Annotated in this window: 90 protein-coding genes, 1 tRNA gene and 5 pseudogenes (2 of these 96 running past the window's edge); 64 read left to right on the top strand and 32 right to left on the bottom strand. The window is 44.2% G+C overall.

Translation table 11 applies throughout. The features are described 5' to 3' along the window. The 4 genes from EKG39_RS06285 to EKG39_RS06300 all read left to right on the top strand — a co-directional run. Positions 1-928, top strand: the 3' portion of a protein-coding gene (locus EKG39_RS06285; RefSeq protein ID WP_126504904.1) for an RsmB/NOP family class I SAM-dependent RNA methyltransferase. Its footprint begins 287 nt before the window's first position; 928 of the gene's 1,215 nt are visible here — the last part of the coding sequence; the start codon falls outside the window, past its left edge; its stop codon occupies positions 926-928. A gap of 362 nt (positions 929-1,290) precedes the next feature. Next, on the top strand, positions 1,291-3,546 hold the full coding sequence (locus tag EKG39_RS06290) for a bifunctional diguanylate cyclase/phosphodiesterase (protein WP_126504905.1): 2,256 nt from the start codon (positions 1,291-1,293) through the stop codon (positions 3,544-3,546). A 147-nt stretch (positions 3,547-3,693) separates the two neighbouring features. Further along, positions 3,694-4,449, top strand: a complete 756-nt coding sequence (locus tag EKG39_RS06295) for a cytochrome b/b6 domain-containing protein (RefSeq protein ID WP_126504906.1) — start codon at positions 3,694-3,696, stop codon at positions 4,447-4,449. Between the two features lie 457 nt (positions 4,450-4,906). Then, on the top strand, positions 4,907-8,200 hold the full coding sequence (locus tag EKG39_RS06300; protein ID WP_126504907.1) for a DEAD/DEAH box helicase: 3,294 nt from the start codon (positions 4,907-4,909) through the stop codon (positions 8,198-8,200). A gap of 93 nt (positions 8,201-8,293) precedes the next feature. On the opposite strand, the gene EKG39_RS06305 is transcribed toward EKG39_RS06300, so the two are convergent. Further along, positions 8,294-8,980, bottom strand: coding sequence for a flagellin (locus tag EKG39_RS06305; RefSeq protein WP_126504908.1), 687 nt, complete (start codon positions 8,978-8,980; stop codon positions 8,294-8,296). A gap of 397 nt (positions 8,981-9,377) precedes the next feature. Here EKG39_RS06305 and EKG39_RS06310 point away from each other — a divergent pair, with 397 nt between their 5' ends. From EKG39_RS06310 to EKG39_RS06320, 3 genes are all read left to right on the top strand, one after another. After that, positions 9,378-9,692: a hypothetical protein gene (locus EKG39_RS06310; protein WP_126504909.1), complete on the top strand. Its 315-nt coding sequence runs from the start codon at positions 9,378-9,380 to the stop codon at positions 9,690-9,692. Beyond that, on the top strand, positions 9,689-10,105 hold the full coding sequence (locus tag EKG39_RS06315; RefSeq protein WP_126504910.1) for a hypothetical protein: 417 nt from the start codon (positions 9,689-9,691) through the stop codon (positions 10,103-10,105). The genes EKG39_RS06310 and EKG39_RS06315 overlap by 4 nt, the downstream gene beginning before the upstream one ends. Before the next feature lie 451 nt (positions 10,106-10,556). Beyond that, positions 10,557-11,843 (top strand): O-antigen ligase family protein, encoded by a 1,287-nt coding sequence (locus EKG39_RS06320; protein WP_185817532.1) that lies wholly within the window; start codon positions 10,557-10,559, stop codon positions 11,841-11,843. Between the two features lie 137 nt (positions 11,844-11,980). Here EKG39_RS06320 and EKG39_RS06325 read toward each other — a convergent pair. Next, positions 11,981-12,398 (bottom strand): annotated as a pseudogene (locus tag EKG39_RS06325) (secondary thiamine-phosphate synthase enzyme YjbQ). Positions 12,399-12,609: 211 nt separating this feature from the next. Here EKG39_RS06325 and EKG39_RS06330 point away from each other — a divergent pair. The 6 genes and pseudogenes from EKG39_RS06330 to EKG39_RS06350 all read left to right on the top strand — a co-directional run bounded on the left by EKG39_RS06330 (position 12,610) and on the right by EKG39_RS06350 (position 15,824). Next, a pseudogene (locus EKG39_RS06330) lies at positions 12,610-12,887 on the top strand (peptidylprolyl isomerase). Between the two features lie 236 nt (positions 12,888-13,123). Next, positions 13,124-13,294: a TlpA disulfide reductase family protein gene (locus EKG39_RS23590; protein ID WP_246028458.1), complete on the top strand. Its 171-nt coding sequence runs from the start codon at positions 13,124-13,126 to the stop codon at positions 13,292-13,294. A 20-nt stretch (positions 13,295-13,314) separates the two neighbouring features. Continuing rightward, complete coding sequence (locus EKG39_RS23595) at positions 13,315-13,542, top strand: thioredoxin domain-containing protein (RefSeq protein ID WP_246028421.1); 228 nt, start codon at positions 13,315-13,317, stop codon at positions 13,540-13,542. Positions 13,543-13,582: 40 nt separating this feature from the next. Continuing rightward, positions 13,583-13,791, top strand: a pseudogene (locus tag EKG39_RS06340) (DUF4266 domain-containing protein). Positions 13,792-13,808: 17 nt separating this feature from the next. After that, positions 13,809-14,965: pseudogene (locus EKG39_RS06345) on the top strand (DUF3570 domain-containing protein). A gap of 184 nt (positions 14,966-15,149) precedes the next feature. Then, positions 15,150-15,824 (top strand): annotated as a pseudogene (locus tag EKG39_RS06350) (FAD:protein FMN transferase). Between the two features lie 157 nt (positions 15,825-15,981). Here EKG39_RS06350 and EKG39_RS06355 read toward each other — a convergent pair. The 3 genes from EKG39_RS06355 to EKG39_RS06365 form a co-directional block, all read right to left on the bottom strand. Then, positions 15,982-17,238, bottom strand: coding sequence for a GGDEF domain-containing protein (locus EKG39_RS06355; protein ID WP_126504912.1), 1,257 nt, complete (start codon positions 17,236-17,238; stop codon positions 15,982-15,984). Between the two features lie 216 nt (positions 17,239-17,454). After that, a complete protein-coding gene (locus tag EKG39_RS06360) occupies positions 17,455-19,482 on the bottom strand; it encodes a sulfatase-like hydrolase/transferase (RefSeq protein WP_126504913.1) in 2,028 nt (675 codons plus the stop codon). 47 nt (positions 19,483-19,529) lie between these two features. Then, a complete protein-coding gene (locus EKG39_RS06365) occupies positions 19,530-19,841 on the bottom strand; it encodes a hypothetical protein (protein WP_126504914.1) in 312 nt (103 codons plus the stop codon). A gap of 289 nt (positions 19,842-20,130) precedes the next feature. Here EKG39_RS06365 and EKG39_RS06370 point away from each other — a divergent pair, with 289 nt between their 5' ends. The 16 genes from EKG39_RS06370 to EKG39_RS06445 all read left to right on the top strand — a co-directional run bounded on the left by EKG39_RS06370 (position 20,131) and on the right by EKG39_RS06445 (position 35,623). Further along, entirely contained in the window at positions 20,131-21,591 is a 1,461-nt protein-coding gene (locus EKG39_RS06370) for a L,D-transpeptidase family protein (RefSeq protein WP_126504915.1), read from the top strand. After that, positions 21,572-21,973 carry a helix-turn-helix domain-containing protein gene (locus EKG39_RS06375; RefSeq protein ID WP_185817533.1) on the top strand — a complete coding sequence of 134 codons (402 nt, stop codon included), beginning with the start codon at positions 21,572-21,574 and terminating at the stop codon, positions 21,971-21,973. Before EKG39_RS06370 ends, EKG39_RS06375 begins: the two co-directional genes overlap by 20 nt. Positions 21,974-22,645: 672 nt before the next feature. Next, a complete protein-coding gene (locus tag EKG39_RS06380) occupies positions 22,646-22,837 on the top strand; it encodes a Flp family type IVb pilin (protein ID WP_126504917.1) in 192 nt (63 codons plus the stop codon). A 104-nt stretch (positions 22,838-22,941) separates the two neighbouring features. Continuing rightward, on the top strand, positions 22,942-23,505 hold the full coding sequence (locus EKG39_RS06385) for an A24 family peptidase (RefSeq protein ID WP_126504918.1): 564 nt from the start codon (positions 22,942-22,944) through the stop codon (positions 23,503-23,505). Positions 23,506-23,519: 14 nt separating this feature from the next. After that, entirely contained in the window at positions 23,520-24,842 is a 1,323-nt protein-coding gene (locus EKG39_RS06390; protein ID WP_126504919.1) for an AAA family ATPase, read from the top strand. Positions 24,843-24,882: 40 nt separating this feature from the next. Then, positions 24,883-25,713, top strand: a complete 831-nt coding sequence (gene cpaB, locus EKG39_RS06395; RefSeq protein WP_126504920.1) for a Flp pilus assembly protein CpaB — start codon at positions 24,883-24,885, stop codon at positions 25,711-25,713. 67 nt (positions 25,714-25,780) lie between these two features. Then, the gene (locus EKG39_RS06400; protein ID WP_126505327.1) at positions 25,781-27,211 is read left to right on the top strand and encodes a type II and III secretion system protein family protein; all 1,431 of its coding nucleotides are present in this window, start codon (positions 25,781-25,783) and stop codon (positions 27,209-27,211) included. A 15-nt stretch (positions 27,212-27,226) separates the two neighbouring features. Beyond that, positions 27,227-27,508 (top strand): hypothetical protein, encoded by a 282-nt coding sequence (locus EKG39_RS06405; RefSeq protein ID WP_246028423.1) that lies wholly within the window; start codon positions 27,227-27,229, stop codon positions 27,506-27,508. A gap of 48 nt (positions 27,509-27,556) precedes the next feature. Beyond that, positions 27,557-28,948: a TadE/TadG family type IV pilus assembly protein gene (locus tag EKG39_RS06410; protein WP_126504921.1), complete on the top strand. Its 1,392-nt coding sequence runs from the start codon at positions 27,557-27,559 to the stop codon at positions 28,946-28,948. 9 nt (positions 28,949-28,957) lie between these two features. Then, positions 28,958-29,452 carry a TadE/TadG family type IV pilus assembly protein gene (locus tag EKG39_RS06415; protein WP_126504922.1) on the top strand — a complete coding sequence of 165 codons (495 nt, stop codon included), beginning with the start codon at positions 28,958-28,960 and terminating at the stop codon, positions 29,450-29,452. Continuing rightward, positions 29,449-29,904 (top strand): TadE/TadG family type IV pilus assembly protein, encoded by a 456-nt coding sequence (locus EKG39_RS06420; RefSeq protein WP_126504923.1) that lies wholly within the window; start codon positions 29,449-29,451, stop codon positions 29,902-29,904. Before EKG39_RS06415 ends, EKG39_RS06420 begins: the two co-directional genes overlap by 4 nt. A 67-nt stretch (positions 29,905-29,971) precedes the next feature. After that, positions 29,972-31,264 (top strand): CpaE/TadZ family protein, encoded by a 1,293-nt coding sequence (locus EKG39_RS06425; protein ID WP_126504924.1) that lies wholly within the window; start codon positions 29,972-29,974, stop codon positions 31,262-31,264. A gap of 2 nt (positions 31,265-31,266) precedes the next feature. Continuing rightward, the gene (locus EKG39_RS06430; protein ID WP_126504925.1) at positions 31,267-32,589 is read left to right on the top strand and encodes a TadA family conjugal transfer-associated ATPase; all 1,323 of its coding nucleotides are present in this window, start codon (positions 31,267-31,269) and stop codon (positions 32,587-32,589) included. 11 nt (positions 32,590-32,600) lie between these two features. Then, positions 32,601-33,578, top strand: a complete 978-nt coding sequence (locus tag EKG39_RS06435; RefSeq protein ID WP_126504926.1) for a type II secretion system F family protein — start codon at positions 32,601-32,603, stop codon at positions 33,576-33,578. A 2-nt stretch (positions 33,579-33,580) separates the two neighbouring features. Continuing rightward, positions 33,581-34,549, top strand: a complete 969-nt coding sequence (locus EKG39_RS06440) for a type II secretion system F family protein (RefSeq protein WP_126504927.1) — start codon at positions 33,581-33,583, stop codon at positions 34,547-34,549. 48 nt (positions 34,550-34,597) lie between these two features. Further along, entirely contained in the window at positions 34,598-35,623 is a 1,026-nt protein-coding gene (locus EKG39_RS06445) for a tetratricopeptide repeat protein (protein WP_126504928.1), read from the top strand. A 61-nt stretch (positions 35,624-35,684) separates the two neighbouring features. On the opposite strand, the gene asnS is transcribed toward EKG39_RS06445, so the two are convergent. Then, complete coding sequence (gene asnS / locus EKG39_RS06450; protein WP_126504929.1) at positions 35,685-37,085, bottom strand: asparagine--tRNA ligase; 1,401 nt, start codon at positions 37,083-37,085, stop codon at positions 35,685-35,687. A 403-nt stretch (positions 37,086-37,488) separates the two neighbouring features. On the opposite strand from asnS, the gene EKG39_RS06455 reads away from it, so the two are divergent. Next, positions 37,489-37,824, top strand: coding sequence for a hypothetical protein (locus EKG39_RS06455; protein WP_126504930.1), 336 nt, complete (start codon positions 37,489-37,491; stop codon positions 37,822-37,824). A 55-nt stretch (positions 37,825-37,879) separates the two neighbouring features. Here the strand turns inward: EKG39_RS06455 and EKG39_RS06460 are convergent, their stop codons facing one another. Together EKG39_RS06460 and pabB are read right to left on the bottom strand one after the other, a co-directional pair. Then, positions 37,880-38,446, bottom strand: a complete 567-nt coding sequence (locus EKG39_RS06460) for a CoA pyrophosphatase (RefSeq protein ID WP_126504931.1) — start codon at positions 38,444-38,446, stop codon at positions 37,880-37,882. Positions 38,447-38,502: 56 nt separating this feature from the next. Then, on the bottom strand, positions 38,503-39,912 hold the full coding sequence (gene pabB / locus EKG39_RS06465; RefSeq protein WP_126504932.1) for an aminodeoxychorismate synthase component I: 1,410 nt from the start codon (positions 39,910-39,912) through the stop codon (positions 38,503-38,505). Between the two features lie 209 nt (positions 39,913-40,121). On the opposite strand from pabB, the gene EKG39_RS06470 reads away from it, so the two are divergent. From EKG39_RS06470 to yjjG, 5 genes are all read left to right on the top strand, one after another. Continuing rightward, positions 40,122-41,660 carry a fumarate hydratase gene (locus EKG39_RS06470; RefSeq protein WP_126504933.1) on the top strand — a complete coding sequence of 513 codons (1,539 nt, stop codon included), beginning with the start codon at positions 40,122-40,124 and terminating at the stop codon, positions 41,658-41,660. Positions 41,661-41,965: 305 nt separating this feature from the next. Next, positions 41,966-44,020, top strand: a complete 2,055-nt coding sequence (locus EKG39_RS06475) for a dipeptidyl-peptidase 5 (protein WP_126504934.1) — start codon at positions 41,966-41,968, stop codon at positions 44,018-44,020. Positions 44,021-44,189: 169 nt separating this feature from the next. Then, entirely contained in the window at positions 44,190-45,518 is a 1,329-nt protein-coding gene (locus tag EKG39_RS06480; RefSeq protein ID WP_126504935.1) for a DUF2157 domain-containing protein, read from the top strand. 5 nt (positions 45,519-45,523) lie between these two features. Next, a complete protein-coding gene (locus EKG39_RS06485) occupies positions 45,524-46,063 on the top strand; it encodes a GDYXXLXY domain-containing protein (RefSeq protein WP_246028459.1) in 540 nt (179 codons plus the stop codon). A 217-nt stretch (positions 46,064-46,280) separates the two neighbouring features. Then, the gene (yjjG, locus tag EKG39_RS06490; RefSeq protein WP_126504937.1) at positions 46,281-46,955 is read left to right on the top strand and encodes a pyrimidine 5'-nucleotidase; all 675 of its coding nucleotides are present in this window, start codon (positions 46,281-46,283) and stop codon (positions 46,953-46,955) included. A gap of 107 nt (positions 46,956-47,062) precedes the next feature. Here the strand turns inward: yjjG and EKG39_RS06495 are convergent, their stop codons facing one another. After that, positions 47,063-48,646 carry an isocitrate lyase gene (locus EKG39_RS06495; RefSeq protein WP_126504938.1) on the bottom strand — a complete coding sequence of 528 codons (1,584 nt, stop codon included), beginning with the start codon at positions 48,644-48,646 and terminating at the stop codon, positions 47,063-47,065. 116 nt (positions 48,647-48,762) lie between these two features. Between EKG39_RS06495 and EKG39_RS06500 the strand changes: the two genes are divergently transcribed. The 3 genes from EKG39_RS06500 to EKG39_RS06515 all read left to right on the top strand — a co-directional run bounded on the left by EKG39_RS06500 (position 48,763) and on the right by EKG39_RS06515 (position 53,483). Next, positions 48,763-49,707 (top strand): LysR family transcriptional regulator, encoded by a 945-nt coding sequence (locus tag EKG39_RS06500; protein WP_126504939.1) that lies wholly within the window; start codon positions 48,763-48,765, stop codon positions 49,705-49,707. Positions 49,708-50,233: 526 nt separating this feature from the next. Then, entirely contained in the window at positions 50,234-52,405 is a 2,172-nt protein-coding gene (locus EKG39_RS06510; protein WP_126504940.1) for a malate synthase G, read from the top strand. 283 nt (positions 52,406-52,688) lie between these two features. Then, positions 52,689-53,483 (top strand): alpha/beta fold hydrolase, encoded by a 795-nt coding sequence (locus EKG39_RS06515; RefSeq protein WP_126504941.1) that lies wholly within the window; start codon positions 52,689-52,691, stop codon positions 53,481-53,483. Between the two features lie 110 nt (positions 53,484-53,593). On the opposite strand, the gene adhE is transcribed toward EKG39_RS06515, so the two are convergent. Beyond that, positions 53,594-56,194 (bottom strand): bifunctional acetaldehyde-CoA/alcohol dehydrogenase, encoded by a 2,601-nt coding sequence (adhE, locus tag EKG39_RS06520; protein WP_126504942.1) that lies wholly within the window; start codon positions 56,192-56,194, stop codon positions 53,594-53,596. A 598-nt stretch (positions 56,195-56,792) separates the two neighbouring features. Between adhE and EKG39_RS06525 the strand changes: the two genes are divergently transcribed. The 3 genes from EKG39_RS06525 to EKG39_RS06535 all read left to right on the top strand — a co-directional run bounded on the left by EKG39_RS06525 (position 56,793) and on the right by EKG39_RS06535 (position 58,971). Then, positions 56,793-57,425 (top strand): YchE family NAAT transporter, encoded by a 633-nt coding sequence (locus EKG39_RS06525; RefSeq protein WP_126504943.1) that lies wholly within the window; start codon positions 56,793-56,795, stop codon positions 57,423-57,425. Between the two features lie 231 nt (positions 57,426-57,656). Beyond that, positions 57,657-58,052, top strand: coding sequence for a CBS domain-containing protein (locus tag EKG39_RS06530; protein WP_126504944.1), 396 nt, complete (start codon positions 57,657-57,659; stop codon positions 58,050-58,052). A gap of 229 nt (positions 58,053-58,281) precedes the next feature. Next, on the top strand, positions 58,282-58,971 hold the full coding sequence (locus EKG39_RS06535; protein ID WP_126504945.1) for a class I SAM-dependent methyltransferase: 690 nt from the start codon (positions 58,282-58,284) through the stop codon (positions 58,969-58,971). Between the two features lie 114 nt (positions 58,972-59,085). On the opposite strand, the gene EKG39_RS06540 is transcribed toward EKG39_RS06535, so the two are convergent. Together EKG39_RS06540 and yfbR are read right to left on the bottom strand one after the other, a co-directional pair. Then, the gene (locus EKG39_RS06540; RefSeq protein ID WP_126504946.1) at positions 59,086-60,420 is read right to left on the bottom strand and encodes an anti-phage deoxyguanosine triphosphatase; all 1,335 of its coding nucleotides are present in this window, start codon (positions 60,418-60,420) and stop codon (positions 59,086-59,088) included. 27 nt (positions 60,421-60,447) lie between these two features. Continuing rightward, positions 60,448-61,035, bottom strand: coding sequence for a 5'-deoxynucleotidase (yfbR, locus tag EKG39_RS06545; protein WP_126504947.1), 588 nt, complete (start codon positions 61,033-61,035; stop codon positions 60,448-60,450). 234 nt (positions 61,036-61,269) lie between these two features. On the opposite strand from yfbR, the gene EKG39_RS06550 reads away from it, so the two are divergent. Both EKG39_RS06550 and EKG39_RS06555 read left to right on the top strand, forming a co-directional pair. Next, complete coding sequence (locus EKG39_RS06550; RefSeq protein WP_126504948.1) at positions 61,270-62,145, top strand: helix-turn-helix domain-containing protein; 876 nt, start codon at positions 61,270-61,272, stop codon at positions 62,143-62,145. A gap of 410 nt (positions 62,146-62,555) precedes the next feature. Then, complete coding sequence (locus EKG39_RS06555; RefSeq protein WP_126505329.1) at positions 62,556-63,602, top strand: UDP-glucose--hexose-1-phosphate uridylyltransferase; 1,047 nt, start codon at positions 62,556-62,558, stop codon at positions 63,600-63,602. A 47-nt stretch (positions 63,603-63,649) separates the two neighbouring features. Here EKG39_RS06555 and EKG39_RS06560 read toward each other — a convergent pair whose 3' ends face one another. The 7 genes from EKG39_RS06560 to EKG39_RS06590 all read right to left on the bottom strand — a co-directional run bounded on the left by EKG39_RS06560 (position 63,650) and on the right by EKG39_RS06590 (position 68,953). Further along, positions 63,650-64,864 carry a pyridoxal phosphate-dependent aminotransferase gene (locus EKG39_RS06560; RefSeq protein ID WP_126504949.1) on the bottom strand — a complete coding sequence of 405 codons (1,215 nt, stop codon included), beginning with the start codon at positions 64,862-64,864 and terminating at the stop codon, positions 63,650-63,652. Positions 64,865-65,153: 289 nt separating this feature from the next. Further along, a complete protein-coding gene (efp, locus tag EKG39_RS06565) occupies positions 65,154-65,714 on the bottom strand; it encodes an elongation factor P (RefSeq protein ID WP_126504950.1) in 561 nt (186 codons plus the stop codon). A 45-nt stretch (positions 65,715-65,759) separates the two neighbouring features. Then, positions 65,760-66,938, bottom strand: coding sequence for an elongation factor P maturation arginine rhamnosyltransferase EarP (gene earP / locus EKG39_RS06570; protein WP_126504951.1), 1,179 nt, complete (start codon positions 66,936-66,938; stop codon positions 65,760-65,762). A 78-nt stretch (positions 66,939-67,016) separates the two neighbouring features. Continuing rightward, a complete protein-coding gene (fldA, locus tag EKG39_RS06575) occupies positions 67,017-67,547 on the bottom strand; it encodes a flavodoxin FldA (RefSeq protein ID WP_126504952.1) in 531 nt (176 codons plus the stop codon). Between the two features lie 48 nt (positions 67,548-67,595). After that, complete coding sequence (gene ybfE, locus EKG39_RS06580) at positions 67,596-67,871, bottom strand: LexA regulated protein (protein WP_126504953.1); 276 nt, start codon at positions 67,869-67,871, stop codon at positions 67,596-67,598. An 11-nt stretch (positions 67,872-67,882) separates the two neighbouring features. Then, positions 67,883-68,104, bottom strand: a complete 222-nt coding sequence (locus EKG39_RS06585; RefSeq protein WP_012142679.1) for a DUF2788 domain-containing protein — start codon at positions 68,102-68,104, stop codon at positions 67,883-67,885. 72 nt (positions 68,105-68,176) lie between these two features. Continuing rightward, a complete protein-coding gene (locus EKG39_RS06590) occupies positions 68,177-68,953 on the bottom strand; it encodes an alpha/beta fold hydrolase (RefSeq protein WP_126504954.1) in 777 nt (258 codons plus the stop codon). 290 nt (positions 68,954-69,243) lie between these two features. Here EKG39_RS06590 and seqA point away from each other — a divergent pair, with 290 nt between their 5' ends. Together seqA and pgm are read left to right on the top strand one after the other, a co-directional pair. Continuing rightward, positions 69,244-69,786: a replication initiation negative regulator SeqA gene (gene seqA / locus EKG39_RS06595; RefSeq protein ID WP_126504955.1), complete on the top strand. Its 543-nt coding sequence runs from the start codon at positions 69,244-69,246 to the stop codon at positions 69,784-69,786. A gap of 86 nt (positions 69,787-69,872) precedes the next feature. After that, entirely contained in the window at positions 69,873-71,528 is a 1,656-nt protein-coding gene (pgm, locus tag EKG39_RS06600) for a phosphoglucomutase (alpha-D-glucose-1,6-bisphosphate-dependent) (RefSeq protein WP_126504956.1), read from the top strand. An 83-nt stretch (positions 71,529-71,611) separates the two neighbouring features. Here the strand turns inward: pgm and msrA are convergent, their stop codons facing one another. Next, positions 71,612-72,091: a peptide-methionine (S)-S-oxide reductase MsrA gene (gene msrA, locus EKG39_RS06605; RefSeq protein ID WP_126504957.1), complete on the bottom strand. Its 480-nt coding sequence runs from the start codon at positions 72,089-72,091 to the stop codon at positions 71,612-71,614. Between the two features lie 297 nt (positions 72,092-72,388). Here msrA and astE point away from each other — a divergent pair, with 297 nt between their 5' ends. The 9 genes from astE to EKG39_RS06650 all read left to right on the top strand — a co-directional run bounded on the left by astE (position 72,389) and on the right by EKG39_RS06650 (position 85,047). Next, positions 72,389-73,432 (top strand): succinylglutamate desuccinylase, encoded by a 1,044-nt coding sequence (astE, locus tag EKG39_RS06610; protein WP_126504958.1) that lies wholly within the window; start codon positions 72,389-72,391, stop codon positions 73,430-73,432. 387 nt (positions 73,433-73,819) lie between these two features. Beyond that, positions 73,820-74,998: a thiamine pyrophosphate-dependent dehydrogenase E1 component subunit alpha gene (locus EKG39_RS06615; RefSeq protein WP_126504959.1), complete on the top strand. Its 1,179-nt coding sequence runs from the start codon at positions 73,820-73,822 to the stop codon at positions 74,996-74,998. Positions 74,999-75,001: 3 nt separating this feature from the next. Continuing rightward, complete coding sequence (locus EKG39_RS06620) at positions 75,002-75,979, top strand: alpha-ketoacid dehydrogenase subunit beta (RefSeq protein ID WP_126504960.1); 978 nt, start codon at positions 75,002-75,004, stop codon at positions 75,977-75,979. Between the two features lie 10 nt (positions 75,980-75,989). Continuing rightward, positions 75,990-77,624: a dihydrolipoyllysine-residue acetyltransferase gene (locus EKG39_RS06625; RefSeq protein WP_126504961.1), complete on the top strand. Its 1,635-nt coding sequence runs from the start codon at positions 75,990-75,992 to the stop codon at positions 77,622-77,624. Between the two features lie 127 nt (positions 77,625-77,751). Further along, a complete protein-coding gene (nadA, locus tag EKG39_RS06630) occupies positions 77,752-78,819 on the top strand; it encodes a quinolinate synthase NadA (RefSeq protein ID WP_126504962.1) in 1,068 nt (355 codons plus the stop codon). A gap of 169 nt (positions 78,820-78,988) precedes the next feature. Continuing rightward, entirely contained in the window at positions 78,989-80,983 is a 1,995-nt protein-coding gene (locus EKG39_RS06635) for a methyl-accepting chemotaxis protein (protein WP_126504963.1), read from the top strand. 334 nt (positions 80,984-81,317) lie between these two features. Beyond that, positions 81,318-82,298, top strand: a complete 981-nt coding sequence (nadE, locus tag EKG39_RS06640) for an NAD(+) synthase (protein ID WP_185817535.1) — start codon at positions 81,318-81,320, stop codon at positions 82,296-82,298. Between the two features lie 106 nt (positions 82,299-82,404). After that, on the top strand, positions 82,405-83,115 hold the full coding sequence (locus tag EKG39_RS06645; RefSeq protein WP_126504965.1) for an HAD family hydrolase: 711 nt from the start codon (positions 82,405-82,407) through the stop codon (positions 83,113-83,115). Positions 83,116-83,469: 354 nt separating this feature from the next. Beyond that, positions 83,470-85,047, top strand: a complete 1,578-nt coding sequence (locus tag EKG39_RS06650; RefSeq protein WP_126504966.1) for a BCCT family transporter — start codon at positions 83,470-83,472, stop codon at positions 85,045-85,047. 76 nt (positions 85,048-85,123) lie between these two features. On the opposite strand, the gene EKG39_RS06655 is transcribed toward EKG39_RS06650, so the two are convergent. The 4 genes from EKG39_RS06655 to cls form a co-directional block, all read right to left on the bottom strand. Then, entirely contained in the window at positions 85,124-85,840 is a 717-nt protein-coding gene (locus tag EKG39_RS06655; protein WP_126504967.1) for a 3'-5' exonuclease, read from the bottom strand. Between the two features lie 3 nt (positions 85,841-85,843). Next, positions 85,844-87,727 (bottom strand): DUF294 nucleotidyltransferase-like domain-containing protein, encoded by a 1,884-nt coding sequence (locus EKG39_RS06660; protein WP_126504968.1) that lies wholly within the window; start codon positions 87,725-87,727, stop codon positions 85,844-85,846. Between the two features lie 388 nt (positions 87,728-88,115). After that, a tRNA-Ser gene (locus tag EKG39_RS06665) sits at positions 88,116-88,205 on the bottom strand. A 477-nt stretch (positions 88,206-88,682) separates the two neighbouring features. Beyond that, on the bottom strand, positions 88,683-90,140 hold the full coding sequence (gene cls / locus EKG39_RS06670; RefSeq protein WP_126504969.1) for a cardiolipin synthase: 1,458 nt from the start codon (positions 90,138-90,140) through the stop codon (positions 88,683-88,685). Between the two features lie 225 nt (positions 90,141-90,365). On the opposite strand from cls, the gene EKG39_RS06675 reads away from it, so the two are divergent. The 7 genes from EKG39_RS06675 (at position 90,366) to EKG39_RS06705 (ending at position 98,149) form a co-directional block, all read left to right on the top strand. After that, positions 90,366-91,220, top strand: a complete 855-nt coding sequence (locus tag EKG39_RS06675) for an endonuclease/exonuclease/phosphatase family protein (protein WP_126504970.1) — start codon at positions 90,366-90,368, stop codon at positions 91,218-91,220. A gap of 89 nt (positions 91,221-91,309) precedes the next feature. Then, on the top strand, positions 91,310-93,256 hold the full coding sequence (locus EKG39_RS06680) for a RecQ family ATP-dependent DNA helicase (RefSeq protein ID WP_126504971.1): 1,947 nt from the start codon (positions 91,310-91,312) through the stop codon (positions 93,254-93,256). Between the two features lie 208 nt (positions 93,257-93,464). Continuing rightward, positions 93,465-95,243: a DUF885 domain-containing protein gene (locus EKG39_RS06685; RefSeq protein WP_126504972.1), complete on the top strand. Its 1,779-nt coding sequence runs from the start codon at positions 93,465-93,467 to the stop codon at positions 95,241-95,243. A 253-nt stretch (positions 95,244-95,496) separates the two neighbouring features. Further along, on the top strand, positions 95,497-96,177 hold the full coding sequence (locus EKG39_RS06690; protein WP_126504973.1) for a response regulator transcription factor: 681 nt from the start codon (positions 95,497-95,499) through the stop codon (positions 96,175-96,177). A gap of 178 nt (positions 96,178-96,355) precedes the next feature. Then, positions 96,356-97,483, top strand: a complete 1,128-nt coding sequence (locus tag EKG39_RS06695) for a M14 family metallopeptidase (RefSeq protein WP_126504974.1) — start codon at positions 96,356-96,358, stop codon at positions 97,481-97,483. A 70-nt stretch (positions 97,484-97,553) separates the two neighbouring features. Beyond that, on the top strand, positions 97,554-97,871 hold the full coding sequence (locus tag EKG39_RS06700) for a zinc ribbon domain-containing protein (protein ID WP_126504975.1): 318 nt from the start codon (positions 97,554-97,556) through the stop codon (positions 97,869-97,871). Next, positions 97,868-98,149, top strand: a complete 282-nt coding sequence (locus tag EKG39_RS06705) for a YeaC family protein (RefSeq protein ID WP_126504976.1) — start codon at positions 97,868-97,870, stop codon at positions 98,147-98,149. The genes EKG39_RS06700 and EKG39_RS06705 overlap by 4 nt, the downstream gene beginning before the upstream one ends. A 47-nt stretch (positions 98,150-98,196) precedes the next feature. Here the strand turns inward: EKG39_RS06705 and ansA are convergent, their stop codons facing one another. After that, entirely contained in the window at positions 98,197-99,210 is a 1,014-nt protein-coding gene (gene ansA, locus EKG39_RS06710) for an asparaginase (protein WP_126504977.1), read from the bottom strand. Positions 99,211-99,375: 165 nt separating this feature from the next. Further along, positions 99,376-101,214 (bottom strand): signal peptide peptidase SppA, encoded by a 1,839-nt coding sequence (gene sppA / locus EKG39_RS06715; RefSeq protein ID WP_126504978.1) that lies wholly within the window; start codon positions 101,212-101,214, stop codon positions 99,376-99,378. A 254-nt stretch (positions 101,215-101,468) separates the two neighbouring features. On the opposite strand from sppA, the gene EKG39_RS06720 reads away from it, so the two are divergent. Beyond that, positions 101,469-103,484: an oxidoreductase gene (locus EKG39_RS06720; RefSeq protein ID WP_126504979.1), complete on the top strand. Its 2,016-nt coding sequence runs from the start codon at positions 101,469-101,471 to the stop codon at positions 103,482-103,484. Positions 103,485-103,596: 112 nt separating this feature from the next. On the opposite strand, the gene EKG39_RS06725 is transcribed toward EKG39_RS06720, so the two are convergent. The 6 genes from EKG39_RS06725 to ubiG form a co-directional block, all read right to left on the bottom strand. Next, the gene (locus EKG39_RS06725) at positions 103,597-105,240 is read right to left on the bottom strand and encodes a methyl-accepting chemotaxis protein (protein ID WP_126504980.1); all 1,644 of its coding nucleotides are present in this window, start codon (positions 105,238-105,240) and stop codon (positions 103,597-103,599) included. A 335-nt stretch (positions 105,241-105,575) separates the two neighbouring features. Further along, a complete protein-coding gene (gene yfaE / locus EKG39_RS06730; protein ID WP_126505330.1) occupies positions 105,576-105,941 on the bottom strand; it encodes a class I ribonucleotide reductase maintenance protein YfaE in 366 nt (121 codons plus the stop codon). Beyond that, positions 105,910-107,040 carry a class Ia ribonucleoside-diphosphate reductase subunit beta gene (nrdB, locus tag EKG39_RS06735; RefSeq protein WP_126504981.1) on the bottom strand — a complete coding sequence of 377 codons (1,131 nt, stop codon included), beginning with the start codon at positions 107,038-107,040 and terminating at the stop codon, positions 105,910-105,912. Before nrdB ends, yfaE begins: the two co-directional genes overlap by 32 nt. 89 nt (positions 107,041-107,129) lie before the next feature. Continuing rightward, a complete protein-coding gene (gene nrdA, locus EKG39_RS06740) occupies positions 107,130-109,418 on the bottom strand; it encodes a class 1a ribonucleoside-diphosphate reductase subunit alpha (RefSeq protein WP_126504982.1) in 2,289 nt (762 codons plus the stop codon). Positions 109,419-109,832: 414 nt separating this feature from the next. Beyond that, on the bottom strand, positions 109,833-110,537 hold the full coding sequence (locus EKG39_RS06745; RefSeq protein ID WP_126504983.1) for an HAD family hydrolase: 705 nt from the start codon (positions 110,535-110,537) through the stop codon (positions 109,833-109,835). Further along, on the bottom strand, positions 110,538-111,251 hold the full coding sequence (gene ubiG, locus EKG39_RS06750; RefSeq protein WP_126505331.1) for a bifunctional 2-polyprenyl-6-hydroxyphenol methylase/3-demethylubiquinol 3-O-methyltransferase UbiG: 714 nt from the start codon (positions 111,249-111,251) through the stop codon (positions 110,538-110,540). Positions 111,252-111,548: 297 nt separating this feature from the next. On the opposite strand from ubiG, the gene gyrA reads away from it, so the two are divergent. Then, entirely contained in the window at positions 111,549-114,257 is a 2,709-nt protein-coding gene (gene gyrA / locus EKG39_RS06755) for a DNA gyrase subunit A (protein WP_126505332.1), read from the top strand. A 180-nt stretch (positions 114,258-114,437) separates the two neighbouring features. After that, positions 114,438-115,343 carry the 5' portion of a 3-phosphoserine/phosphohydroxythreonine transaminase gene (gene serC, locus EKG39_RS06760; protein ID WP_126504984.1) on the top strand. The gene runs 189 nt beyond the window's last position, so 906 of the gene's 1,095 nt are visible here — the first part of the coding sequence; the start codon lies at positions 114,438-114,440; its stop codon lies beyond the right edge, outside the window.

Below are 115,343 nucleotides of genomic sequence, written 5' to 3' on the forward strand. Positions count from 1 at the left end.
GCAATATTCTCTGCCTCTTGCTGAAGCCGAATATTTTGCCCGTCTCGAAGAGGCGAAGAAGCAACCGGCACTTTGGGATGGTTGTCCCGAGTGGCTCGATGAGATGGGCCAAGCTCAGCTTGGCGAAGCGTGGGCAAAAGAGCGTGCGGCATTAAATACGCTACCTAAGCGTTTTATTCGTACTAACTTACTCAAGTGTACCCGTGAGGAGTTAGCCAAGAAGTTACGTAACGAGCAGGTTCAAACCCAGGAAGTTGAAGGGGTGGATACCGCGTTAGAGGTCACTTCTGACTCCGCCCTGTTCCGCACTGAGAGCTTTAAAAAGGGTTGGTTCGAGCAGCAAGATGCAGGCTCTCAAATGGTTGCAGCCGCTGTCGATGCTAAACCGGGTATGCGTGTCATCGATGCTTGCGCTGGAGCGGGTGGTAAAACATTATCTATCGCGTCTCAAATGAAGGGCAAGGGCCGCTTATTAGCGATGGATGTCGAACAGTGGAAACTCGATAGCCTCAAGCAACGTGCGCGACGTGCTAACGCCGATAATATCGAGACTCGTATCATTGCAAGTAGCAAGACGATTAAGCGTCTTAAGCTCAGCGCCGACCGTGTTTTGCTGGATGTACCTTGCTCAGGTCTGGGTGTACTTAAACGTAACCCTGACGCTAAGTGGCGCGATACGCCAGAGCGTTTACCGGTTTTGGTTGAGCTACAGAAGCATATCTTACAAAGCTACAGTCGTATGGTGAAAGTTGGTGGTATCTTGGTTTATGCCACATGTTCAATCATGCCGGAGGAAAACCGTAATCAGGTCGATGCTTTCCTTGCTGAAAATGATCATTTTAAGTTTATCGAAGATGAGACTATCAGCGTTGCAGACTCAGGCTTCGATGGATTTTACTTAGCAAAACTCGAGCGTATCGCTGAGTAATTCAAACCAATTGATTTCACATTTATTATGCTTTGATTAATCAATCAGCTACGCCCTGTTTGGCTGATTGATTACTCTTTATATGTAGCGATATTATTTTCTCTCCAATGCCGATTCTCTTCGGCGTGCAATTACCTGCTTAACTAAACTCGCTTATGAACAAAGTAAAGATTATTTGCCATCTAAAATTTTGTTTTTGTTTTTTATTACTAAAATATATCGGCTGTTAACTTGACAAGTTGACCAGAGAAAAGCCTTCTATGTAAACCTAAATAACTTATTTACATAGAGTTTATGATTAGTATATCCTTATCGCTGTCGTAGGATTTTTAAGGATAGAAATCCGTCATTCAGGGGGCTGTATGAGCCTAAGCTATGAATCCATAATACCCGTTATTCCGAGCCTGACCGATTCTAACGTCAGTATAAAACGCTACGGCGCGATACTGACCATGCTGTTAGATGGCTCTCCTCTCGAAGATATTCTTATCGCGCTGGTTCTTCTCGTTGAAGAGGAGAAACTGGGCACGAAAGGGTCGGTGCTGCTATTGAGCGATGACGGTAAACGTCTTCTCAATGGTGCGGCTCCTAATCTTCCTGATGATTATAATCAAGCGATTCATGGTATTGAAATTGGTGATGGTGTCGGCTCCTGCGGCACAGCGGCATTTACCGGTCAAAGAGTTATCGTCGAAGATGTCGAGACTCACCCTTTTTGGGAGCCCTTTAAAGCATTGCCTTTGGCTGCGGGTCTTTATGCTTGTTGGTCTGAGCCTATCAAAGGCAGTCAGGGGAAAGTTCTGGGTACATTTGCCATGTACTATGACACCATCAAGTCTCCTACCGAGAAAGACCTGTTACTCATTTCTGAAGCAGCCAGACTGGCGAGTCTGGCCATCGAACGAAGCAGGGCGCTTCAGTTTGAGCGGTTAACGGGAAACATATTTAACCATCTTCCTTTAGGGCTGGTTATCACCGATCTGCACTGGACAGCGTTGAATGCTAATCCGGCATTTTACCAGATCACGGCATTTACGCCGGCCGGTGAGATAAAGTTTGACCCGCAAGAGTTTTTTAAGCGATCAGGGAAAGATACCCTCGATAATATGTTTGCCAGTTTGGCGACAAAAGAGGCTTGGCAGGGTGAGCTCGTAGGTATCAGAGCGACAGGTGAGAGTTTCTATCTGGAACTGACGGTGACAATTTTTAAGGACCGCGGTTCACAAGAACTATGTTACTCATGGTTGTTTAGCGATATTACTGAGCGTAAACGTGCCTCAGCCCTCATAGACTATCAAGCCAATTATGATTCCCTGACGCAACTGGCCAATCGTAATTATCTGTTTAAAATTGTCCAGGCAGAGATCGAGTCTGACAGTTTGACCCCTGGCTTCGGTTTTATGTTGATGGATCTTGATAATTTTAAGCAGATCAATGACACCTTAGGCCATGACAAGGGCGACCAACTGCTGGTCGAGGTGGCCAAACGAATCGAATCCTGTACCAGAGAGCGGGCACTGGTTGCCAGATTAGGCGGTGATGAGTTTGCACTTTTCCTACCGGGTATGGTCAAGGAGAGTGAACTTGTCCGGCAAGCAATGGTTATCAACGAATGCATTTCTGCACCCTATCTATTAGGTCAGGATAAGCGTGTATCAACCAGTATCAGTATCGGGATTGCCAGGTTTCCTGAAGATGCAATGAGCCTTGAGCAGGTGCTAAATTGTGCCGATCAGGCGATGTATATTTCAAAGAGTGAGGGGCGTAACTGTTTTCATTTCTTTACTCAGCAGATGCAGCAGGATGCCGAACGTACGGCTAAGCTTTATAACGATCTTAAATTTGCCTTAGAATCTAATGCATTCGAACTCTATTACCAACCGATTGTTTGTCTGGAAGAGAATAAAATAGTTCGTGCCGAAGTGTTATTAAGGTGGGAGCATGAAGGAGCCTTCATCTCACCAGAAGAGTTTATTCCTGTGGCCGAGAGTAGCGGATTGATCGTCGAGTTGGGTCATTGGGTTCGCAAGGAAGCCATGGCTTCACTGCTGGAATTTAAGCGTAAAGGAATAGAGATCGGATTGTCGATTAATGTTTCAATGTACGAGTTTTGGTCTCACTCTCTGCAAGACTGTCTAGTCACATCGATCCGTGAAATCGCCGTTGATTTAACCACAGATGTTTTTCCATTCTACGGTATGACATTAGAGATCACCGAGTCACTCCTGATGAAGCAGCACCAACACCTGATTAATTCACTCCAGAAGCTTAGAGATATGGGGATAGGAATTGCGGTCGATGATTTTGGTACAGGTTACTCCTCATTATCTTATTTGAGTCATTTTCCCGTGGACCATATCAAGATAGATAAGTGTTTTATTCAAGACTCGGGTTCTTCGGTGAAACAGCAGGCGTTGGTGAAAGCCATCACAACCCTGAGTCATGCGCTTGACCTACACGTTATTGCCGAGGGCGTGGAAACTGAAGAGGAGCTTCAATTTGTTCGCTCTGCAGATATCGAGGCCGTTCAGGGATATTACTTCTATAAACCTATGCCGAAACAGGAATTACTTACCTTATTGAAGTTACTGCCTGTGATGGAAGTGAACCTCCAATGAATGAGTCTGTGATGCAGCTATTTGTATAAAAATCAGCTTGATATATTATTTTTTAGTGATTGTTTCATTAATGAATATTAACTGAAAATAGTACAGAGAAGCGTAAGCTATGACTAAGGTCATATTTTAGCTTATTGGGGAATAGCGATGACAAACCATGATAATAACAACAGAATTCACAAGTCAGAAAAGATAACCACTTACCGAGTCTGGGACAAACCTAGCCGTTTATTTCACTGGGTGAATGTATTACTGGTATTAAGCTTAGTCTTTGTCGGTTTAATCATGCTGTTTCGTAAAGATTTAGGCATAGACGCGCTTGAGGCCAAGATTAAACTGAAAGAGTTACACGTCATCATAGGTTACCTGTTCGCAGCGAATTTATTAGTACGGATCATCTGGGGATTCATGGGTAACCGTTATGCCAAATTCTCTCAAAACATACCCAATATTCGAGCCATCAAACAATACAGAGCGGCACTTAAAGATGGACAGAATCCGCAGTATGTAGGACACAATCCGTTAGGTAAGCTTGCTGTTGCGACCATCATGTTGACGCTGACCCTGATCATGGCAACAGGGCTTTTCAGGGCCGGTACCGATATCTATTATCCTCCTTTCGGCTCCGCTGTCACTCAGTATATTGCGGCCGATGGCGTCGATGCGACGTTAATCAAACCTTATGATGAGACTGGTATAGATAAGAGCAAGCTCGCAGAGATCAAACCTGCTAAGAGTTTCGCAGGTAAAGTTCACCTCTATAGTGTTTACTTTCTATTGTTCTTAATAGGACTTCATGTTGCCGCTGTTATACAGGCTGAGCGCCGTCATCAACCCGGGATTATCTCAGCGATGTTTTCAGGTAAGAAGAGTATTAAAGGCCCCATAGAGGATAAAGACTAGTTTTACCACTCGCTGACTCAGCCATTTTCGGGTTTTGACTCGAGTCGTTTACTTGAGCCACCCTTTTGGGTGGCTTTGTCATATAGATGCTTCATTTAGCTGCTTCATACATTTACTTCACTTAGTTACTTAATATAGATACTTGAATCGATTGGTCTGAGTAGAAGGGCGCTCATCGATATTCGGTGGGGCACCTCTGTTCAGGCTGTTAAATTCATATTTTCAATTTAATTACTTATCTTCTTTGCAATGCTGCAGGTGATTGTTTTAATGGATGCTGAGTGTCTCTTTTTCTATTGGTACAGGTTATACCTCAATTATTGATTAAAATAATCTGTAGTCCTTCAAAATCAATGTTATAGTTCTCCCTTTCGGTTTAATTTTAATGGGCCATTCACTATTTGGTCGTATCTATTAAGTCATAAATTGTCATCAAGATTAGAGCAAGGCGATCTCATTGGTACAGTTAGAAGAGTATTTTAGTCAGTCTGCAATATTTCATGGTATGCAGTTGTTGTTAGCAGGGATGTTAGTTAAGAGCGAACAGTCAGGTTTAGTTATTCGCGCCGAGTTTAAGCTCGGCGACGTGAATGCGGCTAATATTCAAGACAGCACTGAAAACAGTACTCAAAACAGGACTCATAAGCCATCGGGTCATGGTTCGGCTACAAGTATTAATTCTACCTATTCAGCGCTCGATTGGTCTGCAGGGCCTGTTGTCGCATCGACCAACTCTCACTGTACTTGTCACAATGAAGATAAGGCTTGTAAACATCTGGCCGCCATTGCAATCGACCATATTGCTAAACAATATCCAATAACTCCTTACGCCAGCGATAAAAAAAGACCAGATACGGCAAAAAGACTTCTCAGGACAGAGTTAAACCAGCGTTTCGATCCCTATCCCAATATGGCTCGTCACCGGATAATCTATCTCTTGTCTGAAAATCAAGATGGATTATATCTGTCTGTACATAAAGGTTACCTGAGTAAAACCGGCATTTATTCGATCAAAAGTGATCTGGGTTTAGACGTATTCACAAAAAATATATTACCTAAGTTTGTCACTCAGGCAGACAGATACTTACTGGATAAGCTATCTACCTTGATTGAGCGATGCAGTGAAATGGAGAAGATCAAACAGCGGGAGGCCGTTTCATTAAACCTGAGTGAACTGGCCGGACTCGACTTTATCCGGCACCTGGTTTCGACTCAACGGTGTTTTTGGAAGAAATGTTCAAACCCAGCATTAAAAATTGAGCAGCATTATCATCAAGATTTTTTGGATCCGGCACCATTTATTGAGATCGACACCGGATGCTATCTTGATCTTGCAAGCATGAGTCTGATCCTAATCTCCGACTTTTTTTCGATGCCGGATATTAGCCCAGATGCCGAGTTTGATTGGCAACCACAATTGAGAATTACCCGGCATCATGTGGAGTTCCCTTGGGATGATACGCTTGCCTTGTCACTTGACCTTGCTAACTTCTCGCTAGCCAATGGTGTCGTGGTTTACTCATTGAGTGAAATTTTTGATTATGCTCAAGAGGTACCACACTGTTTAAATTTAGCCGCTGAATGGAATATTCAGCTGTCAGAACTGCCATTATTAACCTCGATGTTTGAATCTCCCGTGTGGCAGAGATTTCCCCTTGGTTGTCGTCTGTTACCGAGTGTATTGAGTGAGCAGATGATAGCCCTCTATCGGTTATCACAGGCGGGCTGGTGCATTGAATTTGATATGAAGAACCGATTCAGCATTGTTAAAGCCGAGCGTTGGTACGGTGACGTTGCTCAGGATGCTGGTAGTAGAAATTGGTTTGACCTCGAGATCGGTGTTGAAGTCAATGGCCAGAAAATTAATCTGTTGCCTTATCTTGTCAAAGCGATTCGTTTGGGACTTGTCGATAATATTGAAGATCAAGATACCATTTTGATGGAGCTCGACAGTGGCGAGCGACTCTCTTTACCGGTAGATAGGGTCAAACAGATATTAGCCGTACTGGTTGAACTATATGAAGCAAGACCGCTGTCTGATACTGAAACCTTGACACTTCCCATGCACCAGATGACGCGACTCGCCGAGTTATCTTCACAGATAAAGGGCCAGCAGAAACAATGGCATTGGCAGGGGACTACTTGGTTAAACAATAAAGCACAGCAGCTTTATTCATATTTAGACAGTACGGAACACAATGATTTTAGTGTGACTCAACCCGATGGCTTAAATGCCAAATTGAGAGAGTATCAACAGCAAGGTTTGAATTGGTTACAGTTTTTGCAAAACCAGTCTTTCGCCGGGATCCTGGCCGATGATATGGGACTCGGTAAGACCATTCAGACTCTGGCCAGTATTTTACTCGATAAAGAGTCAGGACGATTGACTAAGCCTTGTTTAGTGGTGGCTCCGACGAGTTTACTGGCAAATTGGTTACATGAGGCGCAGACATTTGCTCCGGCACTTAATGTACTCTTGTGGTCGGGTCCCCGACGTCACAAGCTGGGAGCACAAGTAGATGCCACTGATCTATTGATCACAAGTTACGGTACCCTACAGCAGGACGCACAATTTTGGGCCGATAAACACTTTCATTTGATCGTACTAGATGAAGCACAAACTATTAAGAATGCCCGCAGTCGTATTGCCAAGGTGGTAGCGAGTTTATCGTCTACGAATAAACTCTGCTTAACGGGAACGCCACTGGAAAATCATTTAGGCGAATTATGGTCCCTGTTCAATTTTTTGATGCCAGGTTTTTTGGGAACCTATGCACAGTTTCAGCGTTTGTATCAATTCCCGATAGAAAAAGAGCAAGATGATGAAAGGCGTCAAGCCTTAGTTAAGAGGATCAGTCCTTTTATGCTCCGCCGAATAAAATCGGATGTAGCGACCGAACTGCCAGAGAAAACGATAATCAATGAGTACATTAGTTTAACTCAGGAGCAGGGCGATCTTTACGAAACTATTCGTTTGACTATGTCCGAAGAGGTGCAGAAAGCGGTGAGGCTTTCCGGCATTAAGAGAAATCGTCTGGCGATAAGCAATGCGTTATTGAAACTCAGGCAGGTATGTTGTCACCCGCAGCTATTAAAACTGGGACAGAGTCCAATTAGCCAAACTGATGGCGTTATGGCATTGAATGATAGGAATGACAATAGTGACGTTATGATTTCGTTTACTCAGGAAGGTGTCGAACAGAGCCTAACCGAGTTTGCTACCAGCTCGGGTAAACTCAATTGGTTAGCTGATAAGCTCCCCTCTATGCTTGCTGAAGGGCGCAGAATTCTTATTTTTTCCTCTTTTACCAGCATGCTAACCTTGATAGGTGAACTGTTGGAACAATTAGCCATCACTTATGTGGAATTAACAGGTAAGAGCCGCGATCGTGCAAGCTTAGTTAAACGCTTTCAGCAACATGAAGTCCCCGTGTTCTTAATCAGTTTAAAGGCCGGCGGTGCTGGGTTGAACCTGACCGCAGCCGATGTCGTTATTCATATGGATCCATGGTGGAACCCGGCCGCAGAACAGCAAGCGAGTGACCGAGCCCATCGAATAGGGCAAGATAAATCTGTATTTGTCTATAAGTTGATCTGCAAAGATACAGTGGAAGAGCGCATTCAGTTGTTACAGGAGTCTAAGCAGAATCTTGCACAGAGTATCTATCAACAAGAAAGTGCGAGTGTGACTGAGATGAGCGGAGATGATTGGCTCGAACTGCTTAAACCAATCACCATAGATGAATCATAATTATTAAGTGTTTCTGTTTGAGAGATATAGGCTTCTCATAAACTCAGTTCTTAAACAGACATAGCCCTTAGACATAGCCCTTAGACATAGTTCTCAGACAAATTGGTTGAAGAGCAAACCTTTGCGCTCCTCTTCATCTTTCTTTGTTAGGACGGCAATTTTTAGCTGAATTTCGGCTTTAACTTGTTCAGATGAGGTTTCTGCATAATCTGTATCCTGAATACGGGAACGAGCCTCAGATGTATTAATGCTACTTACCTGATAATTGTTGATGCGGCTATTCGATGCGTTACTGCTGGCGCCAACCTCACCAGTTTTGGTTGCAATTTCCGTTGTCGCTTCATCTAGCAATGCTTGGCTTGCCGTCGGATCGCTAGCATTTAAACTAGAGATGAAGCCTGATTGCCCCAGCACCTGCTCAGCAACAACATTTATCTGTTCACTTAACTGGTCTAGTTCATTCTGAATAGCCTGTTTGTCATAAATTGGATTACCAGCCTGAATAGTCAGCTCTTTTGCTCGTAGTAAGTTGTCGGTTATTGCTGAATATTGGCCCGCTTGAGTGTTGTAGATACTTTGTTGATCGCGAGCATTTCTGATACCAACATTAGTTTGGTTAATTTCAGATGTTAACCGATTAGCTATTTGCAGACCTGCTGGATCATCAGATGATCTGTTAATTTTAAGACCCGACCCCAGCTTTTCTAATTGCTCTTTTCGTTGCTGCTCAATACGTTCAAAGTAGCTAATGGATGAGGGGCGCGAGTGGGGTAACTTCATTAGAGCCTCCTCAGAGATTGTAGTGGACTTAGCTTAAGTATCACCCTACGACTATGAAATGACAAATAGTAGCCAACTCTTGGTTAGAGTATATTTGCTTAACCAAAATGTGCTTATAGGGAATAGGGATAAGGTCGTCAAATATCAACACTTGTCGAACAAATAATTAGCTATAGCAATTTTAGCTCCGATAAATTAACTTATATTTGTAAAGCAACCGAGTTTGTCAGCGACTAGAAAAAGCTATTCATTCGAACAATCATAGAGTTGCCAAAGTGATAAATTTGGACCATTAGAGTCAATGTACACTGGAGTCCCAGTTAGTGACAAAGAGACTATTTTTACCTTTTCCTTTCTCTGACCCCAAAACGCGCCTCATTGTGAGTTAGGGTTACTAATGGCAAAACGGTCAATTTCAGCACCGCTTTTGCTGGTTATTTCAGTCATGCTTAACGTCGTTCGTGCCGAAAAACAACCTATTACTGTTTGGAACTACTATCTTTTTCCTCCGTTTCAAACAGCACCACACAGCGGTTTAGCCACGGATTTTGTGGCGTTACTAAATCAAGAGTTCGAAGGGGAGTTCCGGTTCAAACTAAACTCTGTCCCAAGCGCAAGGTTAAATAAGTATCTGAAAAAAGAGGAGCAGGGAGTTCTACTGGTTGTCAATTGGGCTTGGATGGGGGAAGGGGCAAAACAGAAATACCTTTGACTCCTTCTATATTGACAGATAGTAACGAAGTCATCTCTTCAAATGATAGTAAAGTCGTTTACCAAGGGCAAAAGTCCGTGGCTGGTCTTATTCTGGTCGCGGTGAGTGGAAGAAAATATACCGCGCTTGAGCCTTCATTGAGCAATGACGTTATACATCGATTTGATGTTAACCGAGAACAGCAGGCGTTATCCTTATTACTGAATAATCGAGCTGACTTCACTATTCAGCCAAAGAGTTTAGCAGATGCGCTAATCGAAGAGATGGGGGGGCGTGATCGGATATTCTTCTCGCCTGAACAATTGCAGACCTTCACTTGGCATCTCATGATCACTTCTGAATTGTCCCACCTTCATCAACCGCTCAATGAATTTATTGATAGCCTAGAAAATGAGAGGTGGGCGAGATCTTAACGCGTTATAAGTTGCTTTCGAAGCCAAAAATGCTGTACAGCCACTAGTAATTGATTGGCTCTGTGGCCCTCACTTTGCTACGGATGAACGCAAATTCCTGCTTTGTCGAGTCTTATAACAAAAATTTTGTAGTTAAGCCAATTTGTAGTTTTTTATAATCTCTTAAAGAGACTTTGGGAAGATACCGATGATATGCAATTTTCAGTTGTATATGGTTTTACGCGATGGCCACATCGTTTGAAACGACGAGAATCGTGCACATGTTTATGAAAAATACGCGAAAATGCAAATTTTTAAGATTTTATCTATACTGTCTATGTTACAAAACTGAATTTCAACAATTCAATGGAGAGTTATGTAAAGGAACTGCTTTAGAACGCATGTAATGGTTAGGTAACTTATTTTGAAGCGTTTATATTTCTATCGAGAGTAGTGTATGAAAGGATTCAGTATGGCCGAATTTTTAAGAGTTGACAAAAACGCAATTTTTTTCACAATGCTTATTTGGATTACGGTAGCAGTAACACTAATTGGGGGGAGTATTCCTTTAGTTACAGCTATCACCGTTACGAAATTCGAACTGCTTTTTGTTGCTGCGTATTTTTTCGTCAATGGGTTTAACTTTCTAATTAAAATAGGTAAGAACTTTTCGGCTAAGGTCGCCCTCTATTTATTAGCTTTAGCTACCCTTTTAGTTACGTCGACTGTGGTTAATTACAACGCTGATAATGAATTGCAGGCTTTGATCGTTGGTTTTAGTGTTATATTTAAAGTGTTTCACTTGCTCTTTTTTATAGTATTGGCCCATGCTATGGCTAGCTATAAATTAATTGTAAAAGATACTTTTTTAGTTATTTCTGCAGCAGTCCTTCTGATCGCTGTTACTCTATTATTCATGGGGACTCTATCATTTCCATCTGGTTTATACGACAGCAGCCCTTTATTACCTTTTGCGTATAACATTAGGTATCTTGGATATATTTGCACTGTCGGTTTATCAATTTTATTTGTACTGTTTGTAAATAAAAGCAACGACAGCCTAAAATCTTTTGTTTTGGCTGGTCTTATTATTTCAAATTGCACTCTATTGATATGGCTTGGCGGGCGAGGGTCGTTGGTTTCCATTATAGCGGTCTTAAGCATCTACTTTATTTACCTGTATCAAACAGCTGAACTTAGGTTTAAAAGTGCTGCTCAACTGTTAGCACTACTTTGCCTCTCTGTATTTTGTGCCCATGTTTTAACGGTTTATAGTTGGAATGGCCCCGCGAGATTTTTTACTCAAGGAGAAGTGCTGCAAAATATCGGAGATGTGAATAAGCTATCTTCCAATAGAATTGCAATTTGGAAACAGACTATCGCTGCAATTATTGAGAAACCTTGGCTAGGCTATGGGCCTGAGGGCTATCGGTTCCACCCTGATCATATTTTAGGTTTGCAACCCCACAACTCGATTCTGCAAGTACTAGTAAGTTACGGTATTTTTGCAAGCTTAATTATGCTTTACATTTTCGCCTCTTTTTTAAATATTTGTAAGGGGCAGGTTTATAATTTGGATAATAAATACCGGCAAGAAAGTGTAATCGCCACGCTGGTTATACTTGGGTTAGCTATACATAGTTTAGTGGATGGGACTTTCTATCATTCTCAACCCGTTTTTTATGCAATATTGGCCGCTGCAACTATTGTCGCTATTGAAATCAGGTCTTCAGTCAAATTTGGGGTGGATAAAATCTGATTGTTTAGTGGTATTATTAATCTGGGATAATTGCTTCATTGCGTCAATTATTTTTGTAACAATGAAACAAGTATTGGAAGAAGAGTAAGAGCAATACTCTCTTGATTGAGGCTCTCTTAATAGGGAAGAGGCAGAAATTACTCACCCTGTAGGGTAACAATTCGCCTTGCCCCCCCCGAAATCACGGTGTTCGCACAGATAGATGTCTTGCCAGGTACCTAAGTTAAGTCTGCCATTACTGACAGGAACCGTTTGGTTGCAGCCTAGCAAGGAAGATTTAATATGTGCAGGCATGTCATCCACGCCCTCGTAGGTGTGCTGGTAGTATGGGGCCCCCTCTGGTGCGAAAACATTGAAGTGACTCTCTAAATCGGTACGTACGGTTGGATCGGTGTTCTCGTTTATGGTGAGCGCAGCGGAGGTGTGCTGAATAAACAGATGAGCCAGGCCGACATTGAGTGTTGCTATTTCGGGAACTTGACGTATTACCTCTTCCGTAATCAGATGAAAACCTCTACTTTTAGGACTAATAACAATCTCTTTTTGAATCCACATCTATTGTCACCTGTTGGGTTGAGTAAATGGCTCTGTATCGCCTTAGCGAGAATATTTTGCTGAGGATTATACCCAAAACCGACGGCGGATAGACAATAGTTGCTAGTGAAGCGCCGGTATCAGCGCTTTTATCTGGACGTTTGTGTTGCACCTAGATCTTTTTGCGGTGGTATAATAGGGCATTAAATGACAGATAGTCGATGAATTCACTATGGCTAGGGCTTGCGCAAGACACATTTTAGTTAAGACAAAAGAGGAGACTGAAAAGCTGAAAGTACTGATTAGTAAAGGTCAGGATTTCGGCAAGTTAGCGAAGAAGCATCCACTGTGTTCATCCAACAAGAAGGGGGGATTTAGGTGAGTTCGGTCCAGGCCAGATGGTTGCCGCTTTTGATAATGTTGTCTTTAAAAAGCCAGTGCCAGAAGTACATGGCCCTGTAAAAAACAAAGTTTGGCTATCATCTCATTCAAACCATATATCGTACATAAGTAAGGGTAGTGATGCAGAATGGTACTGATACAGTGATAGTAATTAGCGAAACCTCTTGCTAACCTAGTATCTGTAATTCTATGAAAAATGGTTGATTTAGATTGCTGTGTTCGAGGTTGCTAATATAAGGGGTTAGCTGAAAATTAGAAAGGGGCTTGGTTCTCTTCGCAAACATACCGCTTTGGCTGTATTAGTTTGTTGTACTTATACTGCGATTGCAAAGCCCAGTTTAGATGTGGAGGCTCAGTCCTTTGATGGCGCCTCATATTCATTATCTCAGTTCACGGGTCAGGTTGTTTATGTCGATTTTTGGACCTCTTGGTGTATCCCCTGCCGGAAGTCCTTTCCCTGGATGAATAAGATGCACCATCTATATAGTGAGCAGGGACTGAAAGTCATCGCATAAACCTAGATAGCGATAAGAAATTGGCTCGCCAATTCTTACAAAAGCTTCATGCGGATTTTACGATTAGTTATGATCCAGAAACAGATGTGGCGACTCAGTTTGAAGTCATTGGAATGCCAAGTAGTTACCAATTCGATCGTAAGGGAGATCTGGTTAAAATCCGCGTTGGCTTTTTTTTAGAAAATATGGCCGCTTGCCAAGCTGAAATTGTTGAGTTGCTTAAGCAAGAGCCAGAAACTGGCAACTAAGCTTGTCGCAACCGTTGTTTGTAGCTAGAAAGAGCGTTAAATGGTTAAGATTATCACATTAATTATCGCTTTTTCACTTACTGGCTGTACAAGTTTGGGAGTGGAACCTTGGCAAAGGGAGCTATTTGCTCGAGAAGATATGGCATTAGGCAGCGACAAGCTAGATTTGACCTTAGACGATCATATCTATTTTAGTAAAGAGGAAACAAGTGGTGGTCGCTTGCTGGTGGCGGTTGTGGCTGCAGTTAAAAGGAGAAAGCTTGCGGATGAAGAAAGCGCAGGACTGCCAACCTAAAAACATCTCTAATGCACTTGCTACTATCGCGTTATTAGCGAACACACAGGCTCAAGCCACTCAAGTTAATGGAATACAAAGTGATCCTGGTACGTTGCCGGCCAACAACGTGGAACCCGTTTTCGAAGACCAAACTAGCGACCAAGATAACAAGATTGATGCGGCCATGCTCTACTATCAAGAACAAGATAGAGTCACGGCTGCCGAAGGTATCTTCAATATCCAAAAATTGGTTGGTGACAAAACTCAATATCATGGCAAGCTCGTACTTAATACCTTAACCGGCTCCTCTGCAAATGGGGCAGAACAATGGTCAGCTGATTGGTCCAGTAACCATGGTGTCTATCTCTCTAGAGAGTACTGCTACACTTCACTAGGCATTAATAGCGGTGCCGAACGCTCTTTCAATAAAAATAACACCCAATTTTCGTTGGCGATGGCATATTACTACGACACTGTTGACCCTGTAGGGGGAAGACCTGTTGGCCTGAGTCAGATGGTATTCAGAGGTGATTATGAAACTCAAGCTGCATTTCAAGATGCGTTTGACCTTACTCGCAATCAAGGTAGCCAATCTAAACAGACCGTTGACCTTAGTCTAAGTTTGACTCAAACCGTTAGTCGAGACAGCTTAGTGCAGTTAACCTACAACTTCTCTTCACTAAACGGTTATATGACTGATCCCTATAAGTTATTAAGCGTGGTAGATCCGTCGGGGCGAAGCCAAGCTTACATTTATGAAAACCGTCCCGATGAACGCTATAAGCAAAGCGTCTTTGTTTATAATAAGAACGCATTAAGCTATGGGGTGTTCGATATATCCTATCGCTATAGCCAAGACGATTGGGGAGTGTCATCTGATACTTTTGAAAGTCGATACCGCTATAATTTTAGCCATACTATGTATGGTCAACTCCAAGCAAGGGTTTATCGTCAACAAGCCGCAGGTTTCTATCAACCATTTATAGTGGTTAGCGAAGAGGTCGATAATTATGCCTCAGCTATAGAATAGAATATTATCAACAATTTCCTCAAGACGGAGGAAAGGTAGCCCCCGGTGAGTTAAGCAAACATCAACTTTATCCTGAAGTTAAAGCAATTATTTTGCAGTTTGGATTTTCATTTTAAACTTTGCTTTATCGCTAATCATCAGTGGTCATTGTTAGCCAAAATAAACAGGGGACTATCTCATAAGTCTGTTAAACAAGATCGTATTAACCAAAACCGATAATGGTTTAGAGCAAGCTATAACGCAATGGCGAGTCGATGCGAAGTTCATCTTCGTACAAACGATATTAACACCGCCCGGCAGATGGCGACTCTTTCCGCAGCGGAGACTTGGAGAATAGAGCGGAAATATAGTCGTTTTGACGGTGATAGTGAGCTATCCAGAATTAACCTATGTTATGAACAGTGGCAAACTATTGATAGTGAAACCGTGGCATTACTTGAATTTGCCGCAGTGTGTTACCAGTTAAGCGAAGGTAGCTTTGATATCTCGGCTGGCCCAGTTTTAAAGCTTTGGAACTATCATTCAGGAGCAACCGTACCAACTGCCGCCTCGATTAGTGATGCATTAACACTTGTTGGCTTTGACAAAATTTTACGTAACGCGAATCAACTATTCTTGCCAGCTAATATGAGCCTCGATCTCGGCGGAGTCGCTAAAGAGTATGCATGTGATAAGGTTGCCAACATGCTCGCATCTCAGTTTGGCAGTGTCGCTGCTTTAGTCAATTTAGGTGAAGACATAAGCTGTAGCCTAGCAGTTAAAGAGCCATGGGATATTGGTGTTGAAGATCCAGACTAACTCGATACTGAGACGCAACAGCTAGCTCTATTTAGTGGGGCGCTGGCGACGAGTGGTAACACAAGGCGTTTCATAGAGATAGATGGCGTTAAACTAGCTCAGATTATTGATCCGGAAAGTGGTCACCCAGTTGCCAACGCACCTTTGTCTGTGACTGTTACAGTCAAAGGTGCCTGATGGCGGGAATGCTTTCAACTATTGCGATGCTTAAAGGTGAGGGGGCTGAACGGTTTTTGGACACTCAAAGCGTCGACTACACTGTATTAAGATCATAGGAAATAACCCAAAGTAAAGTGGCTAGGCCGTTATAGAGAACGAAGCCAATTGGCGCTAGCTATGCAAATCTCAAATTAGTTACCCTATTTCGTCCGCTGCTTTTTGCTCTATAGAGTGCTTTGTCTGCCGCCTTTATCACCTCTTCGGTGGACAGAAGGTTTTGGCTGTCAGCGACACCAATACTCACGGTAATATTAACCGTTGGCTGGTCAACGGGTTTGCTGATTTTGAGTCTAAAGTTTGGCTCGATAATGGGTCGCTGTTGGTGGTTGCGGATCACCATATCGTAGTTTTCGATGGTACTACGGATCTTGTTCAGGTACTGCATCGACTGATTGGCATTTTTCCCTTTGATAACAATGGTAAACTCTTCTCCACCATACCTATAGATCTTTGCTCTACCGGACACTTTACTCATCAGCAGAGAAACTAAACGTAACACCTCATCGCCGGTTCTATGACCATAGTTATCATTAAAGTGCTTAAAATGGTCAATATCTACCATGGCGATGGTATACAAACCAGAAAGGTGCTTGAGCTCAATCTCTAAAGCTCGCCTTCCCGGTAGTTCGGTTAGTTGGTCAACAAACGCTAGTTCATGACTCGAAGTCATAATATGTACAAGCATAAAGGTTGCAGCTAAAGAGAAGCACAGTTCCGGTATGACAGGGGTATTAAAAGAGTACAGGCACAGCGTCGAAAACAGCAAGTTAGTAAACACAATATGATCGGAGCTGTCATTACGAAAAACAACCACAAAAAAGCTGGTAACTGTTAGTAGAACTGAAAACATCAGCAACAGGTAAGGAGAGGAGGAGAGAGCCTCAATTGGCTTCAGGTAGGTTCTCCAAAGAAGGTCTATTTCGGCAGCTGATATTGCCTTAATTGCGATAAAACCGATGATTAGCTGCAACGTAAGTAACAATAAAAAGTTCACCCCAGATTTCGATAATAAGCGGCGCTCTGGAAGTAGATGAATAACAAAAAGGCTAAGTTGCAAGCCGATGATGATCAACCATGAACTCAGTTTATCGACTTCTGCGATTAGCGGAAAAGTGAGGTGATTTTGAATTAAGTAGTAACCCAGCAGCATAACGACAGCCAAGAGGCCGCTATTTCCTTGATTAAATGGCTGACTTAGGAAAATAACCAAAGGTAACATGATATAGGGAGATATCTGCATTAACTCCGAATGAGGAGAAACTATGGCGAGTATGTTATCGCAATATAAACACAGGCTGGCAACCACAACGATAGGGAGGCCTACTCGAAAAATTGCACTTCTAAATATGGTGAAAGTGAAGAAAAGCGACATTTTCTTTCCCTTTATTAAATCCCAAGTCCCTTGGATCTGTTTAAGTCACTGTAGTAAAGCAAACTTGTAAAATTTCTCACTAAGTATAGTTGGTATTTGAATTTTTGATACAAAACTTGAACTGGCGAGGCAATGTGGCTTGGTGGTAAGGTGCAAATTGCGTCAAACTTAGCATTAGCATTAGCATTAGCATTAGCATTAGCATTAGCATTAGCATTAGCGTTTGGCTAATTCGCTGCAGTGATTATTATCAAAGCCTTCATCGCCACGGTAATGGTTACATAACTGTGTCAACATCGAAGTCACTGGAGCACCACCCTCATAATCAGGAAGGTAGTTCCAAGTATTCTCTTTAGTATCAACGACAATTAGCTTATTCTGATTTGGTAACATGGCTAACTGCCACTGGTTTAAGTATATAGAACGCTGCTTTTTAGCTATCAATTCTTTATAGATATCTGGTTTTATAACAACTCTACCGTTTTGTCTAAGATCATAGTCTGCAGAGGTTTCAGACATAAGTTCGTTTTGCGCAATAAAACTGGTATTAATCGCTTTAACAGGGTGTGGAGACTCAACAAACACCCCTCGGTTTGCAAAATTACTCGGGTCACTCTTTAATGCAAAACCATCAAAATCTTGATGGTTTTGATCAAATGCGACCCCCAATTCATTTAATAGGCTAGGCGCTATATCGACTAGGGAAAAGGTTCCCTTAACCACCTGTTGAATCTCTTTCTTATCTGTCTCTTGGTATCTTCGGTAAGCCATTAATACATTTGACTGCTCTTGGCTTAGCACATTAGTCCCGTGACCCCATGCGTCATTAACGAATTCACTATCATCAAAGTATTTATCACTTGTTAACCTATCTTTATCTAACAGAAAGCTCTCACCGTGATCAGAGATTAAATATACGATAGCATTTTCCATATATCCCTTACTTTCAAGATTCTTTATGAAATTCCCAAATTGCTCATCTACTTTTTTAAGCATCGCTTGGTACATGAAATGGTTGTAATTTCCATCCCACTTGGTGTTTTCTACATCGATAAAGTCTTTTGAAGTATATGGCCAATGTAGCTGACAGAAATGAACCGCAAGAAAGTTCGGTTTATCAATAGAAAGTTGGGTCATAACTTCACGATTAAAGTGTTCCGGACTATAGGTTTTTCCATAAGCCCGATTGATATAAAGGTATGGAAAGAGAAGATCGGAGATAGGAGTATTGACTAGGATGTTAATTAGTGGAATATCAGCTACCTTGGTAATTATGAGTCCAGCAGCACCGATTTTGGGGCCGATAACTTGATCAAAACCATACTCCTTATCTAGCTGATTAAAACGTCGTTCGTCCATTGCATAGAGTGTTTTGTAACCTTTTTCATTTAGTTCTCTAACTAGTGGAAAAGGCTTTTGGATCAATTCGGGCGGAGTGAGGTTGAATCTACCACCATGTTTAACAGGGTATTGACCAGTAAGAATACTCATCCATGCCACATAAGTCCTAGCCTGTGGTGTATAGGTGTTATCATAAATGAGACTTCCAGATAAAAACTTATTGATGTTTGGCGTCAAGCGAGGGTTGGCTGAGCGGTAACTCAGTTGGTCTGGTCGTAAACCATCTATTCCAATAATGAATATATTTGGTATATCGGGATTTTCAGGTTGATAGGTAGTATTGGGAGTGAAGTTCGCAAAAAGGGCAGCTAGGCTTATAATGCTAAATGACATCACTGTGACAACTTTACCAAGTTGTACATATAACCCCCATGAAAACAGAGCAAAAATCACGCTTGATAGTACGGTTAACCCAAATGTGCTGGCTAAAGGAGTCGTTCTCAGGAAACCTACTAAGGAGGTTGGATACCAATAAGCGTTTGCAGCTAAGACCAATGTGAAATGGAGTAGTACAATTACAAACCAAATTTGGGATTGTATCGTCTGGTTTTTAAATTTATCAAACAGTGGCTTACACGAAATAGTGATAACCAGCGCCCAAAAGACGTGAAGTACTATGGTTACCACAGTGAATAACAGTAGATCAGTTGCCAGTTCAGTGGTAAACATCTCTCCAATGCTTCGTTCGTTCATGAAACTAATAACGGAAAAAAGGGGATAGGAAAGAAGTAACTGTCGATAGTTAAAAATAAATATCAAAAACAGCAACATCATTGCCACTGTTCGCCAAAATGTTCTTCGTTGTGATGGTTGGTTAATCTCTTTATTGTTTTCTTCCGTCATGACACTCTCTTTAAGCATTCCATTCCCCAAAGCGACTTATGATCTAATTATTGTTCTTCTATATATTGTTCTTCAGGTTCTTGTTTTGCCTCTGCGACTCTGTTTTCCTCTGCCGAGACTTTATAAAGGTCATTATTTTTAATGACACTGTTGAGTGCTAAGGCTGCAGGCCAATCTCCGGAATTGATGTACCGTTCGGCTAGACTCGAACCGGCAGGGCTATCAGTTTGTACAGATAATCGTTGCTGATATGACTTCCATGCCGGTATAGAGATCGTCAGTATAAGCCCCATAATGACCGAAGTTAAAAAAAGCTGGATCTTAAAATCCTTGTTAGGCAGTTGTAAATTTCGGGTCATCCATTATCCCTACGAAAGTTTAGGTAACTTTAGTATAGCCTGCGAAAGCACAATAGTAAGCGATCGTAAGAAATATCTGTTCTACTTTATCGTCCATTTTCTTGTCGTTATCTGATTTATGTACTAAATATTTATGGTAGCCAGTCGTTAGTCTCGGTATTATTAAGCTGCGATGTTTTAAAATATATTCCCTAAAATTTAAATGGTTAGTCGCTATTTCACTGTTGGCGTTAAGGTATTAAATAAATATTTGTGTTTTGTAATATTGACTATTTGAGGGAGTGTGTGAATGGTTCGAATTGGCAAGATGATCACTCTATTTATCAGTTTTTTGATTTTTTCGGCTTCTGTTCGAGCGTTTGAAACTCAGTCTGAGACTGTTAACGAATTTTATGCAGCGTACCCAAATCAGTTGGTTTGGTTTGAAAATGAAAAGCTGACTATGGAAGGGATGGTTCTTTCACAATTACTTGCGGACTTTGGGCTTGAGAGCTACCATCGACAAACATCCAACTCCCTATCCTTTCGGGATAAAAACTATACGCAGGGTTTATTTGTACTTTTAGAAAAAATATCCATAAGCCAGTCAAAGGATATGATTAGTCTTTACCATTCATTTTCGAACGCGGTCACTTCAAATAATTTATCAAGTTTTTTGGAAAGTATCATCCCGCCCTATAATGAGTTTCATCAACTTAGAGTAATGATCAGAGTATACAAATCTAATTCACTGGTACCTTGGCCAAAATCAAAATCACAAACGTTTAAGCTTGGTCAAAGGTCTGAAGATATAACACAGCTAAGACGAGTGTTGATTGCGTTAGGAGATCTGCCAGCAAAAAAGGTAAGTGATTATAGAGCGAGTATCTATGATCCAGATATCAAAATAGGCTTGAAATCATTTCAAAAAAGACATGGTATCTCACAAAGTGGTGCGCTCGATGAAAAAACAGCATTGGCTTTAAATATTTCACCAAATCAGCGTATTGAGCAGATGCAGATAAACTTGTGGCGTTGGCTGCGGTTGCCGGCGGAGCTACCAGATCGTTACGTGTGGATAAACATACCTAGCTACCGACTAAATTTATTAGAGTTTGGCGACAGCGTATTGCAGATGAAGGTGATTGTTGGAAAACCTAGTACTCCGACACCGATACTTTTCACCGAGTTGACTCAAATGACTATTAACCCTAGCTGGACTCCGCCCCATAGTATTGTCTTTAACGAGTTGTTACCGTTGGACAGCAAAAGTCCTGGTTATCTCTCGAGCCAAGATTTTGAGCTACGTAAAGGAAGAGGTACCAGCACAGAAGTCATCGATATAAATAAAGTTGAATCTCACCGATTAGCAACAATGTTAGCGGAATTTAGGTTAGTTCAAGCCCCCGGACGGAAAAACGCTTTAGGAAAATACCGGTTTTCAATTCCAAATAATCGAGCCATTTTCCTTCATGATACTCCAGCAAAAAAACTATTTGGCCGAAATGAAAGAGCGATAAGTCATGGCTGTGTGCGCCTTGGGGCGCCAGAACGTCTAGCTAAATATCTCATGTCAGCTGACAGTAGGCGATTGGAATTGGAGCGAGCGGTTAGATCCAATGAAACCAATTACTTTAATTTAGTAAAACCGATACCAGTATTTGTTACCTATTACACCAGCTGGGTTGACGGGCTGGGAGTACTTCAGGTTCGTGATGATATATACGGTTTAGACCAAGATGGGAGTGAGCATGAAAACAGACGCCTCTAATGACCCTGGCTTTCTTAAACTTATTAGGCAGGAAAAAAACGCCAGAATGAAGTTGAAGTTACTGGCTCTGCAACATTTTCATGAGGGGAAGTCTAGATATCAGATCGCTGACTATCTCAAGGTCAGTCGAACTAGCGTCAACAAGTGGGTTAGCTGTTATCTCGCCAATGGTCTTGAGGGCTTAAAGGAAAAAAAACATAGTGGACGACCACCTACTTTAACGAAAGAGCAACTGAAGCAGCTTTCCATCTATTTGAAAGTTCGCCAGTCTGGGAGCAAGAGAAAGTTATATGGTAGCGAAATACAGAGTTATATCGCTGATAACTTTGGTGTTAACTATGAGATTTCAAATATATATCGGATATTAGAGCGTCTCAGTTAAGCTGGTTTAGTGAACGATAGTGATAATAAGCTTGTTGCTGTTGATTATTTAACTTTGCTATTTCTGTTAACTGTAATCATACTCAGAAGAGGAAGATAAATGTCACGTTTAGCATTACCTTGTATTTCAGGTTAATAATGCTTTCCCACCGCTATACCAGATTTTAAGACCTCTTTAATATTCAACAAAACTAATGCGGATGCATAAACTCTTTTGCAACTGATGGTTTATTATCACTAATTTTGTGTTAATTGCTTGAAAAGGTCAAAAAGCGTCATTTTTTTGATTAAATAACTGGTCTAATTAACTGCAGCTTGAACAATTAATATAAAAAAGAATCTCGAAAAGATATAAAACTACCTGTGTGCAAGCGTTTGTTTTTGCTGACTTTTTTGCTTGGTCGAACTGAGCTGTTATAAAGTTGAGATTATATAGATATAGGTGACAAATTTATTAAACTTTTGTCTTACAAAAAAAGAAGAAACTAGTAGATCAGAAAATTATTCAACAGAGTGAGCATGACTTACCTTTGCTACTTTTAGATCAGCTTTAATTGTTTACATTAAGAAGGCACTTAAGGCTGGCGGGTAGTCACTACCACAACGTAATGGCTGAAATGGATGAGTCAAAATATTTGGCCGAGTGTCTTAGTTAATATTGGAGAAGCAGATTATGAATATCAAACAATTATTCGCAGAATTTATAGAAGATGAAAGTGGATTGACAGCGGTAGAGTATGCCATTGCCGGTGGGTTAGTCGTTGGCGGAATGGTTGCCGCATTTACTCAGTTAGGGGATGGAGCAACGAATAGAATTCAGACTCTTTGTAATGCTGTTGGTGGGACGTGTTCTGGTGGTTCTTAATTCCTCAAAAGTATGCAGGTGCATTCTTGACGCACCTGCTTTCTATTATAGCAGCCATCAGCACTTGATTAGGTGAGGCTGCTATATGTTCTAGGAGCTGAACAATGTCTGAAACACAATTATTACTTCAACTTGTTTTAGCGGGTCTGTTTTTCATCGCGGCAATTAGTATAGATCTATATAAAGAAAAAATCCCCAACAAATTAAGTCTGTTAGCGATATTTTGTGGATTTGCTATTAATGGTTACTATGCCCAGTTGGATGGTGTATTGATGGCCAGTGTTGGATTCGGGTTAGCGTTTATTTTGCTTTTCCCAACCTTCATTTTTAGGGTTTTAGGCGCCGGGGATATTAAGCTAATGATGGGAATAGGGGCATTAATGGGGCCTGATCTCCTATTGTCCAGTTTGTTATACGGAATTATCGCTGGAGCCGGTACCAGTCTGGTGCTTATTATTTGGAAAACCGGGCTCAGTGGATTATCAAAAACAGTGAAACGTTATTGGGATTGCTTTTACCTACGCAGTTACTTTAAGCCTGCTGCTGATGAAGCTGCTGGGCAACGAGTACCTTACGCGCCTGCGTTGGCAATTGGATGGTTGTGGGCATGCTCTCTGGATCCTGATGTGTTCGCGCTATACCAAAGTTGGAATGCAATTCTAGGTTAAATAGGACAAAGCTTATGCAGAAAAGCAACATGGACGGAGTCACTCACCTGCATAGAGGTCGCCAACTTGTCGATGACGATGTCATAACTATCGCACCGCGGCCAAAAACCATAGCAGATACAGGTGTCGCTGAATCCGTATTGTATGAGCTCATGTTGAAACACCTCTTGGGTAACGGAGTGCTCACCAAAGCCGAGTTAGTTGCCAAGATGGGAATCACTGGTGGCATCATTCAGCAACTATTAGATAGTGCTAAAAAACAAGCTTGGGTCGAAAACCGCCAGACAACCAACGATGGCCAAATGCGCTATGCATTAAGTCATCATGGAGAGGAGTATGGAAAGCAGGCGTCGGCAAAGAGTGGTTACCGTGGCCTAACTCCAGTGCCCTTGTCCCAATATACTGAGGTATGCAAGAAGCAATCTAGCAGAAATAATTCGATTACCTTTGAGATGCTCAAAGAGGGGCTTAGTGCCTTAGTGCTGCCGCAGCAATTGCTACACAAAATTGGGCCAGCACTAAACTCAAGCCGTCCCGTTCTTATCTATGGTCCCCCAGGTACAGGAAAAAGCTACCTTTGTCGAAATTTGAATCACACATTAGGTGACTCTGTGCTGATCCCCTATGCGATCTCCATCGGCAACGAGGTAATACAGGTATACGATCCCCAACTTCACCACCGAGTTGACAAAGAAGAGGTGGAGAACTCCTTAGATTTGGTTAAAGGCCATGATCCCCGCTGGATAAAATGTAAAAGGCCGTTACGAATTACTGGTGGCGAACTAACTGCTGAGATGTTGGAAGTTCAGTTTGATAGCCATAGCCGTACCTATATGGCGCCCATACAACTAAAAGCCAATAACGGTATCTTGTTATTAGATGATTTGGGTCGCCAGCGCATCAGTGCCAAGCAGCTTTTTAATCGTTGGATTATTCCGATGGAAGAGCGAAGAGATTTCTTAGCACTTCAATCCGGTGAACATTTTGAGATCCCATTTGAGCTAATTTTACTTTTCTCTACTAACCTAAATCCTAAAGAGTTAGTTGATGATGCCTTTTTAAGGCGACTTGGATACAAGATCCATTTTGATGCATTAGCAGAGCCCCTTTATCGGGAGATATGGTATCAAGAGTGCCGAGAGAAAGGGTTAAGTTGTAGCGAAGAGATGTATCAGCACCTTCTAGTGCATTATCACCAACTTCATCAAAAGCCTTTGATCCCATGCTACCCACGTGATCTGCTGGGGATTATGTCTGATCAAATTAGCTTTCTGGAGTTGGAACCGGAAGTCACTAAGGAACTGATGGCCGAAGCGTGGTCAATCTATTTTGTGTAAATGCTGCGCTAATTGAAGCCATTAGCGAAAGGAGCTTTTGATGAACAATAAAACCATTCTATTTGTACTGCTGTCACTCATATTTGGTGTCGCTGCAGTATTTCTGGCCCAAAATTGGCTCGAGTCAAACACCAAAGCCGCTACGCCCCAAGCAACGGTCAATGTTATCACGATGGCGACGGTTGCCCCGCTTGGCGCAATTTTAGAGCGTAAGAATCTAAAACTTACCCCTATGCCTAAGTCAACGGTTCCGGAAACGGCTATCAAGAGTTTTGCTGAAGCAGAAGGGATGGTTGTCAAACAAAACCTTTACGCCGGCGAAGTTCTGCGTAGTGAGCGGCTTACCAAAAAAGGTGAAGGCAGCACCCTTGCGAGTTTAATTACTCCGACAATGCGAGCTGTCACCATTAGGGTGAATGACGTTGTCGGTGTTGCTGGTTTTATTTTGCCAGGTAATCGCGTAGACATTTTGAACATGTTTAAAAGTGGCGGACGTCTCAGAACCGACGTTGTGTTAGCAAATGTTAAGATTTTGGCCATCGATCAACGCGCTTCAAGCGATGAAAACAAACCTAAAGTGGTAAGGGCAGTAACACTTGAGTTAACACTGGAGCAAGCCGAGGTGTTAATGATCGCTAGAGGAAGAGGTTCGTTACAATTAGCTTTGAGAAATCCTAATGATTCCACCACGGTTGAACTAGCCTTATTAGGAGATGAAGCTGAAAAGGTAGAAGTTAAGAAGAAGGAAGTTGAAGCGATTGCTCCCAAAAAAGCTGAGCCGGTAGTGGCTAAGGCCAAGGAACCAACGGACAAGTCGAAGGTATACCTGTTGAAAGGGATGAAAGAGCAGGTCATTAAAGTTAAAAACTAACGTTTAGTTGTTTTCATATACCCATGCATTGATTAAGGAGTGCACCATGCCACGTTCATTAACCAAGATGGTTACAATTGCATGCTGTTTTATCATTTTGTGCCTTTTGCTAGTCAATTTTTCAGCGAGTGCCGGTGGTCCCACTGGCACGGGTCTTGACGTAAAATTGATCCCGATTTTTAAGTCGCGGGTGCTGAATTTAACCAAGCCCGTACATCGAGTGTCTGTTGGTAACCCAGGAATTAGTGATATCAAGTTATTGCCAAATAACGAGCTGTACATTCTAGGTAAGAAATTGGGTAGCACTAATATTATGATCTGGGATGAAAATGAGCGTCTCGTTGAAGTCATTGATATAGAGGTAACCCATGATCTAAACGGGTTAAAGCAGCGACTACATGATTTTTTGCCGGGTGAAAAATTGGGTGTGCAAACATCCCAAGGCCAGCTGCTGATTAGTGGTCAGGCATCAAACCTACAGAAGATGAATACAGCCGTTGAATTAGCAGAGGCATATGCTAAAGCCGCATCGGTGTCTAAAGTGAATAGCACTGTACTGAATATGATGACCGTTGGCGGTGACCACCAAGTGATGCTGGAGGTGGTCATAGCTGAAGTTCAGCGAGAGATTGCTCGTCAGTTTGACTCTAAGTTCTTCGTATTTAATCAGGGTTCAGAACTCTCTGGCGGTATAGCCGGTGGTGGTGGCAGTTTTGCGCTCGATCCTGGCGCGGCGATTGATACCCGCGGTATATTTGCCCGATACTTAAACGATAACTTATTGATGAATTTCGCTCTTGATGTTGCCAAACAAAATGGTCTGGCAAAAGTGTTAGCAGAGCCCAATGTCACGGCGATGAGTGGCCAGTCGGCCGAGTTTTTATCTGGTGGTGAATTTCCTATTCCTGTGCCTGGTACCAATGGCTCTACAACCATTCAATATCGTGATTTTGGTGTTGGAGTGAGGTTTGTTCCTTCTGTTTTAGACTCAGGGCAGATCAATTTGAATCTTAATGTTTTGGTTAGTGAAGTCAGCAATGCAAATGCTGTGACGCTTTCCGGTGGTTCCAATACGGCGCTAGTTGTCCCTTCAATTGTTAAGAGAACAACGGCAACCACCGTTGAGCTGGCTGACGGTCAAACCATCGCCATAAGTGGACTTATTAGTGACACTTTAAGAGAAAATATAGATAAATTGCCTGGTTTTAGCGATATACCGGTTTTGGGTCAGCTCTTTACCAGTAAGAGCTTTAGAAGTGGCCAAAGTGAGTTGGTTATTCTTGTTACTCCTCGACTAGTCAGGCCATTCAATAAGGAACATCTGTCGCTCCCCACTGACGATTTTGTGCTACCAAATGATATGGAATTTTATCTTTTAGGCAAGATGTCCCATAAGAAAACAGCTGAAGAGATGCATGAAACACCTTATGAATCGATAGCGAATGATGCCAAGGTTGATGATAGTGGCACTCAACAAAAATATGGTCATTCATTATAACCTTGGAGAATTATTATGAGTATGGTTAAAGATAGAGTGAGTGGATGTATCAAGCTCTTTGTTTTGGCAACACCTTGTCTGCTCATTGGCTGTGCGGAGTTAAATGACTTCCCTATGGAGCAGAGTTATCAGCAAATGAAAAATATGCAGATTCTGGATCCCGGCGCTGCCGAGCGTAATGACGGTATTGTTGGTGAGTTAGAGGGCAATTATGGTGAAAAGGTAATGCAGGCTTATCGTGAGAGTAGTGAAGCACCAAAGTCTGCTAGAAAGAATGTTTCACTTAAAGAGATATAGTAACTGAAGGGCTGTTTAAATGATAAAGCGAGGCAGCTAGGTGTGTGTATGGGTAATAGCAATGATGTAGTTAGGCTTAGAGCCTTCCAAAAGCAACGTGGTGCGATATTAGTGATGTTTACCATTGGGCTATTGTCCCTGCTTGTGGTTGCCGCAATGGCTCTTGATGGTGGACATATGCTGCTGAGTAAAGGGCGGCTGCAAAATGCAGTTGATGCATCAGCGCTTCAAGCCGGAAAAGTGTTACAAGATGGAGGAACTCTGTTTCAAGCTAGACAGGCTGCAACCGAGTTCTTATTGGATAACTTACAGTATGCCGAGAATAGTGAACTACAGGGAGTGGTTAATTTATCTACTCCCGACTATGGGGCAAATCAAGTTACCGATAATCTGTTTATTGAATTTTCTGAGTGGCCCGATCCATTCATATCTACATCGGTAGAGGGCGCTGAGTATGTTCGTGTTCGCCTTGAAAATGTGGGGATGCAGAATTTTATCGCTCAAATCATCGATTTCAATAAGTCTATAAGAGCGTCTGCGGTCGCAGGGAAAAGTACCGATCTCGCCTGTATTGATCGTCTTGCACCTATAATGGTCTGTGCCAATGAAATGCCGGCAGACCCAGAAAATATCCCATCTGGCTTTGATTTCGGCTTCAAGCCCAAGCAACTGTATGTATTGAAAATAGCGGCTGGCGCGGCGCATACTTTGGGTCCTGGTAACTTTCAGCTTTTACGCCTTGATGGTGATCAAGGCGGTTCCGATGTTCGTGACGCTTTGGCTGGTGACTTCACTACTAGTTCATGCATAAGCGCTGGCGACGAGATCCCCACAGAGCCAGGGGGAACGACAGGGCCAGTTAGGCAAGGGTTAAACACAAGGTTTGACCTAAGTAAGGGGGGAGGTATAAAGGAGGAAGATGGTTTTCTACGGGATGAGAACAACTGCCAAGGAGAGTCAATAGAGTTTGATGATGATGGGAATATTGTGATCATGCGAGATGAAGAAGGCGAGCCTATTTTAACTTCTATAGATGATGGAGAGACGACTATACCAGCTAGAGATAATGAGGATGGCTCTACTAGTCCAATTCGTTATTACACACATGCTGAATACTTAGCGGGTGCTAATTGTCCCAGTACTGGTATTAACGGGGATATCTTAACTGGTTCGGATTTGTCTGAGGAAAATCGTCGGATGTTACCCATCGTTATTGGTGAGTGTGACGGTGAAACAAATGGTGCTAATACTATTACTGTGTTGGGGACAGGTTGTTTCTTCCTGACCCAAGATGTCCCTAAACAGGGAAGTGATGCGTATGTGGTTGGAGAGTTCTTAACAATATGCGGCTCTAGTGGCATTCCATCGTTGGATCCTGACTTTCAAAGCAATAACTCCACTATTGTTCTATATCCCGATTTAGATAGTCCGGATTCCTAGGATTTCGCTATGAATATGTCTAAACAACAAGGAGTCGCTGCAGTCGAATTCACTATAATGTTACCTATACTGTTGCTGCTCATATTGACCACAGCTGAACTTGGGCGGGCAATATATCAATACAGTAATTTAACCCGAATGGTTAGGGATGCAGGCCGGCATCTCTCAAATTCTGCAGGAGATAGCCTATCAGGGCTAGATGGTAGCTTTTTGGGCGGTTGTGGTGATGACAGTGATTGTAACGCATCTTGTAATAACTGTGTCGCAGAAGCGAAAGCGTTACTTGTTTACGGAAAGGTAGGGGGAAGCACCCCGTTACTAGCTGGTTTGAGTCCTAGTGATATAGATGTTTCTGGTGATCCGGCTACTGACATAGTCACTATATCGGTAACGTACGACTGGCAGCCAATGTTTGGCGAGCGAATTGGTGGGCTCGGGTTTGGTGAAGGAATTGATTTGGGTTTCCCTTTTGTTGTTTCCTATTCGGTGAGAACGGGGTTATGACAAAGCAGAAAGGAGTTTACTCTGTCGAGTTTGCCATTGTTGGTGGTCTGTTTTTAATGTTGTTATTTGCCATCATTGAGATTGGCAGGCTGATGTATACCTATAATGTACTCCATGAAGCATCAAGGAGAGCAGCGAGAATTGCCGTGGTTTGCCGAATTAATGATGCTGACTTGCAAAATATGGCTCTTTTCGATGGAGTTGATTTGGTTCCAAATTTGGCTGGTACTAATTTGATTATCAGTTATGTCGACAGCTCTGGAGCAGATACAACTGGCGTTGGTATCGCTATGGTTAGAGCCGACATTGTGAATTATCAACATCAATTCCTCATTCCTGGCTTTGATAGAATTATCGACTCACCGACCTTTACTACGTCATTACCCAGAGAGAGTTTTGGTGTCTATAACCCTGGTACAAGTGGTAAATCTGGATTAATAGATTGCAATTAATTTTCCATTTCTGAAATCCTTACTATAGTAAATACAAGGACTTTTTATATTTGAGAGGGAAATCTGAATGGATAAACCACTGGAGCTTCTAGTGACTAATGATAAAGAGGGAGGGGCGAGAAGAGGGACTCATTCTAACGGGCCCTCGGTGGTTGCATCTTCGGAAAATGCCCCCAAAAGGTATTGTACAAACCTGTCTTATCCGGTTCATGCACTGGTGATTAATAGCCTGAACCTCCCACTCAGAGAGTTAGAAGCCAAACTCGATGAGTGTCTTAACCTGTCATGGCACGAAGTAAGAAGTTTCAATACTTACTCCAGCAGAAGTGCTAGGCCATACAACCTCATTTTGTTGGTTTTACCCAATGATGAAGCCGGTGCTATTCAGGCGCTACAATCTGCAGCGAGCTATGGAGTTGATACGATCATACTTGGGCAAGACTCCCCCCCAAATGTGCTTAGACTGGCCTTTCAACAGGGAGTTAGCGACTTTATTACCTTAGAGCAGGCCAGTGAGGTTTTATTACCCTCAATCGAGAAGATTGCTCATAAATTAGCGGAAAATGCTGATCTTGCTCCGGTCCTCGCTGTCGTTAATGGCAAGGGAGGGTCTGGAGCCAGTTTTATCGCATCCAGCGTTGCGATGATTGCATCGGTGAGAGGTGAGGGTGAGGTCGCTCTGCTTGATACCGATCTTGTTCAAGGGACACTTGCTCATATGCTCGGAGTAGAGCCTCGCTACTTTATTACCGAAGCGATTGGGGAGTTAGACTCACTAGATGAAGTCGCTTTGAAGGGGGCGATGACTAATAAGGGTCATCTACATCTTTTAGCATCTGAACCTTTTGCGGTGCTTAATGCAACGGAAAGCATAGATCTCCGTCTGGCCAACGATCTGCTACTGAAGTGCCGACAATATTACGATCAAGTGATTATCGATCTGTCGCGGGGACCTGAAACTTGGAACGCAGATATGCTCACCAATGCTGATATATTACTGGTCATGCAACAAAATGTAATGAGTATTAGAGAAACTAAAGCGGTAATTCATCAGTTGGTTAACTTCATGGGGATTGACCCTTCGCACATTCATGTTCTAGTCAATCGCTACCAAAAGAACAGTACTGAGATAAGCATAAAAGATATTAAGTCCACAACGGGAGTCGATTCAATCTTAGTTGTAGCCAATGATTTTAAACTTGCTAGTCAATGTATAGATCTGGGTACGCCTATTACACAAGTCGCGAAGCGAGAGCAGATGTATACCGATTTAGCTAAGGTGGTTGAGAAGTTTTTTCCAAACATAAGTGGTGATCAGCATAAGCAAAAAGGCTTTTTTAGCCGCCTGTTAGGGAATTAATAATGAATAACTTATCTCAGGGCGCGAACGAATTTAAGACTCTCAGTCAAGAGGAACAGCAACTTAAGGAGCAGCTTTATAATAAGCTCCTCAATGTGATGGATCTGTCACTTATAGAGACAATATCTAAGGATCGGGCACGGGCTCAAATAACAGAAATAAGTGAACAGCTAATTAACGAGCTCCACATGCCTATTAACCTTTCTGCTCGGCAAAGGCTAATTAAGCTCATTATTGATGAAGTTTTGGGTTTAGGGCCGCTTGAAACACTGTTAGCTGATCCCAGTATCTCTGACATTTTGGTTAACTCCTACGACAGAATCTATGTTGAACGTAGGGGTAAGTTGCAGCAGGTGATGATTAATTTCCACAGTAATGCTCACCTGTTGAATATTATTGATCGTATCGTTTCAACTGTTGGTCGAAGAATTGATGAATCATCCCCCATGGTTGACGCCCGACTAGAGGACGGTTCCCGTGTCAATGCTATTATTCCGCCGCTGGCTTTAGATGGCCCGGCGTTATCCATACGACGCTTTGCGGTAGATAAGTTAAATGCCCAGCAGTTGATTGATATCGGCTCGATCACCTTACCTATGATTGAACTGCTTAAGGGCGCGGTTAAGGGAAAATTGAATATACTGGTGTCCGGCGGTACCGGTAGTGGTAAAACAACCCTACTCAACATGCTATCGGGCTACATTCCCGAGGATGAAAGAATCGTTACCATTGAGGATTCCGCAGAGCTGCAACTGCAACAACCCCATACAGTTAGACTCGAAACGAGACCGGCGAATATCGAAGGAAAAGGGGAAGTTAACCAACGAGATTTAGTTAAGAACTGCCTTCGTATGCGGCCGGATCGAATTGTCATTGGTGAGGTTCGTGGTGGCGAAGCATTAGATATGTTAACTGCGATGAATACCGGTCATGAAGGTTCACTTACAACGCTTCATGCCAACAGTCCTAGAGATGCGCTTGGGCGACTGGAGTACATGGTTTGCATGGCTGGATTTGATATGCCTGTGAGCAATATTCGAACCCAAATTGCCTCGGCAATTGATCTAGTTGTTCAGTTAGAGCGATTGGAAGATGGTGGGCGTAAAATAACCAGCATTCAAGAGATAAATGGTATGGAAGGTGATGTGATTACCATGTCTGAACTATTTCATTTTGTACGAGAAGGGCGAGATCAAAATGGCGATATAGTGGGTCAATTTGGGTCTACTGGTGTGATACCTGTATTCCACAGCAAGCTCAAACAGCATGGAATCGACCTGCCATTCGAGCTATTCAATAGCCGAGATCCATTCGCTGATTTTTAAGGGGTACATAGATGTTTTCAAATGAGATGATCTTTTTTGGCCTTATTTTTATAGCCGTTATTCTTCTTTCGCAAGCGCTATTTCTGCCGGTATATAGCCCCCAGCGGGCGAATACTGCCTTGGTAAGAAAGCGGTTGAAAAAGATGAGTGAGAAGGTGGATGATTCTGTCTATGAGACCTCTCTTCTGAGAAAAAGTAAATTAAAAAAATTAGGCCCCATAGGACGAGCCTTAGAAAAAATCGAATTCATTGAGAACCTAAGTTACCGATTAGAGTTGGCAGACTACAAGATTATGGGGCATCAGTTTTTCGGACTATCACTGATTACCGCGTTACTGACGGCGGTAGTTGGATGGCTGATCTTCCGAGATCCTTATATCGCGGCGGTGATCTTTGTGATTACCATTATCCTATTTAGGTTTAAGCTCAGTAGAGACATCAATAAGCGAATGGACCTTATAGAGGCCGCATTTCCTGATGCTCTGGATGTGATTCGTAGAGCTCTGCAAGCTGGTTATTCATTTGCCGATGCAATAAAGTTGGCGACAGAGGAACTTGAGGGGCCTATCGCCAAAGAGTTTGGGCTGATGTTCGCCAATATTAACTATTCAAAAGATACTAAAAGAGCATTACTTGGGTTTATTGAACGTGTCCCTAGTGTATCAGCGATGGCGTTCGCAAGTGCGGTAATGGTTCAGAAGGAGACCGGTGGTAATTTAGCGGAAAACATAAATAGTTTAGCTAGAGTTATCCGGGAAAGGTTTTCCTTTCGAAGAAGGGTTAAAACCCTTTCGGCAGAGGGTCGGCTGTCGGCTTGGATTCTCATCCTACTGCCATTTGTACTCTTTGCCGTCATCTATCTGCAAACACCTTCATATGTGGGGGAATTAACCGGTACTAAGGATGGACGTCAACTGTTGCTATGGGGAGCTATCGGAATGGTCATCGGTGGCTGGTGGATCAGTAAAATCATTCGGATTGATATCTAATTATGGACTATTTAATTGGTTTACTGGGTGAATTATTTGATGATCCCGATCATGTAAAGTGGGCACTCTATGGCGTTGCAGCCATTGCAGGGATCACTTTTGCTGTGGCGATCTCATTCTTGATAACCGGGATCTACTCTCCTTTACGAAGGAAGTTAAGAGGGATTAATGATGAGACTGATCCAATAGGAGGGCTCTCGTCAGAGGTAGGTTCGACAATTGAGCATGGGTTAAGTCAAGTTTCTCAAAAATCTCCTTTTAACTTTACAAATGACCATAGCCGCAGATTGCTTATTCACGCAGGCTTTCATAATGAAAATGCGATGGCGGTGTTCAGTGCGGCTAGGCTTATCCTATTTTTGGTTGCAGCTGGAAGCTCCGTATTGATATTAAGCATGTTTCCTAAATTGTCGACGATGGTGAGCATTTATGTGGTCGCGCTGCTGGTCGGTGGCGCTTACCTGTTACCCTCTATCATATTAGATAATTTGGCAGATAAGAGAATGAGACGCCTCAGGAGGGGCTTTCCCGATGCTCTGGACCTTCTGGTGGTGTGTTGTGAAGCGGGGTTAGGGTTAATGGCCGCGATGCAGCGTGTAGCACGAGAGTTGTCAATCAGTCACCAAGAGCTGGCAAGTGAATTGGATCTGGTTTGCAGTAAGGTCAGAGCGGGATTAACCATTAAGGATGCGTTACGAGAGTTTACAGAAAGAACGGGCCTTGAGGATGTTAAGGGCTTGAACTCAGCCATTTCGCAAAGTATACGGCTTGGTACCGGTATCGCTGAAACCTTGAGGGTTTTTTCTGATGAATACCGAGATAAACGTCTGCAAGAGGCGGAAGAGCTGGCCGCTAAAGTGGCAGTCAAAATGATTTTCCCCATGATGATGTGTATCTGGCCATCGTTTTTCATCGTCGCTGTCGGCCCCGCTGTTTTGAAGGTGATGAAGGTATGGGGGCAAGCTTTTTAACAGTTAAAAATGATAAAAATTAGATAAATTGGAAATTTGGGGGGCTTAATGATTAAGCAATATAAGTTACTAGATATAAAGGCTTTGAGCAGGTTCGGTTTGGTTTTATTACCTCTACTAATGGTGGCATGTACAGCTGTTCCCAAGGAAGAGCCTGAATTGATCGATAATACGCCACCTACGAGACAGGATCTCTATGATGGTAGCGCTATGCATACCGTTACCACCGGAAATCCTCCTAAGGATGAAGCTGATGCGCTGAGCAGAGCAAAACATGAGGAGCAGATAGGTAATCTGGATCAAGCACTCTATCTCTATGTTCAGTCTTTAGACTTTAATGCGAACAATGCACAAACCTTATATAACATCGCACGTATTAATAGCATCAAAGGCAACATTCAACTGGCATACTTGACCTATAACGAATCATTAGCCATCGATCCCGAAATGATGATGTCCCACGCGGGCCTCGGCTTGATTAATATGGACAAGCGTCAACATGCTCAAGCTAGGTTTCATCTGGAAAAAGCGGTGAGTTTAGACCAAAAGCGCTTTAATCCTGCTGTAGAAAATTTAGGAGAGACTTTCTATTCATTAGATACTGACTCTCCAATTCGTATCTATAATGCGTTAGCGATTTTAGATGATCTAGAGAACGAACATGAGCGGGCGAGGCGGCTCTATCGACTGGCGTTGGACAGGGAGCCTCATTCGGCATTGATCATTACTAACCTTGGGTACTCATATTATTTGAGTGGTAATTTTACTCTGGCAGAGAGGTACCTTAAGCAAGCGATACAAGAAGACCCCAATTTTGACAGAAGCTGGACGAATCTTGGATTAGTTTATGTGAGAAAGGGTCTGTATGCGCGAGCACTTTCGACATTGGAACATACTATGGAGCCGGCAGATGCTCTGAATGATTTAGGTTTCTTTTTAATGTTGGAAGGGCAATATGAACAAGCGATTAATCTTTTCCAGCGAGCAATTGATGAATCACCAAGCTATTTCGAACAGGCACAAAAGAACCTAAAGCGAGCTTCGCTAGAGTATGCCAGCCAAAAAGCGAATTAGCTGAAATTGAGACCAAAAAAAACGCCCTGCAGGGCGTTTTTTTTGTTAGTCGAGTTGCGACTTAGAAATTTGCCGATTTTGGCGCTCGTGGGAATGGGATCACGTCACGGATGTTAGAAACACCAGTAACATATGAAACCAAACGCTCGAAACCCAGACCAAAACCAGAATGCGGAACCGTACCGTAGCGACGCATATCACGGTACCACCAGTAGTCTTCTTTACTCAGACCCATCTCTTCGAGACGTGCATCGAGTACATCCAGGCGCTCTTCACGCTGAGCTCCACCGATGATCTCACCTATGCCGGGTGCGAGTACATCCATCGCGGCAACAGTTTTACCATCTTCATTGAGGCGCATGTAGAATGCCTTGATATCTTTCGGATAGTTCTTAACTACTACCGGAGCCTTGAAGTGTTCCTCAGCCAGGTATCTCTCATGCTCGGATTGCAGATCGATTCCCCACTCAACCGGGTATTCAAACTTTTTACCGCAGCTCTTAAGGATCTCTACCGCGTCGGTATAGTCGACTTGAGCAAAATCACTGCTGACAAACGACTCAAGACGATCGATTACAGATTTATCGACTCGTTGAGCGAAAAACTCAAGGTCATCACGGCGCTCTTCGAGTACGGCATTGAAACAGAACTTGAGCATCTGTTCGGCCAGACCAGCGACATCATCAAGATCGGCAAATGCAACTTCCGGCTCAACCATCCAGAACTCAGCTAAGTGACGACTGGTGTTTGAGTTTTCTGCGCGGAAGGTAGGGCCGAAAGTATAAACCTTAGACAGTGCACTCGCGTAGGTTTCTGCGTTCAACTGACCCGAAACAGTCAAGAAAGATTCTTTACCGAAGAAGTCTTCGCTGTAATCGACTTTACCTTCGTCGTTACGGGGAAGGTTTTCCATATCCAGAGTCGACACACGGAACATCTCACCCGCGCCTTCTGCATCTGATGCTGTGATGAGCGGTGTTGATACCCAGATGAAACCTTGCTCATGATAGAAGCGATGAATAGCCTGAGATAAACTGTTACGTACTCGAGCCACTGCACCTATGATATTGGTACGTGGGCGCAGGTGAGCCAACTCTCTCAAGTGCTCAATAGAGTGACGTTTAGCCGCCATAGGATAGGTTTCAGGATCGTCAACCCAACCTGCAACTTCAATACTCGCGACCTGTAGCTCAAAAGATTGCCCCTTACCAGGAGAGTCAACAACTTCACCTGTCATAACGACAGAGCAACCTGCAGTTAGCTTTAAGATTTCGTCATTATAATTTTCTAAGCTATTAGGCACTACACCCTGAATAGGGTCAAAGCAGGAACCATCATAAACGGCAAGAAAAGAGATGCCGGCCTTGGAATCTCGGCGAGATCTTACCCAACCGCGAACGGTTACTTGCGAACCGATCGCAAATTCACCTTTAAATACAGAAGCGACAGATGTAATGCTCATTGTTGCTTAGTTCTCCAACGAAACGTTTTATAAAAAAATTTGGACGTTCATATTACCCTGCTGGCGGCTTTTCTCAAGTGGAAAAGGGGATAATCATGCTATGAAAGTTAAATTAACGGTGATTCTTTTGCATATGTTCGAATTTTATCCCCGATGAACAGAATTATTGATTTATAAAGCTGGTTAAACGGTGGTGGTTCATCTATGGAGTTGGTTGGGAAAAGTGTTTTTATGTCTGTGTTTATCCAACTCTTGTTATTTATCACATTAGTTTAGGCTTATAGCGCGGGGAGAATAAAACGGATAGTAATAAGTAACTGAAAATCACGGTCATAATACAATATGATGTTGCTTAAAAAATGTTATATTTAAAGTATATCTGGTGGATCACAGGAGAGACTAATTGAAGAAAGTTAAAATATTTCAGTTTTTGCTGGCGTCTCTTTCCATTACCGGCTGGTCACTAGCCGTATATGCTTTACTGCTTTTCGATAAGGCCAGGCCAGATCGCGCCATAGGCTACTTTCTCAGCAAGGGGGCATCAGTTCGCTTCGATTGGGATCCGACTCAGACGGTCCAGCTCGAATATGTCATCTGGGTATGTGCTGCTATCAGTTTTATCAGCATGATTTTTAATTATTACACCGCTCACCATAGCAGAATGGGCTATTGGTTTAATATTCCCTTGCTTCTTCTTAGCTCCGTTGCGGCGGGCTTGTACCTGCAGTTCTTTGTTTGAGTTCAGAAATTGGCAACTCCCCTGTAAGCTGAAGTAACCATATTCAGAGCCGCTATTAACTTAATTGTTTACACAAGTGCTCGATGATTGCGGCAGTAGCGCCCCAAATAACATGCTGCTTATATGGGATAAAGTAGACAGGGTATTCGATGCCATGACGGCGGTAGAGATATTCTTTTCTGTTTGCAGTGTTTAATAGGAATGTCAGTGGGATCGTAAAATAATCAGCAACTTCACCCGGGTCGAGCATAGGTACAAAATCATTTTTTACTATGCCAAAGACAGGTGTGATCTCAAAACCGGTAAACGTCTTATATTTAGGGTATTGTCCCAGCACTTCTACATTTGATATCGGTAGTGCAATCTCCTCTTCGGCTTCTCTTAAGGCTGTGGCTATGTGGCTGCTGTCACTATTTTCCACTTTACCACCCGGAAAACTGATTTGACCCGGATGATGCCTCAGATGGCTGGGCCTCTGCGTCAGAATGAGGTGAGTTTCATTTTTGACCTGAGTGAAAGCGATAAGAACGGCTGCAGGCTGAAGCTTACTGGAAATCAGGGGGCTCTTAAGGTTAGTAAGAGGTTGAAGGTTATACCTTATCCTCAACTCTATTAAGTTCATATGCCCCCCGTAATTAATCAAACAGTTAATATTTTCTCATACAAGTTCAGGTAATTTTAAGAGTCCACATTTTCGAGGACTGGAAGTATCCTACTGACCTTATCGAAGGTTTCCTGATATTCATCATCAGCCTTGGAGTCGGCGACAATACCGCCGCCAGCCCAGCAGTATAGGTTATTGGCTTCTGCGACTAATGTGCGGATGGTAATGCTGGTGTCCATCTGTCCATCTTGGCTTATATAGCCAATAGAACCACAATATAGGCTACGCCTCGAGGGTTCAAGTTCTTCGATGATCTGCATTGCACGGATCTTTGGGGCGCCGGTAATAGACCCGCCGGGAAAAGCGGCTTTTAACAGATCGCTTGCTTGATATTTGCTGTGCAACTCTGCAGTTACCGTACTGACTAAGTGATGGACGGCTGGAAAACTGTCAATTTCGAAAAGGTGAGGTACTTTTACAGAGCCTGGTTTTGCTACTTTTCCTATGTCATTTCGTAGTAGATCGACAATCATTAAGTTTTCGGCGCGATCTTTTTCTGACTCAGCGAGTTCGACTGCAGAGGACCTGTCTGCTTTTACATTTTCAAATCGGGGCCGTGTTCCTTTGATGGGTTTTGTTTGTACTTGACCATCACGAAGCTGAATAAAACGTTCCGGTGAGATAGACAATATTGCCGCATCATCTAATCGGATAAATGCCGAGAAGGGCGCTCTGTTTGTCTCACGCAGTTTGAGGTAGGCCCGCCATTCGTCACCTCGATAGCTTGCCGTAAAACGTTGGGTTAAATTAATCTGATAACAATCGCCGCTTTTTAGGTAGGTTTGAATTTTATCAAATTTTTCAACGTATTCAGTTTTAGTTATCTGATTGTCCCATCGGCTGGTTAGGGAGAAGTCACCGATAACAGATTTGGATTCAGTGCAAAGCAGAGTATTTAACTGAACCAGAGTCGACTCGAGAGCTGCCTCCCCATGATAATGGGCCAGAGTCCAGCAAGCTCTTAAGCGATCGAAGACAAGTGCCCAGGGATATAAGCCTACATTCATCTCTGGCAGTAAAATATCTCTGGCTGCTATCGCGGGCAGGTGTTCAATTTGGCGGCCTAAATCGTAACTGAAGCTGCCTACTGCGCCACCACTAAAGGGTAATGCGCTCGGGTACTGATGAGGGAAATAGTGCTTTATCGTTTCATTAAGAAGCTTGAAGGGGTCACCATTGTGAACTTTACTATCAACCACTCTACTGTTTCGTAGATGATTCACCTTGCTCGATTGCCCATCGGTTACAATCGTTGCGATAGGATCGCACACTATGATGTCGAATTTTGCATCCTGATGCTGTGCATCTGCCGAGTCCAGTAACATGGCCCAAGGCTTGTCAGAGAGCCTGGAGAACAGCTCTGTGGTGGTGTATTTCCAATTCAGATGCCTGATAGCAAGTTGCTGTGGCGTCGAAAAACTCATCGATTAACCTTATCTAAAATGTGATATTCCCCTAAAAGTCGCGAAAGAGTATCATATCCATATGCTGGGATTAATAAAAAGAAACACGCAAGCCATACAAGGCAATGACGTGATACATTCTCTGCAGGTCGGGGGAGTGTATGAAATGCCCAAGCCGGAATTTATAAAAACAAATACGCAAGCCAAAATGGCTAATGGAGCGCACCCTAATGTCAGTTGAAAAGGAAGTGTCTGTGAGTAAAGAAGTCATCATAAAGCAAGCCGATCTCATTGAGAGCGTTGCCGATTCCCTACAATATATCTCATATTATCACACCAAAGATTTTGTCGATGCTATGGCTGAAGCCTATGACAGAGAAGAGAGTGCTGCCGCGAAAGATGCGATCGCCCAGATCTTAATAAACTCTCGTATGTCGGCAGAGGGAAAGCGTCCTTTGTGTCAGGATACCGGCATCGTCACCTGCTTTGTTAAAGTGGGCATGGGAGTTAAGTGGGATAAAACAGATATGACGGTTCAGCAGATGGTTGACGAAGGCGTCAGACGTGCATACCAGAACCCGGATAACCCATTAAGAGCCTCAATCGTTTCAGATCCAGCCGGTAGTCGTAAGAATACCAAAGATAACACCCCATCAGTGGTTCATATTGATATGGTGCCCGGGGATCATATTGAGGTCGCAATCGCGGCTAAGGGCGGTGGGTCGGAGAATAAATCTAAGATGGCGATGCTCAATCCTTCAGATGATGTTGCCGCATGGGTTGAGAAGACATTGCCGACGATGGGAGCAGGTTGGTGCCCACCGGGAATGCTCGGTATAGGCATCGGCGGCACGGCTGAGAAAGCTGCGGTACTCGCCAAAGAGTCACTAATGGATCCCGTAGACATTCATGAACTACAGGCAAAGGGTGCTGAAACAGCCGAAGAGAAATTGCGTCTGGATATCTTCGAGCGCTCTAATAAACTGGGTATCGGCGCTCAGGGCCTCGGCGGGCTGACCACGGTTCTGGATGTAAAGATTAAATCGGTACCGACACACGCAGCTTCTAAACCTGTGGTGATGATCCCGAACTGCGCCGCCACACGGCATGTTCATTTTCACTTAGATGGAACGGGACCTGCTGTATTAACGCCACCATCGTTAGAAGATTGGCCTGTGATCACCCGTGAAGCTGGCGAAAATACTCACCATGTTGATCTAAACACTGTGACACAAGCCGATATTGAAAAGTGGAAGAGTGGTGATACCCTGCTACTTAACGGCAAGATGTTGACCGGTCGTGACGCTGCCCACAAACGTATTCAAACACTGATTGAAAGCGGTGAAGGTCTGCCTGAAGGCGTCGACTTCACGGGTAAGTTTATCTATTACGTGGGCCCCGTCGACCCGGTTGGCGATGAGGTGGTGGGTCCGGCAGGTCCAACTACTGCGACACGTATGGATAAGTTTACCGATCTGATGCTGGAGAAAACCGGTTTGATGGGGATGATTGGTAAAGCCGAGCGTGGACCGGCAACCGTTGCTTCTATCAAGAAGAACAAAGCCGTGTACCTGATGGCAGTAGGTGGTGCCGCCTATCTGGTGTCCAAAGCGATTAAAACCTCCCGAGTTGTCGCATTTGCCGATCTGGGCATGGAAGCAATCTATGAGTTTGATGTCAAAGATATGCCGGTCACTGTGGCGGTAGACTCCAATGGAGTTAATGCCCATGAGACCGGTCCGGCTATCTGGAAACTCAAACTCAGTTAACACACTCTGTTTTTGATCACCTCATGAGACCGATAATAAGGCTTAGGCATCTTGCCTAAGCCTTATTATTTGGGTAGTGTTCTCCACCAAGATAAAATCTTAGACTTGCATGGCGAGGTATCACTAAGTGATACTCTCCGAGCGAGAGATAGGGATATCGAACTGGCATTTAAACATGGAGGTTGTTTGCTGGAGATAACCATTTTATTTATTCTTGATGTCGCTTGGCTATATAAGCTAGTAGTGATTTGCTTAGGTGCAGTCGCTTATAAATCAAACATGAATCAACAAAGACGATAATAACAATGAAAAAAACTGCAATCATACTCGCCATCGCGAGTGCCGGGCTTTCAATGTCGGCTCAGGCCGCTAATCCCGAGCCTTTCACGGTACAACACTTAGTTAAAATCAATAAGCTTCATTCGCCCGCATTATCTAATGATGGCAGTAAAATTGTTTATGCTGTCAAAAAATTTGATGCAAGTGGTGAGGCCAGTTCAGATCTCTATATTAAAGATCTGTCTCAAACTGACAGTGAAGCGAAGCAGCTCACTTCTGCCGCGGGGACTGAGCATAGTGTTGCTTTTGCTGCAGACGACCAATCCATCTATTTTCTCGCCAGCCGCAATGGTTCCAGTCAACTGTATAAGTTGTCTTTAACTGGCGGAGAAGCGTTTCAGGTCTCTGACTTCCCGCTCGATGTAGAAGGTTTCAAGCTGTCTCAAGATGGCACACAAGTCGCAATGAACATGCGCGTTTTTCCTGACTGTAAAGATCTGCAATGTTCTGAGGATAAGTTTACCGCCGAACAGGAGCGTAAATCGACAGGACGTGAATACAAGCAGCTTATGGTCAGGCATTGGGATACTTGGAGTGATCACTCCAGAAGCCACCTGTTTGTCGCTAAGCTCAATGGTGAAATGATAACGAGTGCAGTTGATGTCACCGCCGGTTTAGATACAGAAACACCACCAAAACCCTTCTCGGCTATGGAAGAGGTGACCTTCTCACCTGATGGTAAGCACCTTGTTTACAGCGCTAAGGCGCCGGGCAAAGATCAAGCCTGGATCACTAACTATGACTTGTGGCAAGTTCCGGTAACCGGCGGCGACGCGGTGAACCTTACCGAAGACAATAAAGCCTGGGATGCCAACCCGACTTTCTCTGCAGATGGCCGTTACCTGGCTTATCTTGCTATGACCAAGCCTGGTTTCGAGGCCGACAGATACCGCATTATGTTACGCGATACGGTAACAGGCCAGGAGAAAGAGGTTGCTCCGTTATGGGATAGAAGCGCAAGTTCACTCACCTTCGGTAAAGATAACCGCACACTCTATGTCACGGCTCAGGATGTCGGACAGGTTACCGTATTCGAAGTTAATACCCAATTTGGTGATGTGAAAACGGTTTACAATGATGGAAGTAATAGTGTCGTTGGTGTGACTAACGACAAGATTATTATTAAGCACAAATCGTTAGTTCAACCGGGCGATCTCTACTCGATGAACCTAGATGGCCAGGGGATTAAGCAACTGACCCAGGTAAACCGCGAAAAACTAGCCGAGATCAAGTTTGGTGAGTTCGAGCAGTTTAGCTTCAAGGGCTGGAACAACGAAGAGGTGCATGGTTACTGGATCAAGCCTTCCGACTACAAAGCCGGACAGAAGTATCCTATAGCATTTCTGGTTCACGGTGGTCCACAAGGCTCATTTGGTAACTCATTCAGCAGCCGCTGGAACGCTCAGCTGTGGGCAGGTGCGGGTTACGGTGTAGTCATGATCGACTTCCATGGGTCAACGGGTTACGGTCAGGACTTTACCGACTCGATCTCACAGGATTGGGGTGGCAAGCCCCTCGAAGATCTTCAGAAAGGTTTAGCTGCCGTCACTAAACAGCAAAAATGGCTGGATGAGACTCGTACTTGTGCCTTGGGTGGTTCATACGGTGGTTATATGATGAACTGGATCCAGGGCAACTGGAGTGATGGCTTCAACTGTCTGGTTAACCATGCCGGTTTGTTCGATATGCGCTCTATGTACTATGTGACAGAAGAGCTATGGTTCCCAGAATATGAGTTCGGTGGGACCTATCAGGACAACAAGGAGCTGTACGAGAAGTTTAATCCGGTTAACTACACAGAGAACTGGAAAACGCCAATGTTGGTTATTCATGGTGAAAAAGACTTCCGTGTTCCTTATGGCCAGGGTTTAGCCGCGTACAGCTTTATGCAACGTAAAGGGATCCCATCCGAGTTGCTTATCTATCCTGAAGAGAACCATTGGATCCTCAATCCCGATAACCTTGAGCAATGGTATGCCAATGTACTTGGCTGGATGGATCGTTGGACTGAAAAGAAATAAGCGTTCAAGCTTGAAATAACATAGACTTAGTCACTGAGGCCAGAATGTTTATTCTGGCCTTTTTTATTGTTAGAGCTTAAGTTGATCGTAGAACATCAGCGAACTGAGTCAGGCCTTTGCATAAACTTTAGTGTGGTGTGTACCGGCTGACAGCAGACAAGGATAGAAAATGCGCTTGATCCAGCTTTTCAAAAAGGAGTTGTCCCACGAAGCCCGTATCTGGGTGCGTGACGAACTTGTATCTGAGCAGCAGGCCAATACGATATTGGCTCGCTACGGCACAAGTCTCAGCGATGATACTGATAAGAACTCTTTCGGTTATTACCTGCTGATGTCATTGGGAGTCTTGTTTATCGGCTTAGCGCTGATACTGATCGTTTCACACAACTGGGATGAGATCCCAAGCAGTATCCGTACGGGAAGCTTACTGCTATTGACGCTGGTGACTAACGCTGTCGGTATCAATCTGTTTCTATCACAACGGACCAGGGCTGGCATCATCTGGTTACTCTTTGGCGGCATGAGTTATGGCGCCAGTATCATGCTCATCGCGCAGATCTATCACCTGGGAGAGCATTTCCCCGATGGCATATTCTGGTGGGCATTGGGTATTTTGCCCTTGGTGGTGTTTACTCAGAGTCGATTACTGGCGTTATTATCCTTGGGCCTGGCCAGTATCTGGTTAGTGGTCGAATCTGGGGAAGGCTTTTTCCCGACGCTTTATCCGATTTTTATCTTAGTAGCACTTTGGTTAACCCTGTTTCATGCGCGTTCCCGTTTGCTGTTTCTCGCCTGTATTGTGGGGTTGCTTGTATGGATAAATTTAGGGCTGGCATGGGTTATGGGCAGTGGCTATCATTTCGATCCCTTTGCCGAGCAGTTTCCATTTTCATTAGGCCTGGCGCTTTTGATCAATGGAGCCGCCTGGTGGCTCATGCGCGCCGAAAAGAGTGATTGGCGTGAGTATGGTTTGGTATTACACATCTGGCTACTCAGGGCAGCCATTGTTACCTTATTAGTATTAAGCTTCGAAGGTGTTTGGGAAGAGTATTCAAGTGACCGGAATTGGTTATCTGTGATAAGTGTTATCTTCATTATCGTGTCGGGGATAGTTGCTTTTAGGCTCTCCCGTGCAAGTGGTCGATATGCTTCATTACCTGTATTGATGCTTACCGGCTATCTGGCGTTTTCATTTACTCTGGTAAACAGTTTCAGCCATATGGAATTTATCGCAGCCATTGCTACCAACTTGATGCTTCTCTTTATGGGGATCCTCTTGATAAGAAGAGGGATAGACCAGTCCGAAACTCACTATTTCTATACCGGTATTGTGGTCCTGTTACTGACAGCATTTATTCGCTATTTCGATCTCATTGGTGACTATATTGGTGGAGCGCTGCTGTTTCTCGTTGCGGCGGGGATCCTGATGGCCGCCGCAAAATACTGGAAGCATCATGTTTCCCTTATCGCTTTAAAGCAGGGAGAAGATAGAGAGTGAATACCATGACAATTCCTGATTGGCTGCATAAGAAGCCCGGTAAGCGAACGATACAGATAGGGCTTATTTTAACCCTTTGTTTTCAAATGGCTGTTTTGAGTGTCGAATACCTGGGCTCCGTTTTGCCCATATGGACAGGGGAAGAGATTATCCTTAAGACTGAACCCGTTGACCCACGTAGTCTGTTCAGGGGCAACTTTGTGCGTTTAAATTATGAGATCAACCGCATTCCCACAGAGCCCCATACAGAGTTTAAAATTGCTAGTGTGGTCTATGTTAGCTTGGTGGAGAGCAAAGGTATTTGGCAGTTCGATACTCTTAATGCAGCTAAGCCACATCAGGGGACCTATATTCGCGGCAGGGTACGCAGAAGCGACTCTGATACTGTTCAGGTTGAATATGGCATTGAGGCATTTTTTATGCCCAGGGAGAAAGCCTTGAAAGTCCAAAATGAGATGGGCGGCCAGGCACAGGTTCGGGTATTTGTCGCCCCTAACGGTAAGGCTCGAGCGGTAGGATTCCAATGTCTGGGTGATGCCTGCTGACAGTTCTACCTTTTAGTCGCTGAATTTGAACCAACTGCGTCAGTGAAAATGCCAGGTTTCAGAATTACTCTGGAAGAGTTTTATGGCATTTGTTCCAGTTATCAAATAAAATCCAGCACCTAACGAGAGTATCCCTATGCCGGCGGCATGTTTAGACCCTTGCCACATTTAGTAGAAACCTCTTTCCCTATCAAGTACACATAATAGAATATTATCAATGAAATATGATTGGATCCTCTTCGACGCCGATGAAACCTTGTTTCATTTCGATGCTTTCGAAGGCCTGAAACTGATGTTTAGCCGTTTTGGCGTGAGTTTTACCCGTGTAGATTTCGATGCCTATCAACTCATCAACCAGCCCCTGTGGGTAGATTACCAAAATGGTGTTATCTCTGCGGCGCAGCTTCAGCAACAAAGGTTTACTCACTGGGCCGAGAAGTTAAGTGTCACCGCAAGTCATCTTAACAGTGCATTCTTATCGGCAATGGCAGAAATTTGTGCACTGCTGCCTGGTGCAAAAGAGTTAATAGATAAATTAAGTGGTAAGGCAAACCTTGGCATTATCACTAACGGCTTTACCGAACTGCAGACCATAAGGTTAGAAAAGACCGGTTTACTCGGTGCATTCGAGCATGTCGTGATATCGGAGCAGGTCGGAATAGCCAAACCCGATGTCGGTATCTTTGAACATGCATTGAAGCGTATGGAAAATCCCGACAGAGAAAAAGTCTTAATGGTTGGTGATAACCCACACTCTGATATCCAAGGCGGGTTAAATGCCGGATTGCATACCTGTTGGCTGAATATCCACAATGCACCTAAGCCGGATGGGATAGAGCCTCACTTCGAAGTTTCATCTCTTAAAGAGTTACAGCAGATCTTAGTGGCTTAATTTCTACTTATATTGGTTAGATTGTTGTCATAAAAAAAGCCAGAGTATTGCTACTCTGGCTTGGCTCTAGTGGGAAGCTAGAAGGAAATGGTTTTAATCAAATTTGATTAACCAAACTGGTTCATAGTGTTGTCTTTACCCGATGCTTTCAGTGCCTGATCTCCGGAGAAGTACTCTTTGTGATCGTCACCCATGTCTGAACCCGCCATGTTTTGATGTTTAACACAAGCGATGCCCTGACGGATCTCCTTGCGCTGAACGTTGGCGACATAACCAAGCATACCTTGGTCACCGAAGTACTCTTTAGCCAGGTTATCTGTAGACAAGGCTGCAGTATGGTAGGTAGGCAGAGTGATCAGGTGGTGGAAGATACCCGCTTCACGTGCTGCATCAGCCTGGAAGGTACGGATCTTCTCATCGGCTTCTATCGCAAGTTCTGTCTCGTCGTAATCGATGCTCATCAACTTAGCACGATCGTAACCCGATACATCTTTACCCGCTTCGGCCATTGCATCGAAGATCTGCTGGCGGAAGTTAAGTGTCCAGTTAAACGAAGGTGAGTTGTTATAAACAAGCTTTGCATTCGGTACGGTTTCACGGATAGCGTTTACCATAGCGCCAATTTGGGCTACATGAGGCTTTTCTGTCTCAATCCATAACAGATCGGCACCGTTTTGCAGGCTGGTGATACAGTCAAGTACACAACGCTCTTCACCCGTGCCGGCTCTGAACTTAAACAGGCCGTTTGGAAGGCGTGATGGCTTAACCAGCTTGTCACCACGCTTAAATACTACATCGCCGTTTTGAAGCTTGTCGGTCGATACCTCTTCAACTTCAAGGAATGAGTTGTACTTGTCACCCAGGTCGCCCGGCTCAGCAGTTACGGCAATCTTCTGTGTCAGACCTGCGCCTAATGAGTCGGTACGGGCAACAATCACACCATCGTCGATGCCAAGCTCGAGGAATGCGTAACGTACCGCATTAATCTTGGCGAGAAACTCAACGTGTGGAACCGTTACTTTACCGTCCTGGTGTCCACACTGCTTCACATCGGAGACCTGGTTTTCAAGCTGGATACAACAAGCACCCGCTTCAATCATCTGTTTTGCCATCAGGTAGGTGGCTTCTTCGTTACCAAAACCGGCATCGATATCGGCAATAATTGGTACGACATGAGTTTCAAAGCTATCAATCTTGTCTTGTATCGCTGCTTTATCTGCACCTTCGGCTTTGTCCAGTTCGCGGAAAAGTCCACCTAATTCGCGAGCATCAGCCTGACGAAGGAATGTGTATAACTCGGCGATAAGGCTGGCGACAGAGGTCTTCTCGTGCATAGACTGATCCGGCAATGGACCGAACTCGCTACGCAGTGCTGCAACCATCCAGCCGGACAGATACAGGTAACGACGCTTCGTCGTTAAAAGATGCTTCTTAATAGAGATCATCTTCTGTTGACCGATAAATCCGTGCCAGCAACCCAGAGATTGAGTGTACTGTGAGCTATCTGCATCATAGTTAGCCATGTCTTCACGCATTATCTTGGCGGTATACTTGGCAATGTCTAAACCTGTCTTAAAACGGTTCTGAGCTCGCATACGGGCTACTGATTCAGGGTTGATTGCATTCCAGGCACTACCTTCTTTCTCTACTAAGGTTGTTGCTGTATCGATATCTGCTCTGTAATTTGACATGGTAAGTCCCTTCCTACAAAAAATGATTAACAACGATTGATTGCTTCCGTTAAAAATAATAGTAAGATTGTGTTAAATTAGTCTAATTTATAGTTATTATCTTCGGTATTTATTTTATGAATATATCTCGTATTGACCTGAATTTATTGGTTTATTTTGATGTTTTACTTCGTGAATTAAATGTTACCAGGGCAGCAGATCAGCTCGGGATCAGTCAACCAGCGATGAGTAACGGTCTGAAAAGGTTACGTGTTCTATTTGATGACCCTCTGTTAATCAGAACCAGTAAAGGAATGACACCCACTGAGCGGGCATCGGAGCTAAAACCTGAGATCCGCGAGTTGCTGGTGGGTCTGGAAAAGGCGGTGCAGCCAAAAGCCAAGTTCAACCCGTATGAAAGTGACCAGGTGTTCAGAATGATGGCCTCCGATTACGCCGAAGCCACCTTGATCCCACTTCTAATTGCCAGATTACGTAATGAAGCACCTAAGGTGATCCTTGATATCATGACCCCCAGCGATGTGAACTTTCCCGATGTTGAACAGGGTAGAGTGGATATGGTGATCAACCGCTTCGACAGTATTCCCCAGTCCTTTCACCAAAAAGTACTGTGGAAAGATACATTCAGCTGTTTAATCAACAAAAATCATCCGGTATTGAAAAACTTCAATCTGGAGAGCTATCTTGATGCGCACCATGTCTGGGTAAGTAAAACAGGCATGGGGGTCGGAGTCGGTATGGATCCCGATGATGTTCAGCGATTAGGCTGGGTTGATGAAGCACTGGCCAGATTAAATGCAAAGCGCAGGATCACTGTATTTACCCGACACTATCAAGCGGCGAGCTCATTGGCAGAACGTCAAGACCTGATAGCGACAGTTCCCAGTAAGATGGCGAGACTGCAACAAGATAACAGTAGGGTCAGTATCGTTCCACCGCCTTTCGATATACCCTCTATAGAGTTAACGATGGCATGGAGCCCACTGCTGCAACATAACCCAGCTCACAAATGGATGCGAGAGCTTATCACCGAAACGGCGCGTATTATCGATAGGTTTTAGTGTGGTTCCAGGCTTCCATTAGATATTCCTCGTTCTAATAGAGAGTTGACGATGGCATGGAGCCCACTGCTGCAACATAACCCTGCCTATACATAAATCAGGTGGATGCGAGAACTTATCACCGAAACGGCGCGTATTATCGATAGGTTTTAGTGTGGTTCCAGGCTTCCATTAGATATTCCTCGTTCTAATAGAGAGTTGACGATGGCATGGAGCCACTGCTGCAACATAACCCTCCTATACATAAATCAGGTGGATGCGAGAACTTACCACCGAAACGGCGCGTATTATCAGGTTCTGAACTGACGTCTTACAATTATAATCTGTATGAATGCTAATAATAATTACGATAAATTATATATATGTCATTAGGCTGGTATAGACTGATATGTGTCTAATTTTCAATACTTGTTTATAGACTCCGCTGCATGTGGGATTAAATGACAACGAGCAATGAGCTCCAGAGTCGAGAAATAGAAGAGTCGCTATCAAGCTGACATCAGTTAATTAACAGAAGGGATGCGATATGACATCACGAATTCAAGTTGGCAATCTGCAAGTAGCACCTGTGCTCTTTGAATTGATCAATGAGCAGATAATACCGGGTACAGGGATCGACTCTGACCGATTCTGGACTAAGCTGGAAGCCTTAGTCGATGAACTCGGTCCCAAGAACCAAGCTCTTCTCGAGAAACGTGATGAATTACAGCAGCAAATTGACCAATGGCATTTAACACATAAGTATGAACCTGAAGCTTATAAGGCGTTCTTGACCAAGATTGGTTACCTTGTCCCCGAAGGTAAAGACTTTTCGGTATCTACGGCAAATGTAGATATTGAAATAGCAGAGCAAGCCGGTCCTCAATTAGTGGTGCCGGTTAAAAATGCACGATTTGCGTTAAATGCAGCTAATGCGCGTTGGGGAAGTTTATATGATGCCCTTTATGGTACCGATGCGATTAGTTTCGATGGTGGCGCCGGGATCACGACAAACTACAACCCTGTTCGCGGCGATAAAGTTGTCGCCTTCGCCAAACAACAGCTAGATACGCTAGCCCCGTTAGCTGTTGGGAGTCATAGCGAAGTCGTTCATTATCAGATCGATGGGACGAGCCTGCTGGTGACCCTTTCAGATGGTTGTGATACGCGCTTACGGGAGCCGGAAAAATTTATCGGCTATCAGGGCGATGAGAAGTCACCTACAGCGATTCTGCTGAAAAATAACGGCCTACATGTAGAGATACAGATAGATGGCGAACATCCTATCGGTAAAACAGATAAAGCCAATGTCAAAGATCTGCTCGTTGAAGCCGCAGTCACCACCATTATGGATTGTGAAGACTCCGTTGCTGCCGTCGATGCGGAAGATAAGTGTGAGATATACCGTAACTGGCTTGGCCTTATGCAAGGAACGCTGTCTGCAGAGGTGAATAAAGGTGGCAAGACGTTCACCCGTGAATTAAATGAGGATCGCCAATATAAAGACATAGAGGGAAGAAACCAGACTCTACCGGGCAGAAGTCTGTTGTTTATTCGTAATGTCGGCCATCTGATGACAAATAATGCGATTCTGGACAAAGAGGGTAAGGAGATCCCGGAAGGGATCTTAGACGGTATGGTGACCGTGCTGGCTGCTATGCATGATCTTAAGGGTAACAATAACCAACGGTCGAACAGCCGTTCCGGCTCAGTCAATATCGTTAAGCCCAAGATGCACGGCCCCGAAGAGGTCGAGTTTACCTGTGAGCTATTCACTAAGATTGAAGATGCACTCAAGTTATCACGTGACACCATTAAGTTGGGTATTATGGATGAGGAGCGCAGAACCACAGTCAACCTTAAAGAGTGTATTCGTGTCGCACAAGAGCGGGTCGTATTCATCAATACCGGCTTTCTCGATCGCACCGGAGATGAAATCCACACTTCGATGCTAGCCGGGCCTTTTGTTCCTAAGACTCAGATGAAGCAGCAAGCTTGGATCAATGCCTACGAAGATTGGAATGTCGATATCGGTTTGGCCTGTGGCTTACCCGGCAAGGCACAAATAGGAAAGGGAATGTGGGCCATGCCCGATGAGATGGCAGCTATGTTAGCTCAGAAGGGTTCTCATCCAAACGCCGGAGCAAATACGGCGTGGGTACCGTCTCCAAATGGAGCCACTTTACACGCTTTGCACTACCATCAGATCAATGTACAAGATCGTCAACAGCTTCTTTGTCAACGTGAGCGGGCGAGCCTGGATGATATATTGACAATTCCACTGCTTGAAAACCCGGCTGAATTGACTCATGAACAGATCCAGCGTGAACTCGACAATAACGCGCAGGGAATTTTAGGCTATGTGGTGCGTTGGATCGATCAAGGGGTAGGGTGTTCGAAAGTACCGGACATTAACGATGTCGGTTTAATGGAAGACAGGGCAACGTTAAGGATCTCATCTCAACATATCGCCAATTGGCTCGAACACGATATCTGCACAAAAGAGCAGGTGATGGATTCGATGCATAAGATGGCTCTGGTGGTCGATAAGCAAAATGAAGCCGATAGTGAGTATATCAATATGGCGCCAGAATTTGATGGTATCGCCTTTAAAGCGGCGTGTGATCTGATCTTTAAAGGAAAAGAGCAACCATCAGGATATACAGAGCCATTGCTGCATGCCCATCGCATCGAGGCAAAGTCTCACCAGCAGGCATAAACATCTCTTAGTTGTTAATAAGTTAAGCCTTATTCTCTGGATAAGCATGAAAAAGCCCCAACTTTCAGTTGGGGCTTTTTGCTGTAAAAGAGTCGTCCGGCACCTCACATTTGCTATTGATCATCATCATACTTCTTCACAATAATCTTGTTATTATTTATCTAAATATTGCTTTGTTGTTACATTCCCTTTACTGTCAAATTAATTAGAGCTTTTACTCTAACTGGTTTTGGAATAAGTTTTTTAAACCGATTTTCTTTACGTTAACAATGGCGGAGCTGGTATGACTGAGAAATTACAGGTTGAAGATGTAGATGTTTACGTTGAGGGTATAGGCGATGAAACAATAGTGATGGTTCATGGCTGGCCTGACACCTACCGGGTATGGGACAAGCAGGTTGACGTGCTTAAAGATAGATACCGTTGCGTTAGATTTACCTTACCCGGTTATGATAAAAGCAAGCCCAGACGGGCGTACGATCTGAAAGAGATCGTGCAACTGATCAACAGCATTGTCGACACCGTCGGCAATGGCAAGCCTGTGATTTTAATGCTCCATGATTGGGGCTGTTTCTTCGGTTATCAGTTCTACATGAACTATCGCGATAAAGTCACCAAAATTATTGGCGTAGATATTGGTGATGCTGGTTCAAAAGAGCATGTGTTGTCGGCCAAAGTGAAAGCCTTTATGTTTGGATACCAGATGTGGTTGGCTGCGGCATGGAAAATTGGTGGCAAGCTGGGCGATGCAATGACCCGTAAGATGGCTAAACTGCTTAATGCTCCCGGAGAGCCTGATTCTATCACCTCATCCATGACCTACTCCTATTATTGGAAATGGAGTCATGTATTGACTGGCCGGTCACTGGATCACCTTCCACTTGAGATCACCTGCCCACTGCTCTTCATGTACGGTGAGAATAAACCCGGAATGTTCCACTCAAAACCTTGGGTTGAGAAGGTTGCCTCTGATAAGCGAAATAGAGTGGAGCCATTTCAAACAAGGCATTGGGTAATGATTGAAGCGCCGGAACGGTTCAACAACATCATGTTAGATTGGCTGGGGAAAAAAGATTAGGTTCATGCCAATCGGTATCAAGATTGTGAAAAAATAAAAAAGCCAGTTACTTAAAGTAACTGGCTTTTTATGAAGTCTATCCCGTACTGCAATAAGTTAACTCAGTGAGTTTACTTGTCGCTGTAAGCTGTACCATAGAAGCTTGCAAGCAGTACCTGTTTAAGCTCTTCAATTAGCGGATACCTTGGGTTAGCTCCAGTACATTGATCATCGAAAGCATCTTCTGCTAGCTCGTCGAGTTTGGCAAGGAAGTCTGCTTCGTTGACTCCTGCTTCCTGGATCGAAGCCGGAATGCCAATCGTCTTCTTGAGTTGATCGATCTCTTCAATGAGGGCTTCAACTTTTTCTTCATCAGTCGTTCCACTTAGGTTTAAATATTCAGCAATTTTTGCATAACGGCAAAGTGCCTTAGGACGGTCATACTGACTGAAGGCCGCTTGTTTAGTCGGCATGTCAGTTGCGTTGAAACGGATAACATTGTTAATCAATAACGCGTTGGCTAAACCATGTGCAAGGTGGAACTCGGCGCCTAACTTATGGGCCATCGAGTGACAAATTCCCAAGAAAGCGTTAGCAAAGGCGATACCCGCAATGGTTGCACCATTGTGGACTTTTTCTCGAGCTATAGGGGCTGCAGCACCGTGATTATAAGAATCAGGAAGGTGTTTAAATAGCAGATCCAATGCCTGTAGTGCCTGACCATCGCTGTATTCGTTGGCCATCACGCTGACATAGGCTTCGAGTGCATGGGTTACCGCATCGATACCACCGAAGGCTGTCAATGATTTTGGCATATCCATGACCAAGTTCGGATCCACAATCGCCATATTAGGTGTTAGCTGATAATCGGCAATAGGGTACTTCATGCCGGTTTTTTCATCGGTAACAACCGCGAAAGGTGTCACTTCTGAACCTGTACCAGACGTTGTAGGAATGGCAACCATCTGAGCCTTAACACCCAGTTTAGGGAATTTATAGATACGCTTACGAATATCCATAAAGCGCAATGCCAAGTCGGCAAAGTCTACATCGGGATGCTCATACATCACCCAGATGATCTTCGCTGCATCCATAGGAGAGCCACCGCCCAGTGCGATAATTACATCGGGTTGGAAGCTCTGGGCCATCTTAGCGCCTTGAGTAACAATCCCTAAGGTTGGATCGGCTTCCACTTCATAGAAGATTTCAGTTTCGAGACCTTGAGACTTTAATATCTTAATCGTCTCATCACAGTAGCCATTATTAAATAGGTATTTATCAGTAACGATAAGGGCGCGTTTCTTATCACTTAACTCTTCGAGTGCAATAGGCAGGCTACCACGACGGAAGTAAATAGATGAAGGTAGCTTGTGCCACAACATGTTTTCAGCCCTCTTAGCGACCATTTTCTTATTGATTAAGTGACTCGGACCTACGTTTTCAGAGATAGAGTTACCACCCCAGGAACCACAACCAAGTGTAAGTGAAGGCGCAAGCTTAAAGTTATATAGATCGCCAATACCGCCCTGTGATGCTGGCGTATTAATCAGTATTCGTGCAGTCTTCATGCGGAAGCCAAATGCCATCACACGCTCTGTTTGCGTATCTTGGTTGGTGTACAGACCCGATGTATGACCGATACCACCGAGTGTTACAAGGGCTTCAGCTTTATCTAACGCTTCATCGAAATTACTGGCGCGGTACATGGCCAGCAACGGAGATAGTTTTTCGTGAGCGAATGCCTCGGCTTCAGAAATATCTTCCGCTTCACCAATCAGAACCTTAGTCCAGTGAGGCACTTCTATATCAGCCATGGCGGCGATGGTTGCAGCGCTTTGTCCGACGATATCGGCATTGAGGCCACCATTTTTTAAGATGACATTCTGCATTGCAGCTGTCTCATCTTTAGATAAGATATATCCGCCATGCGTTGCAAAGCGCTCCTTAACGGTATCGTATATCTCGTCGACAACCACGACGGCTTGCTCTGAGGCACAAACCACGCCATTATCGAATGTTTTAGACATCAAGATAGAGCTAACCGCACGTTTAATGTCAGCAGTTTCATCGATGACAATTGGCGTGTTACCAGCGCCAACACCGATAGCAGGCTTTCCTGAAGAGTAGGCTGCTTTAACCATTCCTGGTCCACCAGTTGCCAAGATAAGGTTTATCTTGTCATGGGTCATCAGCTGGTTCGATAGGGCTACACTAGGCTGATCGATCCAACCGATAATATCTTTAGGTGCGCCGGCTTCGATGGCTGCATTTAATACTAGTCTTGCAGCTGTAGTCGTGGACTCTTTGGCGCGAGGGTGAGGTGAGAAAATAATGCCGTTACGAGTTTTAAGGCTGATTAATGCCTTGAAAATGGCGGTAGAAGTAGGGTTGGTAGTAGGTACGATTCCACAAATAATACCGACAGGTTCGGCTATAGTAACTGTCCCGAACGTCGGATCTTCATCCAGGATCCCACAGGTCTTCTCATCTTTGTACTTGTTGTAGATGTATTCAGATGCAAAGTGATTCTTAATCACTTTATCTTCAATCACGCCCATGCCGGTTTCGTTAGCAGCCATCTTGGCTAATGAGATCCTGGCATCCGCTGCGGCGAGAGCTGCAGCCCGGAAAATTTTATCTACTTGCTCTTGAGTGAAATTTGCATATTCAGCTTGAGCATCTGCTACACGTTGTACAAGAAGGTCGAGTTCTTGTTCATTTGTCACAGTCATATTGTGTTCCTCGAAAAAAATTTAGCAAAATTTGGTTATTTGGCTAAATCATCTCCTTGGAGAAAAATTACACCCAAATGCCAATCTTAACCGTGATCATAACCACAAATCCGGCTGTATATGTAATAAAATAACGATGTTAACAACTTGTTTGCACGTTTTGACGGCAAAAATACCGTTTGTTGATTAATTTTTTTTATCTGAAAATGTGAAATAAATTATAAAAACTCATTTTTCCCATAAGCAATCATAGGGTAGAGTAGCGATCTTCGTAATGTTCAAAGTAATAAAACAGCTTTGCTGTTTATTGTAGTATACCCAAACGACCTCGAAATGCAGGGTTCAGCATGTCTAGAAGGGACAGAGTTCAAGGCATGAAATAGCTGGACTAGTTATTCTAATTCTATATTTCATAACGAAGAAACATGTTCCTTCTCGCCATGCCCTTCGGGAGTTCCCGTAGAATATCAGTACTGCGTTAGTGAAATTGAAAAGGGAGTAACCATTCTCTTCATTCACTGCCTTATTCTGCTATCCTACGGGAGCTCTGAAACGAGCATTTTGAAGTGGCTTGGGTATTATAGTAGAGGGTAAGTACTTGGATTTAACACTTTATGTTAAATTTTTTTTAGGATTAGTGGCGATCATTAATCCTGTTGGCTTGTTGCCGGTTTTTGTCAGCTTAACCAGTCACCAGACAGAAGTTGAGCGTAACCATACCGGTAAGGTGGCAAACTTTGCTGTGGTCGTCATTCTATTGGTGACGATTGTAGCGGGACAACATATTTTGAATATGTTTAGTATTTCACTGTCTGCATTTCGTATCGCGGGAGGTTCTCTGATAGCCATCATAGCCATGTCTATGCTTCAGGGGAAGTTAGGCGAAGTGAAACGCAATAAAGAGGAAGACCGTGAAGCATCGGGCATGGAATCTGTCGCAGTCGTTCCTTTAGCGCTCCCGTTAATGGCTGGCCCCGGTGCGATCAGTTCGGTGATTGTGTCGGCCGCAGAGCATGATTCTTTTATTAACCTTATTGGTATGTCATTGACTGTCGTCCTGTTTGGATTAACGAGTTTTACGCTCTTTAGAATGGCACCCGTGATCTATAAGGTTTTGGGGAAAACGGGGATCAACGTGATCACACGTTTGATGGGACTATTGATGCTGTCCATCGGAATTGAAGTGATAGCAGCTGGGTTCAAAGGGCTCTTCCCAAGCTTGCTCGCTTAGCAATCCTGTTAGATACCGTATCTTTTAAAACGCACTGTTATGTGCGTTTTTTTATGGAAGTGGTCTTCAGATGGATGAAATAACTTTACCTGTCACAGATTTATCGATTGCCCTTTCTAATTGATAACTATCCTTAAAAGCCATAATATTAATATGTAACCTGAGTTCTGTTTATATAGGTTTGTAAAACACCAGCCTTATTCGTTTTCATTTAATACAGGGAAGGTAATCATGGACAAATTGATCTCTACCTTAATGAAAAAGTGCGTGATAACAGTGGATGTCGATGCAAGCATTGAAAGTGTTGAGAAGATATTACACTTTCATCATCTGTCATGTGTGCCGGTTGTCGACTCGACAGGCAGATGTTTTGGGGTTGTCAGTTCTACGGATATTGTGCACTTCCATGCGACTAATAAGGATGCAAAAGTCGAGCGGGCATGGGAAATATGTACCCATAAGATCATCGAAGTCGATACCAAAACCACGATTCGGGAGGCGGCGGAGATCATGGTACAGCATAATATTCACCACCTTCTTGTTGTCGAGGATGATGCCATCAAAGGTATCGTCTCATCGATCGACTTTATCGGTGAGCTTTTGCTTAATAACTTGGCGCTGGAATAAGCTGGTAAATTCCATATAGTCAGTTTGTTCACGCTTTAAAGGCCAAGAGCGGTGTACAGAGTGCCTTCGTAAGATAAGGCCCTCTGCTCCGTTATTTGCCTCTCTTTATCAGCTCCTTTTATTCATTACTCATATTTACTGCTGTTACTCCACACTGAATGCTTGCAGATTTACCATCTCGGTTGATACTTATACCAGTCGGTATAAGAAACTGTGGGAGGCGTTTATCATGTTTCGACGCCGTGCAATTCAGGTACAAGATGTTTATGTTCCTCAACATAAGATAATCGAGGTATACGATAAACTTGCTCCGGTCTATGATATCTGGGGCGCACTCACTGAAACTAAAGCCAGAAGCAGGGCACTCCAGTTGGCCCGAGTGGATGATGGTAGTGCCATTCTGGAGGTCGCTGTAGGGACGGGCTTGACCTTTTTAGAATTGGTTAAACAAAATCCCGTAGGAACAAACATCGGCATCGACATCTCGACAGGTATGCTCGACAAGGCGAAGGCCAGGCTCGAAAAAGTCGAAAACGTGAATTATCAGCTGGAAACAGGTAATGCGTTCAATCTCGAAGTTGAGAGCAAGAGTGTCGATATTCTCATGAATAACTACATGTTCGATCTTATAGCCTTTAACGAGATACCTGTTATTCTCAATGAATTCAGAAGGGTATTAAAAGACGATGGCCAACTGATTTTAGTGAATATGACCCAGGGAGAGTCTATTTTCAGTCGAGTGTATGAGTTGATATACCGTGTATCGCCTAAATTGATGGGAGGATGTAGAGGCATCAGGTTAACAGATGCACTTATTGCATCGGGCTTTAAAGTAGATATACGGGAATATATCCAGCAGATGTTGTTTCCATCGGAAGTCATTCTTGCCCGCCCCGATACCCGAACGCATTTGGAGTAACGATTTTCTATCCGCAATGATAGAGACTTGGTACTTTATGCCGTATCTCTGTCATTGCGTTAAGACTGTTACCTTCTATAGATAGGTATTACTTCTGAACACTCGAGTAAAAGTCTAAAGCTCTCCATTGAGCTCTATCATAGATCCCGCCTTGGGACTGAATAGGTGCTGATGAAGACGAGCGGCAAATTCATCTGTCATACCCGATATATAATCGGCGATAACACGGTGGCTGTTTTGTCCTTTGCTATGACTCTCTCGCCAGCGTTCCTGAGTATGGGTTGGCAGTAACCGTTCCGGATCGGACTCAAATGCCTCAAACAGTTCCATTACTATTTGCTGCCCCTTATATTCCAACATCTGGATCTCAGGCTTTCTAATCACATATTTATAGACAAACTGCTTCAACACCTCTAAGGCTTCGGAAAAGCAGGTATCCAGGCCTGCATTGAAGCGTAGAAGAGGTTCAGTAAAGGCCTTATCTTCGACAATATCGATGGCGGTAACAAACCCATTGACTAAGGTGCCGATAGCATCCTTTCTGAGATGATGCTGATGGGAGAACAGATTATGCCCTATGTTGGTAAACTCCTCTTTAATCCATGCATCGTGACTTGTCGTGAGTTTAGATGCCACATCTTGCTGCCATTGAGATGGTGTGACAATACCCATAACAATAGCATCTTCTAAATCATGTACGGCATAAGCGATGTCATCGGCGAGCTCCATCACAGAGCAATCTAAGGATTTATATTGGGTGCGAAGGTGTCTGTTGGCGCCAAGGTCTCGATGAGATAAAAACCTTGCTCGGTCCGCTCTGTTTAACGGCTTGAGAACCCAATCTAAAATAGCACTATCATCATCGAAGATCCCCTTAACTGGCGTCCACTGTGATGGCTTAAGTTGCCTGATATTGTTAACTGGCTTGTTACCGGAAGTGCGATATAACGATGAGTAAGGAGCAGGGTACTTTAAGATCCCCAATAGGGTCCGGCGGCACAGGTTCATGCCATAGAATTCGGTGTAGGGTTCAAGTCCCGTGAGTATTCTGAATGTTTGCCCATTGCCTTCGAAGCCGCCATGATCGCGCATCATATAGTTGAGTGCCACCTCCCCGCCATGGCCAAATGGCGGGTGACCGATATCGTGGGCGAGGCAGAGGGATTCAATTAAACTCATTGAGTCAAACAGGTGATCAAATTCCGGTCGTTTTTGTTTTAGCTGAGCGCGAATGCCGGTTCCGATTTGAGACACCTCTAATGAGTGAGTGAGTCGGGTTCGATAGAAGTCGTTCATGCCTACACCGAGCACTTGTGTCTTAGCCTGCAAACGTCTGAATGCTGCAGAGTGAAGGATCCGTGCACGATCCCTTTGATAGGGACTGCGATGATCGTTGCGTCTTTTCTTCTCTTCGCTCAAACGCCTTTCATGCCATAGGGACTCTGTCATAGGTAACCTTATTTTCGCGAGTTCGAGTTAAAGTAATCTATTTATGTCATCCAGATTAAGTTTAAAACTGGGAATGAAGCAGTCTATAAAATACTTAACTGCCGGATTAGGATCTTGCTCTAACGATTGTTCGAGTCGCTTCCTGGCCGTATTAAACTCATTATTTCCGGCCCTGTGCTCTTCCAGACATTTAAGGAATGCGCAGAGGGTATCTGCGGATTTAACCAGCTGTTTGTATTCAATGTCGGCATACTCACTGGATAAAAGGCTTTGATACTCCCCTTTAAACTCATCCGGAACCATCTCTAAAAGGCGGTGCTCAGCTATGGCCTCGATTTTTTTATACTCGGCCTCAATCTCTTTATTAAAATATTTGACCGGAGTAGGCAGATCCCCCGTTAAGATTTCGCTGGCGTCGTGAAAGATTGCAACGGTAGCTGCTCTATCAGGACTGAGTTGCGTTCCAAATTTTTGATTGCTGATAATGGTTAGTGCATGTGCAACCATCGCGACTTGTAAGGAATGTTCCTGCACGTTCTCAGTTCTAACATTGTACATTAGTGGCCAGCGTTGAATTAGTTTCATGCGAGCGAGATGGGCGAATAAATGACTCATGTTATTTTGCTACTTAATACAATGACTACATCAAGTTACATTAGCACAAGCATTCCGGATAGAGGCAATAAATTGTTACTTTACACAGAATCGACTAGAGGTTATGAATTGCCCCCAGCCTCCCCAATGTAAGCACATGAATTATTATCCCTTGGTTTCTTATCACCGAATAGATAATCTAGCCTCGACTTAACTTTTAACTTTTAACTTTTAACTTTTAGGTGGTTTACGGCTATGTTGGATTGGGTTCAAAAAATTGCCTTCAGCGACTGCAGCCCTCTCGAAACCCTGGGTATGGAACATAAGTTTGGTTTCAGAAGGTTGCAACCCAAGGTGATGCCCCATAGCCACTGGCATGGGCATATAGAGATTAACTATCTGTTTAACTGCTCAGCCGATTATCTATTCAACGGTAAGAAGATAAGTGTACCAGAAGGACGCATGTTACTGTTTTGGGCCTCCTTTCCACACCAGATGACCGAGACACGCGGTGAGGGCGACTTGGTTAACGTCTATGTACCTTTGCAAGCATTCTTAACCTGGAAGCTACCTAACGAGTTTGTCAGTCAACTCTTGCATGGTGAGGTATTAGTTTCTGATAGCTTGTATGCCAGTGATGAACAGATCACTCGGATATGGGAACAAGATCTATCGAAAAATAATCACATGATGACGGTACAGGTGATTAACGAAATTCGTGGTCGAATTCGGCGTATGTCCCTGGAGAATTACAGTACCTATGAACTGACGAATAAGAGAAGTAATGATAATGGTAAGCCAGCCTTGAGCGGCTTGACGCATGTCCAAACCATGTTGCGTTATATTGCTGACAATTATGATCAGAAGATCACGATTGCTGATGTGTCTGACTCCACCGGTTTACATAAAAACTATGCAATGAAGTTATTTAATCGCGTCATGAGAGTTTCTATTAAACAGTATATTAACCAATTGCGCTTACAGCATTCTCAGGCATTACTCGTCGATACCGAAAAGCCGGTATTAACTATTGCGTTAGAGGCCGGTTTTGGTTCTGTAAGTCGATTCTACGATATTTTTCAGCGTGAATATAACATGTCACCATTAGAATTTAGACGGCGTGTATTGTAGCTTCATATGTTCAGGCATTTCATGATGAGCTTAGTCGTGAGTTTCGCTATCAAGTTTATTCGGTTATTTTTCAGGAACAAATCTTTCTGTCCCATCATGTTGGATAGAACAAATAGTGATTGAATATCTAGTGAGAGCTCAAAGGGATATAGTAGGGAACTGGTTCAGCGCATTTGTTTAGTAAGGGAACTGAGATCCTCTCTATACCTTAAATTAATCGTTTACCTCAGTTGTTCATGTGAGCATATTTAAGAAAACAGCTATCTTAAATCCCCTCTCCATGACGCAATTGTTTACAATGGTGTTACTAAATAGGAAGTAAAAGCACCTTTCCGGGAATGACGTAATTATACCTGTACCGCTAGAATCGACACTGAAGTTATCTAGAGTAAAGGTTAGGGCCCGTGTCAATTTCAGAGCAATTCGATCCAACTGAGCATCCCCATCGTCGATATAATCCGTTAACCTCCGAATGGGTCTTGCTTTCCCCCCACCGAGCAAAGCGCCCATGGCAAGGGCAGTTAGAATCCTACGATGAAACCGTTAAACCTGACTACGACGCAAACTGTTTCTTGTGTGCAGGAAATAAGCGGATCAGTGGCGAGGTAAACCCCTGTTATAAAGGGACGTTTGTTTTTCAAAATGATTTTGCGGCGCTAAAACCCCATGGGCCTATAGTGAGCACTGATGATCCACTCTTCAGTATGCAAACTGAGCAGGGCGAAAGCAGGGTGATCTGCTTCTCTCCCGATCACAGCAAAACCTTACCAGAGTTAGGAATAGAGGAGATTGTACAGGTCATATCAACCTGGCAGGAGCAGAGTGCGGAACTGGGACGAAAATATCGGTGGGTGCAGATTTTTGAGAATAAAGGGGAAGTTATGGGCTGCTCTAATCCTCATCCTCATGGGCAGGTCTGGGCGCAATCTAACTTACCCACACTGGCTGATAAGAAACAGGCGAACTTCAGCGACTACTACGAGAAATTCAGTCGCCCTCTGTTAAATGATTATACGAATCGGGAGCTGTTTAACGAAGATAGAGTGGTTGTCAGTAACCAAGATTGGCTGGTTGTGGTGCCGTACTGGGCAGCATGGCCCTTCGAAACCCTGTTATTACCCCGATTTTCAATTCAGCGTCTCACCGAGCTGACCGAAGCAAAACGCAAATCACTTGCAGATATTATTCAACAAATTACCATCAGGTATGACAATCTGTTTAAGACCGCATTTCCCTATTCGATGGGATGGCACGGAGCGCCGTTTGACGGCTGTTTACATCCGGAGTGGACTCTGCATGCTCATTTTTTTCCGCCGTTACTTCGCTCGGCTGAAATTAAAAAGTTTATGGTTGGTTATGAGTTGATGGCGGAAGTTCAGCGGGATATCACCCCTGAACAGGCGGCTCAACGTTTACGGGAACTCCCCTCGACTCACTATAAGAAAAGCTCGACATAAAGCACTAATATTACGTGCTTTATGTCTGTGCCAGTGAGCTTGAGTGGTTATTGCCTGTATCCATCCATAAACTCACCGAACTCGATTAATGCTTTTTCGAGCTCCTCTTTATGGGGTAAAAATACCACCCTGAGGTGATCGGGCTCAGGCCAATTGAAGGCGGTGCCTTGTACCAAAAGGATCTTTTTCTGTTTAAGAAGGTCGAGAACTAAACGTTCGTCATCACGGATATTAAACTTCTTAGCATCGAGCTTGGGAAAAGCGTACATGGCTCCTTTGGGACACTTGACGCTTATACCCGGGATTTGGTTTAGTAACTCAACACAGGTATCTCGCTGAACTTTTAATCGACCGTCATCGATAAGCAATTCATTGATACTCTGATAACCTCCTAATGCTGTCTGAATGGCGTGTTGATTGGGCACATTTGAACAAAGACGCATCGAGGCCAGCATATCTAAGCCCTCAATATAACTCTTAGCATCTTTTAAGTTACCCGATAGCATCATCCAGCCGACACGAAAACCTGCCGCGCGATAGGACTTTGACAGGCCATTGAATGTCACGGTTAATATGTCATCGGAGAGGCTGGCAGCAGGAATGTGCTGAGCTTCATCATAGAGTATCTTGTCGTAAATCTCATCGGCGAACAGAATAAGATCATGCTGACGGCAGATCTCTATAGCCTGTAACAGCAGCTCTTTGGAGTACACCGCTCCCGTTGGATTATTAGGATTGATAAGGACTAAAGCACGGGTGCGATTGGTGATCTTACTCTTGATATCATCGAGATCGGGAAACCAGTCTGATTCCTCATCGCAGCGGTAATGTTGAGCCTTGCCGCCTGAAAGGTGAACGGCTGCCGTCCATAGAGGGTAATCGGGGGAGGGGATAAGCACCTCTTCATCGGTATTTAACAGTCCCTGCATGGCCATCACGATAAGCTCGGATACACCATTACCGATATAGACATCTTCAATATCGACACCAAAGATCCCCTGCGACTGATAATGCTGCACTATGGCCTTACGGGCAGAGAAAAGTCCTTTTGATTCACAATACCCTTGCGCGCTTGGTAGGTTTAAGATGACATCACGGACAATCTCCTCCGGTGCTTCGAAACCAAAGGGAGCCGGGTTACCGATATTAAGTTTCAAAATTCTATGACCTTCATCTTCGAGACGGCGCGCCTCCTTGTGTACGGGGCCACGAATGTCATAACAGACGGTATCTAGCTTGTTTGATTTGATAATTGGACGCATCCACAACCTCTAAAATGCTATGTCGATGTAAGGGCTTTAATTAGCCTGATGTAAGTATTGGGACAATAACGAATTATTGCGAGTTTTAGAAGGGCAAATCGAGGGTTTAAGAAGATATATATGACATTACCGGCGGATTTTTATTCTGAATTACCATTCGATAACTCAGTGTAAAAGTATAATGTACTGGATATCGCTGCTATAGTGGTATTTGCATCTTTTATGGGCGAGCTCTGATACTTAAAAACCAGTGACAGGCACTGGTTTTTAAAGCATCAAGCGTTATGACTTAGGCACGCTTTTTGAACTCACCTGTGCGAGTATCAATTTCAATCATGTCACCTGTCTTAACGAAGTCTGCAACGCTAAGTGTCGCACCACCTGCGATAGTTGCAGGCTTCGTGACTTTACCGGAAGTATCGCCACGTGCAGCAGGCTCAGTGTAAGTCACTTCGCGTACGATAGTCAGTGGCAGTTCGACAGAGATAGCCTTACCCTCGTAGAAAGTCACCTGGCAGATATCTTCCATACCATCTGTGATGTAAGCCGAAGCATCACCTAAGTTTCCAGATTCTACGTCGTATTGATTGTATTCTGAGTCCATAAATACATACATAGGATCGGCAAAGTATGAATAATTACAGTCAAGACGTTCTAAGATGATATCTTCCATCTTATCTTCACCTTTGAAGCTGCTTTCTGTCGTTGAATCAAGCAGTACGTTCTTTAACTTCATCTTAACGATGGCGGCGTTACGGCCAGAACGAGTCGTTTCAGTTTTCTGAACAACCCATGGGCTGCCATTTAACATGATCACGTTACCAGGACGGATTTCATGAGCAGTTTTCATTACACTATTTTCCTATTTTGGACTTTTCTGTTTCAGTTCGGCATCTTAGCTATTTTTAACAAATTGAACCAGTCGAGTAGCTAGATCTGCATCATTTAATGCGTAAATTGGCCATTTTTGTGCGTGTTGCAACAAAGGCAAATTAACAGAATCAAGGTTTTGCCAGTGAAGAGTCACGGCAGACTGCTGATCTTGGTTGAATGCAAGATTCAATTCGGTCCAACATCTGGCAATTTCGGGTGCAAGATTATCACAGTAAAGATTAATAAAAGCTTCTAACTTTACCAGATGATAGTCATCTTCTTGAGGGTAAATATGCCAGATAAAGGGCTTTGCAGCCCATTGGGCCCGCAGGAATGAATCTTCGCCACGCACAATATTAAAGTCGCAACTCCAGAGCAGGCGATCGAAGCTCGGCTGATCTGTCATCGGCAGAATGTGAAGGTTCAAATTGCCGATAACAATCTGTTGTCCCGGGGCTAACTCTGCAACGGAGCACGGCAGTAAATGAGTCAGACTATTTAAACTGCGGCCCTTAGGGATCAAAGCATGTATCTTTTGATCGGCTCCTTGCCACAGTTGGCATAATGCCGCTAGTGCCTCGGCTTCATAACTGAAAACACTGAACACCTTATCTTGTACATCGATGCCAGTCAGCCCTAGCTGAGTAAACAGTGCCAATTTATTTTCGGGGGCCGACTGCCACGCGGTGCGTTGTTCAAGTAAGGATTTCTCGCAAATGAGTCCGCCGGTTCTTGGGGTAAAGCCAGGGAAATAAAAGTACTTCTTTATGCCGCTTGCTTGCATAGAGGGGAGGCCATGACACCCTTCTACCCAATTTTCAGCACTCAGATATTCCAGATTCAGCCAAAGAGGGGGAGTATCACCGGGGTTTTGTTGCTGCGCTATGAGTTGACTCTTAACTTGCTCAGGCAGCTCACAGCCGAAGGCTTCAATCAGAACCGCACCGGGCACAAAGTTAATTTCTAACGGAACATTCCATTGATGTATGGTGACACGGTTAAACGTTTGTGACCTCTTATCTGGTGTTAGTGCCGGTAAAATATGCGAGAAACTATTTAAATCATCGACCCATAGATTGATATCAAGCTGGTATTCTTCGGCGAGCTGCCTTGCTAACCGCCATGTTACGCCGATATCGCCGTAATTATCCACGACTGCGCAGAAGATATCCCAATGTTGATTAACGGTTTGAATACTCATATGAAATTTAAAGTTTCGTTTTGACATAAAAAAAGCGGCAATCAGCCGCTTTTATTCGAAATCAGATGATTGGGAAGATTAATCTTCCAGCTCAGCCAGACACATCTCTTCGTAGATCTGTTTAACCCATGCATCGACACGCTCTTCGGTCAATTCAGGCTGTCTGTCTTCATCGATACCCAAACCGACGAAGTGCTTCTCATCGGCAGTTAACCCCTTAGAAGCCTCGAAATCATAGCCTTCGATTGGCCAATGGCCGATAACGATACCACCACGACCTTCTACAATTTCGTTCACCATGCCCATGGCATCGAGGAAATATTCTGCGTAATCTTCCTGGTCACCACAACCAAAGATAGCGATTAGCTTATCTTCGAAGTTGATCTGCTCCAGATCGGGGAAGAAATCATCCCAATCGCATTGCGCTTCACCGTAATACCAAGTCGGGATCCCGAAAAGTAATAGATCGTACTCTTGAATTTGCTCTTTGGTACTCTTGGCGATGTCTTTAACATCGACCATCTTCTTACCCAGTTTCTTCTGGATCATCTTGGCGACGGCTTCAGTGTTGCCTGTATCGCTACCGAAAAAAAGACCTACAGTTGCCATTGTCTTTCCTTTATCTAATTTTCTGTGTTTTGGATTCGTTTACAAGAGTTATTGAGAAGTCATTTGCTCTTGTAATATTAATTCTATTAGTTGACTGCGGCTGATGTTACTGGCCAAAGCCTTATCATTCAAGGCGTCATACAAATCTTGTGACACCTTTAACTCTATTCGCTTTAACCCGTTAGCCCTATCACGTTGGATCTGATTTCGCTTATTGACTTTTAGCTGCTGGTCTCTTGGTAGTGGGTTACTACGGGGACGGCCACGGCGTTTTTCTGTTGCGAACAGATCAATTGTGGTTCTGTCTGATGTTTCTTTTGCCATTTAATCAGTGTTTAACCTATGCCTGAGCCTTCCCAGGACATCTGTATTAATCCTTTTGCAATAAACCCGGCACAGCCGAGAAATAAAACTAACCAAACGATATAGCGGCCAAATTTAGGGACTTTACCCTGTTTCAGCACATCATGAATGGCCATGCCGATAAAGAAAAAAATCGAAGCAAAAAATAGGTTTAAGCCTAATGCTTCAATTTGTTCCATATACTGAGATAACATTTCAAGGTTCCTCAGGCCAAAAGAGGCGCGAATATACCATAGATAATGAGTGTATGAAACGGACTTGAGCGATTAATTCCTATCATGCTTTTCAATAAAGTCACAGACGATTCTGTTAAAGATGCTCGGTTTTTGTGCATGTAACCAATGACCTGTACCTTCAATTGTCTTTGCTTGCACATGAGGGAATTGAGCTAAGATAGCTTGTCTATGCTCAGAGGTAACATAATCTGAATCACCTCCTCTAATGAACAAACTGGCACCCATATATTGCAATGGAACAGCTTTTTCATTATACCAGCCAATAAGGTTGGCGTAACAGGCTTTTAATCCCGAAAGGTTCATTTTCCACTGAAAGCCGGTGTCACTCTTTGACAGGTTTTTCAGAAGAAATTGGGCCGTACCCTCATCGATGCCAGCATTTAATAGTTGAGCCAAAGCCTGACCTCTATTCTTGACCTGGCTTAGCTCAATTGAGTCAAGTGCTGCAAATACTGCATCGTGTCTGGATTGGTAGCTTACCGGCGCGATATCAGCCGCAATAACAGATTGAATTCGCTCAGGGTAGTCAAGTGCCGCGGCCATCGCTATTTTGCCACCCATAGAGTGACCGACCAGGTGTGCCCGTGGAATTGATAATCTATCCATTAACTCAATGATGGCTAGAGCCAAGGTGGGGTAGTCCATCGACTCCCAATGTGAACTCAAACCATGATTAGGTACATCTACACGTATGACCCTATGGTTAGCTTCCAGGGTTCTTCCCAATGTTTTCAAATTATCTGAATTGCCAAAAAGACCATGGATCAATATGACAGTAGATCCTTGGCCTGTTGATATAAAGTGCATGCTTGACCCATAACCCTAAAAACAGGTTGTGGATTGTGCCTCTAAACAGGCCATTTTGACAAGAATCAATGTTTCTTGAGTAAAGTGGGTGGTGACTTTTTAATCAAATAGACAGAGTTTGTGCAAACAGCAGCAGAACAATCACAATTTAGAACTAATGCCTCTTTATTATAAGGCCATAGATGACATACACTTGGAAATCGATCTAATGAATACAACAAAGATCAAATGAGTCATTGATTGTAATTGAACCAAGCCAGGTAAAATCTCACTTAAGGAAGATTAAGGTCATGAAATATATCGAGGTTGATGAAGAGTTATATCGCCATATAGCCGGAAAAACCGAGCGTATCGGTGAGAGTGCTTCAGATATCCTACGTCGTTTGCTGGGCCTGAACGTCGAAGCGGTGAACCATGATACTCCGGAGACAATCAGTCATCCGGGTATGGAACAAACCGAGAATGTTGTCGCGCCTGTTGAAATTAGAGAAATTGCCAAAGACCTCACTGAAAGTATCAATAAAGAGGAACTTGCTGCACAAAAGGGAGCTGTCGGACGCTTTCTGTTTATCCTCGAAGCTGTTTACCGAGCCGCACCGGACCAATTTTCTCAAGTCCTGCAAATTCAAGGCAGAGACAGGCTATATTTTGCGACATCAAAAGCTTCATTGCTCAAGGCCAGTAAATCTGCAAACCCTAAAGAGATCGGTCAAAGTGGGTTTTGGGTCACGACGAACAATAATACTGCAAAGAAGCGTACTATTTTAACCGAGGTACTTCACCAATATGGTACTGTCGAAGCACAAATAGAAGCCATAACAAACAACATTTAGCCAACCGAACATCACAACTTGTGCATCCTTGAGGGTGCGCAATTTTTTATGCATCCATTTAATAGTTGATATATCAGGAGATAGCTTTGGCGATTCATAAGCGAGCCGGACAGGTAGCGATTCAACAGGATTTGGTCAATATCCCTAAGCTAATGAGTTGTTACTACAGCATAACACCGGATATCAATATTGTTGAGCAACGAGTCACTTTTGGCACGTCTGGCCACCGTGGTTGTGCGTTTAACGGTAATTTCAATGAACAGCATATCCTTGCTATTAGCCAAGCCGTCGTAGACTATCGAAAATCTGCGGGCATATCAGGGGCCCTTTATCTGGGTATCGATACCCATGCACTCTCTCAAGCGGCCTATATAAGTGTCATCGAGGTCCTGACCGCTAATAACATTCAGGTTGTTGTGCATCAAGATGACGGTTTCACACCGACTCCCGTGGTATCACATGCTATTGTGGTCGCCAATAAGCAAGATGGAAAAAACGTCGATGGTTTGATTATTACCCCATCTCACAACCCGCCTCAAGATGGTGGTATTAAGTACAACCCTCCGCACGGTGGGCCTGCTGAGGGTGAGATAACCCAATGGATAGAGCAGCAGGCTAATCAATATCTCAGCAATGACCTTAAAGGGGTCAAAAGAATCAGCTACCAGCAGGCTATCGGATCAAGCTTAGTCGAGTCTGTCGATCTCATCGCTCCCTATGTCGATGATCTCGCCAGCGTTGTCGATATGCAGGCGATAGCCGACGCCGGCGTGCGTATTGGTGTCGATCCTCTCGGTGGTTCAGGCATCTATTATTGGGATAAGATAGCGGCGCGTTATGGCCTCAATATCGAGCTAGTCAATGAAAGTGTCGATCCACGTTTTGCTTTTATGCCTCTGGATAAAGATGGCAAGATCAGAATGGATTGTTCTTCCCCCTATGCCATGGCCGGATTATTACGACATCAGGACAGATTCGATCTCTGTGTAGGTAATGATCCAGATTATGATCGTCACGGTATCGTTTGTCCGGGCAGTGGATTGATGAATCCAAACCATTTTCTCGCCGTCGCAATCGATTATTTGATCACTCACAGACCACTATGGTCACAAAAACTGGTGATAGGGAAAACCTTAGTTTCAAGCTCTATGATCGATAAAGTGTGTGCCCAACATCAACGAACGATGAGTGAAGTTCCCGTCGGATTTAAATGGTTCGTCGATGGTCTTGCTCAGGCAAGTTTCGCTTTCGGTGGAGAGGAGAGTGCGGGTGCGGCATTTTTAAGACGTGATGGTACCACCTGGTGTACCGATAAGGATGGATTTATCTTAGCCTTATTGGCCGCCGAAATTCTGGCTGTCACAGGTAAGACTCCGGCCGAACGTTATAAGGAATTAGTCGCCCAGCACGGAGAAAGTTTTTATAGCCGCGTCGATAGCCCTGTCAGCACCGAAAAGAAAACGAAATTTGCCGATATTATTGCAAATGATGTGGACGTGAATGTTCTGGGAACAATTAACTTAGGCGGTGAGCCTATCCAGAATGTTATGAGCCGGGCACCTGGCAACAATGCCAGTATAGGCGGCATCAAGGTTGTCACCGAAAACGCTTGGTTTGCGGCGCGCCCCTCGGGTACCGAAGCCCTGTTTAAGATCTATGCCGAAAGTTTTATCAGTCAGGCTCACTTAGAGCAGGTGATCGATGAGGCTCAGTCGATCATCGAGCGTATGTTGAAGAATTAATAGTAGTAATCAGTTTCCAGGTTCTGGGTTCCAGGTTGTGGGTATTATTCCTACTTCCTGTAACCTAGTACCTATAACCGACTTTAATAAGAGATGTGACAACTGGGTAAGTTGTTTTTTTCCAGATAATTCTGATGATATTCTTCGGCACGGTTAAATTGTAAAACCGGGACAATTTCCGTCACTATCTGCCTCTTTCCCCATTTACCACTGCGCACTAAGCTTAATTTAGACTGTTCGGCCGCCTCTTTTTGCGCTTTAGTGTGAAAAAAGATGGCACTACGATATTGTGAGCCTATGTCTCCACCTTGGCGATTTAAGGTGGTCGGATTATGGTTCTGCCAAAATATGGCTAATACCTGTTCATAAGACACCTGGTTTTCATCGAACTCCACTTGAACGACTTCTGCGTGACCCGTGTTACCGGACTTTACCTCACTGTAGTTGCTAGAGGAATCATCGCCCCCCATATATCCGCAGCTGGTTTTAGTCACTCCCTGGATCTGATTGAAAAAGTACTCCACCCCCCAAAAACAACCTGCACCAAATGTCGCTAAAGCCATTACCTACCTCACTTAAATTTGTTACTCGACCCAGGCCAAATATGCTTATCCGTATAAACGTCTGGATGGCCAGATGTCTATATTGTGTTTCACTCCGGAGAGAAATGCAAACAGAAATTGAAATACTTGAGTTAACCTTGTGGATAGAAGGAGATTTACACCGCCGATAAATGGCTGACGCGGGCGTAAAATGTTACTATCCATATTCGAGCTTTCATAAAAACTAGAAAAGGATCCTGTGCTTATATGTCTGTTTCCAGAACATATCTTTGTGCAGGAACAATTAAGGAGTATCTCGTGTTTCAAGCGCTAAAAGAGTCTAAGGACTTTTTAAACCTCACCCTTGCACATCCTCAACACTTAGATGAAACCTGTTCATTCTTGCTGGGTGACCATACTCAAGTAGAAGTTTGGGATACCGGTGTTATCGTATTTGAACCTAAAGTTAATCAAGGCACAGATATTGTCTTGTCCTGTGCCGTCCATGGGAACGAGACTGCACCGATAGAACTGTGCAATGAACTGGTTAAAGCGCTGCTTGAAGAGAAACTCATCGCTAAACAAAGGGTGCTTTTTTTATTTGGTAATCCTGCGGCGATTATAAACGGAACTCGTTTTATTGATGAAAACTTAAACCGTCTGTTTAATGGGGCGCATTCCTCTGGAGAGGGATTGGTTAACCCTGAAAGGATCCGAGCTAAGAAGCTCGAATTTTATGTAGACAAATTTTTTGCCGCTCAGACAGAAGATCGCCATCGAATTCACTATGATCTTCACACGGCTATTCGCGGTTCAAAGCATGAAAAGTTTGCTATCTATCCTTATCGTCCGGGAAGACAGTTTAGTGGTAAGCAGATCATGTTTCTTGAGGCATGTGGTATCGATACTGTGCTTTTTCATCACGAACCTACGACCACCTTCAGTTATTTCTCATCTCTGAATTATCAAGCCGATGCATTTACCATCGAGCTGGGTAAAGTCTTGCCTATGGGTCAAAATGACATGACCCGCTTCATTGCTCTGAATGAGATGTTAAACAGATTGATTAGCAATGAACCACTGGAGTTGTCAACGTTTGACCTGAATAAGGTTAATCTCTATCAGGTCTGTCGTGCGATTAATAAAGAGTTTGATGACTTCGAATTTACCTTTGCCAATGATGTCGAAAATTTCACCTCCTTTCCTGAAGGCTACATTCTTGCGAAAGAGGGGGGGAAAAATATCAAAGTCGAGCATAAGGTAGAAGCGGTCGTTTTTCCTAATGCTAAGGTCCCCGTGGGGCAGAGAACCGTGCTTTGTCTGAAACCTGCGACCACTGAGAATATCGATTTAGGTAACTAATATTGCTACGGCAGTGAGCAATTTGCTCTCTGCTCAATGTTATAAGCACTTAGCTTGAATCGACATAGAATTAGTGTGATGTTAATGATGCTTCCCGGGGCATCAACTAACCTTTGTTGTTATATAGAAGCCCTGTCTATTCATTCTACGGCGTATATATATGACAACAGGTTAAAAGAATAAGAGCGGTCTTCGCCATGACTTCAAGCTGCGGATGTAAAGCTAAAGATACGCACAAGGTCGATGTTAGTTTTTATTAAGCGGGTGAGAATAGTTGATAGGTAGTTTACGTTAACGTAATGTTTCTCCCGCGTATTACAATAATTGGCGTTCTCTATGTGGAGATCGCACTAAATAACAAATGCACTCAGCTGATAAGAGAATAGTATGAGCAACGCAACAAGCCATAATGAAACTGTCCATCGTGTCAGTTTTCTCGATAAGGACTCTGTGTCAGTCCCTATTTTAAAGATATTGCAAGCGGACGGTACCGTGTATGAAAATGCCGTTTTGCCCACTATAGATCAAGAACTTGCAACAAAGATTCATGATACTTGTGTTTTTACACGTGTGTTGGATGAACGTATGTTAGGCGCTCAACGCCAGGGGCGTATCAGTTTTTATATGACCTGTACCGGTGAGGAAGCTTCTATCATAGGAAGTGTGGCATCGTTAGATAGCGAAGATGTGATCTTAGCTCAATATCGTGAGCATGCAGCGATACGTTACCGTGGTTTTTCTACTGAGCAGTTTATGAATCAACTGTTCAGTAACGAGAAAGATCTTGGTAAGGGCAGGCAGATGCCGATCCATTATGGCTCTGCCGAGCTTAACTATCAGACAATCTCCTCTCCATTGGCTACCCAAATACCTCAGGCAACGGGTGTGGGTTACAGCTTGAAGATGCAAGATAAGCGTAATGTCGCCGTTTGTTACTTCGGTGAAGGCGCAGCCTCTGAAGGCGATTTTCACGCGGGATTAAATATGGCGGCTGTGCTTAAGTCACCGACCATCTTTTTCTGCCGCAATAATGGTTACGCCATCTCTACACCAACCAGCGAGCAGTTTATGGGCAACGGTATTGCCAGCCGCGGCCCGGGGTACGGAATACATACTATACGCGTAGATGGTAATGACATGCTGGCGGTATTGGCGGCGACACAACAGGCACGTGCTCATGCTATCCACAATAAAGAACCTGTTCTGATCGAGGCGATGACCTATCGACTCGGTGCTCACTCCTCTTCAGATGATCCATCGGGTTATCGCTCTAAAGAGGAAGAGGCTAAATGGCAGACACATGATCCTGTTAAACGTTTCAAGTTATGGATGATTAACAAGGGCTGGCTTACTGAAAAACAAGACGCAGACCTGTATGAGAAGTACCGTAAAGAGGTACTTGCTGAGCTGAAGCTTGCTGAAAAGCGTCCTATGTCGAAGCTCGATACCATAGTCGAGGATGTTTATGACGCGCCAACACCTAGATTAGAGCAGCAATTGAAATCCCTTAAGAAGCATCTGAACAAGTACCCGGATTCATATCCAAACAGCGTTGGGAGAGTATAAGTCGTGGCAAAAATTAATATGTTACAAGCCATCAATGACGCGCTTTCACTCGCATTCGAGACAGATGATAAAGCGATTTTGTTTGGTGAAGATGTCGGACATTTTGGTGGTGTATTCCGTGCGACTTCAGGTCTGCAGGAAAAATACGGCAAAGAGCGTTGCTTCAACACCCCCTTGACTGAGCAGGGGATTGCCGGATTCGCAAATGGGTTAGCCTCTAACGGAATGACGGCGATAGCCGAAATTCAGTTTGCAGATTATATTTTTCCGGCAATCGATCAAATTGTGAATGAATCAGCCAAATTCAGGTATCGCAGTGGTAATGAATTCAATGTTGGTGGTATTACCTACCGTACACCTTATGGTGGCGGTATAGCCGGCGGTCATTATCATTCTCAATCTCCGGAAGCTTACTTTACCCAAACAGCGGGTTTAAAAGTAGTGGTACCACGCAACGCGTATCAGGCTAAAGGCCTGTTACTCGCCTCTATCCGAGATAAGAACCCGGTTGTTTTCTTTGAGCCTAAGCGTCTCTATCGCGCCAATATTGGTGAAGTGCCCGACGGCGATTATGAAATTGAGCTGGGCAAGGCTGAAGTTGTCCGCGAAGGTAACGATATCACGCTTCTTGCGTGGGGGGCTCAGATGGAGATCATCGAAGAGGCGGCCGATATGGCGGCAAAGCAGGGAATATCCTGCGAAGTGATCGATCTGAGAACCTTGGCACCTTGGGATATTGAAACCGTGGCGGCGTCGGTTAAGAAAACGGGTCGACTGCTGATCAATCACGAAGCACCATTAACGGGGGGCTTTGCCGGAGAGATAGCAGCCACGATACAGGAGGAGTGCTTTCTTTATCTTGAATCGCCAATCAGTCGTGTCTGTGGTTTGGATACCCCGTATCCATTGATCCATGAGAAAGAATATATGCCAGATGCGCTGAAGACATTTGAGTCGATTAAAGCAACGGTTAAATTTTAGGAGCTTGGCAATGATTAAAGAGTTTATTCTACCCGATATTGGCGAGGGTGTTGTCGAGTGTGAGCTGGTCGAATGGCTGGTGAGTGAAGGTGATACCGTAAGTGAAGATCAGCCTATTGCTGATGTTATGACGGATAAAGCATTAGTCCAGATCCCGGCTCCTCACGCTGGTGTGATCAAAAAACTTCACTATGCCAAAGGTGAGATTGCCAAGGTGCATGCACCACTTTATTCTGTTGATTTAAATGGGAATTGTTCGCCGTCCGTCGAAGATTTAGCTGTTAATGATGAGCAGGTGAATTGCACAGTTGAGCAGAGTGATGAAATTATTTCATCTGATGTCGCGACCCCGGTTTCGCCCAAGGGAGTTCAAATCGAAGAGTTCCTTTTGCCGGATATTGGTGAAGGAATTGTAGAGTGTGAGTTGGTCGAGTGGTTGGTGAGCGAGGGCGATCAAGTCGTCGAAGACCAACCCATAGCCGATGTCATGACAGATAAGGCGTTGGTTCAGATCCCTTCGATAAAGTCGGGGAAAATCGTCAAATTACACTATCGTAAAGGCCAGTTAGCTAAGGTCCATGAACCTCTGTTTGCCGTAGAGGTGGAGCAGGAACAGCCCGCTGCAGTCAGTGAAGGGAGCGAGGTAACTCATGCGGCTGAATCAATATCCGCAGCTGACGATACCAAAGAGCCGGTGGCGCAGGGTAAGGCATTAGCCAGCCCGGCAGTCAGACGCTTGGCCCGGACATTAGATATCGATATCGCTAAGGTTCCAGGTACCGGTAAAAATGGTCGTGTGTTTAAAGAGGATATTGAACGTTATCATTCGGGGGCAAGTGCCCATAGCAATACAATGTCCGCAACTACTGAACATGACGTTAGCTCAAGCACTTTATCTACGCCGAGCCTGAACTCTGGCTCTGTAAATATCGGGCAGACTATCGACAGAGTCGAGCCTATTCGTGGTGTCAAAGCTGTGATGGCTAAGATGATGACAGAGTCGGTTCGCACTATCCCTCATTTCACCTACTGTGAAGAGATCGATCTAACAGAACTGGCCGCATTGCGTGAGAGCATGAAGAAAAAGTACTCAAGCGATGAGCTCAAGCTCACCATGATGCCTTTTTTCATGAAATCTATGTCACTGGCCCTAAAGCAGTTTCCGGTGATAAACAGTCAGGTCAATGATGATTGCACCGAACTTACCTATCTTTCCAGCCATAACATAGGTATGGCAGTTGACTCGAAAGTGGGTTTGCTGGTTCCGAACGTTAAAGATGTACAGAACAAGTCTATCTTAGAGATAGCCGCAGAGATCACCAGATTGACTACCGCAGCGCGCAGTGGTCGAGTGAGTCCCAGCGATCTTAAGTCTGGAACGGTTTCTATCTCTAACATCGGTGCCCTGGGCGGAACGGTGGCGACTCCTATCATCAACAAGCCTGAAGTGGCGATTGTTGCTTTGGGTAAGCTACAGGTGTTACCGCGCTTTAACGCAGATGGCGAAGTGGAAGCAAGAAAGATCATGCAGATAAGCTGGTCTGGTGATCATCGTGTTATTGATGGTGGCACGATTGCTCGATTCTGTAACTTGTGGAAGCAATACTTAGAAGAACCTCAGGAGATGCTGCTCGCTATGCAGTAGTCGACTGAAGGGTAAGTAAAAGGAACGCGATATGCGTTCTTTTTATTTCTAATACACTTAAATGAGTTAATTTTTTGCCTTCAATTACGTATAATCTCGCTAATATACATTTCTTTCTGGTTTTAACATGAGTCTGTCTGCCCCACAAATCGAAAATGTTCAATACCCATTTCCTGCTAAGCCATTGCCGTTAACCGACGTTGAAAAGGTTAACTACAAGGCTCGAATCAAGCAGTTATTGGTTGAAAGAGACGCTGTGCTGGTCGCGCATTATTATACAGATCCCGAGATTCAGGCGTTAGCCGAAGAGACGGGCGGTTGTGTTTCTGACTCACTTGAAATGGCTAGATTTGGGCGTGATCACCCGGCGAAAACCTTGATTGTTGCCGGCGTTAAATTTATGGGGGAAACCTCAAAGATCCTTAGCCCGGAAAAAACGGTATTAATGCCGACTCTCGAAGCGACCTGTTCTCTCGATATTGGTTGTCCGATTGAGACTTTCAGCAAGTTCTGTGATGCTCACCCGGACCATACCGTGGTGGTGTACGCCAATACATCTGCAGCGGTTAAGGCTCGTGCGGATTGGGTGGTAACATCGAGTATCGCGCTTGAGATCGTCGAACACTTAGATAGTCAAGGTAAGAAGATTATCTGGGGACCGGATCGTCATCTGGGAAGCTACATTGCCAAGCAAACCGGCGCCGAGATGTTGATGTGGCAAGGTGATTGTATCGTTCATGACGAATTTAAGGCCAAGGCTCTTCGAGAGCTGAAGATCAAAAATCCCGAGGCAGCCATTTTAGTGCACCCGGAATCACCGGCTAGTGTCGTCGAACTGGCCGATGCCGTTGGTTCAACGAGTCAGTTAATCAAGGCTGCACAAACAATGGATAATGACACCTTTATCGTTGCAACAGATAGAGGTATCTTCTACAAGATGCAGCAGGCGGCGCCGGATAAAATATTGATTGAAGCGCCAACTGGCGGAAATGGTGCAACATGCAGAAGCTGTGCTCACTGTCCCTGGATGGCGATGAATGGCCTTCAAGCCATTGAAGCGTCTCTGACTGCCACAGATACAACTCCCCATGAGATATTTGTCGATGATTCACTTCGTGAAGCCGCATTGATCCCATTGGACCGTATGCTGAATTTCGCACAGACATTAAATATGAAAGTGAAAGGCAACGCGTAATAGCATCTATTCTTTTGCTATAGTCTTGCCAAATAGCCTTCGAGTATGATCTTGAATAAAAAGTCTTCATTTTGGAGGCTTTTTTTCTATAACATCCAAAAAATTAACCCTATGTACGCTAAACTTTAAGTCGAAAGTGAACTTTAGTGACATTAGAAAGGATATTTTCATGAAGCTTCGATGGATCGGAAATTTAAGCATAAAAAACAAACTTATGCTCGTCATACTCCCTCCGATAATAGGTTGTATTCTATTTGGTACCTCTGTTGTATATAACCAGTATCAACTGGGACACGGGCTCGAGCAGGTAAAAGTGCTTAGTCAACTGGCGACCGTGAATAGTGATCTCGTTCATGAGTTACAAAAAGAGCGGGGAATGAGTGCCGGCTTTCTAGGGTCCAAAGGCAAATCGTTTGCCGGTAAACTTCCGGGTCAGAGACAATTAACCGATAAACAATTATCAGGGTTTAATACATTCGTCCGCGATAATACCTTACCTGCGGTATTCTCGACTCAGCTGAGCCGCGTTAATTCCGAAGTTTCCAGACTGAACAATATCCGCTCAGGCGTCGATAGTCTGTCGATATCTGTGGCCGAAGAGGTCGGTTATTACACACAGCTCAATAAGATGTTATTGAGTATTGTCGACCAAACGGCTAAAGAGGGGGATAGCCAGGAGATCGCGATTCAGGCCGCTTCATTCAGTGCTTATCTTCAGATGAAGGAGAGAGCGGGAATTGAGCGTGCGGTGTTAAGTTCGACATTCGGCAATCCCGATTTTAAACCTGGCATGTTTATCAAGTTTGTCACTCTGGTATCGGAGCAAACGAGTTATGAAGAGCGCTTTCTTGCCCTGGCCTCAGAAGAGGTAAAAAGCCGATATAGACAACTGGCCAGCTCTCAAGCCGTAGCCGATGTTCAGGCACTGAGACAGATTGCATTAAGTCAAAAGGGTGAGGCTATCAGTGCGCAAAGTGCCGAGAATTGGTTTGCTAAATCAACTGCCCGAATCGAATTGGTTCGAGCATTCGAAAAGTCGTTATCTGAGTCATTAATTAAGGTTACTGACAAACAGTTGAAAGCCTCTCAATCTGTGATGCTTAGCATCATAGTTATATTGATTATTTCAGGCGCGTTGGTCATCTTTATCTCAGTTACTGTCGCAAAATACATGCATAATCGACTGCACTACCTGCACTCGACCATCAGTACGGCGCAGCAAAATTACGATCTCAGCGTTCGTGTTAAAAGTGAGACTACTGACGAACTTGGCGAACTCGGTAGGGCCTTTAATCATATGATGAATGATTTTGAACAAGTCATTCATAAGGTAAGGGATAATACCGATAGACTATTGCATGCCTCAGAGAGGATGGATACCTGTGCAACCGCGATGCAGCAAGATGTTGCTATCGGACATAGTGAGGCAGAGCAAGTGGCCTCGGCGATGACAGAGATGAGTGCGACAGTGCAAGAGATCGCAGTCAATGCGGTCAAGGCGTCTGAGGCGTCCACTGCGGCTAATGTAGAAGCTAAAGAGGGCAATATTGAGGTCAGTAAGACCTGTGACAGTATTAACCTATTAGCACAGGAGATAGGCGAGGCATCGACTGCGATACATGAATTGGATAATGATATTCAAGGTATCGTGAGTGTCTTAGGCGTGATCAGTGGTATTGCCGAACAGACCAATCTTCTCGCCTTAAATGCTGCAATCGAAGCGGCACGTGCAGGTGAGATGGGAAGGGGATTTGCCGTTGTTGCCGATGAAGTGCGAAGTTTGGCTCAGAGAGCTCAAACCTCAACCGAAGATATCAGGGACATGACTGAACGCCTCGAGAAAGCTGCTGTAGTTGCCGTTAAAGCGATGGACAAGGGGAAATCCCAGGCTGAGATAAGTGTTACTGAATCGGAGAAAGCTGGCCAGGATCTGGATAAAATTGTCCACGAAGTGGGCGTGATTGACAGTATGAACGAACAGATAGCCGCCGCTACACATGAGCAGTCGGCAGTCTCTGAAGAGGTTAACCGTAACGCACTTAAGATCAGTGAGATCTATCAAAATACTCAGGCGGTCTCCGATGAACTCAGTCAGCTAAATGAAACCTTATTAGCCGATGCCAATATCATGGCTAAAGAGGTGAGTAAGTTTAAGCTGAGCTAGATATCAGTTATTCAGCATTTGATGTAAGTATAAGCCCTGTCGAAAGATGGGGCTTTTTTGTGGACGAGACTATTTAGTTAGGGGGCGGAATATCTCTAATGTAGCGGACTAAAACAGACAAACTCTTCAATAATTCTACAAATTTAACGAAGCAATTGGCTGTTTTTTTATTATAGTTTTAACTGCAATCTAATTAAAATCTTTGTAGGCACGATATACCCGTACCGTCAGGCGCATAACTGGTTATAGAAGGCCCCGCGCATGTAATCGGATTAACCCTTGGTTCATCGCTAAGGCGTTATGTGAAGATGAAAACAAAATTATTGAGGTTATGATGAACGTAAACCTTACTATCGATGCTCAATTAACGGTACAGCTTATAAAAGCATATCTTCAAGAGTTAGTTAAGACTCAACAAAGCGATGGAATACTGCTCGGCCTCAGCGGCGGAATCGACTCTTCGGTGCTGCTCTCTATTGCCGTCAGGGCCGTCGGAAAGGATAGGGTGCATGCTTCATTTCTTTATGACCGTGATAGCGAAAAAGAGTCCGAGAAAAAAGCTTTGATCATGGCAAACTGGCTGGATATTGGTCTCGACATTTTTGATATATCACCGGCAATGAAGAAAAAAAATATTTATGATCCTCTGATTATGAAGTTGATACCTTATTCGCCTCTCTTTAACCGTTTGATTCAACACTCTTACCGTTTTATTAACGGGGAGGTGCCATTTAAAACATCACTTAAAATTGGCAGTAATGTCGGTAATGGTTCATGGATTAAGTCTTTGATGTATAACTTTACTATCAGGCATATTGATCGAGGGTTTGCAGAGCGCCATATATACCGAAGAGAGCTGTTGAATACAAAAGCAACCCAAGAGAACTTAATCCTCATCGGCGCAGCTAATCGTTCGGAGTTTGAAGTTGGCTGGTTTGTTAAGGATGGTGTCGACGACCTGCCGATTCAGCCTATGACGGGACTGTACAAGACTCAGGTGTGGCAGCTGGCGTCATACCTTAAGCTGCCCGATGAGATCCAGAATCAACTCGCTTCTCCTGATATGATGTTTGGTATCACCGACGAGTTTGGGATCGGTCATAACTATCGTAAATTGGATGTCATTTTAGACATGATGGAGCGGGAAAAGACAGATGAGGAGATGGTTAATCATGGCATCTGTAAAGCAGATATCGAAGATGTTCGGGAATTGATGCTGTATTCTGAATGGAAGCGAAACTCTTTACATGAAACTCCTCCTGTTCAAGGTGGAGTCAATGGCAATGTACGTTCAAGTAATATGAACAGTAGCTAATTTAATGACAGAGCCATAGTTAACTATGTCATTACAGCAATAAGCTTATGCAATAAAACTAACAAGCTATATAATCCTGTCAAAACTATCTCAAGGATTAAAGCTTATGAAGTTGCAGGCAATTTTGTGGGATTACGATGGAACCTTAGTAAATTCTGTACCCAAAAACATCGCTATTACAAAATCAATTTTATCTATTGTTGCTCCACATCTCACTGGAGACAAGCTTCCTAAATACCTGTTGAGTGAATCGGCTTACCACGAAGCCAACCATAGCGCAAAAAACTGGCAAGCCTTGTATCGTAATTACTATGGGTTGACCGAAAATGAGATGCTAGAGGCCGGGGCGCTTTGGGCTGAGCATCAAGAAAGTAACCAAACTCAGGTCAGTCTATTTGATGGAATAGACAAGGTCATCGAGCAGTTTTCTCATCTTCCTCATGGGATCTGTTCTCAAAATTCCCGGCTAAACATATGGAATGTGCTCAAGCAAAATCGTGTAGATGCGCCATTTCAAGCGGTTGTAGGCTACGACGATCTGGACAGCAACTCACAGAAACCACATCCTTTCGGCGGTATTAAGTGTTTAACCGACATATTCGATGAGGCTATAAATAAACTGGTCTTGTATGTTGGAGATCATGAAGCCGACGTTAAGTTTGCAAAAAATATTGAACAGGCACTGGGCGGTGGCTCAAGAGTTATCTCTGTTGCTGCCGCTTATAGTGGCGCAAACCCTGAGAATTGGTCGGTAGAACCAGATCACGTCGCATCTTGTGTATCTGAGCTAAAAGGGATCTTTGAAAAATACACTTAATAACCTGAAATACCATGAAATGGAGTCAGGCGTGACAGTGGTAATAACCGTATCAGGGGGAAATTTGTTGCGTTTGTAGTTGTGAGCTTATGGGACCTATAAAAATGGCACTGCCTTTTGGTTAGGCTCATCAGTGAGTTGTTAAAGAGATTGTGATTGTCGAAGTCCCAGAGTCAGTTAGATTTAACACTCAATTAGTCTATCTGACTAAGGTTTTTCACCAAGAATTCATAATCTATTGTCTGAAAAGCAACATGAGACGTGATTGCTTTTAGCAATAGGCTGCAAGTTGACGTCTAATAAAGTAAAATACGGCTACATTTTTCGAATGAAAGTTGTTCTAAACGAGGATCAATGAATACTAGAAAAGATAAATACAGTATTGATAATACCGATTACACCATCGGACAAGATAATATTCAAAAATGGGGCTTTGATGTTCACAATCCTGTTTTTGGGATCAGCGCTGCCTTAATTGGCCTATTTTTATTAGCCATATTAGTGGCCGACCCAGAAACATCCAAATCCGTATTAGACGGCATAAAATGGAAAATTATTGGCGCTTTTGATGGATTGTTCATGTGGTCTGCCAATATTTTTGTGATTTTTTGTGTAGCAATGATTGTCTCTCCATATGGCAAAATTCGTTTAGGTGGTGATGAAGCCAAAACCGACTACTCGATGAAGTCATGGATAGCAATGTTATTTGCTGCGGGTATGGGTATCGGACTCATGTTTTGGGGTGTTGCAGAGCCTGTTGCCTACTTTACCGGTTGGTACGAAACACCACTTAATGTCGCCGCAAACACACCAGAAGCCGCTAAGCTGGCTCTTGGTGCCACAATGTTTCATTGGGGACTTCACCCATGGGCGATTTACGGAGTTGTGTCACTGTCGTTAGCATTTTTCGCTTACAATAAGGGCTTACCGCTTTCCATGCGTTCAGTCTTTTATCCAATTCTGGGTGATCGCACCTGGGGCTGGCCTGGGCATGTTGTTGACATTCTAGCGGTGCTTGCCACTCTCTTTGGTCTCGCGACATCTCTTGGACTTGGTGCTCAACAAGCCGCCAGTGGTTTTCACCATGTATTCGGCATTGATAATGGCTTAATGCTTCAAATTGCCATCATCTTTATTGTGACCTTGTTAGCCGTTATTTCTGTAGTCCGCGGTATTGAAGGCGGTGTAAAAATTATCAGCAACGTCAATATGTTGCTGGCACTTGCCTTAGTGGTGTTTGTGGCTTTGGTTACTTTTGCAGTCTCCATGGGAACCATTCCGACGACGGTCATGGGATATATTGAAAATATTATTCCATTAAGTAACCCGATTGGCCGTGAAGATGAAGCTTGGATGCATGGTTGGACTGTTTTCTATTGGGCTTGGTGGATTTCATGGTCACCTTTTGTCGGTATGTTTATTGCGCGTATTTCTCGTGGACGAACAATTCGTGAGTTCATGACGGCAGTACTCATAGTACCAACGGCAGTTACTATACTTTGGATGTCAGTATTTGGTGGCGTTGCGATTGATCAAATCGTTAATAAAGTCGGTACGTTAGGCGAAAAAGGCTTAACAGAAGTTCCACTTGCCATGTTCCAAATGTTTGATGCATTGCCAATGGGTAATATTCTGTCTCTACTCGCCGTTGTGTTAGTGCTGGTTTTCTTTGTGACTTCATCAGACTCTGGATCACTGGTTATTGATAGCATCACATCAGGTGGTAAAGTCGATGCACCAGTTCCTCAGCGCGTTTTCTGGGCATTTATCGAAGGCGCGATTGCCGCTGGTCTCGTTTGGGTGGGTGGCACACAAGCCATTGAAGCCTTGCAAGCCGGTGCTATTTCAACGGCCTTACCGTTCACCATTATTTTATTGGTGATGTGTGTCAGCTTGATTAAGGGACTAGGAACAGAAAAACGTCCTGGTTAATCTGTTGAGTTGTACAAAAAAGCCGAGTACATCACTCGGCTTTTTTATTGCTATAGATTTATAGGCAAGATTGCTTTTATAACCACAGCTTTTTAATGGGCGTGTCAGGGCTGAAATGATGGTGTATTTGCGCTTGCAGTAGCTCTGCTGTGGCAATTGCATCGGTTAACGCATCGTGTGGGGGATACGTTGGCAAATTATATCTTGTACGACTATTGGCAAGACGAATGGATCCTGGGCGGGTATTTTTAAACCAATCTATAATACTTCTCGGGCGAGCCTTCTGAATATCAGCTTCAATTTGCATGGTATCAATAACTGGAAAAACAATGCCTTCATTGATCAAACTTCTAAGCGCTGCATCAAAGAAGTCACGTTCAATTCTACGGTAATGCACTACTACAATTTTTCCAGCCAGCTCATCTAATAACTGCTCTAAGATCCTCAGTAGGTCCGGCGCACCCTTTAAATCGGAATGAGTAATACCATGGATGATAATTGAATCTTCCTGCAGTTTATCCTCGGGTGTTACAAACCAGTGTTTAGCCTGTCTACAAGCAATTCGTTGCAGGGTAAAAGGGACTAAGCCAATACTAATAATACTGTTTTGATTTGCATCTAATCCGGTGGTTTCAAAATCTAAGGCAACAAAATCAATATCCTTAAGTTTTATCTCCTCATGGTAAGTGCCGGCATTATAAAAGTGAGTCAGGCGGCTATCTTTACTTTCCAGTGCTTTAATTTGCAGAAAAGCTTTCCAGTTTAAGACCTCTTGATTACTGAAATCACGCATTATTTACCCCTGCATGCTGTTGGCACTGTAGCGGAACTTTAAAAAGTTTTGTGCACTGCTCAAAACCAAAAAGGCATCTTTAAGGTTACGTCTTTCAAAATCAGACATATTTTCTGGTTCAATATTGTTATCAGGCTCTTGTTCCGACTCAATGTCTAATGCTTGATGTCGAATACGAACCAAAGAGATGAATTCCATTGCATGTTGCAGATCCTTCCCCTTTGATGGAGGTAAAATTCCTGCTTCAATAATGTCTTCTAATCGATCAAATGAGTTCTGGGATTGGGAGCCGATAGCAAGGGCGTGCACACGGATGAGGTCGGCTAAAGGTGCTGTACCTCGTCTTTTTAAATTAATGGAGTTGTTATGGCGACCATCTTTTTCCATCACAAAATCTTTAAAAAAGCCAAGTGGAGGTGTGCGGTTCAATGCATTTCTGGCAAGACAGGCCAAGAAGCGGTTATTCTTCTTTGCCTTTCTAAGAATGAACGCGTTCAACTGCTCAGCCCATTTTGGCCTGCCATACACACCGCAAAGGTCAAAAAAGATTGAGCAATTAAGTAAAGCTTGCGGATTTGGATTCTCAATCCAATCAGAAAAACACTCTTCCCATTGAGATTGTGTCTTTCGATACTCAGGATTAGTTGCCATGATGTCACCGTCGCAATAGGTATAACCGCACGCGGCTAAACCGTCACAAACGTAGGTAGCAAGCTCTTCAAAGTATTCCCCATGTAGTGACTCCTGGTACTGGTTATCCAGGATGATCGCATTGTCCTGATCGGTAACGATAAGCTGTTCATCACGGGCCATTGAGCCTAATGCTAAGAAGCAGTAGGGTATAGGAGGCGGGCCTAATTTCTCTTCGGCTAACTCAAGCAGACGCTGTTTGAAACTTCTGCCAATTTCCGACATGGCTCGACCGACCATGTGTGAGTTAGCATCTTCGTTTATCATGCGGACAAAACAGTCTTTGAGTTGATTCGATAGTATGATCAAATCTTCGATACTGTTTTGTTGGAAAATACTGCTGACAAATAACAAGCTATTTTGCGATTCATAGCGAATGATGTCGCTGACTTCAATTAAGCCAATCGGTTGTTTGTTTTTCAAAATGGGGAGGTGGTGTACGTTATAGCGAAGCATTAACAGCATGGCTTCAAAGATATAGGCGTTGTGATCCAAAGAGATGAGTTCTGTAGACATCACCTCGACCACTTGGGTATCGACATCCAGCCCTTGAGCGATAACTTTTGCACACAGATCGCGCTCGGTAATAATGCCAACAAAGCTATTACCACCTTCATCGGAGAGATTTGGGTCATTGATAATTGCAGCAGAGACATTCTCTTCAGACATGATTTTGGCCACATTCTGAATTGTGGTGGTGGTAGGTAGCATCACAGGCTCGCCACTGAGCAATGTCTTAACCTTTGAGGTGGTCAGTGAATTGGCATCATCACTATTATCTTCAACTGCTTGCTGTAATCGTATACTGCCTTCTACTTCAACAAAGTCGGCAAAGGTCTCATAGCGTTCGCAAAACTCTTCAAAAATACTCTGTGGAATGCAGTATAAAAGGGTGTCTTTAATTGACTTGGCAGGGAAACGAACTTTATTATTGGTTAACAGCCCCATCTGTCCAAATAAGCCACCTTGATCCAGGCGGTTATAAAGCTCACCGGTACGGCGATATATCTCGACCACACCACTGCGGATCATAAAGAGATCGTGTATTTTATCCGCAAATTCAATGATTATACTATTTGCTCGGTAGTATGAGATCTCGACACTTTTTGAAACTTCGATTAACGCTTCTTCGGGTAGCTGATCAAAAGGGGGGTATTGGCGGATGAAGTTTCGAATTTCAAGTAGCTCGACTTCCATGATTCGCTCGATATTGTTGATGATTTGAATATATGATGAATAGTATATGGTATCTATAGAATATATGCAGCCAACCCGTTGCCAGACTCTTAATATTCAAGAGTTTTCACTGAAAATGAACAGTATCGCTTGTTAGATGTCCTGAAGACCTTTTCGATTTAATACTACATGAAATTAAGCGTCATATGTCTAAGATAAAAGTAGACTTAATATTCTAACTTATTGGTGTCGAGCAAACAGGTTAGGCTAGTTGTTAAAGGCGAAAAGCTACTTAGTTTGTTTAATGTACGACGATAATTAGGGCTGGAGAGTTTCTATCAATCATAAAAACTTAGGGTAATTGCCAACGAAAAAAGGCTGTCCAAATGGACAGCCTTTCATCTAAATATGGCGGTGAGGGAGGGATTCGAACCCTCGGATGGTTTAACCCATCACACACTTTCCAGGCGTGCTCCTTCAGCCACTCAGACACCTCACCAAATTATGTTTATTAAGTTATCGTGTTAATAAGACACGCTGTATGAAATTACTTATGACTGAAGCACCACGCTATGCGTGCTTGTATAAATCCTTGGCAGCCACTCAGACACCTCACCAAATTTTGTTTATTAAGTTATCGTGTTAATAAGACACGCTGTATGAAATTACTTATGGCTGAAGCACCACGCTATGCGTGCTTATATTATATCTTGGCAGCCACTCAGACACCTCACCAGATTTTTAGTCACGTTTAATGTGTTTGACTCCACATTTAGTCAGGCATTGCCTGCTAACGGGGTCGTACTTTACGCAAAACCCATAACGGGGTCAAGCGATAAAACCCAGGATTTCGGCGTTTGCATAATAGATAAACAAATCATGAGATAAGATACGTTTTTTAGCTCTCTTGTTACCAGTGTTTGCTTCACTTAATGGTTTATTTACTATGTTTTAACCCTGTACTTTAATTAATGTACTAAAGCAGCGGGCTGAAGAGGTAGAAAAACTGCTCGATGACCCGTTTATAGACGGGCCGCTTTTGCCAAGCCTTCACATCGATCAGATGAGCATTATCTATGTAAGACTGTTGGAGGAGGTTCATCTGCTCTGTGAAGCTCAAGTCATCAACAGCCAATGTCACCTCAAAGTTTAACCATAGGCTGCGCATATCCAGATTGACCGTGCCGATGAGGCAGTGACTCTCGTCAATGACCACAGACTTTGTATGTAGCAGGCCACCATTAAATCTGTGAATTTTCACCCCGGCACTGAGCAGTTCAGCAAAAAAAGAGCGACTGGCCCATTCCACCATGACGGAGTCATTCTTATGAGGAATGATAATGTTAACGCAGACACCACGATGGGAGGCAGCGATAAGTGCTACCAACAGGTTTTCACTGGGGACAAAGTAAGGTGTAGTGATCACAATTTTATGTTCGGCTTGATATATGCTTTGCAGCAGCACTTCATGGATGATCTCTTCCGGCATACCCGGACCCGATGGGATCACCTGTACCATATCGACTTTTTCAGGTTCGGTATGGGGCTTACAAACGGGAGGTTCGGGCAGTTGGCGTTGATTCGTTTCCACCTCCCAATCCCACGATTGAATGGCATTAAGCAGAGGGACTGTGGTGCCCTTTATTCTGACCATGACATCTATCCATTGGCCGACACCCGAGTTGGTCTTAAAACAGCTTGGGTCGACCAGATTCATAGAGCCTGTATAGGCAATGCTATTATCGATAACGACTATTTTTCTGTGCATTCTCAGATCCATACGTCGAAACAGCACTCTGATTGGACTTACCTTCAAGGCCCTTGCAATATGGATCCCCTCGGCTTCAAATATGGCCGGCCATTGACTTCTAAAAAATTGATTGCTACCGGCAGAGTCTAATAATAATTTCACGGATACATTCCGCTTCGCGGCATTAATCAGTGCTAATGCTACGTCATCGGCCATGCCACCGGGGTGCCAGATATAAAACTCCAGATGAATCGTCGATTCAGCTCTATCAATATCTTTGATGAGAGAGTTCAGGATCTGCTTGGGTGTCGATTGTAATTCCAGCTTATTGTCGGCTAAAGAGGGGATCCCCAATTGGTTTTCACACAGGGCGCTGATAGATTGTGCGTGTGAGCTCAAGATATTGGGCCGATACTGGCGAATTTGATAGAGGTGAGCAAACCAATCGGCGTAGGGTTGATACATATCTTTCGCACGCTGGGCCCGGGTCCTGCCGATATTTTGTTCCCCAAAAAGTAGGTAGGCAAAAATTCCAACGATAGGGATGACATAAATCACCATCATCCACGCAAACGAGACACCGACTGAGCGCCGCTTGATAATAATTCTTACGGTAATGCCCGCAATGATGACCCAGTAGAGCAAAATGCCAGCTAAGGTTAGCAGTTGATAAAAGTGTGCCATTAATTAATGCGCCAGTATTTAAGAAGAAGCTAAAGAAAAAACATGTGTTTTAGTGTGCATTTAATTGCTGAAAAATAACAGGCTTTTTGGACAATAACCAAGCGGTTACCTTATGTATGAAGTAAATTTAATCTTATTCAGTACTTTATAATTAGTGTGTTAATGGTTTTTTCTTCCTTCAGGAATTATTATGTTATTAAGTGATTTATTTTTTGAAATTGTTGAATGAAATTTGTCTCAAAACAGCGTCGGTTACTGGCTATAGTTTGTTTTATCGCTATTAGCTTTGTCCTGACCTTTAGTGGGGTTAACCACGCTAATGGTACTCCAAAGGTGATGATTAATTTGGTCGAGCCAATTTTTCAAACTCAGTGTGCACATCCTACCGCCTCCGGTTATCTTGACCTTGACGGCAGGCTTAATGTGTCGGTGTGGAATATCTACAAGCAAAAAAGGAAAAACTGGAAACCAGTGCTTAAGCGCCTCTCTCATTCCAGCCAGCTGGTTTTACTTCAAGAGGCCGGATTGACCACAGAGATGGTTGATTTTATCAACTCCCACTCATTAAATGTGGCGATGGCAAAAGCATTCAAACTTTTTGGCACTTCCCTTGGGGTCATGAATTTATCAGACTCAGGAGCCAGTAGTGCATGTGCGTTTCATGCTACAGAGCCATTGATAAGGTTCGCAAAATCGGCGCTCGTCACTCATTACCCTCTGTCCAATGGCGAGACACTTCTGGTCGTCAATCTACATGGTATCAATTTTGATTGGAAACTGACCCGCTATACCGAGCAGTTTGAAGCCTTGAGCCTGGAACTCGGCGGGCATAGCGGGCCGATAATTCTTGCCGGTGACTTCAACACCTGGCGAAATGACAGACTCAAGCTTATCTCAGAGTTTGCCAAGCGATTTGGGTTAAGTGAAGCTGAGTATCACTTGGACGAACGTCAGCGTTTCTTCGGCCTGGCTTTAGATCATCTCTTCTATCGGGGGCTGGATTTCCATCATGCTGAATCTAAAGTGACCGACGCTTCGGATCACAACCCCATTATCGCCCATTTTACACTGAAGTCGTGACAGGTGAGTGAGTCGAACCGCTGAATAAATAATAGTTTGAGTGTTATCATAAAGGCATAAGAAAACTCTATTTCCGGCAGGTTACTTTTATGTCTCAATCTCCCCATGCATTATTACAGACTCACTTTGGGTTTTCTGAATTCAGGAATGGTCAATATGATGTGATCAACCATGTCCTGCAAGGTCATAGCGCCGCGGCTATCTTTCCTACAGGCTCTGGTAAGTCATTGTGTTATCAATTGCCGGCAATAGCGCTACCCCATCTCACCTTAGTGGTTTCCCCCCTGTTAGCTTTGATTCAGGACCAGCTGTCATTCCTACAGTCTAAGGGAATTAATGCTGCCAGTATCGACTCCAGTCAGAGTCGGGAACAAACTCTGGAGGTTATGCGTGGGGTGAGGCTGGGAGAAGTAAAGATATTGATGATCTCTGTTGAGAGACTCAATAACGAGCGTTTCAGACAGTTTATCAGCGAAGTGTCTATTTCGATGCTAGTGGTCGATGAGGCGCACTGTATCTCCGAGTGGGGTCACAATTTTCGACCCGATTACCTTAAGTTGCCAAGGTACCGTAAAGAGTTGAGCATCCCTCAAACTCTGCTGCTGACTGCCACCGCAACCCCTAAGGTGATAGAGGATATGGGCAGTAAATTTGGTATTGACGCTGATAACGTAACCTTGACCGGGTTTTATCGGCCCAACCTTCACTTAAACGTTAAAGGGGTCGCGAGCCGGGATAAAATTGACCAATTGACGCTATGGCTTAGCTCCAGAGCTCACCAATCCGGCATCATCTATGTCACGCTTCAACATACTGCTGAATTCGTTGCCGAGATGCTTAACCAGCGCAACATTCCTGCTAAGGCTTATCATGCCGGTATGGCGTCTGAGGTGAGGCAGTCTATTCAGCATGACTTTATGTCCGGAAAGCAAGAGATTATCGTCGCGACCATTGCCTTTGGGATGGGGATCGATAAGAGCGATATCCGTTTTGTAGCGCATTATGACCTGCCTAAATCCATCGAAAACTATGCCCAGGAGATTGGTCGTGCAGGACGGGATGGTTTGAACTCCGATTGCTTAGTGCTCGCCAATGCCGATAACCTGAGTACTCTGGAAAACTTTGTTTATGGTGACACGCCTGAGCCCTGCGCCATTAGTGTAGTTCTTGATGAGATCCTCAAAGCAGCAGAGTTGAATTCTGGCCAGCCTCAGTGGGAAGTTGTACTTAACAGCTTGTCTAATCAATCTAATATTCGGCCTCTGTCTTTAAAAACTCTGTTGGTTTACCTCGAGCTGCTGAACATCATTAAGCCGACATACAGTTATTTTGCCGAGTATAAATTTAAGTATTTAATACCTGAGGCAGAGATCGTCGAGTTCTTTAAAGAGGAGCGGAGAGACTTTATTCGGGCCATATTTACCAGTGCCGATAAGGCAAAGATATGGTCCAGTGTGAATTTCGAGAAACTTAACACGACTTATGCCAGTGACCGGCAGCGGGTATTGAAAGCAATCAACTACCTGGACGAAAAGGGAATGATTGAACTGCAAACGAAGCAGATGACTCAGGTTTATCAAATTCTCGATACCCGGTTTGACCGGGAACAGTTACAAACATCACTGTTCGAACGTTTCAATGATAAAGAGACCAGTGAAGTTAAACGTATTAACCAGTTGATTGGCTTATTTACATCGGAGCACTGTTTGAGTCGTCAACTGGCTCACTACTTTGCCGATGACCAGATGACTCAAGATTGTGGTACCTGTTCGGTTTGCCGGGGCGAACAGGCGGTGTTACCTCCAACTCCTTACCTCAAACCCCTAAATGAGATGGATTTCAATCAAGTCACTGCCGAGGCTGTGTCTAAGTTAGGCAAGTCAACCAGTACCGTTTTGGTGTCGCGCTTTCTGTGTGGCCTGACGACGCCAATCTTCACTAAATTAAAGTTACGTACCTGCAGAGGGTTTGCCACCTTAGAGAAGTATCGGTTCAGTGACGTTAAACGTTGGGTTGAATCGTATCTGAACGTTTAGGGATTGTTGCCCATCAATGTAAGGCATGGCGCTGATAAAAACAGACTTTATTTATGCGCATGACGCGTTTAGCTGGATGATGCCTGTGAGGGGGACCGAGTTGTAACACAATATTTCAGCTTCAACATCGAAGCTGAAATATTTTTTTATACATGTTTAACTAAGTCCGAAAAAAATAATAAATTAAACTTTGAACCGGGATAAAAACATGAAAAAAGCAACACTGTCATTAGCGGTAGCATTGTCATTAACAGCACTCGCTGGTTGTCAATCTCAAGAGGTAGCTGAGCAGGTGTCACCGGCCTCGATGGCTGCAAGCCAGCAGTTAAGCTTTGCCCAATTTTCAACACAGTTTATTGATGAGCTATGGAAGCAGGCACCTACATGGGCACTCTATAGTGGCTATCATAAATATGACGGTGTGCTTAAAGTGCCAAACGCGGCTAGTCGTGATGAGGCAATGAAGTTTAACAAGCAACAGTTGTCGATGTTACAGGCCTTCGATATCGATTCGTTGTCGGCTAATGAACTTATCGATTATCGTCTGATTGAAAACCTGATTAACCGCGACATCTGGGAGATCACTAAGTTTAAATCCTGGCAGTGGAACCCTGCGTCATATAACGTTGCCGGTGGTTTTGCTCAATTGATCAATGAAGATTTCGCTCCGCTCGATGATAGGTTGCGCTCAGTATTGGCCCGTATGGAGAATGTACCCGCTTATTACAGTGCCGCTCGGGAGAACATCACTAATCCGACTCTTGAGCACACTCAACTGGCTCAGATGCAGAATAAAGGGGCATTTTCAGTATTCTCTGACGACTTACTTTCACAAGTTGAAGGCTCAGGATTAACCAGTGATGAGAAAGCACTGTTCAGATCCCGCTTCGATGCCGCGACTCAGTCAATCAATGAACATATAGATTGGCTTTCGGTACTGGTCACTAAATTAGAAAAAGAGGGCGCACGTAGCTTTAGAATTGGTGAAGCGCTTTATGAAGAGAAGTTTTCCTTCGATATACAGGCGGGCATGAGTGCAAAAGGCCTGTATGAAAAAGCCCTGGCAGATAAAAACCGAGTTCAGGGGGAGATGGCAAAGATAACCGTGAACCTTTGGGACAGATATTTCGACACGCCTAGACCTTTAGATGATAATAAAGCCACACGTCAGTTGATTGATAAACTCTCCTCTAAGCATGTGAAACGTGAAGATTTTGTCGATGAAGTACGAGCGCAGATCCCGGCGTTGATAAAATTTGTCAATGAGAAACAGCTTGTTACCTTAGATCCTAAAAAACCGTTAGTCGTACGTGAAACACCAGAATATATGCGAGGTTTTGCCGGCGCCTCTATCAGTGCTCCCGGTCCTTATGAAAAATCCAGTAATACCTATTACAACGTGACGCCTCTCGATGCCATGGATGATGAGTCAGCTGAAAGTTATCTACGTGAATATAACCACTGGATACTGCAGGTACTCAATATTCATGAGGCAATACCAGGCCACTACACTCAACTTGTTTACTCAAATGAGTCTCCGAGCATGGTGAAGAGCCTGTTTGGTAATGGCGCTATGGTAGAGGGCTGGGCGGTTTACACTGAACGTATGATGCTCGAAGAGGGTTATGGTGATTTTGAGCCCGAGATGTGGCTGATGTACTACAAATGGAACCTGCGTGTCATAGCCAACACACTGCTGGATTACAGCATTCAGGTGAAAGGGATGACAGAGGATGAAGCCATAAGCTTAATGACAGAAGAAGCCTTTCAACAAACTGCCGAAGCCGAAGGCAAGTGGCGTAGGGCAACGTTAAGTCAGGTACAGTTAACCAGCTATTACTCAGGCTACCGTGAAATTTATGATTTCCGTGAAGAGTTAAAAGAGAAACAGGGTGAGCAGTTTGACCTTAAATCATTCCATGAAAAGTTTTTAAGTTATGGCAGTGCCCCGGTAAAATATGTTCGTCAGCTAATGCTTAATCAGTAACTGTCACAGCATTAAAAGCAAGAGTATTGCCAGATAGAGCACTACTACTTGAACCAATAAAAGGCCAGAGTATTCTGGCCTTTGCTTTATCTGCTCATAACTCGTCTTAATGCCTTATTGAGCTTATCTCTAACTGTCCAACATCAACCCGATATTAAACTTGTTCACATCACAGATTTGAAAAAACAACTGGAAATCCATCAATGCATATAGTAGTGTAAATGATAATAGTTCGTATTTGCAGTAGTGGTAAATGAGAAAAGTATTAGTAGTAGATGATGATTTGGTTTTCAGAGAGTTGCTCAAAGAAGCATTAGAGTGCGAAGGCCATGAAGTGATCAGCGCCGAAAACGGTATGGAAGCCCTGTCTATTCTCGAGCGTGAACTCCCGGACATTATCCTGCTAGATATCATGATGCCAAAATTAGATGGATTTGGATTACTGGCTGCGAGAAAAGATCAGATCCCCGTGATCGTCATCTCTGCCATCGACAATGAAGATGGAAGGATTAAAGGCTATGAGCTCGGGGCAGATGACTTTTTAACAAAGCCGTTTAGCATAAAGGAGCTTTTAGTTCGCATGACAGCATTACAACGACGAGTAGAGTTGACCCGTGCAGAGAACCCTGCACAAACAACTTCACAAGACAGTGAAATACTATTTGATGATATGCAGTATTGTGTATCGATTGCCTCGCGGGAGGTGGTGTTAACTCAAACCGAATTTAAGTTGTTTAAGTACCTGTTCGAAAGAAAAGGTGAGGTGATCACCAAGCAGGAGTTACAACGTAGTGTATTGCAAAAAGATCTTGGACGTTTCGATCGAAATCTCGACATGCACATCAGTAATACCCGCAGAAAACTAGCAGATACTCAGCTACCCAAAACTTTGATCAATACAGTCAGAGGACAAGGTTATAGTTTTGCCTCATAGATGTGCCAACAATGCGTCAACTTATCTCAGAACGGGACAAAGTTAATACCTAATAAAGCCGCCATAAGTGTGGCTTTTTTGCTTTTCAGGCTGCTCTAAATGATTTTTTCGTTTATCCTATCCCCAATCTGACAAGTACCCTATAACTTGTCTTCATAGTATGAACAAAGGAATCGTTATGCGGATCAGTGCCAATTTTGATGGTGGTAATATTGAAGTCATTAATCAGGACAATATTAATGACGTACAACTGGCTATTCGTCCTGATGTAGGTAATGAGTTTTATCAGTGGTTTAATTTTCGTTTAGAGGGGGAAGTCGGTAACCAGTATACCCTGAATATTATGAATGCCGGTTCTGCCTCTTATACGAAGGGATGGGAAAATTACCAGGCCGTTGCTACCTATGACAGACAGACCTGGTTCCGTCTGCCTACGCAATATGAAGATGGCAAGCTTACCATTTTAGTTGATTTAGATTGTGATTCGATTCAAATCGCTTACTTTGCCCCATACAGTTATGAACGTCATCAAGATCTGCTTGCCGCGATTCAGGTTCACCCTCAGGTTAGTCTTGAACACTTAGGACTTACGCTGGACGGTCGCGACCTATCCCTTGTCAAGGTCGGCGACGGAGACGAATCTAAAGCCAACATTTGGATCACGGCGCGTCAGCATCCCGGTGAGACCATGGCCGAATGGTTAGTGGAAGGTTTCATTAATAACCTACTCGATAGCGATTGCGCTAATGCCAAGGCGCTGCTTGATAAGGCGAACTTTTATATTGTCCCTAACATGAATCCCGATGGTGGCGTACGCGGTCACCTTCGTACTAATGCAGCCGGGGTGAACCTGAATCGTGAATGGCAGAGCCCGTCATTGGAAAAGAGCCCGGAAGTTTTTCATGTCACCAACAAGATGAAAGAGACTGGTGTCGATCTATTTTATGATGTTCATGGCGACGAAGGCTTACCTTTCGTATTTCTGGCAGGTTGTGAAGGTGTACCTTCATACAACGAAAAAATGGCAGCACTTCAGAAAAAATTCGTGGATGCATTAATTCTCACCAGTGCAGATTTCCAATCTGAGTTTGGTTACGATAAGGATGAGCCGGGTAAGGCTAATCTGACGGTTGCCTCTAACTGGGTTGCAGAAACCTTTAACTGCCTCTCTAATACACTTGAGATGCCATTTAAAGATAATGACAACATGCCCGATCCTATGGCGGGATGGTCTCCAGAGCGTTCGATCTATTTAGGCGAAGCTTCCCTAACGGCTATGCTCGCCGTTGTCGATGAGCTGAGATGATCGAGTGGGCTTCAGCGCAAGTACTCTGAAGCCCATATTATAAATAGTTTATCTGTCGTTTGAGGTAATGATGGCGTTAATTGAATGCCCAAGTTGTAAGAAGCGGATCTCCAATAAAGCTAAGGAATGTAGCTCATGCGGTGCAAACCTATCAGGTAATACTGAGTCATTGTCGCTGATAAGCAATATTAAACGTTCGAATCAGTTGATGAATCAAAGTCTGTTATGCATGTCTTTGTTTATTGCCGGTGTTGTGGTCTGGTTTTGGGGCGGAGAGCCGGCTGAAGGGATCAGATCCTACATAGCTGGTGGTCTGTTCGTATTAGGCTTTGTTGGCTACTTAATTACAAGAGTAAGAATCGTCTTGCATAAGCGGAAGAAAGTATGACCGATATTAATAAAATGATCGATGAGATGCCTCATGAGGTTTATGAACGTCTCGTAAGTGGTGTCGAGTTGGGTAAGTGGGAAGACGGTACCGTCCTGACACAAGAGCAACGTGACTCGACCATGCAGCTGGTGATGCTTTATCAGGCCAGAAGACTCGATCAGACTGATCACTTTACCATCAGTAGTGAAGGTAAAATGAACGAGCTGACAAAAGCTCAGTTGAAGAAGCAGTTTAAAGGTGAGGCCATCGCCGAGTTTAAGCAAGAAGACCTATAAAGGTAAATCCTAGGAGCTCTTCACTCGCTCCTAGGATCTTCTTAAGATCAATCTTCGCTAAGCTCGCCGACTAAGCTTTTCTGCATTGCAGCTCTGATCTCTTCCGTCGACATCGACTTAGATAATAAGTAATGAAGCTTTGTCAACGCAGCTTCTGTGGTCATATCTGAACCGCTGATGACTCCCGCCTCTTCTAATGCATTACCCGTCGCGTAGCCTGACATGTTGACCTTTCCCTGCAGACATTGTGTCAGGTTGACCAGTATGATCCCACGCTTATGTGCTTCTGACAGCACCTTCAATAACGCCGGATTTTGAGGGGCATTCCCCACACCATAGGTGAGTAATATCAGGGCTTTTACCGGTTGCTGGAGGATATTTTCAATAATTTCCGTGGTGATCCCAGGGTAAAGAGTGACAACTCCGATTGGTTGAGGGCTGATGGTGGCAACTTCAAGTTGATTATTCTCATCTCCTCCAACTTTCCCCGCCTTAAGGCGAATTTTTATCCCGGCCTCCAGTAGCAGAGGGAAATTAGGTGAAGCGAAGGCCCCGAAACCGTCGGCATGTGCCTTGGTCGTGCGATTCCCCCTGAAAAGCTTGTTGTTGAAAAACAAACAGACTTCTGCAACAGGGTAGTTTGCTGCAATATAGAGGGAATTTAACAGGTTGGTTTGACCATCTGAGCGTAGCTGAGCCAGTGGGATCTGAGACCCGGTTACGATCACGGGTTTAGACAGACCCTGCAACATAAATGAAAGCGCAGAAGCAGTAAAGGCCATGGTATCAGTACCATGCAAGATAACGAACCCATCGTAGTCGTCGTAATTCGCCTTGATATCGTTGGCGATCATCTGCCAATCCGTAGGCGCCATATCTGAAGAATCTATGAGAGGGCTATATTCATGAATGACAAAATCGGGCATTTCGTCATGATAAAATTCAGGCATAGACTTAACACAATTAGTGAGAAATCCGGCGACAGGTGCAAACCCTTGAGCCGTTTTTTGCATACCTATCGTACCGCCTGTATAGGCTACATATATGGAACGTTTGGTCATTTTCTACTTCAGATGAGCCCTAGTTGGCAGAAGTATACTTGCTAGAACTGTTCACCCCAATAAAAAATCTGAGATATCGCTAAATTTTTGTATTTGAAGAAGAGTTGAGGCATAAAAAAACCGGTAGGAGAAGCTCCATACCGGTTTTGGTTAACTGGATACTGACTAGAAGTTACAGGTATCGCAGTAGAGGTACATGCCGTTAGGATCATCGAATGAACTGAATTCTTCAATGACACCAGACCACTGGGATAGGAGCTGCTCCAATACGGTACTGGTTGTCGATTGTGGCAGGTAGGCCGCAGCCGAAGCGAACATCTCCTGGATGAAGATCTCTTGTGGACTCAGCTCCTGCTCTATGATCTCACTATCGAAGCCATCAAGATTTGCCATCTTGGCAGCTTTGGCTACAGCGCTGTCTAGATCACCCAGTTCATCCACTAAGCCTAATTCGACGGCTTTCTTACCGGACCAGACGCGTCCCTGAGCGATATTGTCGACATCGTCCAGACTCATGTCACGCTCAGTTGCAACGAGCGAGATAAAATCATGATAGCCACGTTCTATATGACGTTGAATGACTGATTTGATCTCAGGAGTGAGGCCCTTTGTAACCGATATCCCAGCCCAATCAGAGGTGGCGACACCGTCTGTGTGTATGCCTATGCTGGATAACGAGTCTTCAAATGTTGTCACCATACCGAAGATACCGATAGAACCGGTCAGCGTGGTTGGTGTCGCATAGATATAATCTGCACTGGCCGAAATCCAGTAACCTCCGGAGGCGGCATAGCTACCCATACTCACAACAACCGGCTTACCGGCGGATTTGAGTGCCAACACCTCTTGTCTTATCTGCTCAGAAGCAAATGCGCTACCACCAGGGCTATCGACCCTTAATACAACGGCTTTAACCTGATCATCGAAACGCGCCTTACGCAGCAGCTTTGAGGTGCTTTCGCCACCTATCTGTCCGGCAGGCTGGTTACCATTCAGTATGGTCCCCTTGGCGACAATAATACCGACCGTATCCTCGATCATCAGAGAAGGGTGAGTGGCAATCAAAGACTGATAATCGAAAAAGTTGATCTGCTTGAAGCTGTTACCTTCGGCGGCTTTACCCACGGTGTCGATCATTTCAAGTCTGAATGATTCGGCCGATGCCAGCTCGTCTACCCAGTTCATATTCAGCGCCATCTCGGCAGACTTGCCGTTGGCTTTATCTAACTCGATAAGGTATTGCTCGGCACTGAGAACGAGTTTATCGGCTGAAATATTGCGATTCTCGGCGACCTGAGTTTCATAATTTGCCCAGATATCATTAAGGAGTTCGGTATTGGCCTCTTTAGCCGCGGGTGACATGTCGTCCCGAATATAGGGCTCCACAGCTGACTTGAAGGTTCCGACACGGAAGATATGGGCCTTAACCTTTAGTTTTTCTAACGCCGACTTATAGTATTGGCGATAGCGACTCAATCCTTCCAGTTCGACACTACCTTGAGGGTTTAGGTAGATAGTATCGGCAAAGCTGGCAAGAAAGTATTGGTTTTGGCCATACCAGTTTGCTTTGGCTACGATAGGTTTTCCTGATTCTTTGAAACGGGTTAATGCGTCGCCAATCGATTGGAGTTTACTGATCCCGGTCCATTTTAGATGACCAATATCCAGTACTATCGATGAAATCCGTGTGTCCAGGGCCGCGTTATCGATAACATTGAGGACATCGGCAAGTAGCAGCTCACCACTGGCGTCGTGGCTCTTGCTGTTTTTCATGGCAGCTTCGATCGGGTCGACCTGCCTTTTCTGTTCAACAACAGAGCCGGAAAGGTTAAGCACTAACGCCGAGCCAGATTCAAGTTTGACATCATCTTCGACTGTCATCGCGACTATGATTGCCGCAAGAATACCAAAGAAGAAAAGATTAAGGATCAGCTTACGGATCCCATTTAAGGTATTCCAAATCAGTAGGGATATTCTTTTTATAAATGAGGGTTTAGCGGACATTATCCACTCCTATATTACTCCAATCTATATATGCTAACTGAAAAAAGCTTGAGAGGGAAAACTGAATTGTAAAGGAATCTGTAAGTGGGTATTTTGGGGTGAAACCCATTTAGCGCCAATGAAATGTACCTTGAATCTTTTGTGCTGCTTATATATACCTAATTTTAACCTATGCCACTTCATAAGATATAGTTGAGCTGAGATAATACAAAGGGTATGCTGGTTTAAATCACTTGTTTAAAAAGGATGTTTGAATGTCGTTTCCTCATTTATTAGAACCCTTAGATCTGGGCTTTACTCAGTTAAAAAACCGTGTGCTTATGGGCTCAATGCATACCGGTCTGGAAGAGGAAAAGGGCGGTTTTGAGAAACTGGCGGCTTTTTATAAGGAGCGTGCACTTGGTGGCGTTGGCTTAATCGTTACCGGCGGCATTTCCCCTAATCTTCGTGGACGTTTAGCCCCTAACGCCTGCCAGCTCAGTTTTCCCTGGCAAGTGGGCAAGCATAAGGTGGTGACCAATGCGGTCCACGACGCCGGCGGTAAAATTTGTATGCAGATATTGCATGCCGGTCGCTATGGTTATCATCCTTTTTCACAAGCGCCCAGTAAGATTAAGTCACCCATCACCCCATTTACACCCTCATCCATGTCGTCGCGACAAGTAAAGTGCACAATCAAAGATTATGCGACCAGTGCCGCTCTCGCTAAGAAAGCGGGCTATGACGGTATCGAAGTTATGGGCAGTGAAGGCTACCTCATCAATCAATTTATCAGCAGTCGCACTAACGTCAGAGACGATGAGTGGGGCGGGACCTTCGATAACCGGGTTCGTTTTCCACTGGAAATTGTACGTACGATTCGTGAAAAAGTCGGCGACGATTTCATCATCATCTTCAGACTCTCAATGCTTGATTTAGTCGATAATGGCTCAAGCTGGGAGGAAGTGGTTGAGCTGGCCAAGTGGTTAGAAAAAGCCGGTGTCACCATTATCAATACGGGTATCGGCTGGCATGAGGCCAGAGTACCGACCATTGCGACCAGCGTTCCACGAGGTGGTTTTGCCTGGGTAACGGAGCGACTTCAGAAAGAGGTGTCGGTACCCTTGGTTGCGACGAACCGCATAAACACACCTGAGATAGCCGAGCACATTCTCTCTTCTGGTCAGGCCGATATGGTGTCTATGGCCAGACCTTTCCTTGCCGATGCTGACTTCGTGAATAAAGCGGCAGCGGATACTCCCGAGCTGATTAATACCTGTATTGGCTGTAATCAGGCTTGTTTGGATCATACTTTTGCCCTGAAGCGTGCAACCTGTTTGGTTAATCCAAGAGCTTGTTATGAAACCGAGCTCAACTTTACACCGACCACAAATAAGAAGCGCATCGCTGTGATGGGCGCAGGACCAGCTGGGATGGCCTTCTCTATTTACGCCGCGTCCCGTGGCCATGAGGTCGTCTTATTTGAGGCAAAATCTGAAGTCGGAGGCCAATTTAACCTCGCCCGGAAGATCCCCGGTAAAGAGGAGTTCAACGAGACCATACGTTATTTCAACGAACAGATGAAACTCAATAACGTCGAGTTGCGTCTAAATACACGGCTGGATGCCTCTGTCGTCAGAGATGAGCATTTCGATGAAGTGGTCATGTCATCCGGTGTTGTTCCGCGTAAAATCGATCTGCCGGGCTTTGAAGACCCAAGAGTCGTTGATTATCAACAAGTGCTGAATGGTGAAGTGACCTTAGGTGAAAGCGTTGCCCTTATTGGTGCCGGTGGCATAGGTTTCGATATGGCACATTATCTGTGTGAGCCGGAATCTACGACACTCCAACCGGATAAATGGTTGAAGCAGTGGGGCATAGATAAAGAATACAGCCAAAGAGGTGGCTTGATTGAACCGGAATCGGCCGAGGTTCCTCGCCAGATCTATCTGCTACAACGTAAAAGTACCAAGATGGGTAAAGGTTTGGGTAAAACCACCGGATGGATCCATCGTCTGGTATTGAAAAAGCATCATGTTCATATGAAAACCGGCGTGACTTACCAAAAGTTTGATGACCAGGGGTTACATATCTCAGTCGATGGGCAGGATGAGATACTTGCCGTCGATAATGTCGTACTCTGTGCGGGTCAGGAGTCAAACAGAACACTGCTCGATGAGATGAAGGCAACCGGGTTACCTGTGCACCTGATAGGTGGCGTGGATGTTGCTGCTGAACTGGATGCCAAGCGGGCCATCAGACAAGGGGCCGAGCTGGCCATAAGACTCTAGTGAACTAGTCACACTTCTACTTTGAACAAGGGCGCTAAAAGCCTGAATATCTCTCGATACTTTCCGGGAGACATTCAGGCTTTTTTATTTTAAAGCGAACTTTGAATAACTACTAGACTCTGAACTGCTGGATCATGCCGTCGAGATTGACAGAAAGCTGTCTCAGCTCGCGACTGGACTGGGATACGAGGTGCGATCCGTCAGATACCCGCTTACTTGCATCACTGATATTGGTGATATTGCAATTTAACTCTTCGGTAACGGCGGTTTGCTGTTCGGTGGCACTGGCAACCTGTATGGCAATATCATTGATACTACCGATCGCATTGCTGATCTCTTCCATCGCGAGGTGAGCCTGGTCTGCTGCTACCACACTGGTTTGCATCTTGCACTGACTCGATTGCATCGATTGTACGGCTAGTTTTGCGCGGCCCTGTAATACTTCAATGGTGTCCTTAATCTCTCGCGCCGATGTTTGTGTACGCTGTGCCAGTACCCGGACCTCGTCGGCCACCACGGCAAAACCGCGCCCTTGTTCTCCCGCTCGTGCAGCTTCAATAGCTGCATTGAGGGCAAGCAGGTTTGTCTGCTCGGTAATATTGGCTATCACATCCAAAATAACCGCAATTGCATCGGTGTCCTTTTGTAACTGCTCGATGACGGTGTTAACTCGGGCTATTTCTGTGGCAGACTCATCGATGGCCGCAAGCGTTGAGGAGACCACGCTCTGTCCTTGTGCGGTAGCTTCAACTGCATTATTGGCGAATTCAGCCGTTTGGCTGGTGTTACGTGAGATCTCGACGATCGATGACTGTAACTCGTTCATCGCTGTGGCAACTTGAGTGACTTCATTACGTTGCTCCTCCATGCCGGTGGCCGAATCGTTTGCGACGCTGCCCAAATCTTCAACGGCGCTTCCCAACTGCACAGAAGAGGTGCCGATTTGGGTTATCATCTGTTGAAGCTTCATTCGGGTCGAGGTAAGAACATCGGCTAACGCACTGTACTCACTGCTGTTAAACCTTGCTCGTTCAATATCAACCGCTAAGTTTCCAGCCGAAATCTCTGTTAGCACTTCTGTGGTTGCTTGCAATGGTGAAAGGATGCGGCTTATAAGGATAATGCCAGCAAAGATGATAACCATGATGAAAATTGCAGCAATGATAATGAGGCAGATCTTTAAACTATCGATGGCTTTAGCACTGGACTGCTTGGCGTAATTGACTGTTTCGGCTTGTTGCTCAGTAAGTGCCCGTATGCCGGTTTCAATTCTGTCATAGATTTTCCAGGAGGCTGTTGAGGTTAGCATCTTAGCCGTATCTTTTGGCTCAGCCTTGCTATCCATGGCTAAAAATTGGTCGTGAAGTAACTTAAATTCTGCAATGGGTTGTTCTAATTGTGTCAGCTGTTGCTGTGTTCGGATATTTGCTATTTTCTTTAACTCAGTGAAGGTTTGATTGAGTGTGATGGCTTCACGCTCGATATATTTAACCGAATCCGAACTCATCTGAGTGCCCAATACGCGTCTTAAGCTGTAACCGATCTGCTCCCTTCGAAGCCCTGAACTCGATTGAAGCAGTTCAGCTGCAAGATTGCTGGAAACATACTCACGTTCCAACGAGTCTATCTGAGAGCGAACATTTTCTATGTTGTAACCTATCAGTACCAGTCCGATACAGAATATGAAGGCCAGAGTAGAGAATGTCGCTATCAGGAGATGTTTAATGGAACCGTATTTTTTCTTGTCAGTATTCAAGATGTTTCAGCCCTTATTTAGTGCGTAATACCAATCGGTATCAGTACGAGATCACGGCGGTAAGGCTAACTATGTTGAATGCTGACCTTACCACCCTAGTTTTGGATGATCTGATACTTCAAAAAATATGCCAAGCATGGATTAAAGTGCGGCATGGTACGCGGGCGGGAGCAAGATCAATAAATTGTGATATATCGTTGTTTTATTTCGTTAAATGCCGTCAATGACACGATATTTCGAGTTGAATTTACCGTGAGAAAGCCTCATCGGGCAGAAAATAAGAAAAGTCACGGCTGGTAGGGCATTACACCGATAGGTAACAGAGGTGGAACAGATTATATATTCGCGGTTTCCGGGCGCTCGTGTTTAGCTGTCGCTCTGACAACCTGAACCCCATCGGCAGACAGGTCTAAGTCGATATCACCGTCGGGCATACAACAGCAGGGCAGGCACTCATCAGATCCTAATGAAACCAGAGGCTCAGTATGGTAAGTCACACTACCGCTTTTTATCTTGGTTTTACAGGCACCGCAATATCCATTGCGGCACTCTGAAAACACCTTTATCTGCTTTTGCTCCAATGCCATTAAGAGGCTGGTGTGCTGCTGAGTAAACAGCAACACAGGCTGGCCTTGAAGGCTTACAATTGGCGCTTTTTTGAAAATGGGATTAAAGGTCAAAGTCTTCAAACTCACTCTCATCGATCGATGCATCGATCTGACCCACAAGGTACGAGGATACTTCAACTTCCTGAGGCGCAACCTGCACCGAATCACTCTCGAGCCAATTCTTCATCCAGGGAAGCGGGTTTGAAATATTTTCATATGGAAGGTCAAGGTTAACCGATTTCATGCGCTCATTAGTAATGTATTCAACATACTGACATAGGATCTGCTCGTTTAAGCCGATCATAGAACCGTCTTTGAACAGGTACTGAGCCCACTCTTTTTCCTGTTCCGCCGCTTTTACGAAGATGTCATAAGCTTGTTGCTCACACTCTTTGGCTATCTCACCCATCTCAGGATCATCGACTCCGGCTTGCATGAGTTTGATGATGTGTTGAGTGCTATTGAGGTGCAAGGCTTCATCTCGTGCGATAAGGCGAATAATCTTAGCGTTACCCTCCATAACATTACGTTCCGCAAAGGCGAACGAACAGGCGAAGCTGACGTAAAAGCGAATGGCTTCGAGTACGTTGACTGACATCATACATAGATAGAGTGATTTCTTGATCTCACGCTCGGTGACCAACACCTCTTTACCATCGATGGTATGGGTGCCTTCACCTAGCAGGTGAAATGCCTGGGTAAGCTTGATCAAGTCATCATAGTACTGGGCAATATCGGTAGCACGTTTGAGGATCTCTTCGTTTTCGACGATATCATCAAACACGATAGATGGATCATTGACGATATTACGAATGATATGTGTGTATGAGCGAGAATGAATCGTTTCAGAAAATGACCAGGTTTCAATCCAAGTTTCAAGCTCAGGCAGTGAAACCAAAGGCAGGAAAGCCACATTAGGTGAACGGCCCTGGATTGAATCCAGTAATGTTTGGTACTTGAGATTAGAGATGAAGATATGCTTTTCATGCTCTGGAAGGGCGGCATAATCAATTTTATCTTTACTGACATCGACCTCTTCAGGACGCCAGAAAAAAGACAGTTGCTTTTCAATTAGTTTTTCAAACACTTCATATTTTTGCACGTCGTAACGAGCCACGTTGACCGACTGTCCCAGGAACATAGGTTCAAGACGGGCATTGTTAGGTGTTTGACAAAAAGTAGAGTAGGCCATGTTTTCTTCCAGAATATAGGGGCATAGGCCCCTATTTAATTAGTAACAGACTCAGTGCGTTATCACGCTCTGAGTCGTAATGAGTGATGTTATATCTTACAAGCGCCGCCTTCACAGCCCTCATCTTCTTTCTCTACACTCACGATATCATCATGTTTATCAGACGCACCATCTCGGGTGTTATGATAGTAAAGCGTCTTAACACCCATCTTATAGGCCGTTAACAGATCCTTAAGTAAGACCTGCATCGGTACTTTTTGGCCATCGAAGCGACTCGGGTCATAGTTGGTGTTAGCCGAAATTGCCTGGTCGACAAATTTTTGCATCAAACCGACTAACTGCAAGTAACCATCGTTGTTCGGCATCTGCCAAAGTAGCTCATAACTGTATTGGTATTTCTCAAAATCAGGTACAACTTGTTTAAGCTGACCATCTTTACTCGACTTGACGCTGATAAGGCCACGTGGAGGCTCAATACCATTGGTCGCATTAGAGATCTGAGAAGAGGTCTCTGAAGGCATGAGTGCCGACAGTGTCGAGTTTCTTAAGCCATGTTGGACTATGTCCTGACGCAATGTTTCCCAGTCCATATGCAGGGGTTCATCACATATTTGATCCAGAGAGCGCTTATAGGTATCGATTGGTAGGATACCCTTAGAATATGTTGTCTCGTGGAATGAAGGACAAGCACCTTGCTCTTTAGCCAGATTCATTGACGCTTTCAATAGGTAATACTGAATCGCTTCAAAGGTCTTGTGAGTGATGTTGTTAGCCGAACCATCGGAGTAACGAACACCTTCTTTCGCTAAATAGTTAGCAAAGTTGATGACACCTATACCTAGAGTACGGCGGTTCATCGAAGACTTCTGAGCAGCAGTGATTGGATAATCCTGATAATCGAGCAGGTTATCTAACGCACGAACTGCAAGATCGGCCAGAGGCTCTAGTTCAGAAAGATCTTTTATGGCGCCTAAGTTCAGTGCCGATAGAGTACAAAGTGCTATCTCACCTTCTGGATCATTAATGTTATTCAATGGCTTAGTCGGCAGCGCGATCTCAAGACAGAGGTTAGACTGTCTGATTGGCGCAATTTTGCTGTCAAACGGGCTGTGCGTATTACAGTGATCCACGTTCTGAATGTAGATACGACCCGTTGATGCACGTTCCTGCATCATTAATGAAAACAGCTCAGAGGCTTTAACCTGCGTTTTACGCACATTATCATCGGCTTCATATTGAAGATATAAACGTTCAAACTCATCTTGATCTTCAAAAAATGCATCATAAAGACCGGGCACATCTGATGGGCTAAACAAACTTATCATGCCGCCCTTAATAAGACGCTGATACATGAGCTTGTTGAGCTGTACACCATAATCCAGATGGCGGATACGGTTATCTTCTACACCACGGTTATTCTTCAGAACCAACAAAGACTCAACTTCGAGATGCCACAGTGGGTAGAAAAGTGTTGCTGCTCCACCGCGTACGCCGCCTTGCGAACAAGACTTAACCGCTGTTTGGAAATACTTGAAGAAAGGCAAACAACCGGTATGGAATGCTTCACCGCCACGAATTGGGCTGCCTAATGCGCGGATACGTCCCGCATTGACGCCGATACCGGCTCTCTGGCTGACATACTTAACAATTGATGATGCTGTCGCATTGATAGAGTCAAGACTGTCGCCACACTCAATAAGTACGCATGAGCTGAATTGACGTGTTGGTGTACGTACACCGGCCATAATCGGCGTAGGCAGAGAGATCTTAAAGGTTGAAACTGCATCATAGAAGTTTTTGATGTAGGTTAAGCGCGTCTCTTTCGGATATTTGGCAAACAGACAGGCCGCAACCAGAATATAGAGAAACTGAGCGCTCTCATAAATTTCATGGGTTACACGGTTCTGAACCAGATATTTACCTTCCAGCTGCTTTACCGCAGCATAGGAAAAGTCCATGTCACGCCAGTGATCGATATAGCCATCTAAGATATCGAGTTCTTCTTGCGTGTAATCTTGCAAAATATGGGTGTCATACTTGCCCATCTCAACCAACTTTACCACGTGATCGTAGAGTTTAGGCGGTTCGAATTGACCGAACGCCTTCTTACGAAGGTGGAATATGGCTAAACGAGCCGAGAGGAATTGATAATCCGGAGACTCAGGTGAGATAAGATCGGCTGCGGCTTTAATGATTGTTTCATGAATAGCTTCTGTTGGAATGCCGTCAAAAAATTGTAGGTGAGAGCGAAGTTCAACTTCAGACACCGATACATTTTTTAGGTCTTTGGCAGCCCAGGTGATGACACGATGGATTTTATCTAGATCGATGGTTTCACGCTCGCCACTACGTTTTGTGACTTTCAGATTGCTATTCATTAAAGATAGGCCTTGGTTTTAATATTTATGAAGGTGTTCAGTGCTGAACACCCTACGATTCCTTGTAAACAATCAAATTGAACACCGAAATTCGGTAGTTTCCATGACTTCACACAAGAGTGCTCTTGTGTCTCTGATTGTCACTAACACACTATATATGGTGTTTTTAAATTTCTTAGGTACAAGATAGTGAGGTTAGGCACATTTTGCAAGTATGAATTTTGGGGGAATCTTGTGGATAACCTGAGGGTAAACTTGCCTGTTAGTAATGGCTAACCTTTGATGGCTGTTTTTATTGGGCTTGCAGCCTGGAGAATAAAAATTAACCGAACTGATCCAGATCAAAAATCCAAAGGATCGACTGGCGATCTTTTGGATCTCTGAGCAATTTACCGACCCAGCATTAGTGGTTCCTTAAGCAGGCCTGGTTGAGATTGACTCAATAAAAAAGTCGATGATGGCGGTAGGTGATTCAAAAGAAAACTCCCCCGGCCAATTCTGAGTGTGAGTCAGGTCGTCAATATAGCCCCATTGAGCAACCCCCCCCAACATTGCACTATCTGCTGCTGCGATCAAATCACGTTCTGCATCACCTAAATATAAGATCTCATGAACCTGACAATTAAGTTGCTGTGCGGCGAGTAGCATTGGCGCGGTATGAGGTTTTGAAAACAGTGTACTATCGCCGCTTATTACCGTTTTCATTCTCTGGGTGAGCGAAAGGGCATGGATCAATGGTCGCGTGTATTTCGCGGCCTTATTGGTGACAATTCCATAAGGGATCCCGCTCTGGTCCAGATAATCGAGAAGGGCTGCGACCCCATCAAACAGTTGGCAGTGATCACCGTTAACTTGGGCATAGCTATCCAGTAATCCCTGTTGAACGGCACGGTGTTGGATTTCCGATGCATCGGGAAGGGCTGCTTTAGCTAATGCCAAACTGCCATTGGATGCCACGTGGCGCATCTCTTCCAGTGAAACTGGAGGGTGAGCGAACGATTCAAGACTCATGTTGAGCGCGGCAATAAGATCGGGGGCGGTATCGACAAGCGTTCCATCGAGGTCAAACAGTACCCCTTTTATTTCCGCTGCAATCAGCGTTTGAGTCACCACAGTCATTTAATCGATACTCTTTTTTGTCGCTATCATATAGTTAACATCGACATTATTAGTATAGGTAAATGTTTCAGTGATCGGGTTATAACTGATACCGGTAGCATTTTCACAGAATAGTTCGGCATGTTCGGCAAGTGCGATTAACTCTGATGGTTTGATGAACTTATTATGGTCGTGTGTTCCGACAGGAAGCATCTTCAACAGGTACTCGGCACCTAAAATTGTTTCTACATAAGCCCGTAGGTTTCTATTAATAGTAGAGAAGAACACATAGCCGCCTGGTTTGACCATATCGGCGCAGGCTTGAATGACAGAGCGAGGGCTGGGCACGTGCTCTAACATCTCCATACAGGTCACGATATCATAGGTCTCTTTGTGTGTTTCACGATGAGATTCTGCTGTGTCCTGTATATAGTTGATCTCTACATCCATCTCTAAAGCATGCAGACGTGCAACATCTAATGGCTCTGTGCCCATATCCAGTCCATCGACGATGGCACCAATTCTCGCCATACTTTCAGATAAGATACCGCCACCACAGCCAACATCGAGGATTCGCTTCCCAAAAACGCCACCACTGGTTTGATCGATATAGTTGAGGCGAAGCGGATTTAATTTATGTAACGGCTTAAATTCGCCTTCAGGATCCCACCAGGTTTCAGCCATTTTCTCAAATTTGGCTATTTCTTGTGGGTCGACATTGATCTCTTGCTTCACATCTTGCTGCACTATATCACCTCAATAGCGATTATTTATTACTGTCATTATACCCATAGGTTCTAATAAACAAAGGAGATTCAAAAGAGATTTAAGCGATTATTTAACCAATTGATTGTTTAGCGAACATAGTTTGATATGAGTCAATTAATTATAATTTAAATCTAAAGTTGAATAGGGTCTACCGACAATAAATAACTGTGTTAGAATGCCAAATCACGTTTTCAGGCTCAACAATTTCACCAACTCATTTCGGGTAGTGATTTGTCGGCTAAATTTCAAGGGATCGAGCAGTTTATGACTGATCTGGCTTCATCTATAACACCAATTAATATTGAAGACGAATTAAAGAATTCATATCTTGATTACGCAATGAGCGTAATCGTAGGCCGGGCATTACCTGATGTCCGTGACGGCCTAAAGCCTGTTCATCGCCGCGTTCTTTTCGCGATGAGTGAGCTTAAAAACGATTGGAACAAACCTTATAAAAAGTCGGCACGTGTTGTCGGTGACGTAATCGGTAAATATCACCCTCATGGTGACACCGCCGTTTATGACACCATTGTACGTCTGGCCCAACCATTCTCGATGCGTTACACCCTGGTCGATGGTCAAGGTAACTTCGGTTCTGTCGATGGCGATGCCGCGGCGGCGATGCGTTATACCGAAATTCGTATGGACAAGGTGGCTCATCAACTGTTGGCCGATCTTGAGAAAGAGACGGTCGATTTCGTACCTAACTATGATGGTACTGAGTTCATTCCTTCTGTCCTGCCGACTCGTATTCCCACACTGCTGGTTAACGGTTCATCGGGTATTGCGGTTGGTATGGCAACGAACATTCCACCACATAACCTCAATGAAGTTGTCAGTGGTTGTCTGGCCTTAATCGAAAACCCTGATTTAACCATCGCTGACTTGATGGAATACATCCCGGGTCCGGACTTTCCGACTGCTGCACTGATTAATGGCCGTAAAGGTATCATCGATGCCTACAACACAGGCCGTGGTCGTGCAGTCATGCGCGCCCGAGCGGTTGTAGAAACCGAAGACAATGGTCGTGAACGTATTATTGTCAACGAGATCCCTTATCAGGTTAACAAGGCGCGCTTGATCGAGAAGATTGCCGAGCTGGTTAAAGATAAGAAGATCGAAGGTATCAGTGGTCTGCGTGACGAGTCTGATAAAGACGGTATGCGCATCGTTGTTGAGATCAAGCGTGGTGAAGTGGGTGAGGTTGTTCTGAATAACCTTTATGCACAAACCCAAATGCAGTGTTCTTTCGGTATCAACATGGTTGCACTGACCAATGGTCAGCCAAAACTATTCAATCTGAAAGAGATGCTTGAGTGCTTCATCTTACACCGCCGTGAAGTTGTTACACGTCGTACTGTATTTGAACTGCGTAAAGCCCGCGACAGAGCTCACATACTTGAGTCTCTGGCAATTGCACTGGCCAACATCGACCCTATCATTGCACTGATCAAGGCATCTCCAACTCCTGCTGAAGCAAAAGTTAAGCTTATTGCTGAAGGTTGGGAGCTAGGCCATGTACAAGGCATGCTTGAAAAAGCTGGTGATGATGCGGCTCGTCCTGAGTGGTTAGAGCCTGAGTACGGTATCCGTGATGGACGCTACTACTTAACAGAGCAGCAAGCACAAGCGATTCTCGACCTACGTCTGCATAAGTTGACTGGTCTTGAACACGAGAAGATCTTAAAAGAGTATGAAGAGTTACTGGAGATCATTGCAGCGCTTCTTTATATTCTTCGCAGTCCAGAACGTTTGATGGAAGTGATCACGGAAGAGCTTCAAGAAGTACTGGAAAACTTCGGTGACGAGCGTCGTACTGTTATCAATGCTAACGAAGTTGATATGAGCTTGGAAGATCTGATCAACGAAGAAGATGTAGTGGTGACGCTATCTCATCTTGGTTACGCTAAGTACCAGGTGCTTACAGATTACCAAGCGCAGCGCCGTGGTGGTAAGGGTAAAGCAGCAACGAAAGTCAAAGATGAAGATTTCGTTGAGAAACTGTTGGTTGCCAACACCCACGATACGATTCTATGTTTCTCTGACTTCGGTAAGATGTACTGGCTGAAAGTTTACCAGTTGCCGCTTGCGAGCCGTACGGCGCGTGGTCGACCAATTGTAAACATACTGCCACTATCTGAAGGCGAACGTATTACCGCTATCTTGCCGGTTCGTGAATATGCTGAAGATAAGTACATCATCATGGCAACTTCTCACGGTACAGTGAAGAAGACTGCGCTGACTGCTTACAGCAATCCACGTGCAAACGGAATCATTGCGGTTAACCTTAAAGATGGTGACCAACTCATTGGTGTCGATATTACCGATGGTAATGACGATATCATGCTCTTCTCTAACGAAGGAAAAGTCGTTAGATTTAACGAGAAGGTACGCGATTCAGAAACCGGCGAGGTTAAACTTGACCCTGAAACCGGTGAAGAGGTCTTAGCTTTACGCCCAATGGGACGTACAGCAACCGGTGTTCGCGGTATTCGTCTCGAAGATGATCAAAAGGTTGTATCACTAATCGTTCCTAAAGATGATGGCGCAATCTTAACCGTGACCGAAAACGGTTATGGTAAGCGTACCGACCTTTCTGAGTATCCGGCTAAGAGCCGTGCTACTAAAGGTGTGGTTTCAATCAAGGTCAGCGAGCGTAACGGAGCCGTAGTCGGTGCCGTTCAGGTCGGTGAAAATGATGAAATCATGCTGATCAGTGACAAAGGTACCTTAGTACGTACTCCTGCGACGGGTGTTTCGAGCATTGGACGTAACACGCAAGGTGTAACGATTATTCGTACTGCAGAAGAGGAAAAGGTCGTCGGTCTGCAACGAATCGATGAAATTCAGGATGATGAGGTTGAGCTAGATGAAGAGGGTAACCCAATCATCAGCGAAGCTACTGATACTGAAACTCCATCGGGTGAAGCTCCAGCAGCAGAAGATACGTCGGAAGCTGAACCTGCAGAGTAATAGCTACTCATTAAGCTAATATGATTTAACGGGCGTCCATCTGGACGCCCGTTTTGTTTTATTCTTTGAAAAGATTGATTTATTAAAAATATTCTAGGTAACTTGTCATTTCCTATGACAATATGGGTAGCTAAACAAAAACGAGTCAACAGCATTAAGAATGGTGAAGGAGAGAGAAGAGTGAGCACGACATATAATTTCTGTGCAGGTCCGGCTATGTTACCCCAACCCGTAATGAGCAAGGCTCAGGCTGAACTGCTCGACTGGAACGGTCTGGGCACATCGGTAATGGAGATAAGCCATCGCAGTAAAGAGTTTATTGCCTTAACCGATCAAGCCGAAACCGACTTACGTGAATTGATGTCAATTCCAGATAATTATCATGTGTTATTTATGCATGGAGGCGGTCGGGGTCAGTTTTCAGCTGTTGTGAATAATTTTCTCGGCGAAAATGGAAAAGCGCTCTATCTTGTCAATGGTAGTTGGTCTAAATCTGCAGTAGATGAAGCCAGAAAGCTCACCAGTGAAGCGCAGATTGATACCTTAGAACTGCTCGTGAATGATAATGGTATCAGCTCTGTGAGCATGCCTGAGTTGGTGGGTGAGGCAACAGATTACCGCTACCTGCATTACTGTCCCAATGAGACAGTTGATGGCATCGAAATTTTTGAAGACATCAACAGTCCCTGGCCCATCGTGGCCGATATGTCTTCCAATATCATGTCACGTGAGATCGATGTGAGTAAGTTTGGTTTGATCTATGCCGGTGCTCAGAAGAACATAGGGCCATCGGGCTTAAGCATAGTTATCGTTCGAGATGACATGCTGGAACTACCTAGTCTGCCTCAATCATCGATCATGGATTATCGATTAGCCGTCAAGCATGGTTCTATGTATAACACGCCACCGACTTTTGCGTGGTACTTAGCTGCCGAAGTGTTTAAATGGTTAAAAGCCTGTGGTGGCGTAGCCGCAATGGCACGGACAAATGCCAAAAAAGCCAAGCTTCTTTATGATTTTATCGATGGCTCCGATTTTTATAACAATAGGGTTTCCGCACAGAACCGCTCTTTGATGAATGTGATA

The sequence above is a fragment of the Shewanella atlantica genome (assembly GCF_003966265.1).
GTDB classification, from domain to species: Bacteria; Pseudomonadota; Gammaproteobacteria; order Enterobacterales; family Shewanellaceae; genus Shewanella; species Shewanella atlantica.

Excerpts from the sequence above, each read along its gene's own strand:
- EKG39_RS06370 (WP_126504915.1), top strand. The coding sequence starts at position 20,131 with ATGGTTCGAATTGGCAAGATGATCACTCTATTTATCAGTTTTTTGATT.
- EKG39_RS06510 (WP_126504940.1), top strand. The coding sequence starts at position 50,234 with ATGACATCACGAATTCAAGTTGGCAATCTGCAAGTAGCACCTGTGCTC.
- EKG39_RS06705 (WP_126504976.1), top strand. The coding sequence starts at position 97,868 with ATGACCGATATTAATAAAATGATCGATGAGATGCCTCATGAGGTTTAT.
- EKG39_RS06320 (WP_185817532.1), top strand. The coding sequence starts at position 10,557 with ATGGCCGAATTTTTAAGAGTTGACAAAAACGCAATTTTTTTCACAATG.
- efp (WP_126504950.1), bottom strand. The coding sequence starts at position 65,714 with ATGAAAACTGCTCATGAAATCCGTCCTGGTAACGTGATCATGTTAAAT.
- EKG39_RS06425 (WP_126504924.1), top strand. The coding sequence starts at position 29,972 with ATGGATAAACCACTGGAGCTTCTAGTGACTAATGATAAAGAGGGAGGG.
- EKG39_RS06650 (WP_126504966.1), top strand. The coding sequence starts at position 83,470 with ATGAATACTAGAAAAGATAAATACAGTATTGATAATACCGATTACACC.
- EKG39_RS06460 (WP_126504931.1), bottom strand. The coding sequence starts at position 38,446 with ATGAACTTAATAGAGTTGAGGATAAGGTATAACCTTCAACCTCTTACT.
- EKG39_RS06495 (WP_126504938.1), bottom strand. The coding sequence starts at position 48,646 with ATGTCAAATTACAGAGCAGATATCGATACAGCAACAACCTTAGTAGAG.
- nadA (WP_126504962.1), top strand. The coding sequence starts at position 77,752 with ATGAGTCTGTCTGCCCCACAAATCGAAAATGTTCAATACCCATTTCCT.
- EKG39_RS06410 (WP_126504921.1), top strand. The coding sequence starts at position 27,557 with ATGGGTAATAGCAATGATGTAGTTAGGCTTAGAGCCTTCCAAAAGCAA.
- EKG39_RS06485 (WP_246028459.1), top strand. The coding sequence starts at position 45,524 with ATGACAATTCCTGATTGGCTGCATAAGAAGCCCGGTAAGCGAACGATA.
- asnS (WP_126504929.1), bottom strand. The coding sequence starts at position 37,085 with ATGAGCATTACATCTGTCGCTTCTGTATTTAAAGGTGAATTTGCGATC.
- ybfE (WP_126504953.1), bottom strand. The coding sequence starts at position 67,871 with ATGGCAAAAGAAACATCAGACAGAACCACAATTGATCTGTTCGCAACA.
- EKG39_RS06400 (WP_126505327.1), top strand. The coding sequence starts at position 25,781 with ATGGTTACAATTGCATGCTGTTTTATCATTTTGTGCCTTTTGCTAGTC.
- EKG39_RS06295 (WP_126504906.1), top strand. The coding sequence starts at position 3,694 with ATGACAAACCATGATAATAACAACAGAATTCACAAGTCAGAAAAGATA.
- EKG39_RS06700 (WP_126504975.1), top strand. The coding sequence starts at position 97,554 with ATGGCGTTAATTGAATGCCCAAGTTGTAAGAAGCGGATCTCCAATAAA.
- cls (WP_126504969.1), bottom strand. The coding sequence starts at position 90,140 with ATGGCACACTTTTATCAACTGCTAACCTTAGCTGGCATTTTGCTCTAC.
- EKG39_RS06380 (WP_126504917.1), top strand. The coding sequence starts at position 22,646 with ATGAATATCAAACAATTATTCGCAGAATTTATAGAAGATGAAAGTGGA.
- sppA (WP_126504978.1), bottom strand. The coding sequence starts at position 101,214 with ATGTCCGCTAAACCCTCATTTATAAAAAGAATATCCCTACTGATTTGG.
- EKG39_RS06415 (WP_126504922.1), top strand. The coding sequence starts at position 28,958 with ATGAATATGTCTAAACAACAAGGAGTCGCTGCAGTCGAATTCACTATA.
- EKG39_RS06390 (WP_126504919.1), top strand. The coding sequence starts at position 23,520 with ATGCAGAAAAGCAACATGGACGGAGTCACTCACCTGCATAGAGGTCGC.
- EKG39_RS06660 (WP_126504968.1), bottom strand. The coding sequence starts at position 87,727 with ATGGAAGTCGAGCTACTTGAAATTCGAAACTTCATCCGCCAATACCCC.
- earP (WP_126504951.1), bottom strand. The coding sequence starts at position 66,938 with ATGAGTATTCAAACCGTTAATCAACATTGGGATATCTTCTGCGCAGTC.
- EKG39_RS06745 (WP_126504983.1), bottom strand. The coding sequence starts at position 110,537 with ATGACTGTGGTGACTCAAACGCTGATTGCAGCGGAAATAAAAGGGGTA.
- EKG39_RS06445 (WP_126504928.1), top strand. The coding sequence starts at position 34,598 with ATGATTAAGCAATATAAGTTACTAGATATAAAGGCTTTGAGCAGGTTC.
- EKG39_RS06355 (WP_126504912.1), bottom strand. The coding sequence starts at position 17,238 with ATGTCGCTTTTCTTCACTTTCACCATATTTAGAAGTGCAATTTTTCGA.
- EKG39_RS06515 (WP_126504941.1), top strand. The coding sequence starts at position 52,689 with ATGACTGAGAAATTACAGGTTGAAGATGTAGATGTTTACGTTGAGGGT.
- pabB (WP_126504932.1), bottom strand. The coding sequence starts at position 39,912 with ATGAGTTTTTCGACGCCACAGCAACTTGCTATCAGGCATCTGAATTGG.
- EKG39_RS06695 (WP_126504974.1), top strand. The coding sequence starts at position 96,356 with ATGCGGATCAGTGCCAATTTTGATGGTGGTAATATTGAAGTCATTAAT.
- EKG39_RS06680 (WP_126504971.1), top strand. The coding sequence starts at position 91,310 with ATGTCTCAATCTCCCCATGCATTATTACAGACTCACTTTGGGTTTTCT.
- EKG39_RS06655 (WP_126504967.1), bottom strand. The coding sequence starts at position 85,840 with ATGCGTGATTTCAGTAATCAAGAGGTCTTAAACTGGAAAGCTTTTCTG.
- cpaB (WP_126504920.1), top strand. The coding sequence starts at position 24,883 with ATGAACAATAAAACCATTCTATTTGTACTGCTGTCACTCATATTTGGT.
- msrA (WP_126504957.1), bottom strand. The coding sequence starts at position 72,091 with ATGGCTTTAGCGACATTTGGTGCAGGTTGTTTTTGGGGGGTGGAGTAC.
- EKG39_RS06685 (WP_126504972.1), top strand. The coding sequence starts at position 93,465 with ATGAAAAAAGCAACACTGTCATTAGCGGTAGCATTGTCATTAACAGCA.
- seqA (WP_126504955.1), top strand. The coding sequence starts at position 69,244 with ATGAAATATATCGAGGTTGATGAAGAGTTATATCGCCATATAGCCGGA.
- EKG39_RS06435 (WP_126504926.1), top strand. The coding sequence starts at position 32,601 with ATGTTTTCAAATGAGATGATCTTTTTTGGCCTTATTTTTATAGCCGTT.
- EKG39_RS06535 (WP_126504945.1), top strand. The coding sequence starts at position 58,282 with ATGTTTCGACGCCGTGCAATTCAGGTACAAGATGTTTATGTTCCTCAA.
- EKG39_RS06560 (WP_126504949.1), bottom strand. The coding sequence starts at position 64,864 with ATGCGTCCAATTATCAAATCAAACAAGCTAGATACCGTCTGTTATGAC.
- EKG39_RS06625 (WP_126504961.1), top strand. The coding sequence starts at position 75,990 with ATGATTAAAGAGTTTATTCTACCCGATATTGGCGAGGGTGTTGTCGAG.
- EKG39_RS06365 (WP_126504914.1), bottom strand. The coding sequence starts at position 19,841 with ATGACCCGAAATTTACAACTGCCTAACAAGGATTTTAAGATCCAGCTT.
- yjjG (WP_126504937.1), top strand. The coding sequence starts at position 46,281 with ATGAAATATGATTGGATCCTCTTCGACGCCGATGAAACCTTGTTTCAT.
- EKG39_RS06470 (WP_126504933.1), top strand. The coding sequence starts at position 40,122 with ATGTCAGTTGAAAAGGAAGTGTCTGTGAGTAAAGAAGTCATCATAAAG.
- EKG39_RS06430 (WP_126504925.1), top strand. The coding sequence starts at position 31,267 with ATGAATAACTTATCTCAGGGCGCGAACGAATTTAAGACTCTCAGTCAA.
- EKG39_RS06420 (WP_126504923.1), top strand. The coding sequence starts at position 29,449 with ATGACAAAGCAGAAAGGAGTTTACTCTGTCGAGTTTGCCATTGTTGGT.
- EKG39_RS06440 (WP_126504927.1), top strand. The coding sequence starts at position 33,581 with ATGGACTATTTAATTGGTTTACTGGGTGAATTATTTGATGATCCCGAT.
- EKG39_RS06690 (WP_126504973.1), top strand. The coding sequence starts at position 95,497 with ATGAGAAAAGTATTAGTAGTAGATGATGATTTGGTTTTCAGAGAGTTG.
- EKG39_RS06645 (WP_126504965.1), top strand. The coding sequence starts at position 82,405 with ATGAAGTTGCAGGCAATTTTGTGGGATTACGATGGAACCTTAGTAAAT.
- ansA (WP_126504977.1), bottom strand. The coding sequence starts at position 99,210 with ATGACCAAACGTTCCATATATGTAGCCTATACAGGCGGTACGATAGGT.
- EKG39_RS06635 (WP_126504963.1), top strand. The coding sequence starts at position 78,989 with ATGAAGCTTCGATGGATCGGAAATTTAAGCATAAAAAACAAACTTATG.
- yfaE (WP_126505330.1), bottom strand. The coding sequence starts at position 105,941 with ATGAGAGTGAGTTTGAAGACTTTGACCTTTAATCCCATTTTCAAAAAA.
- EKG39_RS06480 (WP_126504935.1), top strand. The coding sequence starts at position 44,190 with ATGCGCTTGATCCAGCTTTTCAAAAAGGAGTTGTCCCACGAAGCCCGT.
- EKG39_RS06290 (WP_126504905.1), top strand. The coding sequence starts at position 1,291 with ATGAGCCTAAGCTATGAATCCATAATACCCGTTATTCCGAGCCTGACC.
- EKG39_RS06475 (WP_126504934.1), top strand. The coding sequence starts at position 41,966 with ATGAAAAAAACTGCAATCATACTCGCCATCGCGAGTGCCGGGCTTTCA.
- nrdA (WP_126504982.1), bottom strand. The coding sequence starts at position 109,418 with ATGAATAGCAATCTGAAAGTCACAAAACGTAGTGGCGAGCGTGAAACC.
- adhE (WP_126504942.1), bottom strand. The coding sequence starts at position 56,194 with ATGACTGTGACAAATGAACAAGAACTCGACCTTCTTGTACAACGTGTA.
- EKG39_RS06305 (WP_126504908.1), bottom strand. The coding sequence starts at position 8,980 with ATGAAGTTACCCCACTCGCGCCCCTCATCCATTAGCTACTTTGAACGT.
- EKG39_RS06530 (WP_126504944.1), top strand. The coding sequence starts at position 57,657 with ATGGACAAATTGATCTCTACCTTAATGAAAAAGTGCGTGATAACAGTG.
- EKG39_RS06310 (WP_126504909.1), top strand. The coding sequence starts at position 9,378 with ATGGCAAAACGGTCAATTTCAGCACCGCTTTTGCTGGTTATTTCAGTC.
- EKG39_RS06360 (WP_126504913.1), bottom strand. The coding sequence starts at position 19,482 with ATGACGGAAGAAAACAATAAAGAGATTAACCAACCATCACAACGAAGA.
- EKG39_RS06675 (WP_126504970.1), top strand. The coding sequence starts at position 90,366 with ATGAAATTTGTCTCAAAACAGCGTCGGTTACTGGCTATAGTTTGTTTT.
- EKG39_RS06385 (WP_126504918.1), top strand. The coding sequence starts at position 22,942 with ATGTCTGAAACACAATTATTACTTCAACTTGTTTTAGCGGGTCTGTTT.
- EKG39_RS06405 (WP_246028423.1), top strand. The coding sequence starts at position 27,227 with ATGAGTATGGTTAAAGATAGAGTGAGTGGATGTATCAAGCTCTTTGTT.
- yfbR (WP_126504947.1), bottom strand. The coding sequence starts at position 61,035 with ATGAGTCATTTATTCGCCCATCTCGCTCGCATGAAACTAATTCAACGC.
- EKG39_RS06585 (WP_012142679.1), bottom strand. The coding sequence starts at position 68,104 with ATGTTATCTCAGTATATGGAACAAATTGAAGCATTAGGCTTAAACCTA.
- EKG39_RS06500 (WP_126504939.1), top strand. The coding sequence starts at position 48,763 with ATGAATATATCTCGTATTGACCTGAATTTATTGGTTTATTTTGATGTT.
- EKG39_RS06615 (WP_126504959.1), top strand. The coding sequence starts at position 73,820 with ATGAGCAACGCAACAAGCCATAATGAAACTGTCCATCGTGTCAGTTTT.
- nrdB (WP_126504981.1), bottom strand. The coding sequence starts at position 107,040 with ATGGCCTACTCTACTTTTTGTCAAACACCTAACAATGCCCGTCTTGAA.
- EKG39_RS06375 (WP_185817533.1), top strand. The coding sequence starts at position 21,572 with ATGAAAACAGACGCCTCTAATGACCCTGGCTTTCTTAAACTTATTAGG.
- nadE (WP_185817535.1), top strand. The coding sequence starts at position 81,318 with ATGAACGTAAACCTTACTATCGATGCTCAATTAACGGTACAGCTTATA.
- fldA (WP_126504952.1), bottom strand. The coding sequence starts at position 67,547 with ATGGCAACTGTAGGTCTTTTTTTCGGTAGCGATACAGGCAACACTGAA.
- EKG39_RS06540 (WP_126504946.1), bottom strand. The coding sequence starts at position 60,420 with ATGACAGAGTCCCTATGGCATGAAAGGCGTTTGAGCGAAGAGAAGAAA.
- EKG39_RS06590 (WP_126504954.1), bottom strand. The coding sequence starts at position 68,953 with ATGCACTTTATATCAACAGGCCAAGGATCTACTGTCATATTGATCCAT.
- EKG39_RS06550 (WP_126504948.1), top strand. The coding sequence starts at position 61,270 with ATGTTGGATTGGGTTCAAAAAATTGCCTTCAGCGACTGCAGCCCTCTC.
- EKG39_RS06720 (WP_126504979.1), top strand. The coding sequence starts at position 101,469 with ATGTCGTTTCCTCATTTATTAGAACCCTTAGATCTGGGCTTTACTCAG.
- gyrA (WP_126505332.1), top strand. The coding sequence starts at position 111,549 with ATGACTGATCTGGCTTCATCTATAACACCAATTAATATTGAAGACGAA.